This is a genomic window from Vibrio sp. EA2 (assembly GCF_033042495.1).
Taxonomy (GTDB): Bacteria; Pseudomonadota; Gammaproteobacteria; order Enterobacterales; family Vibrionaceae; genus Vibrio.
In genome coordinates this window covers 57,672-169,590 of record NZ_JAWLID010000003.1, presented here as the reverse complement: position 1 = coordinate 169,590, position 111,919 = coordinate 57,672, and the positions used below count along the sequence as shown (strand labels likewise).

General features: G+C 44.8%; 89 protein-coding genes and 2 tRNA genes. 32 read left to right on the top strand and 59 right to left on the bottom strand.

Going from position 1 to position 111,919, the window contains the following annotated elements; translation table 11 throughout:
- Nucleotides 1–528: SDR family NAD(P)-dependent oxidoreductase (locus tag RXX31_RS08735; RefSeq protein WP_317588779.1), on the bottom strand; the 528-nt coding region annotated here is incomplete at its 3' end.
- 473 nt (nucleotides 529–1,001) lie between these two features.
- Here RXX31_RS08735 and ebgR point away from each other — a divergent pair.
- On the top strand, nucleotides 1,002–1,988 hold the full coding sequence (ebgR, locus tag RXX31_RS08730; protein ID WP_317588777.1) for a transcriptional regulator EbgR: 987 nt from the start codon (nucleotides 1,002–1,004) through the stop codon (nucleotides 1,986–1,988).
- Between the two features lie 28 nt (nucleotides 1,989–2,016).
- Here ebgR and RXX31_RS08725 read toward each other — a convergent pair whose 3' ends face one another.
- Nucleotides 2,017–2,943, bottom strand: a complete 927-nt coding sequence (locus RXX31_RS08725) for a LysR family transcriptional regulator (RefSeq protein WP_317588776.1) — start codon at nucleotides 2,941–2,943, stop codon at nucleotides 2,017–2,019.
- 115 nt (nucleotides 2,944–3,058) lie between these two features.
- Between RXX31_RS08725 and chrA the strand changes: the two genes are divergently transcribed.
- From chrA to RXX31_RS08710, 3 genes are all read left to right on the top strand, one after another.
- Entirely contained in the window at nucleotides 3,059–4,201 is a 1,143-nt protein-coding gene (gene chrA, locus RXX31_RS08720; protein WP_317588775.1) for a chromate efflux transporter, read from the top strand.
- Nucleotides 4,202–4,287: 86 nt separating this feature from the next.
- Nucleotides 4,288–5,406, top strand: a complete 1,119-nt coding sequence (locus RXX31_RS08715; protein WP_317588773.1) for a phosphatase PAP2 family protein — start codon at nucleotides 4,288–4,290, stop codon at nucleotides 5,404–5,406.
- Nucleotides 5,403–6,635, top strand: a complete 1,233-nt coding sequence (locus tag RXX31_RS08710; protein WP_317588772.1) for an O-antigen ligase family protein — start codon at nucleotides 5,403–5,405, stop codon at nucleotides 6,633–6,635. The genes RXX31_RS08715 and RXX31_RS08710 overlap by 4 nt, the downstream gene beginning before the upstream one ends.
- Before the next feature lie 149 nt (nucleotides 6,636–6,784).
- Here the strand turns inward: RXX31_RS08710 and RXX31_RS08705 are convergent, their stop codons facing one another.
- From RXX31_RS08705 to RXX31_RS08640, 14 genes are all read right to left on the bottom strand, one after another.
- The gene (locus tag RXX31_RS08705; protein WP_317588771.1) at nucleotides 6,785–7,801 is read right to left on the bottom strand and encodes a tetratricopeptide repeat protein; all 1,017 of its coding nucleotides are present in this window, start codon (nucleotides 7,799–7,801) and stop codon (nucleotides 6,785–6,787) included.
- A 31-nt stretch (nucleotides 7,802–7,832) separates the two neighbouring features.
- Nucleotides 7,833–8,777, bottom strand: a complete 945-nt coding sequence (locus RXX31_RS08700) for a type II secretion system F family protein (protein ID WP_317588770.1) — start codon at nucleotides 8,775–8,777, stop codon at nucleotides 7,833–7,835.
- A 2-nt stretch (nucleotides 8,778–8,779) separates the two neighbouring features.
- On the bottom strand, nucleotides 8,780–9,748 hold the full coding sequence (locus RXX31_RS08695; RefSeq protein WP_317588769.1) for a type II secretion system F family protein: 969 nt from the start codon (nucleotides 9,746–9,748) through the stop codon (nucleotides 8,780–8,782).
- Between the two features lie 8 nt (nucleotides 9,749–9,756).
- Complete coding sequence (locus RXX31_RS08690) at nucleotides 9,757–11,199, bottom strand: CpaF family protein (RefSeq protein WP_317588768.1); 1,443 nt, start codon at nucleotides 11,197–11,199, stop codon at nucleotides 9,757–9,759.
- A 12-nt stretch (nucleotides 11,200–11,211) separates the two neighbouring features.
- A complete protein-coding gene (locus RXX31_RS08685; RefSeq protein WP_317588767.1) occupies nucleotides 11,212–12,435 on the bottom strand; it encodes an AAA family ATPase in 1,224 nt (407 codons plus the stop codon).
- An 11-nt stretch (nucleotides 12,436–12,446) separates the two neighbouring features.
- Nucleotides 12,447–12,992: a TadE/TadG family type IV pilus assembly protein gene (locus RXX31_RS08680; RefSeq protein WP_317588766.1), complete on the bottom strand. Its 546-nt coding sequence runs from the start codon at nucleotides 12,990–12,992 to the stop codon at nucleotides 12,447–12,449.
- Complete coding sequence (locus RXX31_RS08675) at nucleotides 12,989–13,462, bottom strand: pilus assembly protein (protein WP_317588765.1); 474 nt, start codon at nucleotides 13,460–13,462, stop codon at nucleotides 12,989–12,991. Before RXX31_RS08675 ends, RXX31_RS08680 begins: the two co-directional genes overlap by 4 nt.
- Nucleotide 13,463: 1 nt before the next feature.
- Nucleotides 13,464–14,744, bottom strand: a complete 1,281-nt coding sequence (locus tag RXX31_RS08670) for a pilus assembly protein TadG-related protein (RefSeq protein WP_317588764.1) — start codon at nucleotides 14,742–14,744, stop codon at nucleotides 13,464–13,466.
- 26 nt (nucleotides 14,745–14,770) lie between these two features.
- Nucleotides 14,771–14,992 carry a hypothetical protein gene (locus RXX31_RS08665; protein WP_317588763.1) on the bottom strand — a complete coding sequence of 74 codons (222 nt, stop codon included), beginning with the start codon at nucleotides 14,990–14,992 and terminating at the stop codon, nucleotides 14,771–14,773.
- 12 nt (nucleotides 14,993–15,004) lie between these two features.
- The gene (locus tag RXX31_RS08660) at nucleotides 15,005–16,474 is read right to left on the bottom strand and encodes a type II and III secretion system protein family protein (protein WP_317588762.1); all 1,470 of its coding nucleotides are present in this window, start codon (nucleotides 16,472–16,474) and stop codon (nucleotides 15,005–15,007) included.
- A 7-nt stretch (nucleotides 16,475–16,481) separates the two neighbouring features.
- A complete protein-coding gene (gene cpaB / locus RXX31_RS08655; RefSeq protein WP_317588761.1) occupies nucleotides 16,482–17,219 on the bottom strand; it encodes a Flp pilus assembly protein CpaB in 738 nt (245 codons plus the stop codon).
- A 15-nt stretch (nucleotides 17,220–17,234) separates the two neighbouring features.
- Nucleotides 17,235–18,542: an AAA family ATPase gene (locus tag RXX31_RS08650; protein ID WP_317588760.1), complete on the bottom strand. Its 1,308-nt coding sequence runs from the start codon at nucleotides 18,540–18,542 to the stop codon at nucleotides 17,235–17,237.
- Between the two features lie 102 nt (nucleotides 18,543–18,644).
- The gene (locus RXX31_RS08645; RefSeq protein ID WP_317588758.1) at nucleotides 18,645–19,133 is read right to left on the bottom strand and encodes a prepilin peptidase; all 489 of its coding nucleotides are present in this window, start codon (nucleotides 19,131–19,133) and stop codon (nucleotides 18,645–18,647) included.
- A 20-nt stretch (nucleotides 19,134–19,153) separates the two neighbouring features.
- Nucleotides 19,154–19,339, bottom strand: a complete 186-nt coding sequence (locus RXX31_RS08640; protein WP_317588756.1) for a hypothetical protein — start codon at nucleotides 19,337–19,339, stop codon at nucleotides 19,154–19,156.
- Nucleotides 19,340–19,735: 396 nt separating this feature from the next.
- On the opposite strand from RXX31_RS08640, the gene RXX31_RS08635 reads away from it, so the two are divergent.
- Together RXX31_RS08635 and RXX31_RS08630 are read left to right on the top strand one after the other, a co-directional pair.
- Entirely contained in the window at nucleotides 19,736–20,461 is a 726-nt protein-coding gene (locus RXX31_RS08635; protein WP_317588754.1) for an AraC family transcriptional regulator, read from the top strand.
- Nucleotides 20,462–20,822: 361 nt separating this feature from the next.
- Nucleotides 20,823–22,517 carry an AMP-binding protein gene (locus tag RXX31_RS08630; RefSeq protein WP_317589333.1) on the top strand — a complete coding sequence of 565 codons (1,695 nt, stop codon included), beginning with the start codon at nucleotides 20,823–20,825 and terminating at the stop codon, nucleotides 22,515–22,517.
- A 54-nt stretch (nucleotides 22,518–22,571) separates the two neighbouring features.
- Here RXX31_RS08630 and fusA read toward each other — a convergent pair whose 3' ends face one another.
- Nucleotides 22,572–24,656 carry an elongation factor G gene (gene fusA / locus RXX31_RS08625; RefSeq protein ID WP_317588753.1) on the bottom strand — a complete coding sequence of 695 codons (2,085 nt, stop codon included), beginning with the start codon at nucleotides 24,654–24,656 and terminating at the stop codon, nucleotides 22,572–22,574.
- A gap of 205 nt (nucleotides 24,657–24,861) precedes the next feature.
- On the bottom strand, nucleotides 24,862–26,241 hold the full coding sequence (gene radA, locus RXX31_RS08620) for a DNA repair protein RadA (protein WP_317588752.1): 1,380 nt from the start codon (nucleotides 26,239–26,241) through the stop codon (nucleotides 24,862–24,864).
- A 122-nt stretch (nucleotides 26,242–26,363) separates the two neighbouring features.
- Here radA and RXX31_RS08615 point away from each other — a divergent pair, with 122 nt between their 5' ends.
- The gene (locus RXX31_RS08615; protein WP_317588751.1) at nucleotides 26,364–28,712 is read left to right on the top strand and encodes a PilZ domain-containing protein; all 2,349 of its coding nucleotides are present in this window, start codon (nucleotides 26,364–26,366) and stop codon (nucleotides 28,710–28,712) included.
- An 81-nt stretch (nucleotides 28,713–28,793) separates the two neighbouring features.
- Here RXX31_RS08615 and serB read toward each other — a convergent pair whose 3' ends face one another.
- Nucleotides 28,794–29,774: a phosphoserine phosphatase gene (serB, locus tag RXX31_RS08610; protein WP_317588750.1), complete on the bottom strand. Its 981-nt coding sequence runs from the start codon at nucleotides 29,772–29,774 to the stop codon at nucleotides 28,794–28,796.
- Nucleotides 29,775–29,865: 91 nt separating this feature from the next.
- Here serB and RXX31_RS08605 point away from each other — a divergent pair, with 91 nt between their 5' ends.
- On the top strand, nucleotides 29,866–30,471 hold the full coding sequence (locus RXX31_RS08605) for a YtjB family periplasmic protein (protein WP_317588749.1): 606 nt from the start codon (nucleotides 29,866–29,868) through the stop codon (nucleotides 30,469–30,471).
- A gap of 84 nt (nucleotides 30,472–30,555) precedes the next feature.
- On the opposite strand, the gene deoD is transcribed toward RXX31_RS08605, so the two are convergent.
- The 12 genes from deoD to RXX31_RS08545 all read right to left on the bottom strand — a co-directional run bounded on the left by deoD (nucleotide 30,556) and on the right by RXX31_RS08545 (nucleotide 41,953).
- Nucleotides 30,556–31,275, bottom strand: coding sequence for a purine-nucleoside phosphorylase (gene deoD / locus RXX31_RS08600; RefSeq protein WP_317588748.1), 720 nt, complete (start codon nucleotides 31,273–31,275; stop codon nucleotides 30,556–30,558).
- 146 nt (nucleotides 31,276–31,421) lie between these two features.
- Complete coding sequence (gene deoB, locus RXX31_RS08595; RefSeq protein WP_317588747.1) at nucleotides 31,422–32,642, bottom strand: phosphopentomutase; 1,221 nt, start codon at nucleotides 32,640–32,642, stop codon at nucleotides 31,422–31,424.
- Nucleotides 32,643–32,724: 82 nt separating this feature from the next.
- Entirely contained in the window at nucleotides 32,725–34,053 is a 1,329-nt protein-coding gene (deoA, locus tag RXX31_RS08590; protein ID WP_317588746.1) for a thymidine phosphorylase, read from the bottom strand.
- 93 nt (nucleotides 34,054–34,146) lie between these two features.
- Nucleotides 34,147–34,923, bottom strand: a complete 777-nt coding sequence (gene deoC, locus RXX31_RS08585; RefSeq protein WP_014232867.1) for a deoxyribose-phosphate aldolase — start codon at nucleotides 34,921–34,923, stop codon at nucleotides 34,147–34,149.
- 539 nt (nucleotides 34,924–35,462) lie between these two features.
- Nucleotides 35,463–36,746 carry a NupC/NupG family nucleoside CNT transporter gene (locus RXX31_RS08580; protein WP_317588743.1) on the bottom strand — a complete coding sequence of 428 codons (1,284 nt, stop codon included), beginning with the start codon at nucleotides 36,744–36,746 and terminating at the stop codon, nucleotides 35,463–35,465.
- Between the two features lie 204 nt (nucleotides 36,747–36,950).
- Complete coding sequence (locus tag RXX31_RS08575; RefSeq protein WP_317588742.1) at nucleotides 36,951–37,724, bottom strand: TatD family hydrolase; 774 nt, start codon at nucleotides 37,722–37,724, stop codon at nucleotides 36,951–36,953.
- Nucleotides 37,711–37,893 carry a DUF5363 family protein gene (locus tag RXX31_RS08570; RefSeq protein ID WP_317588741.1) on the bottom strand — a complete coding sequence of 61 codons (183 nt, stop codon included), beginning with the start codon at nucleotides 37,891–37,893 and terminating at the stop codon, nucleotides 37,711–37,713. Before RXX31_RS08570 ends, RXX31_RS08575 begins: the two co-directional genes overlap by 14 nt.
- Before the next feature lie 118 nt (nucleotides 37,894–38,011).
- Nucleotides 38,012–39,601 (bottom strand): peptide chain release factor 3, encoded by a 1,590-nt coding sequence (prfC, locus tag RXX31_RS08565; RefSeq protein ID WP_317588739.1) that lies wholly within the window; start codon nucleotides 39,599–39,601, stop codon nucleotides 38,012–38,014.
- 126 nt (nucleotides 39,602–39,727) lie between these two features.
- Nucleotides 39,728–40,183, bottom strand: coding sequence for a ribosomal protein S18-alanine N-acetyltransferase (gene rimI / locus RXX31_RS08560; protein WP_317588738.1), 456 nt, complete (start codon nucleotides 40,181–40,183; stop codon nucleotides 39,728–39,730).
- Between the two features lie 65 nt (nucleotides 40,184–40,248).
- Nucleotides 40,249–40,647 carry a DNA polymerase III subunit psi gene (locus tag RXX31_RS08555; RefSeq protein WP_317588736.1) on the bottom strand — a complete coding sequence of 133 codons (399 nt, stop codon included), beginning with the start codon at nucleotides 40,645–40,647 and terminating at the stop codon, nucleotides 40,249–40,251.
- Between the two features lie 291 nt (nucleotides 40,648–40,938).
- Complete coding sequence (locus tag RXX31_RS08550) at nucleotides 40,939–41,442, bottom strand: N-acetyltransferase (protein WP_317588734.1); 504 nt, start codon at nucleotides 41,440–41,442, stop codon at nucleotides 40,939–40,941.
- Nucleotides 41,426–41,953, bottom strand: a complete 528-nt coding sequence (locus RXX31_RS08545; protein ID WP_317588733.1) for an SCP2 domain-containing protein — start codon at nucleotides 41,951–41,953, stop codon at nucleotides 41,426–41,428. Before RXX31_RS08545 ends, RXX31_RS08550 begins: the two co-directional genes overlap by 17 nt.
- Nucleotides 41,954–42,305: 352 nt before the next feature.
- Between RXX31_RS08545 and RXX31_RS08540 the strand changes: the two genes are divergently transcribed.
- The 3 genes from RXX31_RS08540 (at nucleotide 42,306) to RXX31_RS08530 (ending at nucleotide 46,376) form a co-directional block, all read left to right on the top strand.
- Nucleotides 42,306–44,345 carry an EAL domain-containing protein gene (locus RXX31_RS08540; RefSeq protein ID WP_317588731.1) on the top strand — a complete coding sequence of 680 codons (2,040 nt, stop codon included), beginning with the start codon at nucleotides 42,306–42,308 and terminating at the stop codon, nucleotides 44,343–44,345.
- A 118-nt stretch (nucleotides 44,346–44,463) separates the two neighbouring features.
- Nucleotides 44,464–45,477, top strand: a complete 1,014-nt coding sequence (locus tag RXX31_RS08535; RefSeq protein ID WP_317588730.1) for a peptidase U32 family protein — start codon at nucleotides 44,464–44,466, stop codon at nucleotides 45,475–45,477.
- Nucleotides 45,478–45,497: 20 nt separating this feature from the next.
- Nucleotides 45,498–46,376, top strand: coding sequence for a U32 family peptidase (locus RXX31_RS08530; protein WP_317588729.1), 879 nt, complete (start codon nucleotides 45,498–45,500; stop codon nucleotides 46,374–46,376).
- Between the two features lie 60 nt (nucleotides 46,377–46,436).
- Here RXX31_RS08530 and RXX31_RS08525 read toward each other — a convergent pair whose 3' ends face one another.
- From RXX31_RS08525 to rlmE, 16 genes are all read right to left on the bottom strand, one after another.
- Nucleotides 46,437–47,783: an MATE family efflux transporter gene (locus RXX31_RS08525; RefSeq protein ID WP_317588728.1), complete on the bottom strand. Its 1,347-nt coding sequence runs from the start codon at nucleotides 47,781–47,783 to the stop codon at nucleotides 46,437–46,439.
- Nucleotides 47,784–47,958: 175 nt separating this feature from the next.
- A complete protein-coding gene (gene nlpI / locus RXX31_RS08520) occupies nucleotides 47,959–48,873 on the bottom strand; it encodes a lipoprotein NlpI (protein ID WP_317588727.1) in 915 nt (304 codons plus the stop codon).
- Nucleotides 48,874–49,071: 198 nt separating this feature from the next.
- Nucleotides 49,072–51,207, bottom strand: a complete 2,136-nt coding sequence (pnp, locus tag RXX31_RS08515) for a polyribonucleotide nucleotidyltransferase (protein ID WP_317588725.1) — start codon at nucleotides 51,205–51,207, stop codon at nucleotides 49,072–49,074.
- A 373-nt stretch (nucleotides 51,208–51,580) separates the two neighbouring features.
- Nucleotides 51,581–51,850 (bottom strand): 30S ribosomal protein S15, encoded by a 270-nt coding sequence (gene rpsO, locus RXX31_RS08510; RefSeq protein WP_014232882.1) that lies wholly within the window; start codon nucleotides 51,848–51,850, stop codon nucleotides 51,581–51,583.
- 148 nt (nucleotides 51,851–51,998) lie between these two features.
- The gene (truB, locus tag RXX31_RS08505; RefSeq protein WP_317588722.1) at nucleotides 51,999–52,943 is read right to left on the bottom strand and encodes a tRNA pseudouridine(55) synthase TruB; all 945 of its coding nucleotides are present in this window, start codon (nucleotides 52,941–52,943) and stop codon (nucleotides 51,999–52,001) included.
- Entirely contained in the window at nucleotides 52,943–53,338 is a 396-nt protein-coding gene (gene rbfA / locus RXX31_RS08500; RefSeq protein ID WP_317588720.1) for a 30S ribosome-binding factor RbfA, read from the bottom strand. Before rbfA ends, truB begins: the two co-directional genes overlap by 1 nt.
- A 114-nt stretch (nucleotides 53,339–53,452) precedes the next feature.
- The gene (gene infB, locus RXX31_RS08495) at nucleotides 53,453–56,167 is read right to left on the bottom strand and encodes a translation initiation factor IF-2 (RefSeq protein ID WP_317588719.1); all 2,715 of its coding nucleotides are present in this window, start codon (nucleotides 56,165–56,167) and stop codon (nucleotides 53,453–53,455) included.
- 20 nt (nucleotides 56,168–56,187) lie between these two features.
- Nucleotides 56,188–57,675 carry a transcription termination factor NusA gene (nusA, locus tag RXX31_RS08490; protein WP_317588718.1) on the bottom strand — a complete coding sequence of 496 codons (1,488 nt, stop codon included), beginning with the start codon at nucleotides 57,673–57,675 and terminating at the stop codon, nucleotides 56,188–56,190.
- A gap of 36 nt (nucleotides 57,676–57,711) precedes the next feature.
- Nucleotides 57,712–58,167 carry a ribosome maturation factor RimP gene (gene rimP, locus RXX31_RS08485; RefSeq protein WP_005456065.1) on the bottom strand — a complete coding sequence of 152 codons (456 nt, stop codon included), beginning with the start codon at nucleotides 58,165–58,167 and terminating at the stop codon, nucleotides 57,712–57,714.
- A gap of 226 nt (nucleotides 58,168–58,393) precedes the next feature.
- Nucleotides 58,394–58,470, bottom strand: a tRNA-Met gene (locus RXX31_RS08480).
- 56 nt (nucleotides 58,471–58,526) lie between these two features.
- Nucleotides 58,527–58,610 (bottom strand) — tRNA-Leu (locus RXX31_RS08475).
- A 16-nt stretch (nucleotides 58,611–58,626) separates the two neighbouring features.
- Nucleotides 58,627–58,965 (bottom strand): preprotein translocase subunit SecG, encoded by a 339-nt coding sequence (secG, locus tag RXX31_RS08470; RefSeq protein WP_317588716.1) that lies wholly within the window; start codon nucleotides 58,963–58,965, stop codon nucleotides 58,627–58,629.
- 225 nt (nucleotides 58,966–59,190) lie between these two features.
- Nucleotides 59,191–60,531, bottom strand: coding sequence for a phosphoglucosamine mutase (gene glmM / locus RXX31_RS08465; RefSeq protein ID WP_317588715.1), 1,341 nt, complete (start codon nucleotides 60,529–60,531; stop codon nucleotides 59,191–59,193).
- A gap of 19 nt (nucleotides 60,532–60,550) precedes the next feature.
- Nucleotides 60,551–61,384, bottom strand: a complete 834-nt coding sequence (folP, locus tag RXX31_RS08460) for a dihydropteroate synthase (RefSeq protein ID WP_317588713.1) — start codon at nucleotides 61,382–61,384, stop codon at nucleotides 60,551–60,553.
- A 52-nt stretch (nucleotides 61,385–61,436) separates the two neighbouring features.
- A complete protein-coding gene (gene ftsH, locus RXX31_RS08455; RefSeq protein WP_317588712.1) occupies nucleotides 61,437–63,416 on the bottom strand; it encodes an ATP-dependent zinc metalloprotease FtsH in 1,980 nt (659 codons plus the stop codon).
- A gap of 108 nt (nucleotides 63,417–63,524) precedes the next feature.
- On the bottom strand, nucleotides 63,525–64,154 hold the full coding sequence (gene rlmE, locus RXX31_RS08450; protein ID WP_176291836.1) for a 23S rRNA (uridine(2552)-2'-O)-methyltransferase RlmE: 630 nt from the start codon (nucleotides 64,152–64,154) through the stop codon (nucleotides 63,525–63,527).
- A 138-nt stretch (nucleotides 64,155–64,292) separates the two neighbouring features.
- On the opposite strand from rlmE, the gene yhbY reads away from it, so the two are divergent.
- Nucleotides 64,293–64,589 carry a ribosome assembly RNA-binding protein YhbY gene (yhbY, locus tag RXX31_RS08445; RefSeq protein ID WP_005380066.1) on the top strand — a complete coding sequence of 99 codons (297 nt, stop codon included), beginning with the start codon at nucleotides 64,293–64,295 and terminating at the stop codon, nucleotides 64,587–64,589.
- Nucleotides 64,590–64,666: 77 nt separating this feature from the next.
- On the opposite strand, the gene greA is transcribed toward yhbY, so the two are convergent.
- A complete protein-coding gene (gene greA, locus RXX31_RS08440) occupies nucleotides 64,667–65,140 on the bottom strand; it encodes a transcription elongation factor GreA (protein ID WP_317588708.1) in 474 nt (157 codons plus the stop codon).
- Between the two features lie 537 nt (nucleotides 65,141–65,677).
- On the opposite strand from greA, the gene RXX31_RS08435 reads away from it, so the two are divergent.
- On the top strand, nucleotides 65,678–66,700 hold the full coding sequence (locus tag RXX31_RS08435) for a porin (RefSeq protein WP_317588707.1): 1,023 nt from the start codon (nucleotides 65,678–65,680) through the stop codon (nucleotides 66,698–66,700).
- A 224-nt stretch (nucleotides 66,701–66,924) separates the two neighbouring features.
- On the top strand, nucleotides 66,925–68,346 hold the full coding sequence (dacB, locus tag RXX31_RS08430; protein ID WP_317588705.1) for a serine-type D-Ala-D-Ala carboxypeptidase: 1,422 nt from the start codon (nucleotides 66,925–66,927) through the stop codon (nucleotides 68,344–68,346).
- Nucleotides 68,347–68,416: 70 nt separating this feature from the next.
- On the opposite strand, the gene tyrS is transcribed toward dacB, so the two are convergent.
- Entirely contained in the window at nucleotides 68,417–69,604 is a 1,188-nt protein-coding gene (gene tyrS, locus RXX31_RS08425; RefSeq protein ID WP_317588704.1) for a tyrosine--tRNA ligase, read from the bottom strand.
- Nucleotides 69,605–69,733: 129 nt separating this feature from the next.
- Here tyrS and RXX31_RS08420 point away from each other — a divergent pair, with 129 nt between their 5' ends.
- On the top strand, nucleotides 69,734–71,023 hold the full coding sequence (locus RXX31_RS08420) for a peptidoglycan DD-metalloendopeptidase family protein (protein WP_317589331.1): 1,290 nt from the start codon (nucleotides 69,734–69,736) through the stop codon (nucleotides 71,021–71,023).
- Nucleotides 71,024–71,083: 60 nt separating this feature from the next.
- Here the strand turns inward: RXX31_RS08420 and RXX31_RS08415 are convergent, their stop codons facing one another.
- The 3 genes from RXX31_RS08415 to erpA form a co-directional block, all read right to left on the bottom strand.
- Nucleotides 71,084–74,170 carry an efflux RND transporter permease subunit gene (locus tag RXX31_RS08415; RefSeq protein WP_317588703.1) on the bottom strand — a complete coding sequence of 1,029 codons (3,087 nt, stop codon included), beginning with the start codon at nucleotides 74,168–74,170 and terminating at the stop codon, nucleotides 71,084–71,086.
- A gap of 11 nt (nucleotides 74,171–74,181) precedes the next feature.
- Nucleotides 74,182–75,264 (bottom strand): efflux RND transporter periplasmic adaptor subunit, encoded by a 1,083-nt coding sequence (locus RXX31_RS08410; RefSeq protein ID WP_317588702.1) that lies wholly within the window; start codon nucleotides 75,262–75,264, stop codon nucleotides 74,182–74,184.
- A 206-nt stretch (nucleotides 75,265–75,470) separates the two neighbouring features.
- On the bottom strand, nucleotides 75,471–75,812 hold the full coding sequence (gene erpA, locus RXX31_RS08405) for an iron-sulfur cluster insertion protein ErpA (RefSeq protein ID WP_317588700.1): 342 nt from the start codon (nucleotides 75,810–75,812) through the stop codon (nucleotides 75,471–75,473).
- A gap of 242 nt (nucleotides 75,813–76,054) precedes the next feature.
- Here erpA and hemL point away from each other — a divergent pair, with 242 nt between their 5' ends.
- The 14 genes from hemL to RXX31_RS08335 all read left to right on the top strand — a co-directional run bounded on the left by hemL (nucleotide 76,055) and on the right by RXX31_RS08335 (nucleotide 98,894).
- Nucleotides 76,055–77,350, top strand: a complete 1,296-nt coding sequence (gene hemL / locus RXX31_RS08400) for a glutamate-1-semialdehyde 2,1-aminomutase (protein WP_317588699.1) — start codon at nucleotides 76,055–76,057, stop codon at nucleotides 77,348–77,350.
- A 339-nt stretch (nucleotides 77,351–77,689) separates the two neighbouring features.
- Nucleotides 77,690–78,775: an AI-2E family transporter gene (locus RXX31_RS08395; protein ID WP_317588697.1), complete on the top strand. Its 1,086-nt coding sequence runs from the start codon at nucleotides 77,690–77,692 to the stop codon at nucleotides 78,773–78,775.
- 76 nt (nucleotides 78,776–78,851) lie between these two features.
- The gene (gene rsmC, locus RXX31_RS08390) at nucleotides 78,852–79,877 is read left to right on the top strand and encodes a 16S rRNA (guanine(1207)-N(2))-methyltransferase RsmC (protein ID WP_317588695.1); all 1,026 of its coding nucleotides are present in this window, start codon (nucleotides 78,852–78,854) and stop codon (nucleotides 79,875–79,877) included.
- 227 nt (nucleotides 79,878–80,104) lie between these two features.
- Nucleotides 80,105–83,491, top strand: a complete 3,387-nt coding sequence (locus RXX31_RS08385) for a response regulator (RefSeq protein WP_317588694.1) — start codon at nucleotides 80,105–80,107, stop codon at nucleotides 83,489–83,491.
- Between the two features lie 870 nt (nucleotides 83,492–84,361).
- Entirely contained in the window at nucleotides 84,362–86,044 is a 1,683-nt protein-coding gene (locus RXX31_RS08380) for an ABC transporter substrate-binding protein (RefSeq protein WP_317588692.1), read from the top strand.
- Nucleotides 86,045–86,215: 171 nt separating this feature from the next.
- The gene (locus tag RXX31_RS08375) at nucleotides 86,216–87,202 is read left to right on the top strand and encodes an ABC transporter permease (RefSeq protein ID WP_317588690.1); all 987 of its coding nucleotides are present in this window, start codon (nucleotides 86,216–86,218) and stop codon (nucleotides 87,200–87,202) included.
- Between the two features lie 2 nt (nucleotides 87,203–87,204).
- Nucleotides 87,205–88,230, top strand: a complete 1,026-nt coding sequence (locus RXX31_RS08370) for an ABC transporter permease (protein ID WP_317588689.1) — start codon at nucleotides 87,205–87,207, stop codon at nucleotides 88,228–88,230.
- Nucleotides 88,231–88,232: 2 nt separating this feature from the next.
- Nucleotides 88,233–89,216, top strand: coding sequence for an ABC transporter ATP-binding protein (locus tag RXX31_RS08365; protein ID WP_317588688.1), 984 nt, complete (start codon nucleotides 88,233–88,235; stop codon nucleotides 89,214–89,216).
- A gap of 48 nt (nucleotides 89,217–89,264) precedes the next feature.
- A complete protein-coding gene (locus tag RXX31_RS08360) occupies nucleotides 89,265–90,260 on the top strand; it encodes an ABC transporter ATP-binding protein (protein WP_317588687.1) in 996 nt (331 codons plus the stop codon).
- 62 nt (nucleotides 90,261–90,322) lie between these two features.
- Nucleotides 90,323–92,044, top strand: coding sequence for a glycoside hydrolase family 9 protein (locus tag RXX31_RS08355; protein WP_317588686.1), 1,722 nt, complete (start codon nucleotides 90,323–90,325; stop codon nucleotides 92,042–92,044).
- A gap of 4 nt (nucleotides 92,045–92,048) precedes the next feature.
- Nucleotides 92,049–92,945, top strand: coding sequence for an N-acetylglucosamine kinase (locus RXX31_RS08350; protein WP_317588684.1), 897 nt, complete (start codon nucleotides 92,049–92,051; stop codon nucleotides 92,943–92,945).
- 2 nt (nucleotides 92,946–92,947) lie between these two features.
- Nucleotides 92,948–94,867 carry a beta-N-acetylhexosaminidase gene (locus tag RXX31_RS08345; protein ID WP_317588682.1) on the top strand — a complete coding sequence of 640 codons (1,920 nt, stop codon included), beginning with the start codon at nucleotides 92,948–92,950 and terminating at the stop codon, nucleotides 94,865–94,867.
- A gap of 83 nt (nucleotides 94,868–94,950) precedes the next feature.
- On the top strand, nucleotides 94,951–97,359 hold the full coding sequence (locus tag RXX31_RS08340) for a GH36-type glycosyl hydrolase domain-containing protein (RefSeq protein WP_317588681.1): 2,409 nt from the start codon (nucleotides 94,951–94,953) through the stop codon (nucleotides 97,357–97,359).
- A 122-nt stretch (nucleotides 97,360–97,481) separates the two neighbouring features.
- A complete protein-coding gene (locus RXX31_RS08335; protein WP_317588680.1) occupies nucleotides 97,482–98,894 on the top strand; it encodes a phosphoglucomutase/phosphomannomutase family protein in 1,413 nt (470 codons plus the stop codon).
- Nucleotides 98,895–98,999: 105 nt separating this feature from the next.
- Here the strand turns inward: RXX31_RS08335 and RXX31_RS08330 are convergent, their stop codons facing one another.
- The 6 genes from RXX31_RS08330 to RXX31_RS08305 all read right to left on the bottom strand — a co-directional run bounded on the left by RXX31_RS08330 (nucleotide 99,000) and on the right by RXX31_RS08305 (nucleotide 105,172).
- Nucleotides 99,000–100,031 (bottom strand): ABC transporter ATP-binding protein, encoded by a 1,032-nt coding sequence (locus tag RXX31_RS08330; protein WP_014232919.1) that lies wholly within the window; start codon nucleotides 100,029–100,031, stop codon nucleotides 99,000–99,002.
- Complete coding sequence (locus RXX31_RS08325; RefSeq protein ID WP_317588678.1) at nucleotides 100,031–101,656, bottom strand: iron ABC transporter permease; 1,626 nt, start codon at nucleotides 101,654–101,656, stop codon at nucleotides 100,031–100,033. Before RXX31_RS08325 ends, RXX31_RS08330 begins: the two co-directional genes overlap by 1 nt.
- Nucleotides 101,657–101,847: 191 nt before the next feature.
- Complete coding sequence (locus RXX31_RS08320; RefSeq protein ID WP_317588677.1) at nucleotides 101,848–102,861, bottom strand: Fe(3+) ABC transporter substrate-binding protein; 1,014 nt, start codon at nucleotides 102,859–102,861, stop codon at nucleotides 101,848–101,850.
- 157 nt (nucleotides 102,862–103,018) lie between these two features.
- A complete protein-coding gene (locus tag RXX31_RS08315; RefSeq protein ID WP_317588675.1) occupies nucleotides 103,019–104,248 on the bottom strand; it encodes an ammonium transporter in 1,230 nt (409 codons plus the stop codon).
- 28 nt (nucleotides 104,249–104,276) lie between these two features.
- Nucleotides 104,277–104,615: a P-II family nitrogen regulator gene (locus RXX31_RS08310; RefSeq protein WP_005386570.1), complete on the bottom strand. Its 339-nt coding sequence runs from the start codon at nucleotides 104,613–104,615 to the stop codon at nucleotides 104,277–104,279.
- A 188-nt stretch (nucleotides 104,616–104,803) separates the two neighbouring features.
- A complete protein-coding gene (locus RXX31_RS08305; protein ID WP_317588674.1) occupies nucleotides 104,804–105,172 on the bottom strand; it encodes a YacL family protein in 369 nt (122 codons plus the stop codon).
- 119 nt (nucleotides 105,173–105,291) lie between these two features.
- Between RXX31_RS08305 and RXX31_RS08300 the strand changes: the two genes are divergently transcribed.
- The 3 genes from RXX31_RS08300 to RXX31_RS08290 all read left to right on the top strand — a co-directional run bounded on the left by RXX31_RS08300 (nucleotide 105,292) and on the right by RXX31_RS08290 (nucleotide 108,985).
- The gene (locus RXX31_RS08300) at nucleotides 105,292–106,467 is read left to right on the top strand and encodes a sugar diacid recognition domain-containing protein (RefSeq protein WP_317588673.1); all 1,176 of its coding nucleotides are present in this window, start codon (nucleotides 105,292–105,294) and stop codon (nucleotides 106,465–106,467) included.
- A gap of 101 nt (nucleotides 106,468–106,568) precedes the next feature.
- On the top strand, nucleotides 106,569–107,834 hold the full coding sequence (locus RXX31_RS08295) for a GntP family permease (protein WP_317588672.1): 1,266 nt from the start codon (nucleotides 106,569–106,571) through the stop codon (nucleotides 107,832–107,834).
- A 17-nt stretch (nucleotides 107,835–107,851) separates the two neighbouring features.
- Nucleotides 107,852–108,985, top strand: a complete 1,134-nt coding sequence (locus tag RXX31_RS08290) for a glycerate kinase (RefSeq protein WP_317588671.1) — start codon at nucleotides 107,852–107,854, stop codon at nucleotides 108,983–108,985.
- 81 nt (nucleotides 108,986–109,066) lie between these two features.
- Here RXX31_RS08290 and acnB read toward each other — a convergent pair whose 3' ends face one another.
- Nucleotides 109,067–111,664 carry a bifunctional aconitate hydratase 2/2-methylisocitrate dehydratase gene (gene acnB / locus RXX31_RS08285; RefSeq protein WP_317588670.1) on the bottom strand — a complete coding sequence of 866 codons (2,598 nt, stop codon included), beginning with the start codon at nucleotides 111,662–111,664 and terminating at the stop codon, nucleotides 109,067–109,069.
- Nucleotides 111,665–111,919: the final 255 nt, after the last annotated feature.

Sequence of the window (111,919 nt, the reverse complement as noted above, 5' to 3'; positions counted from 1 at the left end):
ACGTAGCAAAGTGATACTCCAATCGTTTTCAGCCTGGAATAAGTCACTGAGACACTCTTCCACCATGAATTTACTGCGCCCGTATGGGTTGGTGGTTGCGCCTGTTGGAGAGTCTTCTGTAATCGGCACTACATCTGGATCACCGTATACGGTTGCAGAGGAACTAAAGACGATACTTTTCACGCCAGCTTTACGCATGCTACGCGCCAACACCAACGAACCATTGACGTTGTTATCGTAATACTCCAGTGGTTTAACCACCGACTCCCCCACAGCCTTTAAGCCGGCAAAGTGAATAACAGCTTGAATATCATGCTTCGCAAACACAGAGTCCAAAAAAGCCTCATCACGGACATCACCCAGATAAAACTCAGGTTGCTTCCCGGTTAACGCTTCAATTCGACTGAGCACTTCAACTTTGGCATTGCACAAGTTGTCGACGATGATTGGCTCCATTCCCGCTTCAATCATCTGGACACACGTGTGACTCCCGATATAACCCATACCGCCTGTGACAAGAACTTTCACTTTTTGCTTCTCCACTGTTGCAGCCTAATGTTTGCTCTCTTTATCAGGGGCAATTGAGCCTGTTGCATTGCTCCCGAACAGATACACCGTTTCCTTAACTGGCTAAAAGTCTAGCAATCAATACCGATCCAGATCCGTGATCGATCTCAAATAGTGTAAACGTTTCCACAAAATAACATAAATTAAGCGAATTCATAAGAAATGGAGAAGTCCAAGCCCAACATAGGTACTTAACGTCAGTCGACTAAGGATTATAAGGTTAGTCCAGCGAGCCTTCGCGAGACTAGGAATCTAATATCAGCACGCAGGGAATCTATAGAAAACGCTTTGACAACAAAGTGTTCGGTTATAAGATCCTGAATCACGCTCCTTCGTCGCTGTCCAGAATGACGGCAGACTCGATTATGCGACTTGCGGTTAAACGAAAGGTATTAACGTTTGTACTGGCGAGGACAACGTCTACGGGAAGGTAAATGGCCAAATTAAAAGACATAGCGGACGAGGCGGGTGTATCACTTGCGACGGTATCGCGTGTATTAAACAACGATCCGACGTTAAATGTGAAACAAGAAACCAAGCGTCGTATCTTAGACATTGCACAGAGACTCGAATATCGCTCCAAAAGTTCAAGGAACGCAGGGGGAGAGAGCAAACTGCGGCACCATTTTTTAGCCCTTTATAATTACCCTCAAGAAACGGAAGGTACTGATCCTTACTACTTGTCAATTCGTCATGGTATTGAAAGCCAATGCGAAAAACTCGGTATTACTCTCACCAACTGCTATAACAGCGAATTGGAAGTCGATACGCAGAAAGTCACCGGTATCCTTCTGGTCGGCGACAAAGAGCAAAGGGTTATCAATAAGTTACCCAAGCGTTTAGAAAACTTCATTTGTCGCATCGATGTCCCTGAACAAGGTTGTCCGTATGACTGTGTTAGTGCCAACCTGGAGCGGATAAGTAAACAAGTTGTCGATTTTTATGTAGCTCAGGGCTATGAGCGAATTGGGTTTATAGGTGGCAAGAGCCAGACAGATTTCACCGATAGACGAAAAAGCGCGTTTGTAGAATACGCCAATCTAAAAGGTTTGGTCGCGGATTCTGACCTTTACAGTGGCGATTTATCAAGTCAGTCAGGATATGATTTGGCTAAACTAATGCTGACTAAAGGTGACTTTCCAACCGCGATATTTATCACCTCAGACACCATAGCAATCGGTGTTTTGCGTGCTATCCATGAGTTCGGATTACGCATTCCGCAGGACATTGCACTGATCAGTATGAACGATAGTCCAACCGCGAGTTTTACCTTTCCTCCGCTATCAACCGTGCGCATTCATGCTGAAATGATGGGGGCTCAAGGCGTTAACTTATTGGTTGAAAAACACCGTGATGAGCGGAAGTTACCTCTTCAAGTCTATGTTCCCAGCGAGCTAATTTTACGCGATACCACCAAATAAGGGTAAACGTTTTCACTAGTATCATTCTTTAGCGTGATCGCGGAGACGTGATCGTTTCTGCCACGACTTTTCTCAACCAGGTTCCCTTATCATCATTGGTTCGGCTGGTATGCCACACCATAGAAATGTCGAAATCGGCAACAGGGATTGGAGGAGGAACAGTCACAAGGCCGTCTGAAAAGCCTTCTGCAAGCGCCATTTTTTCCGGCACAATGGCAATAAGATCTCGCTGTTTAAGCAAATGGCGGATAGTAAGAAAATTACGCGACGCCACGGTGACCTGACGGCTCAAACCATGCTCTGCGAGCTTTTGGTCTACCTGTGTCTTTAAGCTCCCGTCAGGGCTGACTAATGCTTGCTTAATATCGGCAAACGCTTGGATAGACAACTCAGACTTACCATTCAATACCTGCTTATCACATAAGCAAACGTGCTTTTCTGTATAGAGATACTGGCTAGAAAAGTCTTCTTCAAGAACAGCTATACTGCCAATGACAAGATCTAACTTATCCCTCTCGGTTCGGATTATATAGTTACTGCGATCAACGTTTATGAAGCTGATTTTCGCTTCAGGTGCTTGTCGGTGAATTTCATCATAGATAAACGGAGCAAAGATGAATTCGGCGTAGTCTGTTAACCCTATACGACACACGCCTGAGTAACTTCCCGGCTCGAACACAGGCTTAGTCAGCAACTCTTTAGTGATAGAATCCAATAGCTTATGTACGGTTGGCGCGATACTGTGTGCGCGCTCGGTTGGCTCCATTTTATGACCTTTGCGCTCAAATAGAGGCTCATCAAAAAGTAACCGCAGACGAGATAAACTGTGGCTCATTGCAGATTGGCTAACATAGCTATTTTCAGCCGCTAAACTGACACTCCGATAGCGATATAGGTAAGAAAATGTCACCAACAGATTCAGGTCAATGTTACGCCATTGGACTTCGTCTTTCACTAGAATACCAATCCCATTTTATTCATAGGTTAAATTCAAATTATCAATTTGAGTCATTTTAAACCACTCGATAAATTATCAACATAAAAATTCTATTCAGATAAACAGGCTCAACATGTTCACTATTTTTAAAACTTTCTTTTGGCTCGGTTGGATTAGTTTCGGTGGCCCAGCGGCACACATTGGCTACTTCCGCCAAACTTTCGTTGAAAAGCTCCAATGGCTGGATGACAGCGAATATGCACAAATCGTTGCATTAAGTCAGTTCTTACCCGGCCCTGGCTCCAGTCAGGTGGGATTTGCATTGGGATATAAACGTGGCGGATTAGGAGGAGCATGCGCGGCTTTTATAGGCTTTACGCTACCTTCAGTGTTGATCATGCTGGTATTAGCCATGGTAAGCAGCCAAATCACCGATACATCTTGGTTCCAAAACATCGTACACGGATTAAAGTTGCTGGCCGTAGTTGTTGTAGCCGATGCGACTTGGGGGATGTACAAGAACTTTTGCCAAACCAAATTGACAGCTGGGTTATGTGTCGCAACCGCGATCGCACTGTTGCTCGTGCCAGGCATAACAACTCAGATGCTGGTTTTGATTATCTCTGGCATGGTCGGTGTACGCTACTTGAAGAAGGAATCTGCCATTCCAGCACAACCGTTTAAGCCCAACTTAACACCGCTTGTGATCTTTACAGTGCTACTGTTCGGGCTACCTCTCATTGCACATACAACCCCAATGGTAAGCCTGTTTAACGACTTCTTTCAGGCAGGAAGTTTAGTATTCGGTGGCGGTCATGTGGTACTTCCCCTGTTAGAAAATATCCTTGGCGACCAAATCAGCCAGGACGCATTTCTAACCGGCTACGCCGCTGCTCAAGCCGTACCGGGCCCGATGTTTACCTTTGCAACATATCTTGGCTATCAACTAACAGAGACACCGGTTCTTGGCGCTCTAGCAGCTACATTAGCTATCTTCCTGCCAGGTTTCTTACTCTTACTTGCCGTACTAAAAAACTGGCAACAACTAGCAGCGAAACCCGCTATTTCCGGAGCTGTAAGTGGCGTAAATGCGGCCGTTGTAGGTCTACTCTTCGCAGCACTTTACCAACCTGTGTTTAGCAGTGCAGTCGCAAAACCAATAGATATTGCCCTGGTGATCGCTGGCTTCTATTTGCTTAAGAAGTTGAATGTTTCAGTGCTGTGGATGATTGTGTTTTTTGTTGGAGCGGGAATTATCAACAACTTAGTACTATGATTATTAGATAAAAGTAGGTACTTAATAAGTGCCTACTTTTAAGCTAAGCTATACATTAAAACATAAACTGAGATGATGGATCATCCATGGAACAAGATAAGAGTTGTAATCTAAATGTCAGTTGGCAGGAAAGGTTTCAAGTATTTACAAACAACTTATGGAAAGACATTATCAAAGATAAATTTATTTATTTATATTGTATTACTTCCACAGTTATAATTTATATTAGTGCCGTCTATTTATCTCTTCCTATCAAGTACTCATTAACCACATACTTCGACATATTTTACGTGGCGATTTATATTTCAATTCTATCTTGGTTGGTTTATTGTTATTTTAATTTACTGATTCGTAGAGAAAAAAAACCAGCGAAAATAATGCTCATTAAATTAAAGAACATTATATTTCCAATTAATAGAATTTTTTCTTTATTTTTATTATTAATATCCCTAAGCATTTCATTTTCAAACTATACTTTCTTAAAATCTGTCATTCCTATTATACATCCCTACGGTGTCGATAAGGTAATTATTGAGATAGATCGTTGGTTACACTTTGGAGTTGATCCATGGGTTATCACTCATTATATATTTTCTACTCCTTGGTCAACATTATATTTAAACGCAGCATATAATGCTTGGTTTTTTTTAATGTGGGGCGTTCTTTTTTTCTTTCTAATCTACAATAAGAAAGAATTACTAAGAAAGCAGTTTCTGATCACTTTCTTACTAACTTGGTTAATAAATGGAGGAGTATTCGCAATTATTTTTTCTTCTGTAGGTCCTTGCTATCTAGAACTATTAACAGGTAACGACATCTTTAGCCCACTAATGCAGAGACTAAATGAACAGAACGTTTATTTACAAAGTGTAGGATCATTACCTTTATGGGCGTTAAACACACAAAGTAATCTCTGGCAAGATTACATTACACAGTCAAATGGCATTGGATCAGGCATCTCTGCAATGCCTAGTATGCATGTTTCTATAGCTTTTCTAATGTCATTGGCTCTCTATCAATTTAGAAAATCTCTAGGGATTTTTGCTTACGTGTTTGCAATAATTATACAGATTGGCTCCGTTCATTTAGGCTGGCACTATGCGATAGATGGATATTTTTCAATTATTTCAACTGTTGCTTTATGGAAATTAATCGGCCATATTTTAGTTAAAAATAACAAAAAGTACTATGAGAATTTAGAATGAATCTTGAAAAATATGACTATACAAAATACTTTATTTTTTCCTCAATATTATTAGCAGCTTTTGTTAACTTTAAAAATCCTGCAATTGGATCTCTAATTGTTTTATTTCTTGAGATATGCATAATTATTTCAATCCTAAAAACTAGACTTATCAATGTAAAAATAATTAATCTCAAATTAAAGGAAATATCGACGATTATTACTTACATTGTAACTATAAGTTTATCAACAGTACTAGTATTAGTAGAAAACAAAAGTGAAGACCAGTTATTATTTAGCTTGGTCCGATATATTGAAATTCTATCTCACATATTAACCATCTTTACCCTTTCAATATACTTTTATAACATTAAACAGAAAGAAAATTTGTTTCTATTAATTCCAATTTCCGTAGTGTTAGCTAGTATTATCTGCTTTCTTGATTACCATTTAAACTCAAATTCAGTTATGAATAACAACGGTTTCAAATTAATAGTATCCTATAACATTAGACAAATAGGTTACGTGGTGATGCTAGGTTGTTTATTTTGTATTGTAAAATTGATTTTTATAGAAAGAAAATGGGATGGGGGATTCTACGTACTATTATTCATCATTAACTGTTCTATGCTTTTTTGGTTAGGCGGAAGAGGTGCAACTCTAGCTTTTATCGCATCCATAATATTATTAATATCAATATTAAAAAAAGAATTTATCGCGAAATGTAAAATACTTGTTTCAACCGTAATACTAATGATTTTATCCTATATAGTCTCCATTCCATTTAGTGTGTTTTCATGGAATGGAGCAAACAGATTCTATATGATGTGGTCGCAACATATTGATGAACCGCTAAGAAAAATTTCAAATGGACGCTTTGAACTCTGGCAAGAATCAATAAGTCTGATATTACAAAAGCCTCTTTTGGGATATGGCCCAGAGGCCCATGCGTTTGAAACTAAAATAGGTTTCTTACAACCACACAACGCCTTACTCCAATCACTGCTTGAGTTTGGAATTATGGGTACCATCCCCTTTCTAATAATGATATTTTATATTGTAAAAAACGCCAAAATAAATTCAGCTGCAGAACCAACAATAAACAATTTATTTTGCTTTGGATTAATCAGCGCAATTCTTATTCATAGCCTTTATTCTGGGCCTCTTTATCACGCAACATCAATGATTTTAGTGTGTATTGCATCAGCATATATTCTTTCCGTGACATTAAAAAGGAAGAATAAAAACTGACAGCCAAAGATAAAAGAATCTTTTTTAATAATATCTAGCCGTCATAAAAATAAGCTTATATTTTTAAAATTAAACATCAAAAAAAGCCAGTAGTTTTTACAACTGGCTTAATGCATACGTATACTTCATGTCATTCGCAATGATTGTTGCTACTGTAAGAATGCTTTAGACGTATCTCTATCAGCTCTGACCATTGCAAGTGCACGCTCCAAATTATCATTCGCTTTTGCATAGTAAGATGGACTTTGATCAATCGCTTCCTGAAGATAAGGAATCGCTTCTCCGGGTTCTCCCCTTAGAATGAGGAAGTAGCCAACGCTATTTAATGCTTCAGCTGTCGACATATGCTGGCCAAAAATGCCTAACGCTTTGCGAGGCTCTCCTTGACCGATAGCTATTAGACCCAAATTATTAATCGCTTTTTCATTACTATTATTTAAGTTCAAAGCAGCATTAGTAAAATAAGAGGCTTTGGCGTAATCACTCACCATATAATAAGAGTAACCAAGACTAACTAGCGCACTTTCATTATAAGGCTTAATATCTAATGCCTTACGTAAGAATGCTTGAGCTATATCGTGTTTATTATTAATATCATAAAGAACACCTAGACCTACATACGCATTGACAGGTGATTTTTCATCATACCTCAGGGATAGGATACTCTCGCTAGATATGTTGTTGACTGTTACATCTCCCTGCGCACCAAGGCGCAATTGGTCCGCGTTTAGTGCTCGCAAATAATAACTGAGCCCAACATCCTTACGCCCTTGCTTTGTGTTGAGCTTTCCAAGCTCTTCTAACGACCCTATATGGTTAGGATTTTCTGCAAGCGAAGCACGATAAGCCTTGTCGGCTAATTCAAAATCTCCACGAGTCTCATGAATTCGACCAATGGTATATAACGTCTTATCTTTATGAACACCATCTTCAAAGGTAAGAGAGCGGATATATTCATACAAGGCAAGGTCGGTGTTATTGCTTGTTAATGCAGAGTCACCCCGGGAAATTGCTTCTTCTTCGTTAACTGGCGGTTCGTCATTGGTCAAAGCCTCAACAGGCTTTCCTGAGTATAAACTCTTATCGAAAGCGGCTTGCTTTGTTTCATTGTTTGCACATCCTGAAATCAATAGCGCACAAAAAGTAAGTGTATAAACTTTCCACATAATATTCCCTTTCTATGTTCTTATAAAATTATTATTGCGAGAATGCTTCAATAAGAGTAATTATTGATGGCCCGATAGCAACAATAAAAAAGCACGGCCAGATAAATAACACCATCGGAAACATCATTTTTACTGGAATTTTTGCTGCGATTTCTTCAGCAGCCTGTTGCCTCTTATCTCTATAATCTTCTGTGTATTCTCGTAATGAATCGACTAGACTGCCGCCCATTCGCGACGCGTGACTTAGCATACTAGCCAGTCCCATAAACTCCTCTAGCCCGGTTCTCATTATCATTTCTTTTAGGCTATCTGGCATTGACTTACCTGCTTGTATCTTCAAGCAGACAGTATCTAGCTCATCAGCCAAGTCTGGGTGAGATATCACCATTTCGTCTGCAACCCGACGTAAAGAGGCATTAAAACCTAATCCTGATTCGGTACAAACAACGAGTAGGTCAAGCATATCAGCCACACCTAAACGAATTCGTTCCTGACGCTTTTTAGCTAGCTTTTTTAAAAAATAATCAGGCAAAAATAAACCTACAAACACACATATAATCATAAACGTATAAAGTTTATTAGATTGTGGTAATAATACATATAACCCGACGGAAATTATTACACCGATTATTGTTGTAAGTGACTTAATTGAATAAAAAAGGGATAGAGCGTTATTTTGGTGAAAGCCAGCATGCATCAATATCATTCTTGTCGTCTGCTGCTCTTTTTCACTAGCAGATGAAGATAAAGGAGCCAACGTTTCCAGCGTATTCATCACTTTTACATTACGCGATATGGCATTTGATTTTTCACCAGTTGAGAGCTCGGATAGTTTCTGCTTTACTGGAGATTTTACGCCTATAACTACATATCCAATCGTCATTACAAGAAGCACTGTTGTTACTAGAACAAACAGAATAAATAACATTTCCTGGCTGATATTAACGTTAGAAATGAAATCATTTATCACATCCATAGCTACACCTCAAAACTCACGATTTTTCGAATCCACATTGAGCCAAGAAATAAAGAAACCATTCCACCTATAATCATTTTGATACCTATAGGGTTGTTATGTAATATGGCAATATAATCCGGATTAAATATAGCTATAATGATATACATGACAAAAGGGGCTAAAACGAGTACCCAAGCCGACATTCTAGACTCCGCAGAAACCGTTTTTATTTTCCTAGCAAGCTTGAATCTACCTCTTAATACTATTGATAACTTCTCGATATTTTCGATTAAGTTACCACCGGTTTCTTTTTGCAGCATAACCGCACTTGAAAACGCCGTCATCGATACGGTAGGCACTCTTTCAACTAACTGCATAATCGCTAAACGCATATCGTAACCATAATTGAGCAAACTGAAAGTATTTTTAAATTCAGGGCCAATCGGCGCTGGCATTTCTGAACCTACCTCTCCAAATGCCTGGTTAATTGGTTGCCCTGCCTGCAGTACACGCTTAATAATATCCAACGCTTCTGGAAGTTGCTCTTCAAACTTCATCAACCGGTCGCCAATTCGCTTTTGGATCATAAAATATTCAATAAGCCATATCGCTACCGCAGCTCCTGCCCCCATATACCAAGGCTGGTTAAACAAGATAAGCACTAGACCTGCAATAACGCCTGAAATAAAAGATAGAAATAAGAACTTGCCAAAAGTCGTATCAATACCAGCCAGTTCAAGTTTCTTTTTAAACACTTCAAACAGAGAAAATCGCACTAAAAATCGTTCTATTCCCGACAAGTTTTTAAGCGAGTTTTCTTTTAATAGAGAAATACTCTCTTGGTCAATGTTCTTATGGCTCTCTTTGATGCGCTGTATTAAGTGTCGATGTTTTACCTTTTTCCCAGCCGAAGGCATTATCAGTGCCTGGCTGATAAAAAATACTGATAAGAATAATAAAAGCAAAAACAGTGGTAATTGACCGCCCATATTACCTCCTAGCGAACTTTCTCATTGAATATTTCAAATGGAACGTCCAGGCCTCGTTTGATGAGTTGATCATGACAATCCGGTACGATACCTGTCGCGATGTAATCACCAAGCACATTGCCCTCTTCATCCACGCCTTGCCTTTGAAACTTAAATATCTCTGACATGGTGATCACTTCCCCTTCCATGCCGTTGATCTCTTGAATGCTGACCATGCGACGTTTACCGTCTTCCTGCCTGTCCATCTGTACAACCAGATTGATCGCTGACGCAATTTGCGAGCGGAGGTTTTTCGTCGATACGTTCCAGCCCGCCATTGAGAACATATTTTCCACACGACTTAAAGCGTCTCGTGGTGTATTCGCATGTATAGTTGCCAGAGAGCCATCATGGCCCGTATTCATTGCAGATAGCATATCGACCGCTTCACTGCCCCGCACCTCACCAACGACGATTCGGTCAGGCCTCATACGTAGAGAGTTCTTAACTAACTCGCGCTGAGAAATTTCGCCCTTGCCCTCGATATTGGCAGGTCTAGTTTCTAGTCTGACAACATGAGGCTGCTGAAGTTGTAACTCTGCCGAATCTTCGATAGTGACAATGCGTTGATCGGAAGGAATAAACCCGGATAAAATATTCAGTGTAGTGGTTTTACCTGAACCAGTACCACCGGAAATAAGAATATTCAACTCACCAACAACTGCCGCATTAAGAAACTTCGCCATCTCTTCCGAAAGAGAGTTGAGTTGTAGCAAGTTGTCCATATTAAGCCGTTCGACAGCGAAACGACGGATAGACACAGATGCACCATCAATGGCCAAAGGAGGGATTATTGCATTAAAACGCGAACCGTCTTTAAGTCGAGCATCCACCATAGGAGAAGACTCGTCAATCCGTCGGCCGACTTGGCTAACGATTCGGTCAATAATACTACGCAGATGGCGGTCATCTAAAAATGTGTGGGGTGTTTTTTCCAGTTTACCGAACCGTTCAACAAAAATACTTTTCGGGCCGTTGACCAGAATATCGGAAACAGTGGAATCTGCGAGCAAAGGCTCAAGCGGCCCTAAGCCAAAGATCTCATCTTCAATCTGTCGAATCATGCGGTTTCGCGCTTCCGAGCTCAACGGATGAGTTTGGTCTTCTGCGATCAGGTGAACAACGGCTTCACGTAACTCTTCTTTCGCTCTGTCTTCCTGCAGATGTGAAAGCAACCCCAAATCTAAGGTATCCAGTAACTTGCTGTGATAGTAGTGTTTGATCGTCTGGTCGTGCTCTAACTGCTTGCGTTCCGCTTCCATCTTACGGATCTTTTCTTCAATCGCTGACGAGTGAGCGACACTACTGCTATGCTTCGGCTTGGAAACAGGTTCTGTATGAGTGTCAGATTTCGTATTCCGCAGTTCAGCATCTGAAAAATTACTGCCGACATTTTTCCTTTTAAAAAACATAGCGACTCCCTGCTAAGAAAATAATTTACCTAACCAACTTTGCGATTGTTTATCCGCTGGCTCTTCTAACTGATGTGATATATCAATCAGAGACGACTTAATCGCACTATTTTTCTTCGATTGCACAATCGGCTTGCCCAGGTTGGAACACTCCATTGCCATCGAATAGTTATTCGGAACTAAAAGCAGGTCTTGGTTTGGGAACGCTTGTTCGATGTCTTTAATCGTTATCGATGTTTTCTTTTCATAACGATTAATCACCATCCTAACCTGTCCACTGGTTAAACCGTAGTCAAGCTGCAAAGATTTCAAATAATTGGCCGCATGTTTAATTGAGGTCACGTTTTGCTGCATCACCAGATAAATATAGGAGGCGGGAGCAACAATATGTTGAAAAACGTGCTCAACCCCATGCGACATATCAACAATAATATGTTTATAGTATTGGCGTAACAACGGAATCAAGGCACTCACCTTTGTCGCTCGATCATAGTTATCTTTGATGTTGTCAGCGCTAAAGCATAAATAGTTCACTCCGGAGGCATGTTTGTAAACCAAGCCATCTAGTGACAAGTCATCAAGGTCATTCATCGCATCAATTACATCATTAATACTGTATTTGGGCTTACTATTAAGATAATCCGCCGCATCACTAAACTGCATGCCCAAGTCGATCAACAGAACTTTACCTTTTGAATACTCAGATAAAGCAATCGCCGTATTCAGTGCCACGGTTGTTGCTCCGGAGCCACCCTTAGTATTAATAAACAGAGACAATTCACCTATCTCGCTGCTCGAAGCCTTTTCGTTTGCCATATCTTCTAAAAGTGGTAACAACTCGTAAAAGCCAACTTCGCGATGTAGATAGTCAGAGGCGCCTAACTTTAGTGCTAATTTCAATGATGTGGTGTCATGCTCATCGCCAAATACCACCAATGCAGTCTGATTGCGCTGCAAGTTGCCTTCATTGGAATAGATATGCGATATCTTTTGTGCCCAACTACTTCCCGCCTCGATATAAATCACATCCGGTACACGTCTATCACCTAAGGCAGTAACCGCAATTTTGCTTAAATCCAACCATTCGATATTAATGTTAACGCACTTGGACAATTCGGCTTCCATGGTACTTTTAAACTCAGCCGTATCATAAATCACCCAAATATTAATATTGGTTTTCAGGGAATGGATGCTGCTTGTTTTTATTTCTTTATTTAATTCTACTGGCTTCAACATAAACTATTCCCTTAACAATCTTCATGTTTACCGAGCCCAGCCTCGGGCCTTAATACGCCTAAACTCTCGGCAGGTAAAATGGTCTGAAATCTAGGGCTGACACCAACAGCTTTGATTAAAGCCGCTAAAACAAAAAATTTGAATTCATAATCAGCTTCGGCTTTAACAAAACGAATATGAGAAAATACCTCATTAAGATCGATCGTAGGTGACGCTGACGAAAATTCAGCCACCTCGGCGTCAGTTAGTGCTTCTATTTTGATATTCCCATCATCATCTTCCTCCGCTGTGAGGTAACTTATTTTCAAATCGCTAGAAGAGAAACCCGGCGGGTATAACCCTTTTACTGCAGGTAGTTCGGGAATATCATCCCTATCAGCGATATAACAAACAGTGGCTAAACGAGCGGCTCTGCGGGTGACTTCATTAGCCATCTGTATCGAATAGAAATACAACGCAAACTCAATAATTGAGAAAATTACTAAAAGCACAGCTAAAGCTATAAGTAAAAACTCAATCTGAGTGACTCCTCTCTTTTTTAATATCCACTTTGTCATGGCGAAGTCCTCATTTTGCTTGATGCACCAATTTCGAAAGCAAGTGAACTGTCAGTAAACGGAAGGCTACTAAAAATTGGTTCATAGGTGTAACTAACTGATATTTCAACCTCTTTTATTCCATCATCGGTAATTTTCTCAACGACATCTACCTTTCCCGGATCAATGTAACGCAAAATTGGATTGCCAGTTGCTGTCGGACTACCGTAGACCACCATATTCTGAATTTTCTCTGGATCTGCGATACTACTAAAATCAAGCGTACCGTAAGTATCTACTACTGCGTATCGAGCTCCATTTTGCAGTGCTTTATTAATTTCGGTGTACTGAATAAACGCCCGACTCACATCGATCAGCAGTACTGCCAGCATAAGCAATACAGGCAGACAAATAATGAATTCCAGTGCAGCTAGACCTGTTTGGTGGTTTTTACCTGTTCCAATCAGAGAGTGTGGGATAGCAAATTTCATATCAAGATGCTCCAGCTTCTGGGTCTTTATACAATTGGATTCGATAGAAACCCGAATCGGAAGGTTCCACTCCGGTTGACCCATTTTTTATTGGGCAATCATATAAGAACTGTCCATAAACACTGTCATCTGAAGCAGCACCGCTATTATCAGCAACTTCCTTCATTAAGAAAAAACACCCAAACCCGAGAACATCAAAGGTAGTTTTCCCTCCTGAATCGGTACAATCAACAATTGGAACTCTTAATATTCTTCTGTCAACCGTTCCATTACTAGGATAATCGGTATCGACTCCGCAACTACCTGTTTTACAGTCGTTATAGTCCTTGTAATAGAAATCACTACCACTAATTTTGCCAACAGCATCTTTACTGATATTGGCTTGTTTTACATAAATATCAGGGAGCACAGTGCCATCATTTTTAATCGAACCTTTGTAAACATTTAGTCGGGGGTTTAATCCTTGTGCTACTGGACCTACACTACCACCAGGCTTGGTTTCTACTGTTTTTCCAATAGTTGCGCAAGCATTGTATTTTCCGGCAAGAGCATCTTTAACTAAATCAGCACCTCCTCCCGGAGCATCCTGTCCAAAGTCTATTAATTGGAAGTTTCCCGGTCCCATGGCAGTTTGATTGGTGTTTCCTACTTTTAATGCATGAATGGTAGAAGGATCTTTAGTTACCTCTGGGTCATATCCTGTTGGATTATATCCCCAAACTTTTCCCGCTCCCTTGACTGGATCGCCGCAAACCGCCATTGGTGTTATGTTACACGCGTTAATAATCGCCGCACTAGGCCCGGCAACCGCACTGGCTGACACACTCTTGCCAACACCAAATATATAACTTAGATATTGTGTTAGAGAAACATCGCTAACGGCCACCCGAACATAAATATCACTATCGTCACCTGGATCGAAGCTAAATCCGGCGGCGTTGACAAAACTACCTGGTAGTTTGGTTTTAGAGAAAGTAACTGAAATGTTATTATCTTCCGTGTAAACAAGCTCTTGGTTGCCAGAGGATTTAGCGAAACTATTTAAAGCTTGTATAGCGGCTGTTCTAGCTGAATCAACATCGGCTGTGTCATCAGCTACTACCGCCGCAGCTAAAGCAGCTGAATCGACCGCATTTTGCAAACGCGCTTTATTGAGGACCTGGTGGTTTAAGTCCATCGCGAAGGCGCCCATACCGATTAATATCAGCATAATTAGGCTAATCAACACCAAAGTGATCCCTTGCTGAGAACGCCTCATTGCTAGTGGGTTTATGCGTCTCATGACTGCCTCCTAAGTGATAGCATCACTTAATCTTTGTTCTCACCATTATTGTTGTAGACTTCCAGACTGGTTTGCGTACGATCACCGCTGCCTTCTGGCAGGTAATCTATGTTCTCATACCATGCGTTGGGGTTCAGTGTCTGTTCAGCCTGAAGTTGATTCAAAGCAACCCCCAACTCAGGCTCATTGGCGCAACCGGTTAAGGTAAGCGCGACAAAACAAGCAGTTAGTCCTATTCGTTTTTTCATCTTGCTTCCCCCTTATAAGCTGTGACCAAATTGTCCATCGGTTCCACCCTCACCTGTTGTGAATTGGTACTCAGGCTGCTCCTGAAGATTTGTTTGCGAACCAGTACCTAAATCATATTTGTCAAAGTCCAAGCTGGCTCCTTTGCCAAGCAGATAGAACTCCACGTCATTTGGGCTAACAAATCCATCAGTTGGTAAAGTAAACCGACGTCTGTCTACAGGCTTGGCTAAGCGAGGGGTAACCAAAATCACTAACTCAGTCTCACCAGACGTAAATTGCTCACTCTTAAACAGGCGTCCTAATACTGGTAAATCTGCTACACCTGGTAAACCTTCATCAACATTACGCGCATTTTCACTCAGCAGCCCGGCAATACCTATCGTTTGCCCATCTGCTAACTCTAGGGTGCTCCCTGCACTGCGCTTGGTTAGCGGTGGGATATAATACGCTGCGTTGGTTGCACCAACGCTATAAGTCACAACCCCAGAAGTCGCCAGTTCACTCACACTGACATTCAGTTTTAAATTGATTTTTTTATCACTAAGGATATAGGGGATAAAGTCCAAAGTTACGCCGTATTCTTTGTAATCGATGGTGATACCATCTTCATTAGGTACTGGAATTGGGAATTCACCACCCGCAACGAATTCCGCTTGGGTACCACTCAGTGCCGTTAAGCTAGGTTCAGCCAGTACCTTTGCCACCCCATTTTGCTTCGCAATGTCAAGGGCAAAGGTAAATAGCGTATTGCTGTCGAGAAAAGACCCTAGAAAGCCAAATTCGTTGACCCCCGCATTACCACTCAATATTGGTCCAATATCATCAATCGCACTGCCTATCGTGGTTGCACCCCAGGTAATGTCTCCGCTCTTTTGGAAAAAGTGAAAATTAGAATCGAAGGTACGCACGAGTGAACGTTGTACTTCGGCAACAGTCACCTCAAGCGTTACTTGCTGTGCACCACCAATAGACAACAAATTGATAACGGAACTGTCGTTTTCTTCCTCGTCATCGCTCTCGTCCGCTGGCTTACCAGCCGCAAAGGTTTCCGCGACTTTAACTGCCACATCCATATTTTGTTGACTGCTTACCAGGCCCCTTAATACGATTTTGTCTTGCGTGCTGTGAACCTCTATGTTTTCGTCTGGCAAAAACTGATAAAGCTTAGATTTTAGGGTGTTAAGGTCATGGGTCACTTCAACATTAAATGATTCAATAATTCGACCACTGCGATCCCAGACCGAAACATTGGTGGTACCGAGCTTTTTACCAATCAAGTACAACTCGTTAGACCTCAACACTAGGATATCCAGAACGGTTGGGTCACCTAAGGTTACTTTTTTGGCACTACCCGAAATCATTAATTGGGTGGACTGGTGGTGAGGTACACTCACCACTCGCCCAGACTGTGCAGCCGCATAAACCGTTACGCTGGTGAGTAACATGATTAAGTGGCTTAAAATTAGTATTGTTCTTTTCATAATTCACCTAATTGCTCACGCGTACATTGGAAGTTTGAGAACCTTTAATTACGGTCACACTTGGACGAGGTGTGTAAGTTCTTTTCGGCGGCGCTTTATCTACAGTCAGTGGATTCCTTAATGCCAGTTGTATCTGCCCACGGCTGTTTTCTGTTAACAGCTTTTCGGCTTCTTTTGGTGAAACTTCCAAGGTCACCGCCCGGACAATCACTGGCTTGTTATCGTTCGTTCTTGCCGTTTGGTCCACCGCCAGCACTTTGATATTTTTCAATACCGTGCTGGTTCCGTTACCTTTCGTATTGAGAACATCAACTTTATTACCCGGGAGTAGAAAACCTGCCACGCCAATGACATCGTTGACTCGAATGGTCAGTGCGCGTTTATCCTCAGGAATCATGGCGGCGAGTGTCACCCCTTCACCTAATACTGCAATACGGTTGGGATTGACTAGCTCTCCCTCATATATCGAGTTAGCAACCACTTTACCGATCGCCTGAGATGGTTCTGTTAGCGTTGATTCTTCTATCCAATCCACTTCCATCAGTCTCGTTTTGAGGTGTTTCTCTTCTATAATAACGCCTGGTTCGATTTCCATTGCCGCGACCAGTACCGGGTGTCGCTCAACTTCTTCGAGCTTCACTGTGGGCTGCGTCTGACTATCTAACCACTGCTTTGCAATCATCACCGCCCCCAAACCAAACGCGATTGATAGCAATAGCAGCATGACAATTTGTGTCCTGCTCATGACATCCCCTCATTCTTATTCATCAACGGTAAAATAGAGCCCCCAAGCACGCGTCAGAATATCGCTCGACACGTGATCCCCTATTTCCTCAAATTTCAAAATATCCCGGCTAATCCCTAACATATCTTTTGGTAAACACGGGAAGTACCCAGTCCCCGTCTCATCATGCAGTTGCTTTAATCGATCAAAAAAACCGTCTTGCAACGTCAACTGATAGGTATTAGCCAATTCCATCCATAGTTGGCAGTACTCTTCTAACTCTAGAGGATTAAATTCAATCTTGTAGCCAAGTCGGCGTAAAAATGCCGGATCGGCAATCGAACTCGGTGGCAGGTTGGATGAAAAAGCCAGTGTAAGCAAAAACGGCACCGATATCTGTTGTCCGTTTGGTAAACCAAGGTGATCGATAAAATATTCCATCGGCACAATCCAGCGATTGAGCACTGCCGCCACCGGCATCGACTGACGGCCTAGATCATCAATCACTAAGATGCCGTTATTAGCCATCATCTGCAGTGGCGCATTCCATACGCGATTATGCTCGGTGTGGTTAACTTCCAGCATATCCATGGTCAACTCACCGCCGACCTGAATATTGGGTCTTTCACACAATACCCAGCGTTTATCGTAATGATCGCCCAGTTTAACAAACGACTGACTATCGGAGTTATCGACCTTTTTGTGGTGGTACTGAGAAAACAATTTGATAATATTGCCGTCTGCATAGATGGCATGAGGAATAAATACCGACGTGTTTAAGGCATTAAGTACCCGGGCCGCAACATACGTTTTACCAGTCCCGGCATGCCCATACAGCAATAACGCCCGACCGGAGTTAATGGCTGGTCCAAGAACTGGAATTAAACGCTCCGCACCATAAACATCATCCAGTGCTCTTTCGACATCCGCACGGGCAATCGGCTGATTACGTAAGTTTTGTCGTTCAACAATGTCCCAGTACTGATCCAAAGAGACAGGGACTGGTCCAATGTACGCCTCGCGACGAAAGGCTAACTCCGCTTCTGCCATACCTAATTCAGTTAAACCATAGCGAATATTAGAATAAGAACTTGTGGCGTTTAACGGCTGATACACTTCGACCCAACTACGGGCACGCAGATGTGCTAAAGAGGTTTCAACAATAGTCGACACCACGCACAACCGGTTAGACAGCTCAACCAAATTGGATTTAGGATAAGCAGAAAGATGCTTGAGCAGCAGGTGCTCAACGACCGCTGCCGGAATACCTAAATCTTCCTCTGAAGTCGGTGTCGGTGGCGGAGAAATTTGTGGCACTAAACTGGATTTAGGTATCACTGACATGGGCTTGTGCCCTCCTGATGTCTGGCACGGATATGGGTGGCAACTCCCTGCCAAACCGAATAAAACACGGCAACTCGAACCTAACGGCTTGAAACGTATAATTTAATGAATATAGAAATAGTAAGCCAAGCCAATCACGATTGCCGGAGCAAATGGGATCACTAGTGGTTGTTTACTTTTCCAACCAGGGGTGACTTTTTGTAGACCATAAGCCTTTACGAGCTCAAACAAAGAAACACTGGATGCAGCAATGTATTGAGCAAGATAAAATAGACCTAAAATACCTCCGGCGATAATAATAATCGGTACTGCCTGCCACATATTTTCTGGTCCCAACCACCCCCCAAGAACTGCCAGCAACTTGACGTCTCCCCCGGCCATTACCTTAAAAAGATACAAGATAAAACACACCGCAAACGTAACAAATCCACCATACAAATGTTCTAACCCATCAGAGGCAGAGTTAAACATCACGCTTGCAGTGACGATAACCATAAGTAGCAATACTGCTTTATTGGATATCTTATTATCTCGCACGTCTGACACGCCAATTGCTATAAGCAGCGACCAGATGGCTAACTCAATCAACAAGTTATTCTAGTCCTAAAAGTTTAATCACCTATAGTATTAATTTCACTTGAAACAGAATCAAACTTGGATTTGAGCGTTGTCCAAAAAGATGTACCACCTACTAAAAACGCTGCCACAATCAATGCTGCACCAAGAATATATTCAAGAAGCGTCAAGCCTTCTTCATCATTCCAAAAGTCTTTAAGTACTTGTGTAAATTTATCCATTTTAAATGCCCCCTAAAGATCCGTTTTAGAGATCTTTAATGTTGATATTAATTTAACCCCTGATGAAACATCCGAGAATTGGCTGCTTCGATGTCAATTTAGGTTAGAAAAGTGTTAGAACGTTAGGATATTCTTGCCATTCATTGGTACTTTTTTGCTATAAGTGTATTTAGCCGCATGCTGTATTAAATATGAGATTAATGGCTATGAACTTTGGGACGGACATCACAATCGATTGTATAAATTTCACTCATAATCAACTGACAAATAAAACTAAAAAATGATTTGAGCCGAAAATCATTAAACGAAAGGATTGATCTTAATACTCAAGGATTGAGATTAGACTGATTAATCCATGTTCAAATGTTGTCTAAGTATGAGTTAAATGGATTTTATATGAATAGGTTTGTTAAAGCGTGCTGGATTGGGGAGCCCTTTGTATCTTTACCTGAGCAATTTCGCTGGGTGTTTGCGCAATACTTTGAATTAATTGATTACAGTAATGATATTTCAGTAATTAGTAATAGGGAACTCAATTATTTTTTTTACTATGCATCTGAAAGGCCAAACGAGTCTTTAAAGAGTGTTATCACACTGTGTGAGAATTTGGACAAAAAACTTATTGTTGTGCACACAAATAAGCACGATGAGCAATTACCACCACAACATATCACTGCTGAGTATTACGCCTTAAATGATAACTACCTGTCACACTGGCTATCACAAATTCAACTCAAATACTTTTTTAATCATAACCTTGAAGGGTCTGCGTTATTAACCCGCAAAGCTCACTCTAGGAATGGTAAAGCCAATTTTTCCGACGTAGTCGACTACATCACGAACAATGTTCATAGAGAATTGCGCGAAGAAGATGCTGCAGCACTTTGCCACTACTCCACCACCTATTTTTCGAAAGTGTTTCGTCGCAAGGTTGGGATGTGCTTTCGTGATTATGTTACCGCGAAGCGCATTTCATTAGCCAAGAAGATGCTCACTGAAGATAACTCAACGAAAATCGCCTACATCGCTTATCAATGCGGGTACCACGATGTCTCTTATTTTTCTCGTATTTTCAAGAAGAAGACCGGGTTCTCTCCCGCCAGCTACCGGCAACAGTTCTAAATAATCAAAACTTCTATTCGAAATGCCGTTCGTTTAGCAGCTAACGGCATGTTTAAGCCTCTAGTCATGCTGAACAACGACGAAGGTGTGTGATTCAGGATCTAATTTCCGAAGCACTTTAAGGCCGAAATTATTTAATTAACTGCTCAGAGCGCTGCTATTTGATTCCTAGTCTCGCTAGAGCTCGCTGGAATGACACAGATAAAATCGTTAAGCGATTAGAATCAAACTTCTATTCTGGCTTTTTACGCCAACCTACCCACACATTTACTCAAATGCTTTCTCTTATTGTTAATCAACATGCTAAAGTTAACAATATATTAACAACTATAAAAAACGAGAAGACATGGAGTCACTTATGATGCATCAGCCGAATGTAACCAACACCTCCGCTGGTTGCGCTCTCCCTCCGCCAAATGAAATGATTCTAAAGTGGGCAAAGGAGCGTCCAAATGAGGTTTACTTAAAACAAATTATTAATCGGGAATTTGTTGAGTTCACTTACGCTGAAGTCGCCGATCAAGCTCTAAAGCTGGTGAGCGCATTACGAAAACTTGGTGTTAATCCTGGCGATAAAGTCGCGTTAATCTCCAAAAACTGTGCTGAATGGTTTATCTGTGATCTGGCTATGATGTTAGGGGATTACGTAAGTGTGCCTATCTTTCCAACAGCTGGAGCAGACACTATCGAATACTGTCTCACGCATAGTGAGAGTAAGGCGATTATCGGCGGAAAGTTGGATGACGCCAAGGCTACACAGCAAGTGATTAATGAAATGAGCGACCTGATCAGTATCGCGCTACCATATAACACTGCGCCTATGTGTCAATATCAGTATACGGAACTGGTTGCAAATGAAGTGCCAAGTGTAGAGCGTCCACAACATTACGACGATAAGCTTATGTCATTGGTGTATACATCCGGCACTTCAGGCTTACCAAAAGGTGCAATGTTAACCTACGGTGCCTTCAGTTGGTCTGTGCAACAGCTGATCAATCATATTGGCATACAACCGAACGACCGCTTGTTCTCCTACTTACCGCTCGCTCACATTACTGAACGAGTATATATATTCGGTTCTTCCATTATGGGAGGTGTCCCTACCGCATTTCCAGAGTCACTTGATACTTTTATTGAAGACGTCAAGATGCACCGACCAACTCTGTTCATCTCTGTACCAAGGTTATGGACGTTATTCCAACAGCGTATTCAGGATAAGTTACCGCAAAAGTCTTTGAATATTCTTCTTAAGATTCCATTTGCGAACTCATTGATTAAGAAGAAGCTCGCCGTTGGGCTGGGTTTGGATCAGGCGCGCGTATTAGGTTGTGGTTCCGCTCCCGTTTCACCGGCACTATTAAAGTGGTACCACAGCGTCGGGCTAAATATTACCGAAGCATGGGGAATGACAGAGTCTTTTGCGTACAGCACCATTAATTATCCGTTTAGAGCCGATAAAATTGGTACCGTCGGCAACGCTGGCCCTGGCATAGAACTGAAAATTGCTGATGACAGTGAAATCATGGTGCGCAGTCACGGGCTTTTTTCCGGTTATTACAAAAATGATATCGCCACTCAGGAGTCTTTTGATTCCGAGGGATGGCTGCATACTGGAGACATTGGAGCCATTGATTCGGATGGTTACCTTACCATTCAGGGCCGCAAAAAGGACACCTTTAAAACCGCAAAAGGGAAATTCGTTTCTCCCGTTCCGATTGAAAAGAAATTATTTGAATACAGCCGTATAGAAATGATGTGTCTAATTGGCCTTGGTTTACCTGGCCCAATATTGTTGGTTGTTCCGCATGATTTTCCTCATTTCGACAAAGAACGCTATGAACGCTCCACGCGTAAAGTCATTGAACGAATGAATCAAGAGCTGGCATCTCATGAGCAAATCAAAGGTGTGTTGATGATCAAAGATCCTTGGACTATCGATAATGGCATCCTCACCCCAACTCTGAAAATTAAGCGCCATGTACTGGAACAAAAATATCATGAGCTTGGCCACGACTGGCCTAAAGATCAGCTGATTTTGTGGGAAGAAGATTTGTGATAATAAAAAGCCCCGCACTAGGCGGGGCTTTGAAGTCATAACGTTCGCTTAGACTTACTTAGCGTTACGCTCTTTAACTTCTGCGATTACTTGCTCAGCAACGTTTGCTGGACAAGGTGCGTAGTGTGCGAACTCCATAGAGAACTGACCACGACCAGAAGTGATAGTACGTAGGTGACCGATGTAGCCAAACATTTCTGATAGAGGAACGTCTGCTTTAATACGAACACCAGTAGCACCTGCTTGTTGGTCTTTGATCATACCACGACGACGGTTAAGGTCACCGATTACATCACCAACGTTATCTTCTGGAGAGAATACGTCAACGTGCATGATAGGCTCAAGAAGCTGTGCACCCGCTTTAGGCATAGACTGACGGAATGCGCCTTTCGCAGCGATTTCGTACGCGATTGCTGAAGAGTCAACTGCGTGGAAGCCACCGTCGAATAGTTCAACTTCAACGTCTAGAGTTGGGAAGCCAGCTAGAACACCTTCGTTCATCATGCTCGCGAAGCCTTTCTCTACTGCAGGCCAGAATTCTTTAGGTACGTTACCACCAACAACTGTTGAAGAGAACGTGAAGCCAGAGTTTGGCTCACCTGGTTTGATACGGTAATCGATCTTACCGAACTGACCAGAACCACCAGACTGCTTCTTGTGCGTGTAGCTGTCTTCGATTGCTTGAGTGATAGTTTCACGGTAAGCAACCTGAGGAGCACCAACTTCTAGTTCAACACCGTAAGTACGCTTAAGGATGTCTACTTTGATGTCTAGGTGAAGTTCGCCCATACCTTTAAGGATGGTTTCGCCTGAATCTTCGTCAGTCTCAACTTGGAAAGATGGATCTTCTGCAACCATTTTACCGATCGCGATACCCATTTTCTCAGTAGAACCTTTGTCTTTTGGTGTTACAGCAATAGAGATTACTGGCTCAGGGAAGATCATTGGTTCTAGAGTACATTCGTGTTTAGGATCACATAGAGTGTGACCAGTTTGAACGTTCTTCATACCAACAACAGCGATGATGTCGCCCGCTTGAGCTTCAGTGATCTCGTTACGGTCGTCAGCTTGCATTTCACACATACGGCCGATACGCTCAGTTTTACCTGTCGCAGCGTTAAGTACTGTGTCACCCTTCTTCATTACACCAGAGTAGATACGGATGAATGTTAGCGCACCGAAGCGGTCATCCATGATCTTAAATGCTAGTGCACGTAGTGGCTCTTCTGCAGATACTGTAGCAACTTCACCAGTTGGCTCACCAGTTTCTTTATCAGTTAGAGGCTGAGGATCAACTTCTGTTGGAGAAGGTAGGTAATCTACAACAGCGTCTAATACTAGCTGAACACCCTTGTTCTTGAACGCAGAGCCACAGAATGTTGGGAAGAATGCTAGGTCACGAGTACCTTTACGGATACAACGTTTTAGATCTTCGATAGAAGGCTCTTCACCTTCCATGTACGCTTCCATTAGGTCGTCGTCTTGCTCAACTGCCGTTTCGATTAGCTCTTCACGGTAAGCTTCAACGTCGTCAACCATGTCTGCAGGAACGTCTAGAACTTCGTAGTTCTCTGGAAGACCAGTGTCATCCCATACGTATGCTTTACGAGATAGCAGATCAACAACACCAACGAAGTCATCTTCACGACCGATTGGAAGAACCATAACTAGTGGGTTTGCCGCTAGAACGTTCTTTACTTGATCAACTACGTTGTAGAAGTCTGCACCCATACGGTCCAGTTTGTTAACGAAGATCAGACGAGATACACCTGATTCGTTAGCGTAACGCCAGTTAGTCTCTGACTGAGGCTCAACACCACCAGAACCACAGAATACACCGATACCACCATCAAGAACTTTTAGTGAACGGTATACTTCTACTGTAAAGTCAACGTGTCCCGGAGTATCGATAACGTTTAGGCGGTGACCATTCCACTCACAAGTTACCGCTGCTGATTGGATTGTAATACCACGCTCAGCTTCCTGTTCCATGAAGTCAGTTGTAGACTCACCGTCATGTACTTCACCAGTTCTGTGGATTTTACCAGTAAGCTTTAGAATACGCTCAGTGGTGGTAGTTTTACCCGCATCAACGTGCGCGAAAATACCAATGTTTCTGTACTTTGATAAATCTGCCATTGTCTTACTCTGTTTATAAGGTATAAATTGCGCGCAGAGTATAACACAATCTGTCAAGACTGATACCCTTGCGTGCAGATGGACGAAAAAAATTTTTAACGTAAATTTTCCATCCTCAAAGGATAGCCAAGGTTCACGATTTATGTGCTTTAATCGCTCACTTTGAGAATGGATTTTACATTTTTGCAACGCTTATTTTAGCGCGTTATAACTCATCAAATGCTTCGATTGCTTCTGATAACTTCTTAACCCCATGAATTTGCATGCCCGGAATGCCGCCTTTGGGCATATTCGCGGCAGGAACTATTGCTTTTTTAAAGCCGTGCTTAAATGCCTCATTTAATCGCTCCTGTCCGCTCGGTACAGGACGGATTTCGCCAGCCAAACCAACCTCACCAAAGATAACCACATCTTTTGGCAGGGCGCGATCGCGGAAGCTCGATAACAACGCCATCACTAATGCGAGGTCGGCGCTGGTCTCGGTCACTTTTACACCACCGACGACATTAACAAATACGTCTTGGTCTGCCATTTGCAATCCACCATGCTTATGCAGCACAGCTAATAGTAAAGACAGACGGTTTTGCTCCAAGCCCACCGCGACTCGACGTGGGTTGGCGAGCTGTGAGTAATCGACCAGGGCTTGTATCTCTACTAATAGAGGACGAGTCCCTTCCCACACCACCATAACCGAAGATCCAGACGTTTCTTCTTCACCGCGTGAAAGGAAAATCGCCGACGGGTTGCTGACTTCTTTTAGCCCCTGCCCCGTCATTGCAAATACACCAAGCTCGTTCACAGCACCAAAACGGTTTTTGTGGCTGCGCAAAGTACGGAACCGGCTATCTGTGCCACCATCAAGCAAAACTGAGCAGTCAATGATGTGCTCAAGAACTTTCGGACCAGCAAGCGTACCATCTTTTGTTACGTGACCGACAATAAATACCGCGACATTGTTTTGTTTCGCATATCTCGTTAGCGCCGTCGCGGATTCACGAACCTGAGCGACACTCCCCGGAGATGACTGAACATCAGAAACATGCATCACCTGAATCGAGTCGATCACCATGATACGTGGTTGCTCTTTTTCTGCAACTTGGCAGATTTTGTCCACGTTGGTTTCAGATAACATCTTCAGGTGCTCTTTTGGTAATCCGAGACGAGAAGCTCGCATCGCTACCTGTTGCAGCGACTCTTCACCCGTCACATATAAAGTCGGCATTTGTCCTGATAGAACACACATCGTTTGCAAAAGCAGCGTCGACTTCCCTGCGCCGGGGTTACCACCAATCAATATTGCCGCACCGGGAACCACACCGCCACCGAGCACGCGATCGAGCTCTTTAAAGCCACTGGTAAAACGCGGTACTTCTTGCAAATCGATTTCTGACAACGTTTGAACCTGAGCCTCTGTTGCAGAGCCAGCATAGCCGGTCAAACGCTCATTACGAGCAACCGTTGGCGATGCAGCGATGCGCACTTCAGTTATCGTGTTCCACGACCCACACGCATTACATTGCCCTTGCCAACGCGGAAAGTCTGCGCCGCAATCATTACAAACATATGCTCGTTTTGCTTTTGCCATGATGCCTCAATTCTTCAACAAATATGTCCAAACACTGCCAACTCACACCTGATATGGATATACTCAAGCTTTCCTGTGCTTAGCCGATACAATTCAAATAACGACATACTTTAACAGAAATAATGCAGCAATCTGAAATTCTCTCGCTCGCGGAACGGCTCATTCCAGTCTATGGTTCGGCAGACTTTGATTTTGTCCTTGGCCAGCTGACCGAGGAGGCGCCGCCTTCGGCCAAAATTTTGGTTAAGATCGAGTTAAACCGATTGATGGCACCATGCAAAAAAAGCATCGATCTGCGTGGCCGTGTTAACGGGGAGTGCAGAAAGTATATATTCGATGGAATTCCACACTGGTTAGATGATGTGGCATTTAATGCTTACCACAAAAGTACCAGAAAATATGGCGGCTATACCGAAGGCGTCTGGGAAACACTAGTTAGTACCCGTAATAATTTTCGCGTTATGGGCAAACACCCAGCCGAAGACAATCATCCATCCGTAACAGAGGCTAAAAGCCCATTCTGGGCCACCCCGATTCAATTAGGTTATGACTTAAAGCGTCAGGAAAAACGGTTAAAAGTCCAATCACAAGTCGAGATACACCTTTCCAAAGGCCAGCTCATCCATGGCTTGAGCATCGATCTATCCAGCTCTGGTGCAAAATTCAAAGTGCCCAGCGCATTTAAATACAACCTTGGCGAAATTATTCAGGTGACGTTTACTGATTTTGCGAGTAAATCTCAATTAGCCGGAATTGAAAAGCCCCTGACCTATCGGATCCTAGCTGTCGAAGACTGCTACGAAAATGATGCGATTCGATACCTGAGAACCATTCGGCTCACCGAAACCAATGTGATCGACAGAGTCATTGATGAAGTGCTAAACAGTGACGCAAAACGCACCCGTCATGACAATCAGGACAAAATCATTCGGGCTCGTACTCGCGGCTACGAGCATCTTGCGTTAAAGCACACCAGCAATTTACCCCTGTTCTTTCAAGGCAGTGAGCTAAAACTCGCCATGCTAACGCCGAATAACCAAAAGCTATGGCAGTACTGGCACGATGAACGTAATCAACAAGTCTTCGGCTCCCTGTTCCATGAACAAAGAATGACTTCTCTGATTACACCGGGAGTAAAAGGCACGACTAACGTTCTCTATTCATTTACACACGAGCACGACAATAAAACGTATTTCTATTCGATGCTAAGACCTGAAGCAACCAGAGAGCAACGCCAACTATTCTGGCATTTAGGGGCAAAAAGAAAAAGCTGGCGCGTATTTCGAGTCTCCATCTTTGAGCTGTCAGAGAAGGAAAAAGAGGAACTCGCTTCTTTTTCATCAGAGTTAGCAGAGACATCGCAATTACTCACTCACGTGGGGATTTTGCAAGAGATCTCGGATGAAACGTCAGGGCAAGATTATCTATTAACCGAAAAACCTCGTCTACCGTCAAACACCTTAAATGCGTTTCGGCACCCGCGACGGATAATAGGTAACCCTAAAGGGATTTATTTTGACGCGAAATCTCGACGCAAAGAGCCTCGCTATCGATTTAAAACGCCTTTAACGTTAAATGCCGAGCCATTAACGAGCGCGGGACACAGTGTTGATATATCTAAACGAGGGCTCGGGATTCAACTAGAACGTCCTGCGACATTACACGCAGGCCAAGAAGTCACGATTAATTTTCGTGAACTGCAGCTCTACGACAACAACCTGCCGCTATCCACTGTTCCCTACCGAGTCGTACGAGTCAGCTCCGATGGTCACAGGGTTCAATTAGTTATTGGCCAAAACAGCAAAGCTCGTCAGGTTATCGCTTTTCTCAATAAAGTCATCGAGCATAATCAAAACACGTTAGTCCAACAGAAAGATGTACTGCCAAGCCATGAATTATTGGAGAGACTCCATAGTGTTCTGCTTTCCAGAAGCTTGAGTTCACCGATATTCATTAGTAAGACTGCAACTGGCTCATTTAGAACCCCCGTTATCGGGGTAAACCTGCCATTGCCCAAACATGTTGAGATTTTTGCTCAGCTGGGTCATGACAATAAATTTTCGCTGGAGCACATATTTAAAGGCCGTACGAGTACTCTTATCGCTGACCTAATCAAGCGTGTCGAAGGCGTGCAGGAGAAACACGAGGACATTTACCTCAGCGCCTCAAAAATTGGCGACAAGGTGACAGCCATTGAGTCTAAGCTGCATCAGGATTTTAGTAGCCTAAAACAACGCATTCAGTTTATAAAAAAAGCACGCATGATGGGCGATTTCTATGTACTTCGCCTCTCTACCACTCGCATATTTGAACCAATGACTTCTCTACTACAAAGAGATTTAAGTGAGTTAACCCAGTTTAGTGTGCATCAGGCAAGTAAACTAGAAAAGGAGCTCACCTCGCTTATCGGGTTTAGTGAGTTTGAAGATATCACCGAAGAAGTACTGGTCAGGCTAGAGCTCACCGAATAAAAAACACCGCCTTATTTAGCGGTGTTTTCGGATCGTTCCAGGTTAGCTTTATTTTTCCAATATCCTATGCCTTCTAACAACCTACGGCTTAGACTTCCAGCTAATTTTCTGCTGTTTAACCAGCGCCCCTGACAGTATACAAAGCACGCCACCTAATCCAGAATAACGAACCGCAGATTGGGCCTGCGCTTCTACTTTTGGTTTCGCATGGTAGGCGATACCTAACCCCGCAGCAGACATCATCACCAGATCGTTCGCGCCGTCACCGACCGCAACCGTATTATGCTGCTCGATTTCGTACTCATCCGCCAATTCAACCAAGATATCGGATTTCACTTGCGCATTTACAACGTCACCAAGCACTTGACCAGTGAGTTTTCCATTAATGATCTCGAGTTTGTTCGAGCGCGCAAAGTCTAAGCCTACTTTATCTTTGATGTAATCAGAGAAGTAATCGAAACCACCTGAAGCAATCGCTGTTTTCCAGCCTAACGCTTTCATCGTCGCGATGAGAGCTTCAAAATCTTGCATGAATGGCAGCTGAGAACGTACTTGTTCTAGAATAGATTCATCCGCGCCTTTTAGTTTGCCGACACGTTGACGAAGGCTCTGTTCGAAGTCCAGCTCTCCTTGCATCGCACGTTCAGTAACTTCAGCAACTTCATCGCCAACACCCGCTAACTTCGCAATCTCATCAATGCATTCAATTTGAATGGCTGTCGAGTCCATATCAAACACAATGAGCCCTGTGGTTGATAAGTCAGGAACTTCATTTAGCGATGCGTAATCTAAATTAAGGCCTTTTAAAATGGTTTCGTGCTGAGGCGTCAGCTCGCCTGACATCAATGCAACTTCGTACTGTCCCACTTTCCATGTTTCTAGGACTGTATTGTAAAAACCAGTAAAAAAATCAATGTCTTCAAAATGACGCGGCGAAAGGTAAGTTGAAAAAACAATCCAGTTTGCTTTGGCTCTGTCCAACTGTGAAGCAAAGCGAGTTTCGGGCAATCGTTTTAAAAGTGTCGTATGTTTTCTTATAGGCAAGCTTTTTGACGCGTCCATGTATATAATCCTTGGTGACTTTGCTAAAACGTTACCTCAACAAACTAAAAAGGCAAGTCTTTGTTTTATTTTAAATGGATGAGTAAAGAGCATGAGTGAATCCTTGTTCTCAGTAAGGAATGCCCTACGAATTCTGGCGCTAATACTACTGTGTGTAATGTTATTTATCACCATAAAAAACAGTGTGGTAATCAGTAAGGGCAACGAGAAGATCCAAGCGCATCAGCTTGAGACACTCACCAAGGTTTTGATCTCACAGGCATCTTTGTCTGCCAGTGAAATGATCGTCAATAATGACCAAGAGCGATTACTGCAGTTGTCTAATCAGCTTGCACAAGATCGTCTGGTGTTTGATGCAACCATTTATGATGCACAAGGTGTGCGTTTGGCTTCCAGTGAAGAGGCGTTATCGGTACGAGAAGTACTGGGTTTGGATACCCCATTGGCAACCGCTTCCATTGGTCGCCAACAACTGGTTGAACCTGTTATTTCCGACGGTTCTGTTGTCGGTTTTGTTCGCGTGACGTTCGAAACAGGTCGCGTGACCGCAATTTCTGACCATCATTATCGTAAGAGTGATCGCTACATGTACATGATGGTTCTGATGAGCTTTGTCTGTGGCATGCTGTTCATTATGATTTTACGCAAGCAACCCATTCGCAGAAAGAAGGCGGAAAACCTACTGCTAACCAAGTAACTCACCGGTAATCAGAATTGAATATAAAAACAGCCCGCATTGTGCGGGCTGTTTTTTTAGGTGCTTAGTTGCGATTACTGGGGCTTACTCTTTATCACCAAGTAATACCGAATCCAGTGCAATCAGCATCATGTCGTTGAACGTGGTTTGACGCTCATCTGAAGTGGTTTGTTCACCTGTTTTAATGTGGTCAGAAACCGTACAGATGGTTAGGGCTTTAGCGCCGTATTCTGCTGCTACGCCGTAAATACCAGCCGCTTCCATTTCAACACCAACAATACCGTACTTGTCCATTACATCGAACATGTCTGGATCAGGCGTGTAGAAAAGCTCTGCTGAGAATAGGTTACCGACTTTCACATCAATGCCACGTGCTTTTGCTGCATCTTCTGCTGCACGAACCATTTTGTAATCAGCAATAGCAGCGAAGTCATGGCCTTTAAAGCGAATACGGTTTACTTTTGAATCCGTACACGCGCCCATACCGATCACAACATCACGTACTTTTATGTCTTCGTTCACCGCACCACAACTGCCGACACGGATGATCTTTTTCACACCGAAGTCTTTGATAAGTTCAGTCGCGTAGATCGAACAGGATGGGATCCCCATACCGTGACCCATCACAGAGATCTTGCGGCCTTTATATGTGCCTGTGTAGCCGAACATATTACGAACGTCACACACTTGAACCACGTCTTCAAGGAAAGTTTCTGCGATGTATTTTGCTCGTAGCGGATCTCCAGGCATTAAAACTACGTCTGCGAATGCACCCATTTCAGCATTGATGTGAGGAGTTGCCATGTTTCTTTTCCTTAAGCTTTCTTGTCTCTAGCCTTCGCGTCTAACGCGCTGTCAGCCAGAGTCTTCTCGTTTCTGACAAGCAGTATTTTCATACTGCAAAGATAAAACTAGGAGCCAAATGCTCCTAGTTTTCAGTTACCTAATAATTATAGGAAGTTTTTACCGTAATCCATTGGTGATGTACCAAAGTGGCTCGCCAGTGTCTGGCCAATATCAGCAAACGTATCACGTAGGCCCAGAGAGCCAGCCGGTACCTTGTTGCCATAAACCAAAACTGGGATGTGTTCACGAGTATGATCAGTGCCCGGCCATGTTGGATCACAACCGTGGTCTGCAGTTAAGATAAGCACGTCGTCTTCATCCATTAGCTCTAGCACTTCGTTGATGCGACCATCAAAGTACTCAAGCGCGGCAGCGTAACCCGCCACATCACGACGGTGGCCATAAGCTGAATCGAAATCAACAAAGTTAGTGAATACGATGGTGTTATCTCCAGCTTCTTTGATCTGCTCTAGTGTCGCTTCAAACAGTGCTGGGATACCTGTTGCTTTCACTTTCTTAGTGATACCGCAGTTTGCGTAGATATCGGCAATCTTACCGATAGAAACCACATTGCCTTGCTTCTCATCTACCAGCTTTTGTAGAACCGTTGCTGATGGTGGCTCTACAGATAGGTCACGGCGGTTACCAGTACGCTCAAATTGACCTTTACCCGCGCCAATAAATGGACGGGCGATAACACGACCAATGTTGTAATCTTCCAGCTCTTCACGAGCGATTTGGCAGAGATCTAACAGACGATCCAGGCCGAATGTCTCTTCGTGACATGCGATTTGGAATACAGAGTCAGCAGATGTGTAGAAGATTGGCAAACCCGTCTTCATGTGCTCTTCACCCAAATCATCCAGTACTTGAGTACCAGAAGCATGGCAGTTACCTAAGTAGCCATCTAAGCCAGCACGCTCAAGAATGCGATTCGTCAACGCTTCAGGAAAGCTGTTGGTTTTGTCACTAAAGTAACCCCAATCAAATAGAACCGGCACACCAGCAATTTCCCAATGACCAGACGGAGTGTCTTTACCAGAAGACAGCTCAGCAGCGTGACCGTAGGCACCGATGATTTCTGCATCTGCGTCTAGACCAGGGGCAAAGCGACCTGTTGATTCTTTGTGCGCCATTGCCAAACCAAGTTTAGATAGGTTTGGAAGACGAAGTGCGCCTTGACGCTGATCGTTATCAGCTAACCCTTTTTCACACTGATCCGCGATATGACCAAGTGTGTCTGACCCTACATCACCAAAATCTTTTGCATCCGCAGTTGCGCCGATACCGAATGAGTCTAGTACTAAAATAAATGCTCTTTTCATTGCTTGTTCCTTCGGCCCACTCGGCAAGTTGCTATGGTGAGTAGACCTCATGTAATTACTTAATCAGTTAGGGTCTGTTGACCTAGATATCTTCTGCACGAATCTGACGGTAAACCTCTGGGGTTGGCGTGTACTCACCACCTACTTTGATTGCACTGCGTAGTGCTTTTGCCGCTTCTTCCCACTGCTCTTCAGTACGAGCGTGGATAACGGCCAAAGGCTTATCGCTGTCAGCGACTTCACCCAGGCGGATGAACTCGTCAAAACCAACTGCATAGTCAATTTCATCTGTCGCAACGCGGCGACCACCGCCCATCGCGACCACAGCCATACCGATAGCACGTGTATCCATTGCAGAAACGATGCCCGTTTCTGTCGCGTATACCGGTTTGATAATCTGTGCTTTTTCCAGGTAGTTTTCGTAGTTTTCTACGAAGTCTGCTGGGCCACCAAGACCGGCAACCATCTTGCCGAAGCACTCCGCCGCTTTACCGTTGTCGAGCACTTCCATTAGTTTCGCACGTGCGTCTTCGGTATTTTCTGCCAGCTTACCAAGCACCAGCATTTCTGCACATGATGCCATGGTGACTTCAAGTAGACGTGGGTTGCGGTATTCACCAGTCAGGAAACGAACCGCTTCACGAACTTCAACCGCATTACCGGCTGAAGACGCTAATACCTGGTTCATATCTGTCAGGATTGCTGTTGTTTTTGTGCCAGCGCCATTTGCTACCGCTACAATAGATTTAGCGAGTTCTTCTGATGCTTCATAGGTTGGCATGAATGCGCCTGAGCCAACTTTTACGTCCATCACTAGTGATTCCAAGCCCGCCGCCAGTTTCTTAGAAAGAATGGACGCGGTAATTAGCGAGATGTTATCTACAGTAGCCGTGATATCTCGGGTTGCGTACACACGCTTATCGGCTGGTGCCAAATCGCCAGTTTGACCGATGATTGCAACGCCTGCCTCTTTCGTCACCTGACCAAATACGTCGTTGGTTGGTGTGATGTTGTAGCCTGGGATTGACTCTAATTTATCGAGCGTACCGCCAGTATGGCCAAGCCCACGTCCAGAGATCATTGGAACGAAGCCACCACACGCCGCCACCATAGGGCCAAGCATGAGAGAAGTGACATCGCCAACACCACCGGTTGAGTGCTTATCGACAATAGGGCCGCCAAAGTTCATGTGGCTCCAGTCGATAACCATGCCTGAATCGCGCATTGCACAAGTCAGGGCAATACGCTCATCCATGGTCATTTCATTGAAGAAAATAGTCATAGCAAATGCCGCGATCTGACCTTCAGATACTGTGTTATTTGCTACGCCTTGAATAAAGAAGTTGATTTCGTCAGCAGAAAGAACTTCGCCGTCACGTTTTTTACGAATGATTTCTTGCGGTAAATACATTAGTGCCTCCCAAGCTCGATGAAAGCTGTGGTCAAAGTAGGACAGAAGGTTGGTAGCCCCCTGTTTGGGGCTACCAGTCAGACATTTTTAGAATTAGTACGCTGTTGGATCAGCCGTTTCGTCTGTTACTTCTAATGTATTTAATAGATTGGTTAGCAGGCTTGACGCTCCGAAACGGTAGTGACGCGCATCAACCCAGTTATCACCAAGGATTTCATCAGCCATTGCCAGGTAAGCCGCTGCGTCTTCAGCAGTACGCACACCACCTGCAGGTTTGAAGCCAACTGTTTCTGCTACACCCATATCGCGAATCACTTCAAGCATCATGCGCGCGTATTCTGGTGTTGCGTTAACAGGCACTTTACCTGTTGACGTTTTAATAAAGTCTGCACCCGCTTCGATACAGATTTGTGAAGCTTTCTTGATTAGTGCTTCTTCTTTTAGTTCACCCGTTTCGATGATCACTTTTAGAAGAATGTCACCACAGGCTTCTTTACATTGCTTAACCAGCTCAAAGCCCACTTTCTCGTCACCTGCCATTAGCGCACGGTATGGGAAAACCACGTCAACTTCGTCTGCACCGTAAGCAACTGCTGCTTTTGTTTCAGCAACTGCGATTTCGATGTCGTCATTTCCGTGTGGAAAGTTAGTCACAGTAGCAATGCGAACCTCTGGTGTACCTTGCTCACGAAGTGTCTTCTTAGCAATAGGAATAAAGCGAGGGTAAATACAGATTGCAGCCGTGTTACCTACTGCTGTTTTCGCGTCATGACACAGTGAGATCACTTTTGCATCAGTGTCATCATCATTCAGCGTAGTTAGATCCATAAGTTTTAGTGCACGTAGCGCTGCTGCTTTTAAATCGCTCATTTCTATCTCCGATCAATATTCAAAAAATTCACTACTCAGCCTTACATCACACCTCTAACTATAATCAACGAGCTGAGATTGTGTAAAAAATGACTCAGTAGTCTATTTATGAACGGACTTGGTTCCCTGAAGACTCGGCATAGTCAGCGAAAGTGTCATATGCCAATTGCTATCCTTGTCACCGCACAGTACCAGTTTGGACTATGGCACAACAATCTATGATTGCGGCGTCTTACTGGGCAATTCATTTGCCCATCGATTATGTAGTATTCATTACGTGATTAAGTATCAAACTTAACCACCATCCTGTGATTAATACATTATAGAGTTTCACCGCAAAACTGTAGCACCAAATAGAACGCAAACGGTTTGTATCTCAAAATTTCCAGATTTCTATTCTCTAGCTCGCCAGATAAGACTCGTTACCTTTAACTGCACTAAAAAATTTTCAGTCCTGAAAACGAAAAAAACCCCGCAGCAATTTCTTGCTACAGGGCATCATTTAACGTGGCGTCTATATATTAAGAACCCGTTCTAAATTATAGAGCTGCAAGGCTTAAGCAGAAGCCTGCAATTGTCGCAGCCATTAGGTTAGACAACGTACCAGCAAGTACTGCCTTAATACCCATGCGAGCGATATCTGGACGACGGCTTGGCGCTAGACCACCCAGACCACCTAGAAGGATCGCGATAGAAGAAAGGTTCGCGAAACCACACAGTGCAAATGAGATGATAGCTGTAGTCTTCTCAGACATTACTTCACCAGTTGCAGCAATTACTTGCGCGTTTTCACCGATGTAAGGCGTGAAGTTCAAGTAAGCCACGAATTCGTTCACAACGATTTTCTGACCGATGAATGAACCAGCGGTGATCGCTTCATCCCATGGAACACCAATTAGGAACGCCAGTGGAGAGAACGCGTAACCCAGGATTAGCTCTAGAGTCAGCTCAGGCATACCGAACCAACCGCCGATGCCACCTAGCATACCGTTGATTAGTGCAATCAAACCAACGAATGCGATTAGCATTGCACCTACGTTTAGCGCAAGTTGCAGACCAGAAGCCGCACCGCCCGCTGCTGCGTCGATAACGTTTACTGGTTTGTCGTCGCCACCGTCCATTGCTTCTTCAATGCTTTCATGAGGCTGATCTGTCTCAGGGTAAAGAATTTTAGCGAACAGTAGACCACCAGGTGCCGCCATGAATGATGCCGCAACTAGGTATTCCAGAGGCACACCCATAGAGGCGTAACCAGCGAGTACACCACCAGCAACAGAAGCCAAGCCACCACACATTACCGCAAATAGCTCAGATTGAGTCATTTTTGGAACGAATGGACGAACGACTAGAGGTGCTTCAGTTTGACCTACGAAAATGTTAGCTGCTGCTGACATTGATTCTGCACGAGAAGTGCCAAGCGCTTTTTGTAATGCGCCACCCAGAATCTTGATAACCCATTGCATAACGCCAATGTAGTATAGAACTGAGATCAGAGCAGAGAAGAAGATCAGTGTAGGAAGAACACGGAATGCGAAGACGAAACCACCGCCACCGAATACTTCGAACATCTTGTCAGACACAAGACCACCGAATAGGAATGATGAACCATCGTTACCGTAGTTGATAACGTTAGATACACCACTAGAGAAACCGTTCAGTAGATCACGGCCCCAAGGTACATACAGAACAAATGCACCTAATGCGAATTGGATAGCGAATGCACCACCCACAGTTCTAAAGTTGATAGCTTTGCGGTTAGATGAGAATGCGAATGCAATGGCAAGAAGCACTACCATACCAACCAGGCTCATAAACAGGCTCATAGTTTATGACTTCCTTATAAGTTATTTATTGGCGTGTAACAAAATGGAGCTATAAAAGCGGGGCAATTATACTCATGCATCATCAATTAAAGTAATGCCGCCCTCACACTTTCCCATAAGATTCATGATTGATTCAGCAATCTTTGTGATAAAACTCACAATAAAAAGGAAAACGTTTTCGAATCTAAACACTTTCTTTGAATTCTATTCACATATTGAGAAGGCAAAATTGCTATTTTTCCACAGTTGCGACGCAATCGATTGCTTTTCTCCGCTACGCAGCTCTACGAGCGTATTGAATACATGAATGAGTTTCGCTGGGTGATTTGGCTGCCCCTGATATCCAAGTATAGGCATATCTGGAGCGTCTGTTTCGATTAGTAGATGTTCAAGCGCTAATTTTTGAATGGCGTCGCGAGTTTTTTTGGCTCGTGGGTAAGTGATTGTCCCGCCTACTCCGATGAAAAAACCTAATCTGACCCATTCCATCGCTTGTTGATAGCTGCCAGCAAAAGCATGCACGACACCACCTTTAGGCAGCTTGGCCGCTTTAACCATTTGTATCAGCCGATTGTGCGCTTTTCTGCTATGCAGGATGATAGGAAGGTCAAAACGTCTGGCGAGCTCAAACTGTAGCTCAAGTGCTTTTTGTTGCAACTGAGGATCGACGTCAATCGCAAAATCTAATCCGCACTCGCCTATTGCAACGCACTGTGGCGCTTTTTGTTTTAGATAAAGTTCCAGTTCCGCAAAGTGCTGATCAAAGCTCTGCTCCAGAAAATACGGATGGAACCCGAGCGCATAATATAAGTGGGAATATCGCTTGGCTAAGCTTTGAATGTGTGACCAGTTTGAGGGTCCGACTGATGGTATCAGGATTCTGCTCACCCCTTGCTCTTGAGCAAGAGTCAGGTTGTGCTCAAAGTCATCCTGAAACACATCAAAATCAAAATGACAGTGCGTATCAAAGAGCTTCATCTTGTGACTTTCTATTACTCTCGGCGGATTTCGGTGCTGCGTTTTGCTCCTCACTCTGATGAGCCGGATCTGTTCGATAAGGTACACAACTGCGTTTTTGATCCGGCGTAAGTCCCATTTCTTTACACCAGTCGTCGTAGCGCTTAATGCCTCTTTTCAACCAATTCATTTTTCATCCTCACATAATATCAATCATTTCTGCCGATATAAAAACGCCCTTGACTAAGTCTATAGCCAAGGGCGTTTTAAAATCCAGTCGCTGAGTAGCGGACTTTAATTAACGTCGATTAGTGCTCACGAGTCGCACGGAAGTCAATATCCGGGAAGCGCTCTTTCGCAAGGTTGAGGTTAACCATCGTCGGTGCAATGTAGGTTAAGTTGTCACCACCATCGAGTGCTAAGTTTGTCTGGTTCTTACGTTGGAATTCATCCAGCTTCTTCGCATCGTCACACTCAACCCAGCGCGCCGTTGCCACATTAATACCTTCGTAAATCGCTTCTACGTTGTACTCAGACTTCAGACGAGCCACAACCACATCAAACTGAAGCACACCAACCGCACCCACGATTAGGTCGTTGTTTTGCAGTGGACGGAACACCTGGACCGCGCCTTCTTCAGACAACTGAACCAGACCTTTAAGTAGCTGTTTCTGCTTCAATGGATCTTTCAGGCGAATACGACGGAACAATTCCGGCGCAAAGTTAGGAATACCAGAGAATTTCAGTGATTCACCTTGCGTGAAAGTATCACCAATCTGGATAGTACCGTGGTTATGCAGACCAATGATGTCACCTGCATAGGCGTGTTCTGCACGAGCACGATCGCCCGCCATAAAGGTGACCGCATCAGAGATACTTACCTGCTTACCAAGACGAACGTGGTTCATCTTCATGCCTTGGGTGTAAGTACCCGATACAATGCGCATAAATGCGATACGGTCGCGGTGTTTTGGATCCATGTTTGCTTGGATCTTAAACACAAAGCCTGAAAACTTCTCTTCTGTTGCTTCAACGTCACGCTCAACCGCTTGACGTGTTTTCGGCGCTGGCGCCCATTCAGTCAAACCATCCAACATGTGGTCCACACCGAAGTTACCTAGTGCCGTACCAAAGTAAACAGGTGTGAGATCGCCCGTCAGGAATGATTCCAGTTCGAACTCTGGGCAAGCACCCATTACCAGCTCCAGCTCTTCACGTACGCTTTCTGCCAGACCCGCACCGACTTTTTCATCCAGTTCAGGGTTATCCAACCCTTTGATGATGCGCACTTCCTGAATCTCATGACCATGGCCAGATTCGTAAAGAATCGTCTCGTCACGGTGGATGTGGTACACACCTTTAAACTCTTTACCGCAGCCGATAGGCCAGGTAATTGGCGCACACATCATACCCAGTTCGTTTTCGACTTCGTCCAAAACTTCCATTGGATCGCGAACATCACGGTCAAGTTTGTTCATGAAGGTGACGATTGGTGTATCGCGAAGACGCGTAACTTCCATCAATTTGCGAGTACGATCCTCGACACCTTTCGCCGCATCGATAACCATCAAGCAAGAGTCAACGGCAGTTAGCGTACGGTACGTATCTTCAGAGAAATCTTCGTGTCCCGGCGTATCCAGCAGGTTTACCAGACGGTCGTTGTAAGGAAACTGCATCACAGAAGTGGTTACCGAGATACCACGTTCCTTTTCCATTTCCATCCAGTCAGATTTTGCATGCTGTGCATTACCACGACCTTTTACTGTACCTGCTTTTTGGATCGCGTTTCCGAATAAAAGTACTTTTTCGGTAATGGTGGTTTTACCCGCATCCGGGTGAGAAATAATAGCGAACGTTCTACGTTTAGACACTTCGCCTAGAAAAGGTGTATTTGACATGAAACTGGTCTTCTTTGATGTCTGAATGCCTGCTCAATTGCAAACACTCTTTGAGATTCAATTTTGCGCGGTATTCTCGCTTATTATTGCTTGAGGGGCAACTTCCCTAATGAAGTGTGTTGGCAGCTAATGGAAGAAGATGTAACTCATGATGATCGCATCTTCTTTTCCATTACCAGTTTTGGCTGGGTAATAATTGTAACGACGGTCTAACTCATTGAACCCTGCTTGTTCATAGATATGAATCGCCGCATGGTTACTTTCTCTTACTTCTAACCAGGCGCTTTCTGCTTTTACCTGTTCGCAATGCTCTAAAAATGCATCCAACAGTTTTTGTCCGTAGCCTTTGCCTTGTTGTGTTGGCGCTATCGCGATGTTCAACAACGTGACTTCGCCGACAATGTTCTGCGCATAAAAATAACCGAGAACTGTGTTGTCATCTAACATCACATGGTGGCAAGCTCCGCGACTGGATAAGTCCCGGACTAATGACTCAGCCCAAGGGTGAGAATGTGCTTGCTGTTCAATTTGCCAAACCTGATCCAAGTGCGCTTCACACATTGGAATAATTTCAATCGTCATGATTTAACCTATTTAACGCTTAGCTTGTAATTCGCAGTACGCACTGAGCTACATAGTTAGCTGCATTAAGAAAAAGAACAAATTTGTTGCCAAAGTGCTCTTTTTTGTTCGTTGTTACCATCAATGTCCTGAAGCAGCGGTGAAATAAGTTGCTTGATGTTTGGATTCGCATTCACATCACACCCGGCAAACCATATCCATTCCAGCTGGTGCTCCCCTAATGAAGATAGGCGTTCTGGCTCCAGATGCATGGCTTGGTCGAGGGTCAACTTCATACTCTTGAGTATTTTCTCGAATAGGATGGCTGATTCATTGACAGGACAGACTGGGGAAACCAGCAGAAGCTTACAAGCACTTGGCAGATCAATCGTTGGTGATTGATAGCCTGCTAATCTCTGCGGATGAATCAACTCCCAAGTGCTGATTCCCATTTCATGTAAATACTGTTTCTCGTTAATCGACATTTTTCGTCACCTGTTTGAACCCGGCAATACTATCAAATTATAGTGACGATACCCAATTTACTATTGCTTCAACTGGAGAGCAGTAGCCCCGTCATTCTGGACAGCGACGAAGGAGCGTGATTCAGAATCTAATGTCCGAACTCGTTATGACTAAAACTTTGTGCGCGCAGCTATTTAATTCCTAGGCTCGCTAAAATGACGCTCACCAATGAGAAATGAAAGTATGTTCAAACAAAAAGCAGCCAGCGGTTTTCCACTGACTGCTTTCTAAGTTGTATCTTGTCTTGGTGCTTATAAGTCGTCGAACTCAGGCGAATAATCAATGCGACCAGAACGTCCTGCACATTGGCCTTCAACAACTTCAGCAATACGGAACGCACCTTCAGGCACTTCCCATGCGCATTCAAATCCTAAATCAGCACAAGATTTAAAGCCCTGACGAGCGTAATAATCTGGGGAACCGAGCACAACACATACCGGATAACCAAAGTCGCGTAAAGAGTCGAAGCCTTCTTTAATCAACTCGGCAGCGATACCTTGGCGTCGATAGTCTTCGTGTACCGCTAATGGCGCAAGTCCTTGCCATGACAAATCTTCACCATTTAATGTAACTGGGCTAAATAAAGCGTGACCAATCACTTCCCCCTCATCGGTACACGCCACCAAAGACAAAGTCAGCTTGCTATTTTCACGTAAACGCATCACTAAATTAGCTTCTGCGTCAGTTGGAAAAGCGTGTTTCAATAAGCGGTCAATGGTAAGAATGTCCGCAGGGGCTTCAGTTCGAATAAGCATTCGCTACTCCGGGTTGTTGTGCAGGCTCTTGAACTCCTTTGTGGACAAAATCCGCTAATTGGTTCAGAGCGACTTGCATGGCTTTTGGTAACTGCTCTAAGTCCACACTGTCCATTAAGTTTTTCACCTCTAAGCCAAGCTCAGTGTCACCTTCAATCGAAAGGCGACGTTGGAAGAACAGTGTGTCAGGGTCTTCTTTACGACCAGCAATTAATACTAGATCGTTTAGGTTACCACTAAAACTCACATCTTCCTGAACTGGTTTTTCAGCAACCAGTAAGTTTTCATCTTGATAGCTGATGTACCATGCTAAGTTCAAGTCTTTAATCGCAACTTTTAACCACTTATCTTGCAGAAATTCAAAATCGCCATCGTCCAGCGACTCTTTGAATATCATATTAAGTCCTTCAAGTAAGGCCTTTTTCTGCACCGTTTGTGGTAATAACTGGACTGGAGAGCGCAAGATATTGGCTGCGTTCTTGACTAGTTGACTGCGAATCTTGTTTAACACGTTCATTATCCGTTACTTTATCATCGGGGCAATCATATTACGCAATTGTGTGAATCTGATACCTGTTATGCATCAATAAACGGTTTGTTTTCATTTGGCCATAAATGCTTCGTTTTTTGAACTTACGTGTATTATTGATGAGAACAATGAGATAAACGCTTTAATAACTCAATTTTCAAAGCTATAGTGACCGACCGTATTTTGGTGATTGTTGGCAACGCAATTTAAGTAAGTCAATGACTTAACGAGCTGAGCTCAGTTCTTGCGTTAAACTTCACCGGAGCGAACTTTCTCAACTAGCACGTTTAAAACGGACGAATAATCTGGCTCATCGGAGATCGGTAATAACCTCATGCCTTCCCAGCAATTACAACATTGGTTTGCCACGCTAACCTCAAATAGCCCTTTCTTTTTCGCCATTCTTGATAAAAAACACAATTATCGAATGGTGAATGATCGCTATTGTGATATCGCCGGATTGAGTAATGAAGCGCTCATCGGACTCAACGACGTCCACGTTTTAGGAGAGCAGTTTTACAAAAAGCTCGCCCCTTATTATCAACGCGCCTTCGATGGTACACATGTTGAAGCAGAGATTACGCTGGATGAAACGGATCTAGAAACCAGCCTGCATTTTAGTTTGTCGCCGGTTTATGAAGAAAGTGATGTAAAGTTTGTGGTTTTTCATGCCGTCGATACCTCAGAGAAACACATCCTTGTTCGTTCCCTTGAAGAATCAGAGAGCAAATTTTCCAAGCTCACTCAACTGTTGCCCGACGGCTTATTGCTTATCGAAGAAGATGTCATTATTGCGGCAAACCCGGCATCAGCAAGGTTACTCGGAATCAACTCGCCTCACGATTTACTTGGAGAAAAGCTCAGCCGTTTATTCATTGATGAAAGCACCAAAAAGGTCTTTAGCCATCCTTTAAGTACACTGATTTCTGACAAGCCTTTTATTTGCCTGACCAGCGCGCGATGTGGATTTGAACGCAAAGTACAGCTTCATGCCGATTCAACTGCCATATTAGGCAGTGCGTCACAAATCGTTCTGATTCAAGATGCTGACAATGCGCCAAAGCATTTATCCGCCGCATTTAGTGAAGATGCGAATATTGATTCATTGACCAAGTTGTACAACCGTTTTGGTTTTACTAAACGCCTGGAACAACTGATCAAAAAACAGACACCACTACTGCTCTTCTATCTGGATATCGATAACTTTAAAAATATCAATGACTCACTTGGCCATCATATTGGTGACAAGGTAATTCAAGAGGTCTCGGCGCGCCTGAAGCGTTTATTACCAAGTCAGGCAATTATCGGTCATTTGGGTAGTGATGAATTCGGCATTATTTTACCTGAGCCTGAAAACGCTCGTATGGCAGAGATTCTGTCTGATCGCATTATTTCTCTGATCAATCAGCCTTTCGACTTACATCACTTTAGCAAACGCCTTGCGTGTTCAATTGGCAGCGTTCTCTATCCAGAAGATGGTCAAGATGCTCGGATTCTGCTGCAAAATGCCGATACCGCGATGTACGAGGCAAAAGATCGTGGCCGCAATCGACTGATCAAATTTAACGATCAGATGAACAAAGAAGCGCGCATGCGTTTGTGGCTGGAAATCGAATTACAAAAAGCACTGCAACAAAATGGCCTCGAAGTTTGGTATCAGCCCAAAGTCAACGCACGAGATTTCAGTATCAACGGCGCAGAAGCCCTGGTGCGTTGGAAACACCCTGTCGAAGGCTACATAAGCCCTGGCGCATTCATTCCCGTAGCCGAGCGAGCAGGATTGATCGAGCACCTGGGACGAGTGGTGATGCGTGATGTGTTTAACACAGTAAAACGCTGGAAGCAGCAAAACGTTTTACCTGGACGTGTCGCGATAAACTTATCACCAGAGCAGTTTGGTAACCCACAGCTGATTGATTTTATGGAAAAGTTATTGCGCACCACCGACCTCGATCCAAGCTGTATCACCTTTGAGCTTACAGAAAGCGCAGTAATGAGCGACAGCGAACATACATTACAGATGCTAAACGCCATCAAGAAGCTGGGCTTTGCCCTATCTATTGATGACTTTGGGACTGGCTATTCGTCTCTGTCTTACTTAGCCCGCTTCCCTATAGATGAGCTCAAAATCGACCGAGCATTTATTAACGATATTGACACCTTACCCAAGCAGGTAACCGTTATCGAAAACATCATCAATCTCGGTAAATCACTCGATTTATCCGTTGTTGCGGAAGGGGTAGAAACCCACCAGCAAGCGACGTTGCTTTCTAACCTGCAATGTCACTCTATTCAGGGCTTCCACTTTTACCGCCCGCAACCTAAACAGGAAATTGAAGAGCTCTTTGTGCAAAATCGTCGCCACAAGAACTGACTCGTTACTCCCAAAGAGTAAATATTGAGTTTATTGAGCTAAACCTAACTTAGGTCAATTTTGCTATTCATAATCCTTCATAAAATGCGGACACCTTTTTCTCAATGATTATGAGCATATGGAACTCTTGTGTCCTGCGGGCAACCTGCCTGCATTAAAGACTGCGATTGATTGTGGTGCAGATGCCGTTTACATCGGCTTTAAAGACGATACCAATGCACGTCACTTTGCTGGATTAAACTTTAACGGCAAAAAGCTAGAGAAAGCGGTGCAATACGTTCATGACCGCAATAAAAAAATCCACGTAGCACTCAACACATTCGCCCATCCAAATGGCTTTGAACGCTGGACGAACGCCGTAGACAACGCAGCTTCATTAGGTGTTGATGCGCTGATTGTCGCTGACATTGCGGTACTGGAATATGCGGCCCGCAAATATCCAGAGTTAGAGCTTCACCTCTCAGTACAAGCGTCTGCAACCAATGTCGCAGCCATTGAGTTCTATAAACAGAATTTCAACGTAAAACGGGTCGTACTGCCACGTGTGCTCTCTATTCATCAGGTTAAACAGTTGTCGCGCAATATCACCAGCGATGTAGAGCTTGAGGTGTTTGCCTTTGGTAGTTTGTGCATCATGTCTGAAGGTCGTTGTTATCTGTCGTCTTACATGACTGGTGAGTCACCAAACACGGTAGGCGCTTGCTCTCCGGCTAAGTACGTGCGCTGGCAAGAGACCGAACAAGGGTTGGAATCCCGACTCAACAACATTCTGATTGATCGTTACAGTGACGGTGAAAATGCCGGTTATCCGACCTTGTGTAAAGGCCGCTTTGAAGCGGAAATCGAAGGCGAGAAAAAGCGCTACCACGCACTGGAAGAGCCAACCAGCCTGAATACGCTTTCTATGCTTCCTGAATTGTTTGCAGCCAATGTTGCTTCAGTAAAAATTGAAGGACGTCAGCGCAGCCCTGCTTATGTAGAACAAGTAACCCGCACCTGGCGAGCGGCGATTGATCGCTACCAAGCCAACCCTGAAGCTTACCAAGTGGAAGCAGCATGGGATGCGGCACTGGCAAATGTGTCTGAAGGTACACAAACCACACTAGGTGCTTATCACCGTCAATGGCAATAGAGGTTAAGATGGATAATTCAATGAAATATGCACTGGGTCCATTACTCTATTTTTGGCCCAAACAAGATGTAGAAGCCTTCTATCAGCAAGCAAAAAAGAGTACCGCGGACATCATCTATTTAGGGGAGAGTGTCTGCTCTAAACGTCGAGAGATGAAACCAGCCCATTGGTTTGATATCGCGAAAGAGCTCTCCGCTGCCGGAAAACAGGTCGTGCTCTCAACTATGGCGCTGCTGGAAGCACCAAGTGAAGTCAACATTATGAAGAAGTACATTGATAATGGTGATTTCGCGATCGAAGCCAATGATGTCTCTGCAGTTCAGTTAGCCGCAGAACACCGAGTACCATTTATTGTTGGCCCGGCAATTAATACCTACAATGCACATACACTGAACCTATTTCTCAAACAGGGAATGACTCGCTGGTGTATGCCTGTTGAACTGTCACGCGACTGGTTGAGTGACACCTTAGCGCAATGTGAGGGCCTTGGTATCCGTAATAAGTTTGAAGTGGAAGTGTTCAGCCATGGCTATCTGCCACTAGCCTACTCTGCTCGTTGCTTTACGGCTCGAGCTGAGAACCGCGCAAAAGACGATTGCGAGACCTGCTGCATTAAGTACCCAACAGGCATTCAGGTCAGAAGCCAAGAGGGCCAAGAAGTTTTCAATCTTAATGGCATCCAAACTCAGTCTGGTTACTGCTATAACTTAATCAATGATTTACCTGGCATGCAGGGATTAGTGGATGTGGTACGACTTAGCCCACTTGGCATCAGCACCTTATCTGAATTAGAGCAATTCCGCGCTAATGAAAAAGGCGAAAAGCCTCAGAAGCTGGAAAGTCGTCAATGCAATGGTTACTGGCATCAGCTAGCCGGTCTGGACGTCAAAAATATCTGACTCTAAAAGTGAATAGTAAAGCGAGGTCAATACCTCGCTTTACTATAACTGTCACCTATATCAAGAAGCTTGCATGCTTGGTTCGACAGGGCTCTCCCGAAGCAACTTCTTCACGTCACGCCATAACATACTCATTACGACCAAACTTAACGCAATGTTAGACAATGGGAAGGCGATCCAAATACCCACCACACCGAATATTTTTGGCATGATGAACAGAAATGGCAGCTGAACCATAATATTACCAACCGTAATGAACATTGCCTTACTGCCCTTGTTCATCGACTGATAATACGCCGCGGAAACCATTAAGAACCCATCTAAAAACAGGGCAAACATGTGAAAGCGGATCCCCATCACTGTACTTTCAATTAACTGCTGATCCGAGCTATTGAATACTGACACAACTTCATAGGAAAAAACGTTCATCAAGGTTACAAAAGCGATACCGCCTAATACCGAGGTTCCCATGGCTATTTTGAGCAACTTGCGAATGTTTTCCGGGTTACGCGCGCCATGGTTGTAACTCACCAGAGGTTGCATACCGTTAGCAATGCCCTCTGCAACTAAGAAATAAACAGTCACTATGTAACCGAGAATCGCATAAGCTCCGATCAATAACGCACTACCGTATTGAGCGAACAACGAATTATGCAGCGCCACCATGATCGAGCCATAAGCGTACATAAAGAAACTCGAACTACCGATCATCACGATCTTAGGCACGAACTCAAACTGAACCTGCAGGTCACTTACACTTAAACGCAGCTTAGCTTTCGAACTGAAGAAGTAACCAATACCGAGAACCGTCACTACCATCTGCGCCAAGGCGGTTGCAATGGCGGCACCGGTCAACTCCCATCCCAACCAAGCGATAAAGACATAGTCTAGTAAGATGTTTATCGCTGCGCCTGTTACCATCAGGATCGTGGCTAAGTTAGGGCTATCATCATTTCTCAATAGAAATGGCGCGGCGATCGATCCAAGAGTAAATATGCATGAAACAATCAGTATTCGTAGGTACTGGAGGCCTAGCTCGTATACTTGGCCTTGTGCACCTTGCCAACGAATAAAATCATCCGCAAAGTAAAAAAGAACAGTTGCAACGACTGGCATCAATGCGGCGAGTAGTAATAGCCCGGTAGATAAAATGCATTTGGCACCGTATTGGTCTTGTTCACCACGCTTGATGGAAACAAGAGCCCCCGTGCCGACGCCGACCATCATGCCGACACCTAAGATTGTACCAATCACTGGCCATGCTACGTTAATTCCAGCCAGCCCATCAGCACCAACATAGCGGCCAATAAAAATGCCATCGATCACTTGGTACAAACCATTTACCAACATGGCGGCAACGGTTGGAATAGTGTACTTCCAAAATTGTCTATATATCGAGCCTTGCATAACAATCACCAGCCGTTAGCAACTGCTAACTCGTTAATATTAATAATATTTTATTTTTCTGTACACGAAGTTCATATCGTACAAAACAGCGCCTATGGCTCGCTATGATAACGTAAGCTCAACCAGAACCATATCCGCATCACCATCAAAAAACCGCTCGGTGAGCGGCTTTAGACTAATTCTCTTGTTGCTCGGCTTTCCGCTGAGCTACCCTGTCCTGCTGCAACTGTTCATATATCTGGGCTAACTCGATAAATGAATACCGGTGTTCGACATAATCATAAACATTGAAGGATATCGCCAGCTTATACAGTGAAATGGCACCTGCAAAGTCACCTTCAAGTTGATGACGCTTGCCAAGGTAGAAGTAAGTTTCAGTGAGTCGCTCCGCAAGACGGTAGTTTTCTCTTGTACCATTCATGATCATCTTTAGTGCCTGCTCGTCTGAGACGTCACGCAGCATTATCGCAACGAGGACCCACCCCCACTCCTCACTGCGATCTCGTTGGTAGCGCTTCTTCAGGTTTGCTTTCGCTTGTTCTTGATCCTGCTCGGCTTCAATGATGTAGAGCCACAGCGCACGGAAGGGATCGCTGGGCATCTCTTCATAATGCTTATTCATGTCTTCCAGAGCGAGTTCAATCCGGCTGCCATAATACAATGCGATGGCACGGTTTCTTTCCGCATACGTATTATCTGGGGCCAGCTCTAGGGTTGAATCAAAAGCCTCGTAAGCCGCATCAAACTCACCAACCTGAGTAAAATACACCCCTAATAGATTGAAAATATCCGGTTGAGCTGGGTTTAATTGTAATGATTGGTTGAAATCCAAACGAGCAAGGTCACGTAAGCCGACACTGTCGTAGTAATTGCCGCGCTCATAATGCATTTTTGCACGAACTTCATCACTCAGATCAGGACGCTGAAGAAGCTGAGATAAACGCGCAATTTGAACTTCTTGTTGCACGCTAGGCTGCAGAGGCACCGCCATTGGTGGGTAAACCCACTGCTGAGCCGATTGCTGAGAAGTATTTGCGCAACCGGTCAGCACGATAGCAACACATAAACTTGCGGTTTGAAACCATTTCACTAATTGATACTCCTGTCTGGACTGCTCCGAGTCTGTTTCTCTTAATGCCTTACCTTTATATGCAATAGTAGAATAAATTGCCTCACCTGAGGGTTAACTCTTCGAAACAAAACAAAAAAAAGGGAGCAAAAATGCTCCCCTTTTATAGCATGCTTTCAGGCCCTTACGCTAATAAAAGACCGAAAGTCGAGTATAAGATTACTCGTCTTTAGCGGCAGGCGCTTCAGCTGCTGCTTCTTCAGCTGGCTTTTCTACTGCTTCTTTCATGCTTAGACGTACACGGCCCTGACGGTCGATTTCAAGAACTTTAACTTGAACTTCCTGACCTTCAGTTAGGTAGTCAGATACTTTCTCAACACGCTTTTCTGCGATTTGAGAAATGTGTACCAGGCCATCTTTACCAGGAAGAACCGTTACGAACGCACCAAAGTCCGCCAGACGTGCCACTTTACCCGTGTAGATACGGCCAACTTCAACTTCAGCAGTGATCTCTTCAATACGACGAATTGCTTCTTTCGCTGCAGTACCTTCAGTCGCTGCGATTTTGATCGTACCGTCGTCTTCGATTTCGATAGTTGTGCCTGTTTCTTCAGTTAGCTGACGAATCACTGCACCGCCTTTACCGATAACGTCTTTGATCTTCTCAGCGCTGATCTTCATAGTATGAATACGCGGAGCGAACTCAGAGATATCATCACGAGCACCAGAAATCGCTTCATCCATTACAGATAGGATGTGCTTACGTGCACCTTGTGCTTGGTTAAGCGCAATTTGCATGATCTCTTTAGTGATACCTTCGATCTTGATGTCCATTTGAAGTGCAGTAACACCAGTGTTAGTACCTGCTACTTTAAAGTCCATGTCACCTAGGTGGTCTTCGTCACCAAGGATGTCAGAAAGAACAACGAAATCGTCGCCTTCTTTCACAAGACCCATTGCAATACCCGCAACAGAAGACTTGATTGGCACACCAGCATCCATAAGAGCCAGAGAGGTACCACATACAGAAGCCATTGAAGATGAACCGTTAGATTCAGTGATTTCTGATACAACGCGAACGGTGTATGGGAATTCCTCAACAGATGGCATTACTGCTGCAATACCACGTTTCGCTAGTTTACCGTGGCCGATTTCACGACGCTTTGGAGAACCTACAAAACCAGTTTCACCTACACAGTATGGAGGGAAGTTGTAGTGTAGTAGGAAGTGATCTTTACGCTCACCTGTCAACTCATCAATGATTTGCGCATCACGCTGCGTACCAAGAGTTGCTGTAACGATAGCCTGAGTTTCACCACGAGTGAATAGCGCAGAGCCGTGAGTACGTGGAAGAATACCAGTACGTACGTCTAGCGCACGAACCATGTCTTTCTCACGACCATCAATACGTGGGTTACCCGCGATGATGCTACGACGTACAACTGTCTTCTCTAGGTCATGGAAGATAGTGTAGATTTCTTTCGTGTCCGCTTCTGGATCTTCAGCAAGTAGCACTTCGTTAACTTCTGCTGCGATCGCGTGGATACGGTCGTAACGAGCCATCTTCTCAGTGATTTGGTAAGCTTCAACAAGTTTAGCTTCTGCTAGGTCAGCAATCTTAGTTTTAAGCGCTGTGTTCTCTTCAGGCGCAACCCAATCCCAAGCTGGAGTAGCAACTTCAGCTTTGAACTCGTTGATTGCATTGATCACAACTTGTTGTTGATCGTGGCCGTAAACAACCGCCGCTAGCATTTCTTCTTCAGTTAGGTTGTCAGCTTCTGATTCAACCATTAGCACTGCAGATTCTGTACCCGCTACAACAAGATCAAGGCGAGATGAAGCTAGCTCAGTTTGGCTTGGGTTAAGAACAAGCTGACCGTCGATGTGACCAACACGCGCCGCACCGATAGGACCGTTGAATGGGATACCAGAGATAGCTAGCGCTGCAGAAGTACCAATCATTGTTGGGATATCTGGTTGAACGTCAGGGTTTACTGACACAACCGTAGCAATAACTTGTACTTCGTTTTTAAATGCATCCGGGAATAGCGGACGGATTGGACGGTCGATCAGACGAGCTGTTAGGGTTTCGCCTTCAGATGGACGACCTTCACGCTTGAAGAAACCACCTGGGATTTTACCTGCTGCGTAAGTACGCTCTTGGTAGTTTACTGTTAGCGGGAAGAAGTCTTGACCAGCAACCGCTTCTTTCTTACCTACAACTGAAACGAATACGGCTGTATCGTCCATTGTAACCATAACTGCTGCTGTAGCTTGACGTGCAATAACGCCAGTTTCTAGAGTAACCGTGTGGTTACCGTACTGGAACGTTTTAACAACTGGTTTTTCGAACATTGTTATTCCTTGTTTCTAAACGCGCTGACAATCAGCCGCTTAGGTGTGTTAATAAACACTCAAGGCATTACGAATCGCGACTAGTGAAAAGAAACTCAAACAAATTTCCTTTTAATAGCCGCGACCTTTTGGTCGACGAGGTTGACTGTAATGCAAAGAGTTTAGTGAAAATCTGATCTACTGTTCTATATAGTGGTCATTCACTTATCTAGAACCATAGCAAAAGATTAAGCCGCCAGTATTATAACGGCTTAAGGGGGATTTGGCTAAGCTATAGCAGTCAAAATAAGCTTTCGCAGTCAAAAAATAAATAAGGGGCAACAAAAAAGGGGCATAAAGCCCCTTTTTCGACAAACTGCTAAGCAGTCGCTGATTAGCGACGTAGGCCTAGACGCTTGATTAGGTCTTGGTAGCGAGCTAGGTTCTTACCTTTTAGGTAATCTAGAAGCTTACGACGACGAGAAACCATACGTAGAAGACCACGACGGCTGTGGTGATCGCCTTTGTGCGCTTTGAAGTGACCTTGTAGGTGGTTGATAGAAGCTGTAAGTAGAGCTACTTGAACTTCTGGTGAACCAGTGTCGCCTTCAGATTGTGCGTATTCTGCAACGATTGCTGCTTTAGTTTCTGCATTCAGAGACATAATTCTCTCCTAATAAGAGTAAGTTAATATTTGTGCCAGCCAATCTCTGATTCAGCCGACACGAGAAGCGCGAATTATAGGGAAGTTTATCCATTCACGCAATAAAAAATACCGGCACTAAGGCCGGTATTTTTCAAGTAGTGCGAAATTACTCTTCGTCACGAAAAACCACCAAGCGTTTTGGTGCAATTTTTCCGTCGTTATTCATCTCGCCAACGCCGATAAATAAGCGCTCCTCTCCCATGGTAAGGCGAAGAGAACCTTCAGTAGGCGCACCACTTACTTGAACCGGTTGACCATGTTGAACCATGTCCGCAAGCTCTGGAATCAGGTTCACTTCTGGTAGATCTTCTACCGCCGTGTCCATTGGCATAAGCAGCGGATCCAAAAGCTCACGTGGCGCGACCTCTTGGCGGTGTGCTTGCTCCAGTAACTCGTTAAGTTGCTCAAGCGTAACCATCTTCTCGTATGGATACTTCGCAACACCTGTGCGGCGAAGCATGGTAACGTGAGCGCCACAGCCGAGCATTTCTCCAAGGTCATCAATGATAGTGCGAATGTAAGTACCTTTTGAACAGTGTACTTCCATCTCAACCTCATCACCTTCAAAACGATGAAGGATGATTTCGTAGACCATGATTTTACGAGATTCGCGAGGAACTTCGATTCCTTTACGCGCATACTCGTACAACGGCTTACCTTGGTATTTCAACGCTGAAAACATAGAAGGCACTTGATCCGATTCACCACGGAATTTGTCAATGCACGCTTCTAGCTTCTCAAGATCCACATCGACCGGACGAGTTTCTACGACTTCACCATCAGAGTCTGATGTGTTGGTACGTTCACCCAGTTTCGCGATCACTCGGTAGCGTTTGTCTGAATCCAATAGGAACTGAGAAAACTTGGTCGCCTCACCCAAACAGATCGGCAACATGCCCGTCGCTAGAGGATCCAATGCACCCGTATGACCCGCTTTTTCGGCAAAGTAGATGCGCTTAACTTTTTGCAACGCATCATTAGATGAGATACCTGTCGGTTTATCTAACAGGATAACGCCATTGATTGGACGACCTTTACGACGACGAGCCATTATTCTTCGTCCTCGCGACCAGAATCTTTTTGCTTTTTCTTATCTGCACTAACCACTTCAGACACAAGGTTAGACATTCGCATACCTTCAACCAAGGTATTGTCGTAGTGGAAACGAATTTCTGGAGTAAGACGCAGACGAATACGCTTACCTAGCATCATGCGAATATGCACTTCATGCTCACGCAGCGCTGCTAGACATGATTCTGGTGTTTGCTCACCAACACACAGGAAAGTAACAAATACTTTTGCATAGGCAAGATCACGAGATACTTCAACATCTGAGATAGTAACCATACCCAAACGTGAGTCACGAACTTCACGTTGAAGGATCATGGCAAGTTCTTTTTGCAGCTGCTGTGATACACGCTGCGTGCGGCTAAATTCTTTTGACATATCTTTTCTCTTATATAGAAAGAATGGGGGGTTGGTCTAAGCCAGCCCCCCATGGTGTATTCAACAACCAATTACTACTTATCTATCAAAGATAATATGAGTAATCTTAGTCAATTAGTCTAGAGTACGTTTAATTTCAACGATTTCGAATACTTCGATTTGGTCGCCAACGCGAACATCGTTGTAGTTCTTAACGCCGATACCACACTCGTAGCCATTCTTAACTTCTTGAACGTCATCTTTAAAGCGACGTAGTGACTCAAGTTCACCTTCGTAGATAACAACGTTATCACGCAGTACGCGGATTGGGTTGTTACGCTTAATCAGACCTTCAGTAACCATACAGCCGGCAATTGCACCCAGTTTCGGTGACTTAAATACGTCACGAACTTCAGCAAGACCAATGATCTCTTGCTTGAATTCTGGAGCAAGCATACCGCCCATTGCCTGTTTCACTTCGTCAATCAATTGGTAAATGATTGAGTAGTAACGTAGGTCAACAGCGGCTGCTTCAACCGCACGACGAGCAGATGCATCCGCACGTACGTTAAAGCCAAGAATGATTGCGTTAGAAGCTTCTGCTAGTACTACGTCAGTCTCAGTGATACCACCAACGCCTGAACCAACGATGTTGACTTTAACTTCGTCAGTTGACAGTTTCACTAGAGAGTCTGCGATAGCTTCAACAGAACCCTGTACGTCAGCCTTAAGCACAACGTTCAGTTCAGCAACTTCACCAGCTGTCATGTTAGAGAACATGTTCTCTAGTTTAGATTTCTGCTGACGAGCAAGTTTCACTTCACGGAACTTGCCTGCACGGTAGTTTGCAACTTCACGCGCTTTACGCTCGTCACGAACTACAGTTGCTTCGTCACCTGAAGCTGGCACACCTGACAGACCTAAGATCTCGACAGGAATTGACGGGCCAGCTTCTGTGATTTCCTGACCAATTTCATCACGCATTGCACGAACACGGCCGTACTCTTGACCACACAGAACGATATCGCCTTTGTTTAGCGTACCAGACTGAACAAGAACGGTTGCAACTGGACCACGACCTTTATCTAGACGAGATTCTACAACTACGCCAGACGCCATTCCTTCAGCAACTGCGGTTAGCTCTAGAACCTCAGATTGTAGAAGGATTGACTCTAGAAGTGCGTCAATGTTAGTACCTTGTTTCGCAGAGATGTGAACGAAAATGTTCTCACCGCCCCACTCTTCAGGAATAACATCGTACTGTGCCAGTTCGTTCTTAACGTTATCTGGGTTAGCACCTTCTTTGTCGATCTTGTTCACTGCAACGATCAAAGGAACACCTGCCGCTTTCGCGTGCTGGATAGCTTCAACCGTTTGAGGCATTACACCATCATCTGCAGCAACAACAAGAACAACGATATCTGTCGCTTGAGCACCACGTGCACGCATAGCAGTAAACGCTGCGTGTCCAGGAGTATCAAGGAAGGTGATCATGCCGTTTTCAGTTTCAACGTGGTATGCACCGATGTGCTGAGTAATACCACCCGCCTCGCCTGAAGCAACGTGTGTACGACGGATGTAGTCAAGTGTTGACGTTTTACCGTGGTCAACGTGACCCATGATAGTCACAACTGGTGCACGAGGAACCGCTTCTGCATTCGTGTCACGATCAGACAGTACTGCTTCTTCCAGTTCGTTCTCTTTGCGAAGAACAACTTTGTGGCCCATTTCTTCAGCAACAAGTTGTGCAGTTTCTTGGTCGATAACCTGGTTGATAGTCGCCATTGCGCCCATCTTCATCATCACTTTGATAACTTCTGTCGCTTTAACCGACATCTTGTTAGCAAGTTCTGAAAGAACGATTGTCTCGCCAATTACAACATCTTGCTTAGCAACCGTTGCTGACTTATCGAAGCCATGTTGCATTGAGGTTGGCTTAGCCAGTTTGCCCTTACGGCCGCCTTTGCCACCACGTTGGCCACGGCTACCGTTACGTGCTTGATCATCTTTGTTAGAAGGTTTTTTCTTCTTCTTACGACGACCACCTTCTACTTTGCGATCTGCTTCATCTTCGGCTTCACGTGCGTATTGTGAAGTCGTTACATGGTAATCTGTATCTTCCATATCACCCTTTTTCTCTTCTGCAGCAGACCAACGCTCTTTATTCTTTTCAGCCAATTCGCGAGCTTCTTCAAGCTGGCGCTGACTTTCCTCTTCAGCCTTACGCTTAGCTTCTTCTTCCTGACGGCGTTTAAGCTCGTCGGCCTCTTTTCGCGCTGCTTCTTGCTTAATTTTGTCTTCAGCATCACGTTTCGCTTTTTCGTCAGCTTCACGTTGTGCATTCGTATCAACGTCTCGTTTCGCTTTTTCTTCAGCTTCACGTTTCGCTTTTTCTTCAGCTTCACGTTTTGCTGCTTCTTCTGCTTCACGTTTTACAGCTTCTTCAGCTTCACGCTTTGCGGCTTCTTCAGCTGCGCGTTTTGCTGCTTCTTCTGCTTCACGTTTTGCTGCTTCTTCAGCTTCACGTTTCGCTTCATCTTCAATTGTGCTGCGCTTCACGTATGTACGTTTTTTGCGCACCTCAACCTGAACATTCTTACTCTTACCACCACCCGCATTCACACTAAGTGTACTACGAGTTTTACGCTGTAGCGTAAGGCGTGTCGGCTCTGAATCGCCAGATTTATCACCGTGTTCTTTTTTCAGATGAGAGAGAAGCTGCTGCTTCTCTTCATCAGTAACATTGTCAGAGCTCGCCTTTTTAATGCCAGCGTCAGCAAGTTGTTCAATCAAGCGGTCGACTGGCGTACCAATCTCATCACTCAGTGCTTTAACTGTTAATTGTGTCATGCCGCTTCCTCCTTGCTGAATTATGCTTCTTCGCCGAACCAACAGATGTTACGTGCGGCCATAATTAGCTCACCTGCACGCTCTTCGGTCAGGCCTTCAATACCTTCTAAATCGTCAATGCCTTGGTCAGCAAGGTCTTCTAGTGTTACCACACCTTTTGCTGCCAATTTGAATGCCATTTCGCGCTCTAGACCTTCAAGTCCCAGCAGATCTTCAGCAGGTTCCAGACCTTCAAAAGATTCTTCTTGCGCTAATGCAATGGTTGTTAGTGCATCTTTCGCACGACCACGTAGCTCTTCGATTAGCTCTTCATTCAGGCCATCGATTTCAAGTAGCTCGTTTACTGGTACGTAAGCAACTTCTTCTAACGTTGAGAAACCTTCTTCAACAAGTAGTTGTGCGAAGTCCTCTTCGATATCGAGGTACTTCATGAAGTTTTCAATAGATGCTTGAGATTCTTCTGCGTGTTTCTTCTGCAGATCCGCAACTGTCATTACGTTCAGCTCCCAACCAGTTAGTTGAGAGGCAAGGCGAACGTTCTGGCCATTACGACCGATCGCTTGCGCTAGGTTATCAGCTTCAACGGCGATATCCATTGAGTGTGTATCTTCATCAACGATGATAGAAGCAACATCAGCAGGCGCCATTGCGTTGATAACGAACTGAGCTGGGTTATCATCCCAAAGCACGATATCGATACGCTCGCCACCAAGCTCACCAGAAACCGCTTGTACACGTGCACCACGCATACCAACACACGCACCAACAGGGTCAATACGCTTGTCGTTAGTCTTAACTGCGATCTTCGCACGAGAACCAGGATCACGTGCTGCGCCTTTAAGCTCGATGATGTCTTCAGCGATTTCAGGCACTTCAACACGGAAAAGCTCTGCCAACATTTCTGGCTTAGAACGAGTGATGAAGAGTTGGAAACCACGCGCTTCTGGCGCAACTTTGTACAGAAGACCACGAACACGGTCACCTGGACGGAAGTTTTCACGAGGAAGCTGGTCATCACGTAGGATTACCGCTTCTGCGTTGTTACCAAGATCAAGTACGATGGTGTCGCGGTTTACTTTCTTGACAACACCAGTGATGAGATCACCTTCATTGTCGATGAACTGCTCAACGATTTGTGCACGCTCAGCTTCACGCACTTTTTGTACGATAACTTGCTTAGCCGTTTGAGTCGTAATCCGGTCAAACGTCACTGATTCGATTTCGTCTTCTACGTAGTCGCCTAGCTCAACTGAATCATCTTCATATTGTGCAGCTTCTAGAGAGATCTCTTTAGTTGGGTTTTCAACATCGTCAACCACTAACCAGCGACGGTAAGTAACGAATTCACCTGTTTTACGGTCAATAGCAACACGTACGTCGATTTCGATTTCGTATTTTTTCTTTGTAGAAGTTGCTAGAGCAATCTCAAGAGCTTCAAAGATACGCTCACGAGGTACCGCTTTTTCGTTCGATACCGCTTCTGCTACCGCTAAAATTTCTTTACTCATTGTATTTAGCCTCTAAGCTTAAACTTTTTTAGGGAACTAAAATTTAGGGATCAGGTTAGCTTTTGAAATATTACTTAAAGCAAACTCTTCTTGCTGGCCTTCGACAGTAACTGTCACTGTTTCGCCATCAACACCGTGGATAATGCCTTTCCACTTACGTCGGTTTGCTACAGCCATCTTCAAAACGATGCTGACCTCGTGACCAATAAATTGCTCGTAATGTGCTGCTTTGAAAAGCGGTCTTTCTAAACCTGGAGAAGACACTTCTAGGCTGTAAGCAACCGAAATTGGGTCTTCAACGTCTAGTACCGCACTTACTTGGTGGCTAACTTCTGCACAGTCGTCCACGTTAATGCCATTTTCATGGTCAATATAGATGCGTAGCGTTGAGTGTGCGCCTGCTCGAATGAATTCTAATCCAACCAACTCATAGCCCGACGCCTCAACAGGAGCTTCAAGCATTTCAGTAAGTTGTCTTTCTAAACCAGTCATTTAAACCACTCCAGAAACAAAAAAAGGGCTCAGAGCCCAATCAAAAAACCAAGCAGCAACCTGAGATATTTAAAAAACTCAGATAACAAAAAACCCCGATAGTCGGGGTTTTATGCTGCTGGACCCTGATACGTTAAGAATAGATAAAAACCTCATTCTTAACTCGTAGTGTGGTTAGTACTACGCAAACTTGCCAACTCTCGATTTCTTATTCAAAGAAAGAGGTTGGTTGCGGGGGCCGGATTTGAACCGACGACCTTCGGGTTATGAGCCCGACGAGCTACCAAGCTGCTCCACCCCGCGTCCGACTTGCTGAGCATTATACTCGCAAACAAGTGATTTACAAGTTTGTAAATACATGGTGCCGAGAGAGGGACTCGAACCCTCACACCAAAGGCACTAGCACCTCATGCTAGCGTGTCTACCAATTTCACCATCTCGGCATCAAAACCTTACAGCTTATTGAGGAATTTCATCACCCGTAGGGGCTGGAACTTCACTCGCTGCGTCCTCAACTTGTTCTACAACGGTTTGACCTTGGATAGGGTTTTCCCATTGAGACTCAGTCTTGTGTGTAGACATACGACCAAGTAGCAAGCTAATGACAAAAAATACGGTTGCTAAAATAGCAGTTGTTCGGGTTAAGAAATTACCTGAGCCGCTAGCACCAAACACTGTGTTTGAAGCACCAGCACCGAACGAGGCTCCCATATCTGCGCCTTTACCTTGTTGAATCAACACAAGGCCAATCACACCAAGCGCTGCCAACAGGTAAATCACAAGTAGAACTGTAAACATTTTTTCCACCTATGTTCCAAATTGTTGAGCCAGCGCCGCTCAAAAATAATCAATCTTATTAAATGAACAAGGCTAGCGACCTCCTAACGGGAGGCGGTGCAATACTAGCGAAAGCCATTAACGCTGACAAGGGGAAATTAGTAAAAAAACCACGTCCGTGAGTCGAACGCTCAAAAAAAGGGCAAAAACCGCCCTTTTCTTTCATGTTGTCGTTTAACGCAATGATTAAAAACTTGCTTTTACAGCATCAGCAATTTTAAGCGCTGAGGTCTGGACAAGTTCTGCGTCTTCGCCTTCGACCATGACACGAATCAGTGGCTCAGTACCTGACTTACGTAGTAGCACTCGACCTTTCTCGCCTAACTCAGCTTCAACTTCAGCAACAGAGTCCAATACTGCTTTTGCTTCCAGTGGATTCACATCACCAGAGAAGCGAACATTTTCAAGAACTTGTGGGTAAAGCTTCATTCCTTGAGAAAGATCGTATAGCGACATATCGCTACCAATAATAGAAGCAAGTACCTGTAAAGCAGCAACGATCGCATCACCGGTGGTGACTTTATCAAGCAAGATAATATGGCCTGAGTTTTCAGCACCGATCTTCCAGCCTTTAGCAAGCAATTGCTCCATAACGTAGCGATCACCTACCGCAGCACGTACAAATGGAATACCTAACTGCTTCAGACCATTTTCCATGCCTAAGTTAGTCATCAGCGTACCAACAACACCACCTTTCAGCTCACCACGGCGTAGCGCATCTCGAGCGATGATGTAAGCAATTTGGTCACCATCAACTTTATTACCCAAGTGGTCAACCATGATTAGGCGATCACCATCACCATCAAACGCTAGCCCTAAGTGCGCTTGCTCTTCTACTACACGCTTTTGTAAAGCACGTACGTCCGTCGCGCCAACTTCATCGTTGATGTTTGTACCATTAGGCTCAACACCCATCGCAATAACTTCGGCACCCAGCTCTTTAAAGACATTAGGAGCAATGTGGTAAGTCGCACCATGTGCACAGTCAACCACAATCTTAAGGCTTGATAGCGTCAGCGCAGAAGGAAAAGTACTTTTACAGAACTCAATGTATCGGCCTGCTGCGTCGTTTAGACGGGTTGCTTTACCTAACTCAGCAGACTCCACACATTCAATTTCTTTATCCAGTTCAGCTTCGATCGCAAGTTCAATATCATCAGGTAACTTGGTGCCTTCAGAAGAGAAAAACTTGATGCCGTTGTCGTAGTATGGGTTGTGAGATGCCGAGATAACAATCCCGGCTTCTGCTCTGAATGTTTGTGTTAAATAAGCCACTGCTGGTGTTGGCATTGGTCCAGTAAACGTTGCTTTAAGCCCAGCGGCAGCCAAACCTGCTTCTAGTGCAGATTCCAGCATATAGCCAGATATACGAGTATCTTTACCGATAATTACTTTTTTTGTGCCTTGTTTCGCTAATACGCGACCAGCTGCCCAACCTAGCTTAAGTACAAAATCAGGTGTGATTGGATATTGGCCAACTTTGCCACGCACACCATCTGTACCAAAGTAACGTCTTTTATCAGACATAAACTTTCCTTTGTTATTTTTAAATATTGTTTTTCGTCATCTCAACAACTTTCATCGCTTCTAGCGTTTCTTCAAAGTCGTGTACCCGAATGATCTGTGCACCTTTCATCGCTGCAATGGTGGCACAAACGACACTGGCGTTTGTACATTCTGCGGCAGGCTTATCCAACAGTTTAAAAATCATCGACTTACGAGACAGGCCGGCCAAAATCGGCAAGCCAAATTCATGAAACTTCTCGAGATGAGCCAGCATATGATAATTGTGTTCAATGGTTTTGCCAAAGCCAAAACCAGGATCAAGAATGATATTTTCACGAGCAATACCTGCCGCTTCGCATACTGCCATTCGCTCGGCTAGAAACTGCTCCACTTCCTGCATGAGATCATCATATTGCGGGTTCTGTTGCATGGTCTTTGGTTGACCTTTCATATGCATGATGCACACCGGTATATTCGCTTGTGCTGCAACTTCCAATGCGCCCGGCTCGGTCAGTGAACGAATATCATTAATCAGGTCTGCCCCTGCTTCCACGGACTGACGAATGACTTCAGCTTTACTGGTATCCACTGAGATCCAGACGTCTGGGTAGTGTTCTCTTATCGCTTTGACGACCGGGATCACTCTTTCAAGTTCCTCTTCCAGAGTCACTTCAGGAGCACCAGGACGTGTTGATTCACCGCCAACATCAATAATGCTCACCCCTGCTTTTATCATTCTCTCAACTTGGGCAAGGGCTAAATCTAGTGAATTGAACTTGCCTCCATCAGAAAAGGAATCAGGTGTGACGTTGAGGATGGCCATTACATGTGGACGAGAAAGGTCCAGAGATTTGTTTTTTGCTTTAATAATCATAATAAATACAAAAACCCCGAGCGAACTCGGGGTTTATCAATATCAACAATAGTTATTCAGAATCTTTCTTTTCTGGTGCGTCAGTTGAAGCCGCTTCTTGGGAAGTGGACTGTTCTGCATCTTTATCAGCATCAGCCTTTTTTTCTTCCTCTTTCGCTGCAGGCGCAGCTTGCGGTTTATCATCAACCTCAGGCTTGTTAGTCAGGTTATCACTCCAACCAGCCGGTTCACGAATTTCAGACTTACGCTCCATCAGGTCATCGATTTGGTGAGCATCAATGGTTTCATACTTCATTAGCGCATCTTTCATCGCATGCATGATATCCATGTTGTCTTGCAAAATCTTCTTAGCACGGTCGTAGTTGCGGTCGATGATTTGACGAACTTCGTCATCAATCAGCTTAGCGGTATCATCAGACATATGTTTTGTCTGAGTTACACTGCGACCTAGGAACACTTCACCTTCATCTTCTGCATATAACAAAGGACCAAGTTTTTCAGAGAAACCCCATTGCGTTACCATCTTACGCGCAATATCTGTTGCACGTTCGATATCGTTAGAAGCACCTGTTGAGACTTTCTCGGCACCGTAAATCAGCTCTTCAGCAAGACGACCACCGTACAGACTAGAAATCATGGATTCTAAGTGCTGACGAGACATGCTTACGCGGTCTTGTTCTGGCAGGTACATCGTCACACCGAGTGCACGACCACGAGGAATAATCGATACCTTGTACACAGGATCATGTTCAGGAACTAAACGACCGACAATGGCGTGACCCGCTTCGTGGTAGGCAGTGGACGCTTTCGTCTCTTCTGACATCACCATTGAACGGCGCTCAGCACCCATCATGATTTTGTCTTTAGCCAGTTCAAACTCAACCATTGATACGTTGCGTTTATTACCACGAGCCGCAAATAGCGCTGCTTCGTTTACTAGGTTTGCTAAGTCCGCACCTGAGAAGCCTGGAGTACCACGTGCAATTAGAGAAGGCTCTACGTCACCCGCTAGAGGTACTTTACGCATGTGGACTTTAAGAATTTGCTCACGGCCACGCACGTCTGGTAGACCAACAACGACCTGACGGTCAAAACGACCAGGACGTAGCAATGCAGGGTCAAGAACGTCTGGACGGTTAGTCGCAGCAATAACGATAATACCTTCGTTACCTTCGAAACCATCCATTTCAACCAGCATTTGGTTCAATGTTTGTTCACGCTCATCGTGACCACCACCTACACCAGCACCACGCTGACGACCAACCGCATCGATCTCATCGATAAAGATGATACAAGGTGAGGCTTTTTTCGCTTGTTCGAACATGTCACGCACACGAGATGCACCGACACCAACAAACATTTCAACGAAGTCAGAACCCGAAATCGTAAAGAACGGTACTTTTGCTTCACCAGCAATCGCTTTAGCAAGCAGTGTTTTACCAGTACCTGGAGGACCGACCATTAGCACACCCGTTGGAATCTTACCGCCCAACTTCTGGAAACGGCTTGGATCGCGCAGGTAGTCAACCAACTCTTTTACGTCTTCTTTGGCTTCATCACAGCCAGCAACATCTGCAAACGTAGTCTTGATCTGCTCTTCGCTCATCATTCGAGCTTTACTCTTACCGAAAGACATCGCGCCTTTACCGCCGCCGCCTTGCATTTGACGCATGAAGAAAATCCATACACCAATCAGTAAGATCATTGGGAACCAAGAAATAAAGATAGTGCCGAGCAAGCTTTGCTCTTCAGGTGGTGTACCTTGCACTTTCACGTTTTGGTTAATTAGGTCATCCAGAAGCTTTTGGTCATACACTGGCATGTATGTGACCATCTTGGCACCGCCGCCACGACGAATAAAGCTAATTTCTTCGCCTTTAAAAGTTGCTTCTTGAATCTGGCCTTGGCCAACTTCCTGTACAAACGTGGTGTAATCCACGGTTCTGCCATTACTTTCTCCAGGGCCAAAGCTCTGGAATACCGACATCAATACGACAGCGATAACAAGCCACAGAATTAAATTTTTTGCCATGTCACTCAAGGTGTAAGCCTCTCGATAACTAATTGTAATTAAAGGTAGGGTACTACAGTTCATTGACTGTAGCCATAGTGTTAACACGCTCTTAATAGAGCAAAATGGTTAACCTTTGTAACCAGTGGCTACTACAAAGACCTCTCGAGAGCGAGCTCGCGAAGAATCTGGTTTTCTGACTTTTACGACTTTAAACATGTCTCGGACTTCTTTCACGTACTGATCGAAGCCTTCACCCTGGAAAACTTTAACAACAAAGCTACCATTAGGCGCTAGAACTTGTCGACACATATCTAAGGCCAATTCAACTAAATACATCGCTCTAGGTTGATCGACAGAGTTATTACCAGCAATGTTAGGTGCCATATCAGACATGACTACGTCCACCATCGATGGCTGGATTCTTTCTAACAAAGCGTCTAAAACCGCATCGTCACGAAAGTCACCTTGTAAAAAGCTTACACCAGCAATCGGATCCATTGGTAACAAATCACACGCAATAATTTGACCACTATCTCCTACTATTTTAGCAGCATACTGCGACCAACCGCCTGGAGCTGCACCCAAATCGACCACGGTCATACCTGGTTTTAACAGCTTATCTTTGGCTTGGATTTCATCAATTTTGAAGTAAGCACGTGAACGATAACCTTTTTTACGAGCTTCATTCGCGTATTTATCATCAAAGTGTTCTTTCAACCAACGACCAGAACTCGCCGAATGTTTTTGTTTACTCATTTTAATCCTAACAAGGCACAAATAGGAGCTATTGTTTTAATAGGCGTAACCTATTACTCAATAAATTATAGTCTTCAGCAATAGATGGCGTTAAAATAGCTTTTTTCAACCCTTATTTTAAAGAAAATTGGCCGCGTAATGAACCTAAGCACCAAACAAAAGCAGCACCTAAAAGGCCTGGCTCACAGTTTAAAACCTGTTGTGCTAATGGGCGCAAATGGACTTACAGAAGCCGTGCTAGCAGAAATTGAAATCGCTCTAAACCATCACGAACTGATCAAAGTAAAAGTTGCTTCAGAAGATCGTGAGACAAAACAGCTAATCATCGACGCTATCGTACGTGAGACGGGCGCAGAAAAAGTTCAGACTATCGGTAAAGTACTTGTACTGTATCGCCAATCTGAAGAGCGTAAAATCGAAATCCCTCGTAAGTAATCACTACTTGCGTTGCTGAAGAAAAGGTCGCCAATGGCGACCTTTTTATGTTTTACAGACAGAATAATACTCTCTGACTAAATATATTCTACTCGATCAATCTCGAAGTCTTTTGCGCCGCCCGGAGTTTCGATAACGACCTCGTCACCTTCCATTTTACCAATCAGGCCACGAGCAATTGGAGAGCTAACAGAAATACGGCCCGCTTTGATGTCAGCTTCATCATCGCCAACAATTTGGTAGGTTTTTTCTTCGTCAGTATCGATATCAATCAAAGTCACTGTTGTGCCAAAAATCACTTTTCCGGTGTTTTCCATTTTAGTCACATCGATAACCTGAGCAATAGACAGCTTGTATTCGATATCGCGGATCTGCGCTTCACAAATACCCTGCTCTTCACGCGCGGCATGGTATTCCGCATTCTCTTTTAAGTCACCTAGCTCGCGAGCTTCTGCAATCGCCTCAGAAATTTGAGGACGTAGCTTAAGTAGACGATCTAATTCTGTACGTAGCATTTGTTCGCCACGTAGTGTCATTGGCACTTTTTCCATTATATTACCTCATGCCCAACTATGTTTTGGACAAAAAAACCCTACCCTGTCAGTTGACAGGGTAGTGTGTTTGAAGATGTGTTTTATCTAGTGTAAACAAACTCAGATGTGAAATCACCCTAATTCGAACTCAAGTATCGCTGAGTACTCGAGCATAATGATGTGCGTCACTATTTAGTTTCATCATTATTGTAATTTATTGAAAAACAACACGGTTTTTTAAAAGAAAAAACCTCAAAAAACATAAAATATAATCAATCCCAAATTCAAAACAAAAAACAATAAAACAATATTTATCAGACACATAGAAAACAAAACCACACAATCGAACAGCGTTCACTATCGAAATTTATATCATTTTACTAACTCACAAGGAAACTTTAACGGTAAAACGTGTCCAGCAAGTTGTTCGATCAAAGACTTACCGACACGCTCTACTCGTGTGCATGGCATTTCTTTCCGAGACCAATAGCTTGTGAGAGCAAGCCTCTCCCCCATACAACAATGAATTATGGACAGCTAACTAGGACAAATAAGATGAAAAAGACTCTAATTGCTCTTTCTGTATCTGCAGCAGCAATGGCAACTGGCGTAAACGCAGCTGAACTTTACAACCAAGATGGCACTTCTCTCGAAATGGGTGGCCGCGCTGAAGCACGTCTATCTATGAAAGATGGCGATGCTCAAGACAACTCTCGCATCCGTCTAAACTTCCTTGGCAAACAACAAGTCAGTGACAACCTATACGGCGTTGGTTTCTGGGAAGGTGAATTCACTACCGCTGACTTTGACGACCAAGGCAATGACATCAGTGGTGAAGACTCTCTAGATACACGTCTTGCTTACGCTGGTCTAGGCGGCGCTTGGGGTGAGTTCTCTTACGGTAAAAACGAAGGTGCGCTAGGCGTTATCACTGACTTCACGGATATCATGGGTTACCACGGTAACTCAGCAGCTGACAAACTTTCAGTCGCTGACCGTGCAGACAACATGATGGCTTACAAAGGCCAATTCGAAAACCTAAGTGTTAAAGCAAGCTACCGCTTCGCTGACCGTGTGGAAAACGCTAACGGTGATTTCTCAGACAACGATCAAGACGGTTACTCTCTATCTGCAATCTACGCTCTAGCAAACACTGGCGTTGACTTAGCAGCGGGTTACGCAGAACAAGACGAAGCTAACGAGTACATGCTAGCGGCATCTTACACTATGGGCGATCTATACTTCGCTGGTGTATTCACTGACGGTGAGAAGATGACTGATGACTTTTCTGATACTGTTGACTACACAGGTTACGAACTAGCAGGTGCTTACACTGTCGGTCAAACTGTATTCACAACAACGTACAACAATGCAGAAACAAACGACGAAACGTCTAAAGACAACATTGCTATTGACGCGTCTTACTACTTCAAGCCTAACTTCCGTGGTTACGTTTCATACAACTTTAACCTAATCGACTCTGGCGACAAGTTTGGTTCTACTACTGGTCTGAACACAACAGCAACTAAGATCGATGCAGAAGACGAGCTAGCTCTAGGTCTACGTTACGACTTCTAATTAAGCTTTATAGCGAATAGCGAATAGCGAATAGCGAATAGCGAAAGTTTCATTCAATGCCCGCATTTTGCGGGCATTTTTTATTCCCAGTTAACAAACCCCGCTCGTAACTTCCTTATTATTGGCTGATTAATAAATGACGAGAAAACCATTCTTCCTTCACCTAGCATCTTGGAGGAACTTGGGTATACTCAACTACATAACTCACGTCAGAGAGTGCCTCTATGCGTTTACGTTGGTCCCTATTTTTACTGTCCCTGCTATGTCCGTTAGCCACGCAAGCATATCCTCATCAGGAAGTGCTACCAGATGGCGCACGCATCAGCCTGGTTGCGCAAAAACTCACTGATAATGCAGAGCTTGCTGGTATTCACCCTACCGAGCAGCTATTTCCACCAGCCAGCACGCTCAAGATTGTCACCGCTTTAGCCGCCAAGCTAGAACTCGGGGATAGTTTTAGATTTCGAACCAGACTTGAAGCATCTAGCTCAGATGCCGTCATTACTTTTGTTGGCGATCCAACGTTACAAACCAAAGATCTCAAAGATCTTCTAACCCTTGCAAAAAAGAATGGCTTAAAACGTATTGACGGCGATTTGTGGCTCGATAACAGCATTTTCACTGGCTATAACCGCGCGGTAGGATGGCCATGGGATATTCTTGGTGTTTGCTACAGCGCCCCGGCATCCGCCATCACACTGAACAAAAACTGTGTACAAGCATCCATCTACACACAGAAAGATGGTGGGACAAGGGTATTTGTGCCCGAACATCAACCTATTTATGTGAAAACTTCCGTAGAGACGGTAACACGAGCCGTTCAGAAAAGTCGCCACTGTGATTTGGACCTTCTACCCAACCCTGACAATCGCTATGAGTTAAATGGCTGCCTGGTCGCAAGAGATAAGCCATTACCTCTAAAGTTTGCTGTCCAAGATCCTGAAATGTATACCAGCAAAAATATCACCGCTTTGCTTGCTCAACTAAACATTAAGCTAACAGGCAAAATAAAGGTGGGGCCGGCGCCGAAGAAACAGCGCAAACTTTTCGCTCTGCACCAGTCTCAGCCATTATCTGTTTTGCTCGATCAGATGTTAAAACGTTCAGACAACCTGATCGCCGACACGCTGACTAAAACGCTTGGCGCGAAATTTTTTGTTCAACCCGGCAGTTTTACCAATGGTACTGAAGCTATCAAGCAAATTATCTTCGCGAATACGGGCGTCGACATCCGACAAGCACGTTTGGAAGATGGGTCTGGGTTATCGAGAAACAACCGAATCTCCGCAACCAAAATGGCCGAGATATTACGTTATATCTGGAAAAATGAAAAACAGCTCAACCTGATCGCTATCATGCCAAAATCAGGGGAATCAGGAACACTTCAATACCGCAAAAGCATGCGTAATGCACCGATTAAAGGACAACTGATTGCCAAAAGTGGTTCGTTATATGGGACTTACAATATGGCCGGATATGGGCTGGATAAGAACGGCAAACCGAATACCATCTTTGTCCAGTTTGTCTCTGATTACTTCCCAGAGAAAAAGGATGGCAGCACACCTGCAGTCGCGCCGATTACCAGTTTTGAGAAACTATTCTATAACGATGTCGTGAACTTCAGTCAGACGGTACCGAAAAAATAGTGTCTTACGGTTAAGCAGCCCTTAAACAAAAAAGCGCCCATTGGGCGCTTTCATTTTGCTCAGTTAATAATTACTGAATCGTAATACGAGCGAATTTACGTTTACCAACCTGGAATACGTATGTGCCAGCTTCTGGCGTAAACTTGCTGTCTGCCACTTTCTCACCGTCAATCTTAGCTGCGCCCTGTTTTACCATACGCATCGCATCTGAAGATGATGGGCATAAGCCTGCCTCTTTAAGCAGATTGCTCACTGGACGGCCTGCTTCGAATGCAAATTCTGGCATTTCGTCAGGGATTTGGTTCTTGGCAAAGCGGTTTACAAACTCTTGCTCTGCTGCATCAGCGTCAGCATCACTGTGGAAACGTGCAATGATCTCTTTCGCAAGCAGTACTTTGATGTCACGAGGGTTCTTACCCGCTTCAACATCAGCCTTAAACTGGGCAATCTCTTCCAGTGGACGGAAAGACAGCAGCTCGTAGTAGCTCCACATTAGATCATCAGAGATAGACATAATCTTACCAAACATCTCGCTTGGTGCTTCGCTGATACCAATGTAGTTGTTCGCAGACTTAGACATCTTCTTCTCGCCATCAAGACCAACAAGAAGAGGCATCATTAATACGACCTGAGGCTTCTGACCGTTAGATTTTTGAAGTTCACGGCCCATTAGCAGGTTGAACTTCTGGTCGGTACCGCCAAGCTCAACATCGGTTTCCATTGCCACTGAATCCCAACCTTGCAGTAATGGGTACATGAACTCGTGAATAGCGATTGGTTGTCCACCGGTGTAACGCTTTTTAAAGTCATCTCGTTCTAACATACGAGCAACCGTTTGGTTAGCAGCAAGACGAATCATGCCTTCTGCACCAAGATCAGATAGCCACTCTGAGTTAAATTGAATCTTAGTTTTTGCAGGATCTAGAATTTTAAATACCTGCTCTTTGTACGTTTCAGCATTACGCAGTACGTCTTCACGGCTAAGTGGTGGACGAGTTGAGTTTTTACCAGTTGGGTCACCAACCATTGCTGTGAAGTCACCAATCAGGAACGTCACTTCGTGGCCTAACTCTTGGAACAAGCGAAGCTTATTGAAAATAACCGTATGGCCCAGGTGAATGTCAGGTGCCGTTGGATCCGCACCTAATTTAATACGTAAAGGACGGCCTTCTTTTAGTTTTGCGATCAGCTCTTCTTCTGGAATCAGCTCTTCAACACCGCGCTTAATCTCGGCTAGTGCAGCTTCAATGCTCGCCATTCTTGTTCACTCCCACAGATTTGGCAAAATATAATAGCTGGACATATTACTTGAATAGCGATGCATTTTGAAACACGTTAGACTAGGTAGTTGTCATTTTTTATGTTTAATTTAGCAAACAAGTACGTCATGCATTCGATTTTTGTCCGACTTCCACTCTTGCACAAAGTATTGATCGGTTTTTTTAGTGCGCTGATCATCTTCGCACTGTTTTTTTTACCCGATCCGCAAGAACTCGACCCACAACAAAGCCGCTTAAAAGTGGGGCAATATTATCCTGTGCCAATTTCTATGGAATTGACGACATTAAACGGGACATCCTCCACCTCTTCGATTTTACGCTGGGAGACTTATAAAGTTAAAAATGGCGAAAGTGCCGCTATTCTATTTAGCCGCGTCGGCTTATCTGCGCGTATTCTGCATGAGCTGGTTTCTTCAGATAAAGAAGTAGAAAAGCAGTTAACCCGTCTTCGACCTGGCGACAGACTGCAATTCGGTTTTGATGAAAATAACAACTTAGTTCAACTACGACGCACCTTGAGCGCTTTCGAAACCTTCCGTATCAAGTTACAAAATGGCAAATACGTATCGGAAATCGATAAAAAAGAGGTCGATTATCAATACAATTTCGCCGAAGCGACTATCAAATCTAATTTTTGGAATGCGGCGATTTCTTCGGGCTTGAACGCGAACCAGATTATGGAGTTAGCCGGTATCTTTGGTTGGGATATCGACTTTGCGTTAGATATTCGTAAGAACGATACCTTCAGAGTTCTGTATCAGGAAGAGGTCGTTGAAGGGGAAGTGATTGGACGCGGTAAAATCATCGCGGCCGTTTTCAAAAACCAGGGAGATACCTTTACCGCGATTCTGGATGAGAAATCCGGCAAGTATTACGATGAAAATGGCCGGGCAATGAAGAAAGCCTTCTTGCGCGCCCCATTGGACTTCCGCCGTGTAAGCTCAAACTTTAACCCACGTCGCCTGCATCCAGTGACTGGTCGAGTTCGTCCACACCGAGGTACAGACTATGCAGCGCCGGTGGGCACGCCTATTTGGGCTGCCGGTGATGGCGTTGTACAAAAATCTTCATATAACAAATTTAATGGTAACTATGTGTTCATCAAACACAGTAATACCTACATTACAAAGTATTTACACCTAACTAAGCGTACCGTCAAAACAGGTCAACGTGTTAAACAGGGTCAAACCATCGGTACTTTAGGCAGCACTGGTCGTGTTACCGGACCCCACCTGCATTACGAGTTCCTGGTTAACGGCGTGCACAAGAACCCGCGTACGGTTAATTTGCCTCAATCAAGATCGTTAACAGGGCAAGCAAGACAAACCTTCTTGGCGAATGCAAAAATCAATATGGCAAAGCTTGATCGATACAGCGAGCTGTTAACCATGAAATAAGCGGTTAGAACAGGGAAGGCGGCGAATTATGTCTCCGCTTTCCCTTTTCTGACATTTTATCTACTCAGATGGATCGTCTTTCCCGAGCATAAGTAGGCAGGGCGTTAAAACTAACGTCAGTAGTGTTGCAAAAGCGAGTCCACCCGAAACAGCAGTGGCTAACTGAGACCACCATTGGGTACTTGGCGCACCGAATTCGATTTTCTGGTTGATCAAATCGATGTTCATCTCCAGCACCATTGGCAGCAGGCCAAGAATCGTCGTGATCGTAGTCAGTAATACCGGGCGCAGACGCTGCACACCTGTTCTTAGAATCGCATCACGCTTATCCAAACCGCGCTTGCGCAGCTGATTATACGTATCAATTAAGACGATATTGTTGTTTACCACAATCCCCGCTAACGCAATCACCCCGATCCCAGACATAATCACACCGAACGGTTTCTGGAAGATCAACAAGCCCGCAAAGACGCCAACCGTCGAAAACAATACTGCACTCAGAATAAGAAACGCTTGGTAGAAACTGTTGAACTGAGTAATTAAGATCAGCGCCATACCGACCAGCGCTACGATAAATGCGTTAAGTAAGAACGCAGAGGAGTTTTCCTGCTCTTCGTTCTGACCTCGGATTTTAAACTCGACTCCCTCAGGCAAGGCTAACTCTTTTAGTGCCTGTTCTACTTTCGGCAGTTCAAGCGCCAGGTTGTAGCCTTCTCTGATATCCGCAAACACACTGGTCACCCTGTGCCCATCGACACGACGGATCGTATCCTGTTTATGTTCAGGAACAATGCTGGCAAAGTTGGTGATCGGAACCAGTCCAGCAGCGGTTTTAACTCGCAATTGGTCAAATCGTCCAATATCACGCTTATCCTCAGGGTAGCGAACCAATATGTCGACTTCCTCACTCGAGTCATCCGGCAGATAATCTCCCAGCTTTAAGCCGTTAGTAACAAACTGTACCGTGTTACCCACCAGTGTTGCGTCTGCCATAAAGCGAGCGGCATCATCACGGCGAATATCGATCTGCCAGTCAATGCCGTCTTTACTCGAGTTATCACTGATATTGGTAAAGGCAGGATAAGCATCCGCCCAATGACGAACCATTTTCGCTCCCTCATCTAAGCCACTGAGCGTTGAGCCCGACATTTCAATAACCAAGTCGTGATCAGTTGGTGGACCCGCCTCCGGAAACTTGTACTCAATTTCCACCCCAGCGTATTGGTCTGTGGTTTGTTTTAGTTCATCAATAATGGTTTTCACCTTACGACGATACTGCCAATCCACAGGTGTGACCTGGATTAAACCAATCTCATCATCGCCACCTGTTTTGGTGTAGACGCTTTCAAACTCGTCATGCCCTAGCATCACCGATTCGACGTCGCGCATGATCCGGTCTTTCTCATCAATAGATAAATCACCGTAGGAGCGTACTTTAACCGTAAAAAATGGTGGGTCTACTTCAGGGAAAAACTCTGCACCTAATCCTGCTTTAACGTACGTAAAACCCACGGCGACCGAGAGCAAAATGGCACTTAGCAAGATCTTTAGCGGATGACGTAACGCAACATTCAGCGTGTAGTAGTACAGCTTAGTGATGCCCGTTGATTTATCGTAATCGCCTTCATGCAAAGCAAGCATTTTCTTGTGTTGTATCGGTGAGACATTTTGCGGTTTACCGATCAAACTACCCAGTACAGGAACAAACAACAGTGCCATCGCCAGCGAAGCGGCCAGGGTCGCGATTAACGTCAGCGGTAGATACTTCATGAATTCGCCAGTGACATCCGGCCAAAACAGCAGCGGAGCAAACGCGGCTAATGTCGTCGCTGTCGAGGCCGTGATCGGCCAGGCCATACGCTTTGCCGCATCCCGATACGCTTCTTTACGCGGCACCCCTTCTTGCATGCGCCGATCAGCAAACTCAGTGACAACAATCGCCCCATCAACCAGCATACCAACCGCCATGATCAGCGAGAACAACACGATAATATTCACCGTCAGGCCAAACATCGCCAGTACCAGTAAACCCGTTAAGAATGACCCCGGAATCGAAATACCGACCAATAGTGCAGTACGAACACCAAGAATCGCAATAATCACAATCACGACCAGAATAATCGCTGATAAGATGTTGTTCTGCAGGTCATTGAGCATCATCTTGACGTCATCCGACTGGTCTCTCGTGTATTTCACCAGTAGGTTGTCCGGCCACTGTTCTTGATTTTGCGCTTCTGTCATTACCGCTTTGATCAGCTCTACCGTTTCAATGATATTTTCGCCCGCACGCTTTTTCACATCGAGCACAATCGCTGACTTTCCGTCCAAACGTGCATAACTTTCTGGATCGCGGAATGCACGCCTGACCGTCGCCACATCGCCGAAGGTAATCACTTGCTTGCCATCAACTTTGACCGGCAACTCAAGCACATCTTTGAGCGATTCAAATACCGACGGTACTTTTACCGAAAATCGCCCGTAGCCAGTATCAACAAAGCCCGCCGCCACCACACGGTTGTTTAGCGCGATCAAATTGTAGATATTCGCCTGATCAAGGCCATAACTTTCCATCAACAGCGGATCGACAATGATCTCGACGATATCTTCGCGATCACCGGCAATATCCACTTCCAGGATCTGTCGATAGCTCTCCAACTTGTCGCGTAATTGGCGCGCAAGCTGGACGATGGTTCTTTCCGGTACGGTTCCGTAGAGCACCACGGATAAAGCCGGTTCTTCAGACGCCAAAGTGACTTCATTGACAGTCGGTTCATCACTATCGGTCGGCAACTTAGGCTTCGCCAAATCAACCGCGTCACGCACTTCAGCCATGGCTCGGTCTAGGTCAACTCCAACGCTGAATTCCAGCACCACCGATGCGTGCCCCTCCGATGCCGTTGCGGTCATATCTTTAACACCCTCGATAGAACGCAACTCTTGCTCTATCGGACGGACAAGCAGACGCTCAGCATCGGCAGGTGAGATACCTTGGTGGGTCACAGAGACGTAAATAATTGGGATCGTGATATCAGGGCTCGATTCTTTCGGAATCGTCAAATAGGTAAGTACACCAGAAACCAGAACAAAGACCAGCAACACCATCATGGTACGTGTGCGAGATAAAGCGGCGTCAATCAAACTTAACATATCGCCCCCACTTACAATGCTTGTTTCACGGCAATCACTTCATCACCGTCACGCACAAACCCTTGACCAGTGGTGATAATATCGACTTTATCCCCTAGCCCTGTCAGCCAAACACCATCCTGCTCCGCTTTAACCAATTGAATGGGGATAAATTTAACCTTTTGATTTTCTAATATTTTAACGCCTAAAACACCAGCTTCATCAAGTGCCAGCATCGCTGGGGTTAACTTAATCGCTAAATGTTGTTTGAGGTTCAAATCAACCTCGGTGCTGATCCCCGCAGGAATTGACTGTTGAGGGTTTGGCAAGAGGATTTCAATCGGGAAAGTATTCGTTGCAGTTGATGACACTCGCGAAATATAACTCACCGTGCCTTCAGCGGTTTCACCAGAGATAAACTTCACTTTCGCTGGTTGATTTAACGACAAGTCCTGAATATGGCGTTCGCTGACATCTGCCTCAATCACTAAGTTAGATAAATCAATAATGGTCGCAACCGGGTCGCCAACACCGACAAAATCGCCCGTTTCGATAAATAGGTGGTCAATAATTCCACTGAAAGGCGCGATTACATTGGTGTTTCTCAACGCAATCTGAGCGTTGGTTACTTGCGCTCGGGCCTCTACTAAAGAAGCTTCTGCATTACTGAACGCAACCTCCCCTTGCAAGCCTTTATTCTTTAACGACCGGGCCGCATTGAACTCTTTTTCACGAACTTTAAGCAATGAACGTGCTCGCTCCAGCTGGATATCGAGATCACCTTTATCAATTTTCGCTATCACTTGTCCTTGCTTAACCGACTCACCTTTTTCAACCTTGAGCGCAATAATCTTACCAGCAATTTCAGCTCCTAGGTTCGCCTGCCTGTCTGGCGCGGTTCGGCCATACAACTCAATCGTTTTATAAGTATTTTGTGCGGTAAATGTTTGGTAGGAGACTTTCGCGAGAGGAATATCTTGTGATGAACGCTGTGGCGATACGTCGTTAGCTTGGATCGAGCCGAGCCCTAACCAAACAGATAACAACAAAACAATCAACAACGACACGATATAAGGTCGCTCAGCGAAAAATCGCGTAAATGAGAAGCTAGCCATAACAATCTCTTGCAGTGAGCAATGTGAGAAGAATTAATTCATTATACAAACTAATCTTAGTCGAATAATTCATGGTACGAATTAACTTTATAAAAAGAAATTAGTAAAGGCTTGGATTCTTAACTGGGTCGCAGTTTCAGGAAATTTATCTGTAAATAAAACAAAGGCTGCAAAAATGCAGCCTTTATGAAATAAGTTATCAGAGATTAAACACTGAATGATGCGCCACAACCACAAGTGGTCGTTGCATTTGGGTTATTAACGAAGAAGCGCGCTCCCTCTAAGCCCTCGGTGTAATCCACAATTCCGCCGACAAGGTATTGCAAACTCATTGGGTCAACAACCAGTGTGACGCCACTGTTAACGATGGTTGTATCACCGTCATTCACATTCTCATCAAAAGTGAAACCGTATTGGAAACCGCTACAGCCACCACCCGTAATGTATACGCGCAATTTCAATGCTGGGTTTTCTTCTTCTGCAATCAGCGCCTTAACGCGAGATGCTGCAGCGTCAGAAAAAGATAATGGTACGTTTACTTCGCTCACGAAAAACCTCTCTCACTCGTGTAATGCGTCGAGCCTGAAGCAAGACGTCAAATTTGTGCTTATTGGCTACGATTATCCAATACCTGACCAACTCGTTCAAGTATTCACCGCTGATTCTTTATAACGGATAGTTAAAATTACATTGCGAAACAACACATAAATCAAGCAAAACGTTTCTAAGTTGATTATAGCTAGGTACAATGCGCACCACTTGGTCCGAGCAATCAAAAGAGGATAACCCCATGACCAAATCATCAGAACTGTATGACAAAGCCCAGAAAACCATTCCAGGCGGTGTAAACTCACCTGTTCGTGCATTCAACGGCGTAGGCGGTTCTCCGCTATTTATCGAGCGAGCAGACGGTGCTCTGATTTTTGATGCCGATGGTAAGGCGTATATTGATTACGTCGGTTCTTGGGGGCCAATGATCCTTGGTCACAACCATGCAGTGATTCGCGAAGCTGTGATCGAAGCTGCGCAACGTGGCCTGAGCTTTGGCGCGCCAACTGAGCTAGAAATTTCAATGGCAGAACTGGTTTCTGAACTGGTGCCATCGATGGAACAACTGCGTATGGTTAGCTCTGGTACTGAAGCAACCATGAGTGCGATTCGCCTTGCTCGTGGTTTCACTGGCCGCGACAAAATCATGAAATTCGAAGGTTGTTACCATGGTCACGCTGATAGCTTGCTAGTAAAAGCAGGCTCTGGTGCGCTGACTCTAGGCCAACCAAGCTCTCCAGGCGTTCCGGCTGATTTTGCTAAACACACCCTGACAGCCACATTCAACGACCTCGATTCAGTTCGTGAGCTTTTTGCTGCCAACAAAGGGGAAATTGCTTGTATCATCGTTGAGCCTGTCGCTGGCAACATGAACTGTATTCCACCAGTAGAAGGCTTCCATGAGGGCCTGCGTGAAATCTGTGATCAAGAAGGCGCGCTACTGATATTTGATGAAGTAATGACCGGCTTCCGTGTTGCGCTTGGTGGTGCTCAAGCATACTACAACATCAAACCAGACCTAACTACGCTAGGTAAAGTGATCGGCGGTGGTATGCCAGTGGGCGCGTTTGGTGGTCGTAAAGACGTAATGCAATACGTAGCGCCAACAGGTCCTGTATACCAGGCTGGTACACTTTCTGGTAACCCTGTGGCTATGGCGGCAGGATTCGCCAGTTTGAGCCTGCTCAAAGAAGAAGGCAACGAAAAGCGTCTGGCTTCAAAAACTAAGCAGCTAGCAGATGGCTTTAAATCTCTGGCAGATAAACATGGCATTCCTTTGGTGGTGAACCAAGTGGGTGGCATGTTTGGGTTCTTCTTCACTGATCAGGAAAGCGTAACCACCTACGAAGACGTGACTAAGTGTGATGTAGAACGCTTCAAACGATTCTTCCACCTGATGCTGGATCACGGCGTTTACCTTGCACCTTCTGCATTTGAAGCAAGTTTCACTTCTTTGGCTCACGGCAGCAAAGAAATCGATGCCACGCTCGAAGCCGCAGACCGCTGTTTTGCAACACTGGCCGCTGAAGCGCAATAATTCTTCAAAGGCAGTAACGACGAATCTCAAAAGGACCTCCTCGGTCCTTTTTTATTGCCAATTCAAAATCACTAAGACAACGAGTACACCAACCACAATACCTAACCACGGAGTGCGCTTGGTTTTTTTCTCGTTTTGACACGACTTGTCACCATTACAACAACCCATTTTACATCTCCTGATTGATAACCGACTGATTTGTCGTCATTATAACAAGGTATGCTACTAGGCTCTAATACCACGATATTATAAGTACGTTAGTACATACAGTAATAAAGGTTCAAAGCCCGTGTTATAAGCTAGAAACCGTACATGTCACCCGCAAGTTGGATTTATCTTATGCCAAACAATGTGAAAATCACGTCGAGTCATCGCGTACTAATGGTCGCCCTACTCGCCGCTGCTTTTGCTTGCTACTTATTGGTCGAACCTTACATCAACTCGATCGTAATGGCTTTTATCATTTCATTACTCATGTTCCCGATACACGAATGGTTTGAGCAAAAAATGCCAAAACATAGGAACATGGCTTCGCTACTGTCTTGTGTGGTACTGACCTTTATTATTGTGATTCCACTGCTATTTGTTTTTGCTGCCATCGTTCAGCAAGGCTCCTTGTTTTCACAAAATACTTATAAGTGGGTAACGAATGGTGGAATTCAGGATATTTTCCAGCATCCTTTAGTTATAAAGGCATTAGCATTGGTTAATGAGTACTTACCATTCGATACAATAGAACCAAAAGCCATTGCGGAAAAAATCGGCCAGTTCGCCACATCATTTGGTTCGAATCTGGTCACCATCAGCGCCAAAATTCTCGGTGATGCGACAAATTTCTTGATGGACTTCTTCCTTATGTTGTTTGTCCTGTTCTTTTTGTTGCGCGATCACGACAAAATAATTTCCGCCATTCGACATATTCTTCCCCTGTCACGCAGTCAGGAAGACAAAATTCTGACCGAAATTGAGCAAGTATCAAAGTCAGCGGTAATGGGATCATTCCTTACCGCCATTGCACAAGGTTTCGCCGGTGGGATTGGCATGTGGCTGGCGGGTTTCCCAGGTCTATTCTGGGGCACAATGATGGGCTTTGCTTCATTCATTCCTGTCGTAGGTACCGCTTTGATCTGGATACCGGCGGCGACTTACCTTTTCCTTACGGGTGATACAACCTGGGCAATTTTCCTAGCAGCGTGGAGTGTGGTTATTGTTGGCTCAATTGATAATTTATTGCGCCCACTACTGATGCAAGGCAGTTCGGGAATGAACACCTTAATGATTTTCTTCTCACTATTGGGTGGTCTGCAACTGTTTGGACTCATCGGCCTGATTTATGGCCCACTGATTTTTGCCATCACTATGGTGCTATTTAATATCTATGAAGAGGAATTTAAAGACTTCCTCAACGATCAAGACAACAGCTAGTGACTCGTTAATGACTTCAAGCTTGGGCCAGATTGTGAGAAAATCTGGCCCTAATTATTTCTGATGAACCAAGTTTATGTCTGCTTATATTGCTCCAAGCCAAATAGCACAACGCCAGCTGGAATACTTTCAGGGAAAGCATGTTTTAGTTGCAGGTGAAGTTGAAGATCTGTTCCCTATTGAGCTAACCGCTCACTGTGAGTCTGTAGAAGTTTTCACCTCGAACTACAGCTATTACCGTCAAATTCGTACATCTGACAAAATAAAAAGCCACTTTGGCTCAGAGTTTAACATCGATACCCAGGCAGACATGGTGCTCCTCTACTGGCCAAAAGCCAAAGCAGAAGCGGAATATTTACTGGCAATGCTCATGGCGAAACTTGGTATCGACACAGAGATCGTGGTCGTTGGAGAAAACCGGTCTGGTATCAAAAGTATCGAGAAGATGTTCACAGACTATGGCCCGATCAATAAATACGACTCCGCACGTCGCTGCTCTTTTTACTGGGGACAGTGTGTCAATGAACCAGCGCCATTTAATCAGCTCGACTGGTTTAAGTCCTACACCATCAACCTCGGCAACCAATCGCTGCAGGTCAAAAGCTTACCCGGAGTGTTCAGCCATGGCGAATTCGATCTAGGAAGCCAGTTATTGTTGGAAACTTTACCGCCTTTGTCCGGTAAGGTGCTTGATTTTGGTTGCGGTGCAGGCGTGCTTGGCGCATTCATGGCGAAATCCAACCCTGAAATAGAAATTGAAATGTGCGATATCAACGCCTACGCAATTACATCAAGCCAAGCAACACTTAAAGCCAATGGCTTGGAAGGCAAAGTATTTGCTTCGGATATTTATTCAGATACCGCAAACGACTACCAATTTATCATCAGTAATCCCCCTTTCCATAGTGGTTTAGATACGAATTACAATGCCGCAGAAACCTTGCTTGGTGATGCACCACAATATCTGAAAAATCAGGGGGAAATGATCATTGTGGCAAACAGCTTCTTAAAGTACCCGCCAATTATTGAAAGCGCTTTCAATAAATGCGAGACGCTAAATAAGACTAAGAAGTTCTCAATTTATTACGCCAAAAAGCCGTAACCTCCCTCCGCGCAGGCAATAACCTGCGCGATTTTTAGCGATAAATTCAACAAACAGAAGAAAAACTGCGTGACTCTGCACGCTTTGCAACCAACTTTCTTGTCAAAGCAAAAAAACTCGTTAATTTTGTTATTTCTATCGAATTTAACGTCTTATCCGTTTTTAACGAGAACCTTGGTAGCAATCATTAAAATTGTTGCTGCCCTTTACGAGTTGCAATCTTATCCATGTTCAAATTCTACAAAAAACAGAAGTTTAAGCGTCTACAAAGCACGCTGATGACTGCGTTTCTTGTCCTCAGCCTTACGCCTTTAACTATTACCGCGTTTTATTTCCTGCAGTCACACAGTCAAGATCTGCAAGAACAAAGCACCTCACATCTTTTATCCGTAAGAGATACCAAACAACAGCAGATTGTTGACTACTTTGAAGCTCGCGAAACTGAAGTGATGGGCTTCGTTCGCTCTGAGTTAGCCTACGCCAGCGGCGGACGCTTCTATGGTTTAGTCAATGCATTCAGTCGCTTAGGAAATGATATTGACGAGTCCCGTAAAAATGCGCAGCAACGTTATATAAAAGGCAGCGGTGATCAGACTAAAACGTCAATATTGCCGGAGTCATCCAACTTTGTCGGTAGTGAGCGTTATCGCCTACTCCACAAACGCTACCATTGGGCGTATTTAGAGCTTCTTAAACGTTCTGAGTTCAATGACATACTGTTAGTTGATATCAACGGCAACGTGACTTACTCAATCAATAAAGATGACAATTACGGCACCAACCTTCTCACTGGTCGCTATAAAGATTCTGCGCTAGGTAAAGCGTTTCAGCGCTTAGCCGACGATGTCAACGAGCGCCGTAAAGTGAACGAAGACTATACCCCAATCCTGGTTTCAGACTTTGAACTTGAAAATGGTAAGCAAGTTGCCTGGCTTGGCGCTCCTATCGTGCAGCAGGGTTATCTTCACAGCTATGCCATGTTCCGATTGCCAAACAACGGCATGACTAAATTAGTGGCCGATAAAAACCGCGAATCGTCCATTGAAACCTTGTTAGTAGGAGGCGACCAACAACCTCGAACAATCAACACCAAACGCGATGACATTCAAAACAGCATGGAGGTCATCAATCAAGCGCTTTCTGGTCAAACTAACGTAGGTACTTATAAAAACGAGCTTGGTGAAGCCATTATCGCTGCCTATGCACCAGTTAAGACACGCGGAGTTAACTGGGCTTTGGTCGTGCAATTGCCAGAGAAAGACGCTTTTTCTCGTATCCACCAGCTGGAAAAGCTCTTTGTCATTGCGATGCTGACGGCAATCATATTGGTTGTGATTTCCTCACACTACCTATCGAATTTCATTACCTCACCACTGCTCAAACTAACCTGGGCTGCAGAGCGAGTATCAGCAGGCGATCTGGATGAAACGACATTTGATACGGTTCGGAAAGACGAAATTGGCCGCTTAGCCATCAGCTTTGAGCGTATGCAACGGTCTATCCGTGAAAAAATTCAGACGATTAAAAAGCAGAATGAGGAGTTGGAAAGCAATATCCGCTTAATTCAAAAGCAAAATGACGAGCTGCAACTGGCAGATAAGCTAAAGGATGAGTTTCTGGCCACCACCTCACATGAACTGCGTACACCTTTACATGGTATGGTCGGCATTGCTGAGACCCTGATATCTGGCGCCAATGGTCCTATTCCGGCAAACCAGAAGTATCAACTTGATATTATTATTAAAAGTGGCCAGCGCTTAGCAAATCTGGTCGACGACTTATTGGATTACCATAAAATGCGTTACGGTAGCATGGACATCCAAAAGTCAGCGGTCAATCTGGCGAGCTCAACCCGACTAGTACTAGAGCTGTCTGGTCATTTACTTGGCAACAAGACCATCCGAATCATCAATCAGGTGCCCAATGATCTCAAAGCAGTATCGGCAGATCCTCAGCGACTCGAACAGGTCCTTTACAATTTAATAGGTAATGCCATTAAATACACATCAGAAGGTAAGATCGTTATTTCAGCGGGTGTCGTTGATGATCATGTTCGAGTTCAGGTAGTCGATACTGGTCAAGGTATCCCTGCCGAACATCTTGAGCACATTTTTGAGCCTTTGATTCAAGCTGGACAAGATGAGAGTCGCTACCGTCAAGGTGCTGGATTAGGCTTATCAATTAGCCGCCAATTGATTGAGCTAATGGGTGGTTCTTTATATGTGAGTAGCCAACCAATGGTAGGTACTACATTCAGCTTCACTTTACCTCTTGCCAGTGAGGAAGAGATTCAGGCCACGCAAACACTGGCTGCCTGCGGGCATTTCCAAGTACCCGAAATTAACCTAGACAATACCGATGACCTATCACTGCCAGAGAACCCTGACGGTCCACTGCTTTATGTAGCAGACGACGAACCAGTTAACCTGCGTGTCCTTGAAAGCTTTTTACGCTTAGAGGGTTATCGTGTCCGAACAATTTCGGATGGTCCCGAAACACTGGCTCTTATCGAACAAGAAAAACCGGAATTGCTGCTACTCGATATTATGATGCCGGGAATGAGTGGCTACCAGGTATGCAGTGAACTGCGTCAAAGCTATGATCATGCTGAGCTGCCAATCATTATGCTAACGGCCCTCAGCCAAACAGAAGATCGTGTTAGAGGCTTTGAGGCCGGAGCGAACGATTACTTGTCCAAGCCTTTTAACAAACAAGAACTTGCAGCCAGAATTCAAGCCCATTTAACTGCAAGTAAAGCGGAAATGCGTCATATAGAGAATAAGCTACTTGAGTCGGAACTTCGTAAACGAGCCGAAGTAGAAGCCAGCCTGCTTGAAACTCAGGGCCGCCTGCTAGAACAACTTGAATCCGCTCCAGAGGCCATCATCTGCTTACGCGAAGATCAGCGTATTCGATTTGCCAACGAAGCTGCATGCAAGTTATTCAAGCGTAGTCTGGAGCAAATTAAACGCTCTTCTGCTGATGAGCTGATCGCGCCAAAATTCCTCACCGTGAAGCAACCACATTATTGCGGGAAAATTGATATCTATGTTGAGGATATTCGTCAAAATATTGGAGCGGATATTCTCAAACTTCCTGAAGGGTCCGGCTTAGACGTTATGTATATATTTAATGTCGGAGGGGGCGTAAATACAACCCGTACCCATAACCTAGAAACAGCAGTAGAGGTGCTTTCTCGCTATGCATTTGACGGCGACAAAGAGCAGCTGCAGAAGCTTAAAGAGCTTGGGGGAGAGTTCACTCGACTGGCAGACAGAGCGTTAGGCAATAAAAAAGATAAACAGGAAGTGATGCGTGAAGTGCTAGTTGAGGCAATGACACATGCTTTGGAATACTGGGAGTCTGTTACTGGAGAAAGTAAGTTTGCTTTTGCCGAGCAAAGTGGTCTTTGGCGCGTTTACCTTGATAGAAGTACACTACAAACCCGTACTCTAGATAAATACATGCGCATTGAAACCTTACCTAAAACTCCGCGTTGGAGAACCGTTCTAAGCTCTATCGAGTTTATTCTTGAGCATTGTAAAGAACAAAGTCCGGAACGTGCTTATATTGAAGCTCAACGAGATAAACTGCAAAAGTTACTGACCAGCTAGAAACGCCAGGTTAAAGAACTCCGTTTTGTACAGCCCCCAATAATCAGAGGCAGATTGTTGGGGGCTTTTTATATCTGGGCTACTTCTACTGCGGCTTCAATCGCCTATTTATTAGTGAAAGGAAACAGGACAAAAATGGCTTGCCACCTATTCCATCAGAAAAACCATCATACAAATCATCCAGCTGAGTAAACCTCTGTAGCAAGTCCAAATTTAACTAGTGCAGACGCTATTATCCCGCCAAGAATTCAAATTTCTGGTTCATGTTCGTTGGATTTTTTTCACAATAAAGATCACGCAAAATCTCTTTATTTACGAGATAAAAAAAGCATTATAATCAGCGATACACAAAATAAGAAAAGGCGAAAATTTCATCATTTAAAGTATAAGTTTATAAATTAATGACACAGATTGCGAAGTCAATCACAACAGAACGGCAGATTAAATTTCACCTTATGAATTAACATGAAACACGTGCGTGATCGAGATCTCCTAACTCACTAAAACAAGAAAATACCATTTTAAGTAAGGCATGGTGAGTAAGTAGACACTAACATACATCATCCAGGGGAATATAAACTGCGACGCATATCAAGGTTTGTTTTCCAGCCCAATTTGGTTCAAAAGCAAACAAAATGACGTTTATAACGTGATACCCACCCTTTTTGACGTTTTTAACGGGATGCGAGTTTGATTATTTTCAAGATAAGGTGTTTTCTTACTCCTGCCGAAGACCTACAGGCCACTCTACATGTGATGAAGGTGAAAGCTTAAGTTGCAATAACTCTAGAGGTGGGTCATGGCGAGTGTTTATCAATTGATGACATTCAATTCCATATAGTGAAATGAAGCAAACAGTAAGGAACAGCTATGCTTGCCAATATTAAAAAAACAGCACTAGCAACAGCAATAATTGCTACAGCTACTACAGGTTTTGCATCGGTAGCAACTGCGGCAGAGCGCAGTGAACTAACTATCCACCCTAAAGAGTTTACAACGTTTGTTCGTAACTTTAACCCTTTCTTGGGTGCAACTAACCTGCACACAACAACCGACTTTATTTACGAGCCTCTGGTTATTTTCAACGAAATGCACGGTAACACACCTGTATTTCGTCTAGCAGAAAACTTCCAAATGGCCGACGACCTGATGAGCGTGACTTTCGATATTCGTAAGGGCGTGAAATGGTCTGATGGTCAGGCGTTTACTGCTGATGATGTGGTTTACTCTTTCAACCTAGTAAAAGAGAAACCAGAGCTAGACCAGTCAGGTATCAACTCTTGGGTTACTAGCGTAGAAAAGTTGAATGACTACCAGGTTAAGTTCCGCCTAACAGAAGCAAACTCAAACGTTCCTTACGAAATTGTTAAAGTACCTGTCGTACCTGAGCATGTATGGAGCAAAGTAAAAGATCCATCAACCTTCACCAATGAAAACCCTGTAGGTACTGGCCCATTTACCGAAGTGGATACATTCACTCCTCAGCTTTACATCCAGTGTCAAAATCCGAACTACTGGGATGCTGATAACTTAGATGTTGACTGTTTACGTGTACCGCAAATCGCGAACAACGACCAATTCCTAGGCAAAATCGTTAACAGTGAAATGGACTGGACTTCTTCTTTCGTACCAGATATCGATCGTACATACGCAGCAGCCAGCCCTAGCCATCACTACTGGTACCCACCATCAGGTACGCAAGCGTTCGTAGTAAACTTCAAAAACCCAGATGCTGCGAAGAATGAAGCTCTAACCAACGTCGATTTCCGTCGTGCGTTCTCTATGGCGCTTGACCGTCAAACTATCATCGACATCGCTTTCTACGGTGGTGGTACGGTGAACGATTTCGCTTCAGGTTTAGGCTACGCATTCGAAGCTTGGTCTGACGAAGCAACGCACAACAAATACAAAGGCTACAACACATACAATGTTGAAGGTTCTAAAGAACTTCTAGCTAAAGCTGGCTTTAAAGATGTCAACAAAGATGGCTTTGTAGACACTCCGTCAGGTAAATCTTTTGAGCTTCTGATTCAATCTCCAAATGGCTGGACAGACTTTAACAACACAGTGCAACTGGCTGTTGAGCAACTAGCAGAAGTCGGCATCAAAGCACGTGCTCGTACACCAGACTTCTCGGTATACAACCAAGCGATGCTTGAAGGTACTTACGACGTAGCATACACAAACTACTTCCACGGTGCCGATCCACACCTATACTGGAACAGCTCCTATAACTCAGAGTTACAGTCTGGTGAAGGTATGCCTCGTTTCGCGATGCACTTCTACAAAAACGAAGACCTAGACAAACTACTTAACAGCTTCTACAAAACAGCTGATAAGCAAGAACAGCTAGAAATCGCACACGGTATCCAAAAAATCATCGCGGAAGATCAAGTAACTATCCCTGTGCTGTCAGGTGCTTACATGTACCAATACAACACTAAACGCTTCACTGGTTGGTGGAACGAAGAAAATCCTAAGGGCCGTCCAAACATTTGGGCAGGTATCCCTGAGCGTCTACTACACGTACTGGACCTAAAACCAGTTAAATAAGTAGAAGTTCATTTCTAGCGGCATACCACCTGTATGCCGCCTATAAAAATCCCCTCATCACGAAACCAATTTATGGCGCTCGTCGTCAGGGGATTTCTCGCTCTAAATTTCGCTAGGAGCGACCTGTAACCAGAAACAGAACAAAATATCTGGATGAGTAAGGTGTAAGTTATGGGTTATTTTTTAAGACGTTTGTCATTCTATCTTGTCGCGCTCTTAGTTGCAGCGACGTTAAACTTTATCATTCCGCGAGCAATGCCTGGTGACCCAGTTACCATGATGTTTGCCAACGCTTCAGTACAGGTTACGCCTGAACGAATCGCAGCCATGAAGGAGCTGCTGGGTTTTGTGGATGGGCCTATTTATATCCAGTACCTGTCATACATCAAAAACATTCTAAGCTGGGAGCTAGGTACTTCAATTCAGTTCTACCCACTTTCAGTCAACTCTTTGCTTGGTAGTGCCTTCGGTTGGTCACTGTTCCTGGCAGGTACTGCAGTGGTACTTTCATTTTCTATCGCATCAGTGCTCGGCATTTTTGCAGCATGGAAACGCGGCAGCAAATATGATGCGTTTGTTACGCCAGGTACCCTTATTGTTCAAGCTATTCCACAAATGGTTATCGCCATGCTAGCCCTGTTTACCTTTGCTATTGGTTTGAAGTGGTTCCCATCCGGTTACGCGTACACTCCTGGCGCGGTTCCGGATTGGACAAGCTGGGAATTCATTAAGAACGTCGGTTACCACGCAGTGCTTCCTCTGTTTTGTGCAACCATTGTTCAAATTGGCGGCTTCCTGGTCAATATGCGTAACAACATGATCAACCTGTTGGCTGAAGACTACATCACAATGGCGAAAGGTAAGGGCCTGAGTGAAAACCGTGTGGTATTCAATTACGCCGCGCGTAACGCATTACTTCCAAGTGTCACCGCACTTTCAATGTCTTTGGGTATGGCGATCGGTGGTCAGCTAATCATCGAAATGATCTTCAACTATCCAGGCTTAGGCACCGTCCTACTGAATGCCATCCACGCTCGAGACTACCAAGTACTTCAAGGTCAGTTAATCATCATGACGATGTTCATGCTTTGCTTCAACCTAATGGCTGACATGCTGTACATGATTCTGGACCCTCGCCTACGTACCGGAGGCAAATAATCATGAAAGAACTATTTAAACTCATTTTAGGTAACTCATTCGCACGAATTGGCCTTGGTATTGTCACCATTTTCATTTTCATCGCTATTGCAGCACCTGTCATTACTAAGCATGCACCAGACAAGCGTACGGGCAATCCACATGAATACCCTAGCTTTGTCGTAAAGCAGGCACAAAGTAACCCTGATGGCTGGGTTGCGAAAAATTTAGCTGATGACCGTCGCACATTGCTAATGTCGAAGAAGGCTGATCATGTCTTAGGCACCAGCCGCATGGGCCGCGATATCTGGGCACAAGTTGCTTACGGTGCTCGCGTATCACTAGGTGTGGGTTTCGGTGCAGGGATCATTGTCTGCTTCTTAGCTACGGTTATCGGTATTTCTGCGGGCTACTTTGGCGGCAAAGTCGATGATGTGTTAAGTGCAGCCATGAACATCATGCTGGTTATTCCTCAATATCCATTGCTGTTCGTTCTCGCCGCGTTTATCGGTGAAGCGGGGCCACTCACCATCGCCTTAATCATTGCAGGGACCTCCTGGGCTTGGGGTGCACGTGTTGTCCGCTCACAAACGATGGCGCTGCGCGAAAAAGAATTCGTTAAAGCAGCAGAGGTTCTGGGTGAATCTTCATTCCGAATCATCTTTGTTGAGATTTTGCCAAACCTGATTCCTATCGTTGGTGCAAGTTTTATCGGTTCCGTCATGCTGGCCATCAACACCGAAGCCGTTATCTCATTCTTGGGCTTAGGCGACGCAAACACCATCAGCTGGGGCATCATGCTTTACAACGTGCAAACCTCATCAGCCATGCTGATCGGAGCTTGGTGGGAGGTGTTAGCACCGTGTATTGCTCTAACTGTTCTGGTCACTGGACTTGCTCTACTGAACTTTGCTGTTGACGAAATTGCTAACCCTCAGCTTCGCTCTCACAAAGGTATGAAACGCTGGAAGAAGCTAGCAGCAAAAGACAAGAAAGAACGTGAGCCTGAGTTGGCACCACAAAATGCACTATGGAGCGGAGATAAATAATCATGACTGCACCACTAATTTCTATCCGCAACCTATGCGTAGATTACATTACCGATGCGGGCGATGTCCGTGCCTGTAATAACGTCAGCTTTGACATTGCGCCAGGCGAGGTTTTTGGTCTGGCTGGTGAGTCTGGCTGTGGCAAATCAACCGTTGCTTTCTCGCTAATGCGTCTTCATAAGCCGCCAGCGTTCATCACCGGTGGTGAGGTAATCTTCAATGGCGAAGACATCCTGCAATACAGTGATAGCCGCATGCAATCATTCCGCTGGAGCGAAATGTCAATGGTATTCCAAAGTGCAATGAATGCACTAAACCCTGTTCTGACCATGGAAGAGCAGTTCTGCGATGTCATTATGCGTCATACCAACATGACGCGTGAGCAAGCTAAGAAACGCGCAGAAGGCTTACTGGAAATCGTCGATATTCATCCGAGCCGACTTAATGACTACCCTCACCAGTTTTCTGGTGGCATGCGCCAACGTTTAGTCATTGCTATCGCTTTGGCTCTGAATCCTAAGATGATCATCATGGATGAACCGACAACCGCACTTGATGTGGTGGTTCAACGTGAAATCTTGCAAAAAATTTATGCGCTTAAAGAAGAGTTTGGCTTCTCAATTCTGTTCATTACCCACGACTTATCGTTGATGGTTGAGTTCTCCGATCGCATTGGAATCATGTACTCAGGTGAACTGATTGAAGTCGCACCGTCACAGCAAATATTGGAAAGTCCTTACCACCCATACACTAAAGGTTTGGGTAGCTCTTTCCCTCCACTAACTGGTCCAAAGACCAAACTGACAGGTATCCCGGGAAACCCTTTGAACTTGCTTGAAATACCGCAGGGTTGTCGTTTTCAGGCTCGCTGTGACCGTGTCCACGAAGCGTGCACAAAAATACCGACACAGTTGCGTCAGATAGAGCCAAGTCGTTTCTCTAATTGCCACTTGTACGGCGAACCCATTGCTCAGGCTAAGGTTTAAAACCCCGAAATCACGTTAGCTACAAACAAAATTACACTGGAGAGAATTATGAGCCAACAACTCGGCGAGTTGCTGATTGAGGGTAAAAACGTCGTTAAGGACTTCCCGTTAAATAGCAACTCTATCAAGCAGTCCAAGATGCGCGCGATCAACGACGTATCATTCAAAATGTATAAAAGCCGCGGTTTGTCTGTTGTAGGTGAATCTGGTTCAGGTAAATCTACTACCGCAAAAATGATTGCGAAAATGTATGCGCCTTCGGAAGGCATCATTGAATACAAAGGGCGTGATATTCAAGACATCAACTCAAGACAAGATCTAATGTCTTACCGAGAAGGAGTGCAAATGGTCTGGCAAGACCCGTTTGGCTCACTAAACCCGACGCACAACATTTTCCACCATATTGCACGACCACTGCTTATCCATAAAAAAGTGTCACCGGGCAATAAGAAAGAGCTGGAAGAACGTGTGTATGACTTGCTGGAACAAGTAGGCCTTATTCCGCCTAAAGAGACCGCGCAAAAGTTCCCTCACCAGCTTTCTGGTGGTCAGCGTCAGCGTGTAAACCTAGCGCGTAACATTGCAGTTGGTGCAGAAGTCGTATTAGCAGACGAACCTACGTCAATGCTGGACGTCTCGATTCGAGCAGGTGTTCTAAACCTGATGGAAGAGATGAAGTTCGAGAAACAAATGTCTCTGCTCTACATCACGCACGATATCGCAACGGCGCGCTACATCGCGGAAGATTTGGCAGTAATGTACGTCGGACACATGGTGGAATGGGGAGACACAGAGGAAATCATTCATGATCCTCAACACCCATACACTCAATTGTTGGTTTCTGCAGTACCCGATCCATCTAAATCCATTCACGAGAAACTGAAAGGAAACAAAGGAGAGATCCCTCTCTGGACTCCGGAGTCTGTCGGTTGCCCATTTGCGGGGCGCTGTGTACACGCAACAGATAAGTGTCGCCAACAACTACCAGGCGTTACCCAACTATCTGAAAACCACTTTGTCCGTTGTTACCTATTTGAGAACTAAGCATAACTAGGGCCAGAGAACACTGGCCCATTTCCAATTGTTTTGTTTCGCGGAGACATTAAATGCTGCTACTGACTAACCACATTGGTTATGAGCGTCTGGGGCCGAAAAAAGCGGTAATACAGACAGAACAATCACACTTGTCTTCTGATACTGCCACACTGGTCTGTGCCAAAAGCGAGCAAATCGTTGCTACCTTTTCGGTACAAGAGCAAGGGAAAGTAGCGAATTGGCATCAGGGGTATTTTTATCTTATCGATTTTTCGTCATTTGAGATCCCAGGCCACTATTATCTTCGCTTTGATAACGACTGTTCTTCTCAGCTAGAAATTGCTGAACAACTTCTTCTGGATCGCACTCTTTCCGATGTAATCCACTACTTTAAATCTCAGCGTTGCGGCGGAATTTTCGATCATGCCGATCTTCAGGCTACGCTATTAAATTCCGAACAGACGGCCGATGTTCATGGCGGTTGGTACGATGCGTCTGGTGATGTAAGCAAATATCTAAGTCACCTTTCGTACGCAAACTACCTTAATCCTCAACAAACCCCTATGGTGGTTTGGAACATGCTAAAAGGACTTTCTCTGCACCAATCTAGCGACAGTATCGCTGCTTTCACCCGCACACGCCTCATTGAAGAAGCGCTGTATGGTGCAGACTTCCTTGTTCGCATGCAAAACGAGAAAGGTTTCTTTTACATGACGGTATTTGATAAATGGAGCAAAGATACCGCCCAACGTGAAATCTGTGCTTTCGAAACGCAACTTGGTCACAAGTTCGATGATTATCAAGCTGGCTTCCGACAAGGTGGCGGAGTCGCGATAGCGGCGCTTGCTGCTGCATCGCGTTTAGCCGTTCATGGTGAGTTCAATCAACAGCAATATTTAAATACCGCAGAGAATGGCTACTGGCACCTAAAAGAGCATAACAAGCAATATCTCAATGATGGCGAAGAGAACATCATAGACGAGTACTGTGCCCTGCTTGCCAGTGTTGAACTGTTTAAAACAACCAAAGAAAGCCGTTACTTGGACGAAAGCCGTCTGTGGGCTTCACGCCTGGCAGACCGCCAAATGAGTGATGATAAATTCAAGCATTTTTGGTCAGCCAATCAAGATGGTAGCCGCCCTTACTTCCATGCAGCGGAAGCTGGATTACCAGTGATTGCTCTTTGTGAATACCTATCTATCGAAGACGACTCCGAGTTGGCAGCGTCCATAAAACAGACGGTCAACCAGGCATGCGAATTTGAATTGGAGCTCACCAGTCGTGTCACCAATCCATTTGGTTACCCTCGTCAATATGTCAAAGGCGTTGAAGAATCGAAACGTGATGCCTTCTTTGTTGCCCACAACAATGAATCTGGTTATTGGTGGCAAGGTGAGAATGCTCGCTTGGGTTCACTAGCATCAATGTCTTACCTCGCTCTGCCTTATATCGAATCACATGAGACACAACAACAACTGATACGTCTTGGACAAGATGCGCTTAACTGGATCGTTGGCTTAAACCCATACGACATGTGCATGCTCGATGGCCATGGGCGAAATAACCCAGACTACCTTCCACAATATGGGTTCTTTAACGCGAAAGGCGGTATCTGTAATGGTATCACTGGTGGTTTTGAAGACGAGAATGACATCGCCTTTAACCCACCAGCACAAAAGGACGACATCCTACAAAACTGGCGTTGGGGAGAGCAGTGGATCCCACATGGTGCGTGGTACTTACTCGCGATCATGAGCCAAGCTCACCACCTATCAGTAGACGTTAAGGAGTAATACAATGGCGTTCTATTTTGTCGGTATTGATGGTGGCGGTACTTCTTGCCGCGCTCGCATTAAAAATGCCCAGGGTAATTTTCTTGGTGAGGCGAAAACTGGCAGCGCCAACATCATGCTTGGTGCTGAAATAGCGATGACTTCTATCATTGAGGCAATTTCGTTGGCAGCTAAGCAAGGCGGGTTATCTGAGCAAGACTTTTCGTCTATGCATGTTGGGTTAGCACTCGCAGGGGCTGAACACAAAGCTTCTTGGAATGCTTTTATGTCTCTCGCTCATCCTTTCGCCAGCATGACATTAAACACAGATGCCTACGGAGCTTGCATCGGCGCACATAACGGCCAAGACGGCGCGATCATGATTGCAGGAACGGGATCTTGCGGCATCTACCTCAAAGGATTGCAACAACATGTTGTCGGTGGCCGAGAGTTTCCGATTTCAGACCAAGGTAGTGGTGCTGTCATGGGGCTGCGCCTAATTCAGCAGGTTTTATTGGCAGAAGATGGTATCCGAGAGAAAACCCCGCTCTCCCAGCACGTCATGGCACACTTCAAAAATGACGTAGATAACGTGGTTGCTTGGTCAAAACAAGCATTACCTCGTGATTACGGGCAGTTTTCTCCAGCTATTTTCCAGCATGCACAACAAGGCGATACGCTCGCCATTGAAATGTTAAAACAAACTGCTGCTGATATAGAAACGTTTCTCATGGCACTTAACAAGCGTGGAGCGACCCGTATTTGTTTAATGGGAAGCATTGCTGAACGCATTCTCCACTGGCTATCTCCGCCCGTTCAAAAGTGGATTGTAGAACCTCAATTTGATGCGATTGAAGGAGCCCTTATGTTTGCTGGCAAGCCTGAACATAACCTTTACTCGCTATCGGTAGAACAGGAGTAGATATGGAATATCGCGTTGACCTCGTCGTCCTATCTGAGCTAAAGCAAAATTGTCGCTTTGGACTGACTTTTCATAACTTAAGTGACCAAGATCTTCATTATTGGCACCTGACGTTTGCTTTTGATCGCTTCATTTTACCTGACAGCGTATCTAACGGTGTACTTAACCAAATTGGGAGCTTCTGTACTCTCAAACCAGAAAGTATGGTACTGGCGGCTAATCACAATTTCTATTGTGAGTTCAGTATTGGTTCAAATCCATTTCGCTATTATTCAGACGGATTGAATGAAGCTCTGGTTGATTTTGTCGTCAATGGTAATACTCAGCGAGCCGAGGTTGACGTAACACCTATCGTGCTGGCTTCGCCATACCGCGAGCGTAGTGACATTCCACCGAGTTTGATTCACGCTCAGCCTTTATTACCTAAGCCAAACCATATTGAAGTTCACGAGAGTTATTTTTCTCTTCACAACCGTGTTGGAATCAGTACTTACTCCGATTTAGCCAATTCAGCAAAAGATTGGTTGCTCGATGAACTAAAACGTATTCACCAGTTTGAGCTTACCGCGTCTAATAACAGTCAGATTATCTTTAAAAGTAATCCAACCTTAGATAAAGGTGCGTATAGGCTCAAAGTGACCGAAGAATCGATAAAAATCGAGGCTGGTTCAAAGTCTGGATTCACCCATGCAAGTGCGACCCTGCTCCAACTTATCAGAAGAAATGGGGAAGATACTTCTATGGAAGTGGTCTGTTGCTCAATTAAAGACAGACCTCGTTTCAAATATCGCGGAATGATGCTCGATTGTGCACGACACTTCCATTCCGTAGAGCAAGTGAAACGTCTTATCAACCAACTGGCACACTACAAGTTTAATACCTTCCACTGGCATCTTACTGACGATGAAGGCTGGCGAATCGAGATTAAATCCCTGCCAGAGCTGACAAATATTGGGGCATGGCGCGGGTTAGATGAGTCCATTGAACCGCAATATACGCATTTGTCTCAGCGTTATGGCGGGTTTTATACCCAAGAAGAAATAAAAGAAGTGGTTGCCTATGCGGCGCAGCGCAGTATTACCGTCATCCCTGAAATTGACGTACCAGGCCACTGCCGCGCCGCCATTAAGTCACTACCTCACATGCTTGTAGAGGCAGAGGACACCACCGAGTATCGCAGTATTCAGCACTACAACGATAACGTGATTAACCCAGCGCTACCGGGCAGTTACGAATTTATCGACAAAGTGCTGGAAGAAGTTGCCGCTTTATTTCCTGCACCGTATATCCACATTGGGGCCGATGAAGTACCACATGGTGTCTGGTCGCAAAGCCCAGCCTGTCAGGCGTTGATGGAGCAACAAGGCTATAGCGACTACAAAGAACTGCAAGGTCACTTCTTGCGTCATGCGGAAGACAAACTTCGCGGGCTTGGTAAACGAATGCAGGGATGGGAAGAAGCTCAGCATGGCAACAAGGTCAGTAAAGATACCGTTATCTACTCATGGCTAAGTGAAGAAGCGGCACTCAATTGTGCTCGCCAAGGCTTCGATGTGGTGCTGCAACCTGCCCAAACCACCTACTTGGATATGACTCAAGACTACGCGCCAGAAGAACCTGGAGTGGATTGGGCAAACCCGATTCCACTAGAGACAGCGTATAGCTACGAGCCGTTAGCACAAGTGGCAGACGACGATCCGGTTAGAAAACGTATTCGGGGCATTCAGGCTGCACTTTGGTGCGAAATCATCAATAACCAACCACGTATGGACTACATGATATTTCCCCGTCTGACGGCATTAGCAGAAGCATGCTGGACCGATAAGCAGCACCGCAACTGGACTGATTACCTATCACGTTTGAAGGGGCACCTTCCACTGCTCGATCTGCAGGGAGTGAATTACCGCCAACCGTGGAAGTAACGAAAACATACGCGACGACAGCGCGCTTTAAAGAATTTTAATTTTTGGCTGCTCAAGCAGCTTTGTAAAAAGGAACGACACAAATGAAATACGGCTATTTCGATAACGAAAATCGTGAATATGTCATTACCCGTCCAGATGTACCTGCTCCTTGGACTAACTATCTGGGTACTGAAAAGTTCTGTACGGTTATTTCACACAATGCAGGTGGCTACTCATTCTACAACTCACCAGAATACAACCGTGTAACCAAGTTCCGTCCCAATGCGACCTTTGATCGCCCGGGACACTATGTTTACCTGAGAGATGACGAAACGGGTGATTACTGGTCTATTTCTTGGCAACCTGTAGCAAAAAGCCTTGATGAAGCGAGCTACGAAGTTCGCCACGGTTTGTCATACTCTAAATTTAAGTGTGAATACAGCGGCATTACTGCAACGAAAACGCTATTCGTACCAAAAGGTGAAGATGCCGAAATTTGGGACGTGGTCATCAAGAACACCTCTGACAAACCACGCACCATCAGTGCTTTCTCATTTGTTGAGTTCTCTTTCAGTCACATTCAGTCAGACAACCAAAACCATCAAATGTCTTTGTATTCTGCAGGAACGGAATACAAACAAGGCGTTATTGAATACGACCTGTACTACAACACGAACGATTTTGAAGGCTTCTACTACTTAGCTTCTACGTTTGATCCTGACTCTTACGATGGCCAGCGTGACAGCTTCCTGGGGCTATACCGTGACGAAGCAAACCCACTTGCGGTAGAACAAGGCAAGTGCTTTAACACTGCACAAACCTGTTACAACCACTGTGGTTCCCTGCATAAGCAATTTACAATCCAACCAGGTGAAGAAGTTCGCTTCGCTTACATCCTAGGTATCGGTAAAGGCAATGGTGAGCGTCTGCGCACTAAATACCAAGACCTAGCAGAAGTAGATAACGCGTTTGCTGGCATCAAAGCACACTGGGATGAGCGTTGTGGCAAATTCCAAGTAAAATCACCAAACGAAGGTCTGGACACCATGATCAACGCTTGGACGCTATACCAAGCAGAGACGTGTGTGGTTTGGTCTCGTTTTGCTTCTTTCATCGAAGTTGGCGGTCGTACGGGCCTTGGCTACCGTGATACGGCACAAGATGCGATTTCGGTGCCTCATGCTAACCCACAAATGACACGCAAACGCATTGTTGATCTTCTGCGAGGCCAAGTTAAAGCAGGTTACGGTCTACACCTGTTTGATCCTGATTGGTTCGATCCAGAGAAAGCGGATGTGAAACCATCTAAGTCACCAACTGTGGTTCCGACTCCGTCTGACGAAGACAAGATTCACGGCATTGAGGACACCTGTTCTGATGACCATCTATGGTTAGTGCCAACCATCTGTAAATATGTGATGGAAACAGGCGAGCACAGCTTCTTTGATGAAGTGATCCCTTACGCAGATGGCGGCGATGCAACGGTTTATGAGCACATGAAAGCAGCGTTAGACTTCTCTGCTGAATACGTTGGCCAGACAGGTATCTGTAAAGGTCTGCGCGCAGACTGGAACGACTGTCTCAACCTAGGTGGTGGCGAATCATCAATGGTGTCTTTCCTACACTTCTGGGCACTACAGGAATTCATCGATCTGGCAAAATTCCTGGGCAAAGACGCCGACGTTGAGAAATACACCGAGATGGCAGCCAACGTTCGTGAAGCGTGTGAAACCCACCTTTGGGACGAAGAAGGCGGTTGGTACATCCGTGGTCTAACGAAAAACGGTGACAAGATTGGTACTGTGCAGCAAAAAGAAGGCCGCGTACACCTTGAGTCAAACACACTAGCGGTTCTGTCTGGTGCGGTATCTCAAGAACGTGGCGAAAAGGCAATGGACGCGGTAGACGAGAACCTGTTCTCTGAATACGGCTTGCACCTGAACTCGCCATCATTCGCAACACCAAACGACGATATCGGATTCGTGACACGCGTATACCAAGGCGTGAAAGAAAACGGCGCTATTTTCTCACATCCAAACCCTTGGGCGTGGGTAGCAGAAGCGAAACTCGGTCGCGGTGACCGTGCAATGAAGTTCTACGATGCACTCAACCCATACAACCAAAACGACATCATCGAAAAACGTGTTGCAGAACCTTACTCATACGTTCAGTTCATCATGGGACGCGATCATCAGGATCACGGTCGTGCTAACCACCCTTGGCTAACGGGTACCTCTGGCTGGGCTTATTTTGCGGTCACAAACTTCATTCTCGGTGTTCGTACTGGTTTTGATGGACTAACTATCGACCCATGTATTCCAACCAACTGGCCAGGTTTTGAAGTGACGCGCCAATGGCTGGGAGCGACGTACAACATCAAAGTGGTAAACCCGGACACGGTAAGCAAAGGCGTGAAGTTGATCACTCTGAACGGTGAAGCTGTGCATGGAACATCAGTACCAGTGCAACCTGAAGGCTCAGTAAACGAAGTGATCGTTACCTTAGGTTAATTCGCTTTGGGGAAACGTTCCCCTTTTAATTTTTCCGGTGTACTTGGCTCTTACTGGGTACACCGGTTCGCTAGCAAATAAATAAGGCACGGCACGTTACCGTTCTTATTGAGGATCGAATCATGATCAAATTTGGTACAGGTGGCTGGCGCGCATTCATTGGTGAAGAATTCACTAAAGAGAATGTACGCTTGGTTGCTCAAGCAGTCGCAAACATCACCAATGCAGAATCTGTCGCGGAACGCGGCTTTGTGATTGGCTATGATCGCCGCTTTCTTTCTGACAAAGCAGGCCGCTGGTTCGCTGAGGTACTGGCAGCAAATGGCATTGTCGTGAGCTTCATCGATAAGTTTGTCCCAACGCCGATTGTTATGTTCAAAGCGAAGGAGATGAACTGCGCTTACTCAGCATGTATCACGGCTTCGCATAACCCTGCCGACTACAACGGGATTAAAGTCTTTATCGAGGGCGGTCGAGACGCGGATGAAATCATCACCCAGAAGATTGAAGATCAAATCGCCACGCTCACAGCAAGCGATGTGAAAAGTGTCGACTTTGAACAGGCTATCGATGATCACTTAATTGAAGTCATTAACCCGATGAACGAATTCGTGGATTCAATCATCAACTTTATCGATATAGAAGCGATCAAAAAAGCCAATCTCCGTGTGCTTGTCGATCCTATGTTTGGTGTGGCAAAGAATGCGCTACAAACTGTGTTGATCAATGGTCGTTGTGACGTGGATGTCATCAACGATGGAAAAAACCCAGATTTTGGTGGCTTAATGCCATCACCAAGTGCAGCAACGCTTTACCGTTTGATGCACTTAGTCGAGGAACAAGGTTACGACATTGGTATCGGCACTGATGGTGATGCTGACCGTTTGGGCATTATCGATGAAAAAGGGAATTTCATTCATCCCAACGAAGTTCTGATCTTATTGTATTACTACTTACTGGAATACAAAGGCTGGAAAGGCTCTGTAGTACGTAACATCGCAACCACTCACCTGCTCGATAAAATCGCACAAGATCACGGTGAAAAGTGCTTTGAGGTACCAGTAGGCTTTAAGCACATCAGCTCTCAAATGGAAGCAGATGACTCGTTGATCGGCGGGGAAAGTTCAGGTGGTTTAACCATTCGTGGCCATATAAAAGGCAAAGATGGGGTGTTTGCTTCCAGCTTGTTAGTAGAAATGATTTCCGTTACCGGTAAGAAGCTATCCGAGCTATTAGATGAAATCTACAGTAAGTATGGCTATGCCTATATGGCTGAAGGTGATTGCAAGTTCAAACCTGGGCAAAAAGAAGCGTTATTCAACAAGATTTATGTTGATAAACAGTTACCTGAGTTTGAATTTGAAATCGAAAAAGTCAGCTACGAAGATGGCGCAAAAGTCTACTTTAACAACGGTGGATGGATTATTGCTCGCTTCTCTGGTACTGAGCCGCTATTGCGTATATTTGCCGAGATGGAAGATAAAGATACTGCGGAACGTGTTCTTCAACAGTTTAAAGACTTCTTGTCTCTTTAACCTGAACTTGTCTGGCTTCAAGTTGCTGGCAGTCACTTAAGTCGCAAGTAGAGGAACACTTGCCCGGCATCACCGCCGGGCCTTTTTATTTCTGGAATACAAACGTTAAGCAAACGCCAATACACCCTGAGTATCGATTTTTACTGCAACGCTGTCACCCACATTCAAAGCCTGCACGGAAGTAGCCAGCAATCTGTCTCCGTTCACATCTATCACATAGCGGCAGTGATCACCCATAAAGTGTTGCTCCAGCACTTTCACGGCGCTTTCTTCATCAGCCTGAACCTGAACATGTTGAGGACGAAGTAGTAACGCACATTCTTCCTGCAATTGAATGTCCTGCTGAGCACTTGCTTCTATCACACCCAGATGCGTCTCAAACTCGCCATGTGACACTCTGGTTGCAGCCAAATAGCTACCACCGCCCAGGAAATCAGCGACAAATTTGCTCGAAGGCTGGTAGTACAACTCTGAAGCTGTTCCATACTGCTCAATAATGCCATTGTTCATCACGGCCATCTTGTCTGAAAAGGCAAAAGCCTCCTCTCGACTGTGAGTCACGAAAATCGCAGTTACACCTTGCTGCTTAAAAATTTTACGGATCTCGCGAATCAGCTCGTGACGCACTTGCGTATCAATGTTGGAAAACGGCTCATCCAATAACAGCAAATCAGGTTTGTAAGCCAAAGAACGGGCAATAGCCACACGTTGCTGCTGACCACCTGACAGCTGATGAGGATAGCGATCCCCATAGCCTTTTAAGTGAACCAACCCCAACATCTCTTCCACTTTCAAAAGCTTCTGTTGGGCCGTTTCATTCTTCAGACCAAAAGCGATATTCTCAGCCACAGTAAGGTGCGGAAATAACGCGTAGTCTTGAAAGATCATACCAATATTGCGCTGTTCTGGCGGTAGCCAATTCTCACCATCATCAATAATCAAGCTGTTGAGACTCATTTGCCCAGAAGACAAAGGCAGCAATCCCGCTACCGCTTTTAGTAATGTCGTTTTACCACAGCCACTAGCACCCAACAGACACACAATCTGGCCTTGCTCAACCTCAAGAGATAATGACTCTAAAACCGTTTGGTCATCGTAGTGGCAGGTCAGGTTTTTAATTGATAATGCGCAGCTCATTAGTGATTTTGCTCCAGTGAACGGTTAACGACAACAAGTGGGATCAACCCAACAAAAACCAACAACACAGCCGGTAAAGCTGCCAACTCTAAGTGCTCGTCCGAAGCAAAGTTATAAACGTAGGTTGCCAGTGTTTCAAAGTTGAACGGGCGCAAAAGAAGAGCCGCATTGAGCTCTTTCATCGACTCGATAAAAACTAACAGAGCAGCGATAAGTGCGCCACGCTTAACCAGCGGAAAGTGAACACGCCATAACATGGAATTCGGTGTGCAACCCATGGTGCGTGATGCCATGTCCAAGGACGGGGAGATTTTGTTTAAGTTACTTTCGATACTACCAATGGCAACGGCAGAGAAACGCACAACCATGGCAAAAATAATGGCAAACATTGAGCCTGAAAATATTAGCCCAGGTCTGCCCCACTCCATTGCTTTGGCAACATCATTGATGCGGTGATCCATAAATAAAACAGCCACCATCACACCAATCGCGAGTACCGTACCAGGCACCGCATACCCCATTGAGGATAAGCGTATAAAGGTAAGCGTTGTCCTCTTGCCATTGACTCGGTAAGTAAAATTCACCACCAGAGCAACAACAACACCAATGATTGCCGCGATAACCGACACGACCAGACTATTCCAGGCATACTCACGGAATTGTGGCGTCCAACTTTGCTCGAAGTAAGTAATTGAGTAATCGACCAGCTGCATCAGCGGCAGGATAAATGCGGTTAAAACTAACCCCCAACACCAGAGCAGTGCTGCCCATTTTTTCCAGCCTGTCAGTTCATAACGGAAATCTTCATGGCTGTTAAACTGGCTCTGGAATAGTTTCTGCTTTCTGCGGCTATAGCGCTCTGAACTTAGCAACAGCACGACAATTACCAGCATTATCGCGGAAATTTTGGCGGCAGCGTTAAGATTAGAGTAACCCAACCATGTATCGTATACCGCGGTCGTTAACGTATTCACCGCAAAGTAACTGACGGTACCAAAGTCACCGATGGTTTCCATCGCAACAAGTGATAAACCGACGGCGATAGAAGGACGCGCTAAAGGCAGAGAAATACGCCAAAAGCTTTCCCATGGCGAACATTTTAGAAGGCGTGCACTTTGTAACAAAGAGACGTTTTGCTCCATAAACGAAGCTCGGCAAAGTAGATAGACGTATGGATACAGTACCAGAGAGAGAACAAAGGTCGCTCCAGACAAAGTACGAATATCCGGGAACCAGTATTCTCTAGGTCCCCATCCCGTTATCTCTCGTAAAAAGATCTGTATCGGTCCGGCAAAATCAAACCAGTCTGTAAAAATATACCCGATGATATATCCTGGCATCGCTAACGGTAAAACGAGCGCCCACTGCAGCCACTTCTCAGTCGGCAGTTTACACATCGCCATAATCCACGCACATGGTATGCCAAAAATTAAAGACAACACCATCACACCAATGGTTAGCGTCACGGTGTTATAGATATAAGTCGGCATAACCGTTGACATCAAGTGTCCAAACAGTTCGTCCGTTTCACCAATTGCGGTGTAGAAGATAGCTAAGATCGGTAAAACCAGTAGCAAAGCCAAAGCTCCACTACTGGTTTTCCATAAATAATTTTTTTCTTTCATCGCCTATTTACAGCCAGGCTGAGCGAGAGATAAATGCATCTGCAAATACATCTCATATCCTTTTAATCGATGAGGGCTAGTTATACCCTTATAAACAAACAACCTCAAGTAACTCAGATAAAAGAGCGACTTGAGGCTGTAAATTTATCATCGGAGAATCAACTGCTCACCGAGGAATATCAAACTAACGATTAAAGGTCGAACTTAACTTCGTCTAATAGCTTGATCGCGGCTTCATGGTGATCAGCAATCTCGTCCAGAGAAAGCGTATCTGCCTTGAACTCACCCCAAGATGCGACAAGCTCAGAAGGCTTAACGTCAGCTTTAACTGGGTATTCAAAGTTTACTTCTGCGTACATGCTTTGTGCAGTATCACCAGCTAAGAATTCCATAAGCTTAAGTGCGTTCTCTTTATTTGGCGAGTATTTCGCCATTGCCATGCCCGAGATGTTTACGTGAGTACCGGTTGTTTCTTGGTTAGGGAAGTTAATGTATACCGCGTCAGCCCAAGCTTTCTGCTCTTTATCATTAACCATCTTACCTAGGTAGTAGCTGTTACCAAGAGAAACGTCACACAGACCTTCTTTGATTGCTTTAACCTGTGCACGGTCATTGCCTTGAGGTTTACGAGCTAGGTTAGCTTTAACGCCTTCTAGCCATTCTTTTGTCGCCGCTTCACCTTGGTGAGCGATCATAGAAGAAACCAGAGATACGTTGTATGGGTGCTTACCACTACGAGTACAGATCTTGCCTTTGAATTCTGGTTTAGCCAGGTCAGCGTAAGTGAAATCTTCACCAAGTTTGCCTACACGGTCACGAGAAGAGTAAACGCTACGTGTACGAGTCGTCAGAGCAAACCATTCATTAGCTGTATCTTGGTACTGAGCAGGAATGTTCTTTTCTAAAACAGGGCTCTCAACCGGTTGAACAACACCTTTTTCAGTGAGTTCAGCTAGACGGCTGATATCAACGGTTAGAAGAACATCAGCAGGGCTGTATTCGCCTTCCTGAACCAGTTTTTCTGCCAGGCCTTTCTTAGCAAACTTAACGTTCACTTTGATGCCAGTCTCTTTAGTGAACTCGTTGAACATAGGCTCAACCAAGAATGGTTGACGGTATGAATATACGTTCACTTCTTCAGCAGCCATAGCTGTTGGAGCAAGTGTTGCACAAGCCAAAGCAGAAAGAGTTAGCACTTTTTTCATGAATCAATCCTTTAAGAAATCTACCGTAATGATAACGTTTATCAGTTGCGTTATTATATGTATCTTCAATAGTAAAACAATAACTGATACAAAAAAACCTGCCATTAATGGCAGGTTTTTATTATGTGAAGTGTAACAACATGCTACATGGTAAATGTTATTTTGCTGTCACGAACTCTGGGTAAGCACCTACACCACAGTCGTGCATATCCATGCCTTCCATCTCTTCTTCTTCGCTTACTCGGATACCAACCGTTGCTTTCAAGATTGCCCAAACAACCAGACTTGCACCGAATACCCAAGCAAAGATAACTGCTGCACCTAGAAGCTGTGCACCGAATGTCGCGTCACCGTTGCTTAGAGGAACAACCATTAGGCCGAAGAAACCACATACACCGTGTACTGAAATCGCACCAACTGGATCATCAATCTTAAGCTTGTCCAGGCCGATGATGCTGAATACTACGATTGCACCAGCAACTGCACCAATAGCAACAGCGTATAGCGGTGATGGTGAAAGTGGATCTGCAGTGATAGCAACCAGACCAGCCAATGCACCGTTTAGGATCATAGTTAGGTCAGCTTTGCCCCACGTTGTTTTACATACAAACAGTGCTGCAATTGAACCCGCTGCTGCTGCCGCGTTAGTGTTTAGGAAAATTTGACCTACCGCTGTTGCGTTCTCGAAGTCAGAAACCATTAGCTGAGAACCACCGTTAAAGCCAAACCAACCGAACCATAGGATAAATGTACCTAGCGTTGCTAGAGGCATGTTTGAACCTGGAATTGGGTGGATTTCACCATTCTTGCCGTATTTACCTTTACGAGCGCCTAGTAGCAGAACACCAGCTAGTGCAGCAGATGCACCTGCCATGTGTACAATACCTGAACCAGCGAAGTCACTGAAGCCTGCTGCTGACAGGAAGCCACCGCCCCATGTCCAGTAACCTTCCATTGGGTAGATAAATGCAGTAAGAACTGCAGAGAAGATCAGGAATGACCATAGCTTCATACGCTCAGCAACCGCACCTGAAACTACAGACATCGCTGTCGCAACAAATACTACCTGGAAGAAAAAGTCTGATTCTAGTGAATGGTCTGCGCCTTCACCTTGAGAACCAATAAGGGCACCTAGTGATGGTAACCAACCACCTTCGCCATTATCAACGTACATGATGTTGTAACCTACAACTAAGTAAGTCGTGCAAGCAATCGCGTACAGACAGAAGTTCTTAGTCAAAATTTCTGTTGTGTTTTTAGAGCGAACGAGGCCAGCTTCAAGCATGGCAAAACCCGCTGCCATCCACATGACCAATGCACCGGAAATGAGGAAGAAAAAAGTGTCTAGTGCGTAACGTAACTCTGTTACTGTTGTTGCTAATTCCATAATAGTGTCTCCAATCCCTTGAATACTTTTAAAGTGCTTCTGCGTCCATTTCACCAGTACGGATGCGAACAGCTTGATTCAGGTCGTATACAAAAATTTTACCGTCACCAATTTTTCCTGTTTGCGCCGCTTTTGTGATGGCTTCTACCACACGATCGACATTATCTGCATGAGTTGCGATTTCTATTTTTACTTTTGGTAGAAAGTCCACTTGGTACTCCGCGCCGCGGTACAACTCGGTGTGGCCTTTTTGGCGGCCAAACCCTTTAACTTCTGATACTGTCATCCCTTCGATGCCTACGTCAGCCAACGCTTCACGTACATCGTCTAACTTAAATGGCTTGATAATGGCATTGATTATTTTCATTAAATTCTCTCCGAAGCATTCATCCTGAAACACTTCTTATAATCCAATCTACGTGCCAAGTTTTTAACTCATTGATTTTAAAAAAATAACCTCTACTGGCAATGATACAAACAAAAAAGGCGCACCATTATGGTGCGCCTTTTTCCCAATGATAAAGCAAGCCAAGGTTGAATACCCAAAACTGTGCATTAAATGTTCAAAAAATCTTTCCACTGCTCTATTAGGATCGTGAAGTCTTCGATACCACAGCTGGCTGTACTTTCACTGTCATACAATTCGAACTCGCTGTCTTCATCTTGCTCATAATGATGCAGTAACGCATTATCTTGTACCGTCACTTCATCGCCACAAATCATCAAACTGATTTCGCGCCCTAAAAGCGAAAACTCTTGGGTCGGCTTGTTTATAGCAGATGCAATCAGAGCTTCAACGTCTGCAATGTGACTTTGATCTTTACCGATTTCCTCTTGTAACCAACGTCCAATGATTTCATGCTCCATCGAACAGTGACAATAATAACTACCATCTAAGGTGTTTTTCTTAAATTCGTAGTCCATCTCATTTCCTTAAATTATTTTAACTAACAATTATATAAGTTAAATCAATACTGATACTCATTATTATCAGTTAATATACCTTGCTAAACCACCTCTAGAGCAGGGTTTACATAGCGAGCATGCAGTTAAACGAAAACATTGCCCGACAAATCGTCGAACGAACAATGACTATCATCTCTTATTCGATCAATGTCATGGATGAAAAAGGTCGTATTATCGGCTCAGGTGACAGTACACGCTTGCAACAAAAGCATGAAGGTGCCGTACTAGCAATCAATGAGAAGCGTACTGTCGAGATCAACCACGCCGTTATGAATAATCTCAAAGGTGTCAAACCGGGGATTAATTTGCCAATTGTTTATCGCAATCAGGTAATTGGTGTGATTGGCATATCCGGTGCACCAGAAGAGGTTCACCATTATGGTGAATTGGTAAAAATGACGGCAGAGTTGATCGTCGAACAGGCTGTGCTCATGTCGCAAATTGAGTGGAACAAACGCCATAGAGAAGAGCTTGTGCTTCAACTTGTCCAGGGCTCAACGTTAAATGACAATCAACTGAACTCGATCGCGGAACGGCTTGATCTCGATCTTTCTCAACCGAGAATTGCTGTTGTCGTAAAAGTAATACCTAGCGATGATACACCAATGAACCTAGAGCACTTACAGCAGTTGGTGCACCTACTCGAATATCCAGAGCGTGATAACTTAGTTGGGATTCTTTCAGTCTCAGAACATGAAGTCATCGTACTTAAGCCAATCACTCTCACCGCAAATGGTTGGTCGAAAGAAATCGACATGCATTGGGCAAATCAATTGCTACGGCGGGTAAAGAAACAAGGGAGGTTCAAGATCCGCATCACTCTGGGCGACTATTTTCCCTCTTTACAGGGGATCGCTCTGTCTTATCAAACCGCTAAACGGACGATGGGTTTGACTAAAAATCAGGCTGGACAAGTATTTGTCTGCCAAGACTACCGAATTCCCGTGCTGCTAAGCGCAGTAAAAAATGAACCCTGGCATCTACAACAACTGTGTCATCCGTATCAATTACTGCAACTTAATGATTCTAAAGGCACACTTATAAAGACTCTTAACGTCTATTTCAAACAGAATTGCGATGCACATCAAACCTGCCGAGAGCTTCATATTCACCGTAACACGCTCCGCTATCGCCTTGATAGAATATCAAAGATAACCTCATTAGATATCAATAATTTAGACTCAATAATCCAGCTTTATCTTGGTAGCTCATTTATTCACTTGAAAAACGATTCTTGTGCAGACGCACAGTAATTGGGCGTTTTTTTTCAAAAAAAGTTGTTTCATCATCCAAAGACTGTCTAAACCCCGTCTTTTATATTAGCCAGAGTTAATTACTACTGTGGATATTATATATGATTGAAGTCTCTACTCTTGGAGCATTAGCTGCATTAATTGTGGCGATATCTCTAATTCTAAAGAAAGTTCCACCAGCGTACGGAATGATCATCGGTGCCTTAATTGGTGGTGTCGTTGGTGGTGTCTCACTAACGGATACCGTTTCTCTGATGATTGGAGGTGCTCAAGGTATCGTGACAGCAGTACTTCGTATTCTGGCTGCCGGCGTATTAGCTGGTGTACTGATAGAATCTGGTGCGGCAACTTCTATCGCTGAAACGATTGTCAAAAAAGTCGGAGAAACACGTGCACTACTTGCGCTGGCGCTAGCGACTCTCATTCTAACCTCAGTTGGTGTATTCGTTGATGTTGCCGTTATTACGGTCTCTCCCATTGCTTTAGCTATTGCCCAGCGTGCTTCCATTTCTAAAACTGCGATCCTATTGGCGATGGTTGGCGGTGGTAAAGCTGGTAACGTGATGTCACCGAACCCAAATGCCATCGCAGCCGCTGACGCATTTGACGTACCACTGACTTCAGTCATGCTTGCTGGCGTGGTACCTGGCCTGTTTGGTCTTACTCTCGCTTACTTTTTGGCGAAACGTCTGAGCAACAAAGGCAGCATGGTACAACCAAGCGAAGTCGTTTCGGTTAATCGCAAAAAACTGCCAACCTTTGCCGCTGCCATTGTCGCCCCACTTGTTGCTATCGCTCTACTGGCACTGCGACCAATCGCAGGTATTAACGTTGACCCTCTTATAGCTTTACCTCTTGGTGGCCTAATCGGCACGGTTGTCATGGGGCGTTTTAACGACACCAACCACTTTGCTGTATCAGGTCTAACCCGTATGGCTCCTGTCGCTGTGATGCTATTAGGCACAGGTACACTCGCAGGCATCATCGCGAACTCTGGCCTTAAAGGCGGTCTAATTGAAGTCCTCACTGCTTCTGGCTTGCCATCATACTTACTTGCACCAATTTCTGGCGCAATGATGTCACTGGCCACCGCTTCAACAACTGCTGGTACAGCAGTAGCAGCGAGCGTATTTAGCCACACAATTCTAGAGCTTGGTGTTCCTGCACTGGCAGGCGCAGCAATGATTCACTCAGGTGCAACCGTTCTTGATCACATGCCTCATGGTAGCTTCTTCCACGCCACAGGTGGCGCACTCAACATGGATATCCGCGAGCGTCTTAAGCTCATACCTTATGAGTCAGCAGTTGGTCTGATGATCGCGTTTGTCTCTACCATGATGTTTGGTGTGTTTGGTTTATTTGTTTAAGGCGTTTAGGTATCACTATGAAAATTGTTATTGCTCCAGATTCTTATAAAGAAAGTCTAAGCGCGATGGAAGTTGCTATCGCTATCGAGCAAGGATTTAAACACATCCTGCCAAATGCAGAGTACATCAAACTGCCAATGGCTGATGGCGGTGAAGGCACCGTTCAATCTCTTGTTGATGCGACTGGTGGCAAAATAGTTGAGCACTCAGTAACCGGCCCACTTGGCGAACCTGTTTCTGGCTTCTATGGACTACTGGGAGATGGCAAAACAGCGATCATCGAAATGGCGGCGGCATCTGGTTTGCACTTGGTCGATCCAGATAAACGTAATCCGATGATTAGCACAACGTTTGGTACTGGTGAGCTGATCAAAGCGGTGCTAGATAAAGGTGTGGAGCATATCATCGTTGGTATTGGCGGCAGCGCGACTAATGATGGGGGGCTAGGCATGGCGCAAGCACTAGGTATTCGCCTTCTGGACGAGAATTATGAGTCACTTGGCTTTGGTGGTGGCGAGCTTTCCAAACTTCACCGTATCAATATGCGAGGTCTCGATCCCCGACTAGCGCAAGTACGTCTAGAAGTTGCATGTGATGTAGATAATCCGTTATGTGGACCTCAAGGTGCGTCACAAGTGTTTGGTCCGCAAAAAGGCGCGACGCCTGACATGGTTGAGCAGCTAGATCGAAACCTCGCACACTACTCAAGCATAATCAAAGCGCAACTCGGCCAAGATGTTCTCACTCGTCCAGGCGCTGGGGCGGCAGGTGGTTTAGGAGCAGCTCTGATAGGGCTTCTCAATGCGGAGCTTCGTCCTGGTATTGAGATTGTGATGGACGCGGTTAATCTGGAAGAAATCATCGAAGATGCTGATCTGGTTATCACTGGTGAAGGTCGTATTGACAGTCAAACGATTCATGGCAAAACGCCCATTGGTGTTGCTCGTGCGGCCAACAAACATTTCGTGCCAGTGATTGGTATCGCGGGCTGTTTGTCTCACGATTGTGGCGTCGTTCATGAGCATGGTATTGATGCCGTATTCTCGGTGGTCAACCGTTCTATGGATCTGCCAACCGCATTCGCTGAAGCAGAAAAAAATATTGAGTTAACCGCGCGCAATGTCGCAGCGATGTTGCAAGTTAAGTTATAAAAACCAATCATCCCCCCTATAGTTTGGTTATAAAAAAACCGCAGACACTGTCTGCGGTTTTCGTCTTTTACCTAATAAAGCTTATGCTGGCTCTTGGAAGATAACCGTATCCGCTTTCTGAGTGTACTGTTCCATCTTATGGAAGTTCAGGTAACGGTAAGTATCAGCAGCTGTCGCGTTGATCTTAGCCGCATACTCTAGATACTCTTCCTTAGTAGGAATACGACCTAGGATTGCACCTACTGCCGCTAGCTCTGCAGAAGACAGGTAAACATTCGCACCTGTACCTAAACGGTTCGGGAAGTTACGCGTTGAAGTAGACATCACTGTTGCTTTGTCTGCTACACGAGCCTGGTTACCCATACATAGTGAACATCCAGGAGTCTCGATACGAACACCAGCACGGCCGTAGATACCGTAGTAACCTTCTTCCGTTAGCTGATCGCGGTCCATCTTAGTTGGCGGAGCCACCCATAGACGTGTCTCTAGTGAACCACCCCATTGCTCAAGCAGTTTACCTGCTGCACGGAAGTGACCGATGTTCGTCATACATGAGCCGATGAAGACTTCATCGATTTGTGTACCTTGAACTTCTGAAAGTGGACGAGCGTCATCTGGATCGTTTGGAGCACATAGGATTGGCTCGTTGATTTCCGCTAGATCGATCTCGATTACGTGCGCGTATTCCGCATCCGCATCCGCTTCCATTAGCTCTGGATTATCCAACCACTCTTGCATTGCAGTGATACGACGCTCGATTGTACGACGGTCGCCGTAACCTTCAGAGATCATCCACTTAAGCATAGTGATGTTCGAGTTTAGGTACTCTTCGATTGACTCTTGAGACAGCTTAACCGTACAACCTGCTGCTGAACGTTCTGCTGACGCATCTGAAAGCTCGAACGCTTGCTCAACCGTTAAGTGCTCAACACCTTCGATTTCTAGAACGCGACCAGAGAATTCGTTGATCTTACCTGCTTTCTCAACCGTCAATAGACCTTGTTTGATGCCGTAGTAAGGAATTGCATGAACAAGGTCACGTAGCGTGATACCCGGCTGCATTTCACCTTTAAAGCGAACCAGGATTGACTCTGGCATATCCAGTGGCATAACACCGGTTGCTGCTGCGAATGCAACCAGGCCTGACCCTGCAGGGAATGAGATACCTAGTGGGAAACGAGTATGCGAGTCACCACCTGTACCAACTGTATCAGGCAGAAGCATACGGTTTAGCCACGAGTGGATAACACCGTCACCAGGACGCAGAGAAACACCGCCACGGTTCATGATGAAGTCAGGAAGTGTGTGGTGAGTGTTTACGTCAACTGGTTTAGGGTACGCAGATGTGTGACAGAAAGACTGCATTACTAGGTCAGCAGAGAAGCCAAGACACGCAAGGTCTTTTAGCTCATCACGCGTCATAGGACCAGTAGTATCCTGAGACCCAACTGTCGTCATCTTCGGCTCACAGTAAGTACCTGGACGAACACCTTCTACGCCACACGCTTTACCAACCATCTTCTGTGCAAGCGAGTAACCTTTGCCTGAATCAGCAACGTCACCTGGCTTACGGAAGAAATCTGCTGGCTCTAGACCTAGAGATTGGCGAGCTTTGTCAGTCAGACCACGACCGATGATCAGTGGAATACGACCACCAGCACGAACTTCGTCGATCAGTACTTCTGTTTTTAGCTTAAATTCAGCCAGAGTTTCGCCAGTTTCGTGGCTACATACTTTGCCTTCAAATGGGTATACGTCAATGACGTCGCCCATGTTCAGCTTAGATACGTCAACTTCGATTGGTAGTGCACCTGCGTCTTCCATAGTGTTGAAGAAGATAGGAGCGATTTTGCCACCAAGTACGTAACCACCAGCACGTTTGTTCGGTACGTTAGGGATATCATCACCCATGAACCAAAGTACTGAGTTAGTCGCAGATTTACGCGAAGAACCGGTACCGACTACGTCACCAACATAAACCAGTTGATGGCCTTTCTCTTTCAGTTCTTCGATCTGTTTGATTGGACCGATGCTACCAGGTTGATCTGGATTGATACCGTCACGCTCGTTCTTCAGCATGGCTAAAGCGTGCACTGGGATGTCAGGGCGAGACCAAGCATCAGGTGCAGGAGACAGATCATCGGTGTTTGTTTCACCAGTAACCTTGAATACCGTCAGTGTAATTTTTTCTTGCAGCTGAGGCTTAGACTCGAACCATTCCGCATCAGCCCAAGATTGTAGAACTTGTTGTGCATACGCGTTACCTGCTTTCGCTTTCTCTTCCACATCGTAGAAAGCATCAAACATAAGCAGAGTATGAGACAGCGCTTTTGCAGCAATTGACGCTAGAGCATCGTCGTCCAATAGATCAACTAATGGCGCGATGTTGTAACCACCTTGCATTGTACCTAGCAACTGTGCCGCTTTTTCACGGCTAACTAACGGAGAAGAAACTTCGCCTTTTGCTACTGCGGTCAGAAAACCGGCTTTAACATATGCAGCTTCATCAACACCTGGCGGGATACGATTCTCTAGAAGGTCAAGAAGGAACTCTTCTTCACCTTGAGGGGGATTTTTAAGAAGTTCCACAAGGCCAGCAACTTGCTCAGCGTCTAGTGGTTTAGGTACAACTCCTTCGGCAGCACGCTCTTCGACGTGTTTACGGTAGGCTTCAAGCACGACTTTTTCCTCTCATTGCGGTTCCTCCTTTATTATTACTATTTTTTAAAGTAAAGGAGTGAACATCCTTGGAAACTTGGCTCTCCATTGCCCTTGTTTTCATTCAGTTATGATTGAGAAACAGCGCCGTAGAGGCCAAACTGTGGGCCAAAGAATAGCAAATTTAACCTTAAATTAAAATCTTATCATTTTGACCAACATAGCAACTTACGACTAAAGTTCTGCTAATTTTGCGCCAATATGCTGAGGTTATGC

Coding starts and splice junctions, on each gene's coding strand:
- deoD (WP_317588748.1), bottom strand. CDS start 31,275: ATGGCAACTCCTCACATCAATGCTGAAATGGGTGCATTCGCAGACGTA.
- RXX31_RS08685 (WP_317588767.1), bottom strand. CDS start 12,435: ATGTTGAAGCCAGTAGAATTAAATAAAGAAATAAAAACAAGCAGCATC.
- rbfA (WP_317588720.1), bottom strand. CDS start 53,338: ATGTCAAAAGAATTTAGCCGCACGCAGCGTGTATCACAGCAGCTGCAA.
- RXX31_RS08350 (WP_317588684.1), top strand. CDS start 92,049: ATGGCGTTCTATTTTGTCGGTATTGATGGTGGCGGTACTTCTTGCCGC.
- RXX31_RS08320 (WP_317588677.1), bottom strand. CDS start 102,861: ATGAAAAAAGTGCTAACTCTTTCTGCTTTGGCTTGTGCAACACTTGCT.
- RXX31_RS08570 (WP_317588741.1), bottom strand. CDS start 37,893: ATGAATTGGTTGAAAAGAGGCATTAAGCGCTACGACGACTGGTGTAAA.
- RXX31_RS08395 (WP_317588697.1), top strand. CDS start 77,690: ATGCCAAACAATGTGAAAATCACGTCGAGTCATCGCGTACTAATGGTC.
- deoC (WP_014232867.1), bottom strand. CDS start 34,923: ATGAGCGATTTAAAAGCAGCAGCGCTACGTGCACTAAAACTTATGGAT.
- RXX31_RS08415 (WP_317588703.1), bottom strand. CDS start 74,170: ATGTTAAGTTTGATTGACGCCGCTTTATCTCGCACACGTACCATGATG.
- RXX31_RS08365 (WP_317588688.1), top strand. CDS start 88,233: ATGACTGCACCACTAATTTCTATCCGCAACCTATGCGTAGATTACATT.
- RXX31_RS08300 (WP_317588673.1), top strand. CDS start 105,292: ATGCAGTTAAACGAAAACATTGCCCGACAAATCGTCGAACGAACAATG.
- secG (WP_317588716.1), bottom strand. CDS start 58,965: ATGTTTACAGTTCTACTTGTGATTTACCTGTTGGCAGCGCTTGGTGTG.
- RXX31_RS08615 (WP_317588751.1), top strand. CDS start 26,364: ATGCAGCAATCTGAAATTCTCTCGCTCGCGGAACGGCTCATTCCAGTC.
- ebgR (WP_317588777.1), top strand. CDS start 1,002: ATGGCCAAATTAAAAGACATAGCGGACGAGGCGGGTGTATCACTTGCG.
- RXX31_RS08410 (WP_317588702.1), bottom strand. CDS start 75,264: ATGGCTAGCTTCTCATTTACGCGATTTTTCGCTGAGCGACCTTATATC.
- RXX31_RS08360 (WP_317588687.1), top strand. CDS start 89,265: ATGAGCCAACAACTCGGCGAGTTGCTGATTGAGGGTAAAAACGTCGTT.
- RXX31_RS08690 (WP_317588768.1), bottom strand. CDS start 11,199: ATGTTTTTTAAAAGGAAAAATGTCGGCAGTAATTTTTCAGATGCTGAA.
- RXX31_RS08370 (WP_317588689.1), top strand. CDS start 87,205: ATGAAAGAACTATTTAAACTCATTTTAGGTAACTCATTCGCACGAATT.
- chrA (WP_317588775.1), top strand. CDS start 3,059: ATGTTCACTATTTTTAAAACTTTCTTTTGGCTCGGTTGGATTAGTTTC.
- hemL (WP_317588699.1), top strand. CDS start 76,055: ATGACCAAATCATCAGAACTGTATGACAAAGCCCAGAAAACCATTCCA.
- RXX31_RS08670 (WP_317588764.1), bottom strand. CDS start 14,744: ATGAGACGCATAAACCCACTAGCAATGAGGCGTTCTCAGCAAGGGATC.
- RXX31_RS08665 (WP_317588763.1), bottom strand. CDS start 14,992: ATGAAAAAACGAATAGGACTAACTGCTTGTTTTGTCGCGCTTACCTTA.
- RXX31_RS08345 (WP_317588682.1), top strand. CDS start 92,948: ATGGAATATCGCGTTGACCTCGTCGTCCTATCTGAGCTAAAGCAAAAT.
- RXX31_RS08325 (WP_317588678.1), bottom strand. CDS start 101,656: ATGAAAGAAAAAAATTATTTATGGAAAACCAGTAGTGGAGCTTTGGCT.
- RXX31_RS08660 (WP_317588762.1), bottom strand. CDS start 16,474: ATGAAAAGAACAATACTAATTTTAAGCCACTTAATCATGTTACTCACC.
- RXX31_RS08315 (WP_317588675.1), bottom strand. CDS start 104,248: ATGGAATTAGCAACAACAGTAACAGAGTTACGTTACGCACTAGACACT.
- greA (WP_317588708.1), bottom strand. CDS start 65,140: ATGGAAAAAGTGCCAATGACACTACGTGGCGAACAAATGCTACGTACA.
- rsmC (WP_317588695.1), top strand. CDS start 78,852: ATGTCTGCTTATATTGCTCCAAGCCAAATAGCACAACGCCAGCTGGAA.
- RXX31_RS08640 (WP_317588756.1), bottom strand. CDS start 19,339: ATGGATAAATTTACACAAGTACTTAAAGACTTTTGGAATGATGAAGAA.
- yhbY (WP_005380066.1), top strand. CDS start 64,293: ATGAACCTAAGCACCAAACAAAAGCAGCACCTAAAAGGCCTGGCTCAC.
- RXX31_RS08385 (WP_317588694.1), top strand. CDS start 80,105: ATGTTCAAATTCTACAAAAAACAGAAGTTTAAGCGTCTACAAAGCACG.
- RXX31_RS08310 (WP_005386570.1), bottom strand. CDS start 104,615: ATGAAAATAATCAATGCCATTATCAAGCCATTTAAGTTAGACGATGTA.
- glmM (WP_317588715.1), bottom strand. CDS start 60,531: ATGTCTGATAAAAGACGTTACTTTGGTACAGATGGTGTGCGTGGCAAA.
- RXX31_RS08635 (WP_317588754.1), top strand. CDS start 19,736: ATGAATAGGTTTGTTAAAGCGTGCTGGATTGGGGAGCCCTTTGTATCT.
- pnp (WP_317588725.1), bottom strand. CDS start 51,207: ATGTTCGAAAAACCAGTTGTTAAAACGTTCCAGTACGGTAACCACACG.
- RXX31_RS08375 (WP_317588690.1), top strand. CDS start 86,216: ATGGGTTATTTTTTAAGACGTTTGTCATTCTATCTTGTCGCGCTCTTA.
- RXX31_RS08705 (WP_317588771.1), bottom strand. CDS start 7,801: ATGTGGAAAGTTTATACACTTACTTTTTGTGCGCTATTGATTTCAGGA.
- RXX31_RS08535 (WP_317588730.1), top strand. CDS start 44,464: ATGGAACTCTTGTGTCCTGCGGGCAACCTGCCTGCATTAAAGACTGCG.
- RXX31_RS08355 (WP_317588686.1), top strand. CDS start 90,323: ATGCTGCTACTGACTAACCACATTGGTTATGAGCGTCTGGGGCCGAAA.
- RXX31_RS08700 (WP_317588770.1), bottom strand. CDS start 8,777: ATGGATGTGATAAATGATTTCATTTCTAACGTTAATATCAGCCAGGAA.
- RXX31_RS08550 (WP_317588734.1), bottom strand. CDS start 41,442: ATGCTTATTCGAACTGAAGCCCCTGCGGACATTCTTACCATTGACCGC.
- deoA (WP_317588746.1), bottom strand. CDS start 34,053: ATGTATTTACCGCAAGAAATCATTCGTAAAAAACGTGACGGCGAAGTT.
- RXX31_RS08340 (WP_317588681.1), top strand. CDS start 94,951: ATGAAATACGGCTATTTCGATAACGAAAATCGTGAATATGTCATTACC.
- rpsO (WP_014232882.1), bottom strand. CDS start 51,850: ATGTCTCTGAATGCAGAAACTAAAGCAGCAATCGTTGCAGAATACGCA.
- RXX31_RS08540 (WP_317588731.1), top strand. CDS start 42,306: ATGCCTTCCCAGCAATTACAACATTGGTTTGCCACGCTAACCTCAAAT.
- RXX31_RS08380 (WP_317588692.1), top strand. CDS start 84,362: ATGCTTGCCAATATTAAAAAAACAGCACTAGCAACAGCAATAATTGCT.
- dacB (WP_317588705.1), top strand. CDS start 66,925: ATGCGTTTACGTTGGTCCCTATTTTTACTGTCCCTGCTATGTCCGTTA.
- cpaB (WP_317588761.1), bottom strand. CDS start 17,219: ATGAGCAGGACACAAATTGTCATGCTGCTATTGCTATCAATCGCGTTT.
- RXX31_RS08525 (WP_317588728.1), bottom strand. CDS start 47,783: ATGCAAGGCTCGATATATAGACAATTTTGGAAGTACACTATTCCAACC.
- infB (WP_317588719.1), bottom strand. CDS start 56,167: ATGACACAATTAACAGTTAAAGCACTGAGTGATGAGATTGGTACGCCA.
- deoB (WP_317588747.1), bottom strand. CDS start 32,642: ATGAAAAGAGCATTTATTTTAGTACTAGACTCATTCGGTATCGGCGCA.
- rlmE (WP_176291836.1), bottom strand. CDS start 64,154: ATGAGTAAACAAAAACATTCGGCGAGTTCTGGTCGTTGGTTGAAAGAA.
- radA (WP_317588752.1), bottom strand. CDS start 26,241: ATGGCAAAAGCAAAACGAGCATATGTTTGTAATGATTGCGGCGCAGAC.
- rimP (WP_005456065.1), bottom strand. CDS start 58,167: ATGACTGGTTTAGAAAGACAACTTACTGAAATGCTTGAAGCTCCTGTT.
- rimI (WP_317588738.1), bottom strand. CDS start 40,183: ATGACGATTGAAATTATTCCAATGTGTGAAGCGCACTTGGATCAGGTT.
- RXX31_RS08605 (WP_317588749.1), top strand. CDS start 29,866: ATGAGTGAATCCTTGTTCTCAGTAAGGAATGCCCTACGAATTCTGGCG.
- folP (WP_317588713.1), bottom strand. CDS start 61,384: ATGATTATTAAAGCAAAAAACAAATCTCTGGACCTTTCTCGTCCACAT.
- RXX31_RS08330 (WP_014232919.1), bottom strand. CDS start 100,031: ATGAGCTGCGCATTATCAATTAAAAACCTGACCTGCCACTACGATGAC.
- serB (WP_317588750.1), bottom strand. CDS start 29,774: ATGGACGCGTCAAAAAGCTTGCCTATAAGAAAACATACGACACTTTTA.
- truB (WP_317588722.1), bottom strand. CDS start 52,943: ATGGCTCGTCGTCGTAAAGGTCGTCCAATCAATGGCGTTATCCTGTTA.
- RXX31_RS08680 (WP_317588766.1), bottom strand. CDS start 12,992: ATGACAAAGTGGATATTAAAAAAGAGAGGAGTCACTCAGATTGAGTTT.
- RXX31_RS08630 (WP_317589333.1), top strand. CDS start 20,823: ATGCATCAGCCGAATGTAACCAACACCTCCGCTGGTTGCGCTCTCCCT.
- RXX31_RS08530 (WP_317588729.1), top strand. CDS start 45,498: ATGAAATATGCACTGGGTCCATTACTCTATTTTTGGCCCAAACAAGAT.
- RXX31_RS08420 (WP_317589331.1), top strand. CDS start 69,734: ATGCATTCGATTTTTGTCCGACTTCCACTCTTGCACAAAGTATTGATC.
- fusA (WP_317588753.1), bottom strand. CDS start 24,656: ATGGCAGATTTATCAAAGTACAGAAACATTGGTATTTTCGCGCACGTT.
- RXX31_RS08675 (WP_317588765.1), bottom strand. CDS start 13,462: ATGAAATTTGCTATCCCACACTCTCTGATTGGAACAGGTAAAAACCAC.
- RXX31_RS08435 (WP_317588707.1), top strand. CDS start 65,678: ATGAAAAAGACTCTAATTGCTCTTTCTGTATCTGCAGCAGCAATGGCA.
- RXX31_RS08695 (WP_317588769.1), bottom strand. CDS start 9,748: ATGGGCGGTCAATTACCACTGTTTTTGCTTTTATTATTCTTATCAGTA.
- RXX31_RS08555 (WP_317588736.1), bottom strand. CDS start 40,647: ATGTCGATTAACGAGAAACAGTATTTACATGAAATGGGAATCAGCACT.
- prfC (WP_317588739.1), bottom strand. CDS start 39,601: ATGTCAAATACACCTTTTCTAGGCGAAGTGTCTAAACGTAGAACGTTC.
- RXX31_RS08295 (WP_317588672.1), top strand. CDS start 106,569: ATGATTGAAGTCTCTACTCTTGGAGCATTAGCTGCATTAATTGTGGCG.
- RXX31_RS08715 (WP_317588773.1), top strand. CDS start 4,288: ATGGAACAAGATAAGAGTTGTAATCTAAATGTCAGTTGGCAGGAAAGG.
- RXX31_RS08575 (WP_317588742.1), bottom strand. CDS start 37,724: ATGAAGCTCTTTGATACGCACTGTCATTTTGATTTTGATGTGTTTCAG.
- ftsH (WP_317588712.1), bottom strand. CDS start 63,416: ATGGCAAAAAATTTAATTCTGTGGCTTGTTATCGCTGTCGTATTGATG.
- RXX31_RS08335 (WP_317588680.1), top strand. CDS start 97,482: ATGATCAAATTTGGTACAGGTGGCTGGCGCGCATTCATTGGTGAAGAA.
- RXX31_RS08650 (WP_317588760.1), bottom strand. CDS start 18,542: ATGTCAGTGATACCTAAATCCAGTTTAGTGCCACAAATTTCTCCGCCA.
- RXX31_RS08710 (WP_317588772.1), top strand. CDS start 5,403: ATGAATCTTGAAAAATATGACTATACAAAATACTTTATTTTTTCCTCA.
- tyrS (WP_317588704.1), bottom strand. CDS start 69,604: ATGGCGAGCATTGAAGCTGCACTAGCCGAGATTAAGCGCGGTGTTGAA.
- RXX31_RS08305 (WP_317588674.1), bottom strand. CDS start 105,172: ATGGACTACGAATTTAAGAAAAACACCTTAGATGGTAGTTATTATTGT.
- nusA (WP_317588718.1), bottom strand. CDS start 57,675: ATGAGTAAAGAAATTTTAGCGGTAGCAGAAGCGGTATCGAACGAAAAA.
- RXX31_RS08290 (WP_317588671.1), top strand. CDS start 107,852: ATGAAAATTGTTATTGCTCCAGATTCTTATAAAGAAAGTCTAAGCGCG.
- RXX31_RS08580 (WP_317588743.1), bottom strand. CDS start 36,746: ATGAGCCTGTTTATGAGCCTGGTTGGTATGGTAGTGCTTCTTGCCATT.